The 115,343-nt window shown below is 67.3% G+C and carries 105 protein-coding genes and 4 pseudogenes (2 of these 109 only partly in view); 39 read left to right on the forward strand and 70 right to left on the reverse strand.

Features of this window, described 5'->3' with window-relative positions; all coding sequences use genetic code 11:
* From moxR1 to BVC93_RS28260, 4 genes are all read right to left on the reverse strand, one after another.
* On the reverse strand, nt 1-635 hold the 5' portion of the coding sequence (moxR1, locus tag BVC93_RS28245; protein ID WP_236950162.1) for a chaperone MoxR1. Its footprint begins 541 nt before the window's first position; the window shows 635 of its 1,176 coding nt (coding positions 1-635); its start codon is at nt 633-635; the stop codon falls past the left edge of the window.
* A gap of 125 nt (nt 636-760) precedes the next feature.
* Nucleotides 761-1,492, reverse strand: coding sequence for an NlpC/P60 family peptidoglycan endopeptidase RipB (gene ripB / locus BVC93_RS28250; RefSeq protein ID WP_083740293.1), 732 nt, complete (start codon nt 1,490-1,492; stop codon nt 761-763).
* Entirely contained in the window at nt 1,492-2,889 is a 1,398-nt protein-coding gene (ripA, locus tag BVC93_RS28255) for an NlpC/P60 family peptidoglycan endopeptidase RipA (RefSeq protein ID WP_083740294.1), read from the reverse strand. Before ripA ends, ripB begins: the two co-directional genes overlap by 1 nt.
* Nucleotides 2,890-3,101: 212 nt before the next feature.
* The gene (locus BVC93_RS28260; protein ID WP_157517299.1) at nt 3,102-3,626 is read right to left on the reverse strand and encodes an Rv1476 family membrane protein; all 525 of its coding nucleotides are present in this window, start codon (nt 3,624-3,626) and stop codon (nt 3,102-3,104) included.
* A gap of 222 nt (nt 3,627-3,848) precedes the next feature.
* On the opposite strand from BVC93_RS28260, the pseudogene BVC93_RS28265 reads away from it, so the two are divergent.
* Together BVC93_RS28265 and BVC93_RS28270 are read left to right on the forward strand one after the other, a co-directional pair.
* Nucleotides 3,849-6,688: pseudogene (locus BVC93_RS28265) on the forward strand (aconitate hydratase).
* On the forward strand, nt 6,688-7,287 hold the full coding sequence (locus BVC93_RS28270) for a TetR/AcrR family transcriptional regulator (RefSeq protein WP_083740295.1): 600 nt from the start codon (nt 6,688-6,690) through the stop codon (nt 7,285-7,287). Before BVC93_RS28265 ends, BVC93_RS28270 begins: the two are co-directional and overlap by 1 nt.
* A gap of 36 nt (nt 7,288-7,323) precedes the next feature.
* Here the strand turns inward: BVC93_RS28270 and BVC93_RS28275 are convergent, their stop codons facing one another.
* The 12 genes and pseudogenes from BVC93_RS28275 to BVC93_RS28335 all read right to left on the reverse strand — a co-directional run.
* A complete protein-coding gene (locus tag BVC93_RS28275) occupies nt 7,324-7,515 on the reverse strand; it encodes a helix-turn-helix domain-containing protein (RefSeq protein WP_083740296.1) in 192 nt (63 codons plus the stop codon).
* A gap of 109 nt (nt 7,516-7,624) precedes the next feature.
* Nucleotides 7,625-9,253, reverse strand: coding sequence for an ABC-F family ATP-binding cassette domain-containing protein (locus tag BVC93_RS28280; protein ID WP_083740297.1), 1,629 nt, complete (start codon nt 9,251-9,253; stop codon nt 7,625-7,627).
* A gap of 40 nt (nt 9,254-9,293) precedes the next feature.
* Nucleotides 9,294-10,115, reverse strand: a complete 822-nt coding sequence (locus BVC93_RS28285) for an enoyl-CoA hydratase (RefSeq protein ID WP_083740298.1) — start codon at nt 10,113-10,115, stop codon at nt 9,294-9,296.
* Nucleotides 10,116-10,149: 34 nt separating this feature from the next.
* Nucleotides 10,150-10,524: a thioredoxin gene (gene trxA / locus BVC93_RS28290; protein ID WP_083740299.1), complete on the reverse strand. Its 375-nt coding sequence runs from the start codon at nt 10,522-10,524 to the stop codon at nt 10,150-10,152.
* Between the two features lie 91 nt (nt 10,525-10,615).
* On the reverse strand, nt 10,616-12,214 hold the full coding sequence (locus BVC93_RS34245) for a family 16 glycosylhydrolase (RefSeq protein WP_236950163.1): 1,599 nt from the start codon (nt 12,212-12,214) through the stop codon (nt 10,616-10,618).
* 1,026 nt (nt 12,215-13,240) lie between these two features.
* Complete coding sequence (locus BVC93_RS28305) at nt 13,241-13,534, reverse strand: metal-sulfur cluster assembly factor (protein WP_442929111.1); 294 nt, start codon at nt 13,532-13,534, stop codon at nt 13,241-13,243.
* A gap of 47 nt (nt 13,535-13,581) precedes the next feature.
* Entirely contained in the window at nt 13,582-14,016 is a 435-nt protein-coding gene (gene sufU / locus BVC93_RS28310; RefSeq protein WP_192860431.1) for a Fe-S cluster assembly sulfur transfer protein SufU, read from the reverse strand.
* 11 nt (nt 14,017-14,027) lie between these two features.
* Nucleotides 14,028-15,287, reverse strand: a complete 1,260-nt coding sequence (locus BVC93_RS28315; protein ID WP_083740303.1) for a cysteine desulfurase — start codon at nt 15,285-15,287, stop codon at nt 14,028-14,030.
* An 8-nt stretch (nt 15,288-15,295) separates the two neighbouring features.
* Entirely contained in the window at nt 15,296-16,063 is a 768-nt protein-coding gene (sufC, locus tag BVC93_RS28320) for a Fe-S cluster assembly ATPase SufC (RefSeq protein ID WP_083740304.1), read from the reverse strand.
* Nucleotides 16,064-17,242 carry a Fe-S cluster assembly protein SufD gene (gene sufD / locus BVC93_RS28325; protein WP_083740305.1) on the reverse strand — a complete coding sequence of 393 codons (1,179 nt, stop codon included), beginning with the start codon at nt 17,240-17,242 and terminating at the stop codon, nt 16,064-16,066. It lies immediately after the preceding gene.
* Nucleotides 17,243-18,673 carry a Fe-S cluster assembly protein SufB gene (gene sufB / locus BVC93_RS28330; protein ID WP_083740306.1) on the reverse strand — a complete coding sequence of 477 codons (1,431 nt, stop codon included), beginning with the start codon at nt 18,671-18,673 and terminating at the stop codon, nt 17,243-17,245.
* Nucleotides 18,674-18,712: 39 nt separating this feature from the next.
* A pseudogene (locus BVC93_RS28335) lies at nt 18,713-19,445 on the reverse strand (helix-turn-helix transcriptional regulator); the annotation flags it as partial.
* A 166-nt stretch (nt 19,446-19,611) separates the two neighbouring features.
* Here BVC93_RS28335 and mptB point away from each other — a divergent pair.
* The 3 genes from mptB to BVC93_RS28350 are packed head-to-tail and all read left to right on the forward strand — an operon-like array spanning nt 19,612 to nt 23,026.
* Nucleotides 19,612-21,312 (forward strand): polyprenol phosphomannose-dependent alpha 1,6 mannosyltransferase MptB, encoded by a 1,701-nt coding sequence (gene mptB, locus BVC93_RS28340; RefSeq protein ID WP_083740308.1) that lies wholly within the window; start codon nt 19,612-19,614, stop codon nt 21,310-21,312.
* Nucleotides 21,309-22,238, forward strand: a complete 930-nt coding sequence (locus tag BVC93_RS28345; RefSeq protein WP_083740309.1) for an ABC transporter ATP-binding protein — start codon at nt 21,309-21,311, stop codon at nt 22,236-22,238. Before mptB ends, BVC93_RS28345 begins: the two co-directional genes overlap by 4 nt.
* Entirely contained in the window at nt 22,235-23,026 is a 792-nt protein-coding gene (locus BVC93_RS28350) for an ABC transporter permease (RefSeq protein WP_083740310.1), read from the forward strand. The genes BVC93_RS28345 and BVC93_RS28350 overlap by 4 nt, the downstream gene beginning before the upstream one ends.
* Here BVC93_RS28350 and BVC93_RS28355 read toward each other — a convergent pair.
* Nucleotides 23,019-23,618 (reverse strand): hypothetical protein, encoded by a 600-nt coding sequence (locus tag BVC93_RS28355; protein WP_236950164.1) that lies wholly within the window; start codon nt 23,616-23,618, stop codon nt 23,019-23,021. The two genes, BVC93_RS28350 and BVC93_RS28355, sit on opposite strands and share 8 nt — an antisense overlap.
* Before the next feature lie 87 nt (nt 23,619-23,705).
* Between BVC93_RS28355 and BVC93_RS28360 the strand changes: the two genes are divergently transcribed.
* Nucleotides 23,706-24,287: a TetR/AcrR family transcriptional regulator gene (locus BVC93_RS28360; protein ID WP_083740311.1), complete on the forward strand. Its 582-nt coding sequence runs from the start codon at nt 23,706-23,708 to the stop codon at nt 24,285-24,287.
* A gap of 21 nt (nt 24,288-24,308) precedes the next feature.
* Complete coding sequence (locus BVC93_RS28365) at nt 24,309-25,268, forward strand: COX15/CtaA family protein (RefSeq protein WP_236950165.1); 960 nt, start codon at nt 24,309-24,311, stop codon at nt 25,266-25,268.
* Here the strand turns inward: BVC93_RS28365 and BVC93_RS28370 are convergent.
* Complete coding sequence (locus BVC93_RS28370; RefSeq protein WP_083741427.1) at nt 25,215-26,156, reverse strand: ATP-grasp domain-containing protein; 942 nt, start codon at nt 26,154-26,156, stop codon at nt 25,215-25,217. The genes BVC93_RS28365 and BVC93_RS28370 overlap by 54 nt on opposite strands.
* A gap of 31 nt (nt 26,157-26,187) precedes the next feature.
* On the opposite strand from BVC93_RS28370, the gene BVC93_RS28375 reads away from it, so the two are divergent.
* Entirely contained in the window at nt 26,188-27,162 is a 975-nt protein-coding gene (locus BVC93_RS28375) for a quinone oxidoreductase family protein (protein ID WP_083740313.1), read from the forward strand.
* A gap of 52 nt (nt 27,163-27,214) precedes the next feature.
* On the opposite strand, the gene BVC93_RS28380 is transcribed toward BVC93_RS28375, so the two are convergent.
* Nucleotides 27,215-28,096 carry a heme o synthase gene (locus BVC93_RS28380; protein ID WP_442929112.1) on the reverse strand — a complete coding sequence of 294 codons (882 nt, stop codon included), beginning with the start codon at nt 28,094-28,096 and terminating at the stop codon, nt 27,215-27,217.
* A gap of 309 nt (nt 28,097-28,405) precedes the next feature.
* Here BVC93_RS28380 and tkt point away from each other — a divergent pair, with 309 nt between their 5' ends.
* The 10 genes from tkt to BVC93_RS28430 all read left to right on the forward strand — a co-directional run bounded on the left by tkt (nt 28,406) and on the right by BVC93_RS28430 (nt 38,979).
* Nucleotides 28,406-30,496 carry a transketolase gene (gene tkt / locus BVC93_RS28385; protein ID WP_083740315.1) on the forward strand — a complete coding sequence of 697 codons (2,091 nt, stop codon included), beginning with the start codon at nt 28,406-28,408 and terminating at the stop codon, nt 30,494-30,496.
* A gap of 14 nt (nt 30,497-30,510) precedes the next feature.
* The gene (gene tal, locus BVC93_RS28390; RefSeq protein ID WP_083740316.1) at nt 30,511-31,626 is read left to right on the forward strand and encodes a transaldolase; all 1,116 of its coding nucleotides are present in this window, start codon (nt 30,511-30,513) and stop codon (nt 31,624-31,626) included.
* Between the two features lie 14 nt (nt 31,627-31,640).
* Nucleotides 31,641-33,170 (forward strand): glucose-6-phosphate dehydrogenase, encoded by a 1,530-nt coding sequence (gene zwf / locus BVC93_RS28395; RefSeq protein WP_192860432.1) that lies wholly within the window; start codon nt 31,641-31,643, stop codon nt 33,168-33,170.
* A gap of 2 nt (nt 33,171-33,172) precedes the next feature.
* Complete coding sequence (opcA, locus tag BVC93_RS28400; RefSeq protein ID WP_083741428.1) at nt 33,173-34,084, forward strand: glucose-6-phosphate dehydrogenase assembly protein OpcA; 912 nt, start codon at nt 33,173-33,175, stop codon at nt 34,082-34,084.
* Complete coding sequence (gene pgl / locus BVC93_RS28405) at nt 34,081-34,821, forward strand: 6-phosphogluconolactonase (protein ID WP_083740318.1); 741 nt, start codon at nt 34,081-34,083, stop codon at nt 34,819-34,821. Before opcA ends, pgl begins: the two co-directional genes overlap by 4 nt.
* Before the next feature lie 9 nt (nt 34,822-34,830).
* Nucleotides 34,831-35,214, forward strand: a complete 384-nt coding sequence (locus BVC93_RS28410; protein WP_442928989.1) for an ATPase — start codon at nt 34,831-34,833, stop codon at nt 35,212-35,214.
* 44 nt (nt 35,215-35,258) lie between these two features.
* Nucleotides 35,259-36,059, forward strand: a complete 801-nt coding sequence (locus BVC93_RS28415) for a siderophore-interacting protein (protein ID WP_083740319.1) — start codon at nt 35,259-35,261, stop codon at nt 36,057-36,059.
* 83 nt (nt 36,060-36,142) lie between these two features.
* Complete coding sequence (locus BVC93_RS28420) at nt 36,143-37,078, forward strand: iron chelate uptake ABC transporter family permease subunit (RefSeq protein ID WP_083741430.1); 936 nt, start codon at nt 36,143-36,145, stop codon at nt 37,076-37,078.
* A gap of 48 nt (nt 37,079-37,126) precedes the next feature.
* The gene (locus BVC93_RS28425; RefSeq protein ID WP_083740320.1) at nt 37,127-38,170 is read left to right on the forward strand and encodes a FecCD family ABC transporter permease; all 1,044 of its coding nucleotides are present in this window, start codon (nt 37,127-37,129) and stop codon (nt 38,168-38,170) included.
* A complete protein-coding gene (locus tag BVC93_RS28430; RefSeq protein ID WP_083740321.1) occupies nt 38,167-38,979 on the forward strand; it encodes an ABC transporter ATP-binding protein in 813 nt (270 codons plus the stop codon). The genes BVC93_RS28425 and BVC93_RS28430 overlap by 4 nt, the downstream gene beginning before the upstream one ends.
* Nucleotides 38,980-39,182: 203 nt before the next feature.
* Here BVC93_RS28430 and BVC93_RS28435 read toward each other — a convergent pair whose 3' ends face one another.
* From BVC93_RS28435 to BVC93_RS28450, 4 genes are all read right to left on the reverse strand, one after another.
* Entirely contained in the window at nt 39,183-39,530 is a 348-nt protein-coding gene (locus tag BVC93_RS28435) for a hypothetical protein (RefSeq protein WP_157517116.1), read from the reverse strand.
* Between the two features lie 48 nt (nt 39,531-39,578).
* Nucleotides 39,579-40,508 (reverse strand): ABC transporter substrate-binding protein, encoded by a 930-nt coding sequence (locus BVC93_RS28440; protein ID WP_083741431.1) that lies wholly within the window; start codon nt 40,506-40,508, stop codon nt 39,579-39,581.
* 212 nt (nt 40,509-40,720) lie between these two features.
* Complete coding sequence (gene ppc, locus BVC93_RS28445) at nt 40,721-43,516, reverse strand: phosphoenolpyruvate carboxylase (RefSeq protein ID WP_083740323.1); 2,796 nt, start codon at nt 43,514-43,516, stop codon at nt 40,721-40,723.
* An 85-nt stretch (nt 43,517-43,601) separates the two neighbouring features.
* A complete protein-coding gene (locus tag BVC93_RS28450) occupies nt 43,602-44,534 on the reverse strand; it encodes a haloalkane dehalogenase (RefSeq protein ID WP_083740324.1) in 933 nt (310 codons plus the stop codon).
* Nucleotides 44,535-44,697: 163 nt separating this feature from the next.
* On the opposite strand from BVC93_RS28450, the gene BVC93_RS28455 reads away from it, so the two are divergent.
* The gene (locus BVC93_RS28455; protein ID WP_157517117.1) at nt 44,698-45,309 is read left to right on the forward strand and encodes a TetR/AcrR family transcriptional regulator; all 612 of its coding nucleotides are present in this window, start codon (nt 44,698-44,700) and stop codon (nt 45,307-45,309) included.
* Nucleotides 45,310-45,314: 5 nt separating this feature from the next.
* Here BVC93_RS28455 and BVC93_RS28460 read toward each other — a convergent pair whose 3' ends face one another.
* The 5 genes from BVC93_RS28460 to gap form a co-directional block, all read right to left on the reverse strand.
* Nucleotides 45,315-46,139 (reverse strand): hypothetical protein, encoded by an 825-nt coding sequence (locus BVC93_RS28460; RefSeq protein WP_083740326.1) that lies wholly within the window; start codon nt 46,137-46,139, stop codon nt 45,315-45,317.
* Between the two features lie 170 nt (nt 46,140-46,309).
* The gene (gene secG, locus BVC93_RS28465; RefSeq protein WP_083741432.1) at nt 46,310-46,543 is read right to left on the reverse strand and encodes a preprotein translocase subunit SecG; all 234 of its coding nucleotides are present in this window, start codon (nt 46,541-46,543) and stop codon (nt 46,310-46,312) included.
* A 76-nt stretch (nt 46,544-46,619) separates the two neighbouring features.
* Nucleotides 46,620-47,405 (reverse strand): triose-phosphate isomerase, encoded by a 786-nt coding sequence (tpiA, locus tag BVC93_RS34250; protein ID WP_083740327.1) that lies wholly within the window; start codon nt 47,403-47,405, stop codon nt 46,620-46,622.
* 3 nt (nt 47,406-47,408) lie between these two features.
* Nucleotides 47,409-48,632 (reverse strand): phosphoglycerate kinase, encoded by a 1,224-nt coding sequence (locus tag BVC93_RS34255; protein WP_083740328.1) that lies wholly within the window; start codon nt 48,630-48,632, stop codon nt 47,409-47,411.
* 3 nt (nt 48,633-48,635) lie between these two features.
* Nucleotides 48,636-49,658, reverse strand: coding sequence for a type I glyceraldehyde-3-phosphate dehydrogenase (gene gap, locus BVC93_RS28480; RefSeq protein WP_083740329.1), 1,023 nt, complete (start codon nt 49,656-49,658; stop codon nt 48,636-48,638).
* Between the two features lie 179 nt (nt 49,659-49,837).
* On the opposite strand from gap, the gene ligD reads away from it, so the two are divergent.
* Nucleotides 49,838-50,713: a non-homologous end-joining DNA ligase gene (gene ligD / locus BVC93_RS28485; RefSeq protein WP_197687521.1), complete on the forward strand. Its 876-nt coding sequence runs from the start codon at nt 49,838-49,840 to the stop codon at nt 50,711-50,713.
* A gap of 17 nt (nt 50,714-50,730) precedes the next feature.
* Here ligD and whiA read toward each other — a convergent pair whose 3' ends face one another.
* The 9 genes from whiA to BVC93_RS28530 all read right to left on the reverse strand — a co-directional run bounded on the left by whiA (nt 50,731) and on the right by BVC93_RS28530 (nt 59,531).
* Nucleotides 50,731-51,708, reverse strand: a complete 978-nt coding sequence (gene whiA / locus BVC93_RS28490) for a DNA-binding protein WhiA (protein WP_083741434.1) — start codon at nt 51,706-51,708, stop codon at nt 50,731-50,733.
* A complete protein-coding gene (locus BVC93_RS28495) occupies nt 51,705-52,760 on the reverse strand; it encodes a gluconeogenesis factor YvcK family protein (protein WP_083740330.1) in 1,056 nt (351 codons plus the stop codon). Before BVC93_RS28495 ends, whiA begins: the two co-directional genes overlap by 4 nt.
* 7 nt (nt 52,761-52,767) lie before the next feature.
* Nucleotides 52,768-53,667, reverse strand: a complete 900-nt coding sequence (rapZ, locus tag BVC93_RS28500) for an RNase adapter RapZ (protein WP_157517119.1) — start codon at nt 53,665-53,667, stop codon at nt 52,768-52,770.
* On the reverse strand, nt 53,664-55,655 hold the full coding sequence (gene uvrC, locus BVC93_RS28505) for an excinuclease ABC subunit UvrC (RefSeq protein ID WP_083740332.1): 1,992 nt from the start codon (nt 55,653-55,655) through the stop codon (nt 53,664-53,666). Before uvrC ends, rapZ begins: the two co-directional genes overlap by 4 nt.
* A 49-nt stretch (nt 55,656-55,704) precedes the next feature.
* On the reverse strand, nt 55,705-56,160 hold the full coding sequence (locus BVC93_RS28510; RefSeq protein WP_083740333.1) for a PH domain-containing protein: 456 nt from the start codon (nt 56,158-56,160) through the stop codon (nt 55,705-55,707).
* Entirely contained in the window at nt 56,157-56,612 is a 456-nt protein-coding gene (gene ribH, locus BVC93_RS28515; protein WP_192860433.1) for a 6,7-dimethyl-8-ribityllumazine synthase, read from the reverse strand. Before ribH ends, BVC93_RS28510 begins: the two co-directional genes overlap by 4 nt.
* 20 nt (nt 56,613-56,632) lie before the next feature.
* Nucleotides 56,633-57,901, reverse strand: a complete 1,269-nt coding sequence (locus BVC93_RS28520; protein WP_083740335.1) for a bifunctional 3,4-dihydroxy-2-butanone-4-phosphate synthase/GTP cyclohydrolase II — start codon at nt 57,899-57,901, stop codon at nt 56,633-56,635.
* Nucleotides 57,902-57,972: 71 nt separating this feature from the next.
* Nucleotides 57,973-58,572 (reverse strand): riboflavin synthase, encoded by a 600-nt coding sequence (locus BVC93_RS28525; RefSeq protein WP_083740336.1) that lies wholly within the window; start codon nt 58,570-58,572, stop codon nt 57,973-57,975.
* A 476-nt stretch (nt 58,573-59,048) separates the two neighbouring features.
* A complete protein-coding gene (locus tag BVC93_RS28530) occupies nt 59,049-59,531 on the reverse strand; it encodes a GNAT family N-acetyltransferase (protein WP_083740337.1) in 483 nt (160 codons plus the stop codon).
* A gap of 87 nt (nt 59,532-59,618) precedes the next feature.
* Between BVC93_RS28530 and BVC93_RS28535 the strand changes: the two genes are divergently transcribed.
* The 7 genes from BVC93_RS28535 (at nt 59,619) to BVC93_RS28565 (ending at nt 68,628) form a co-directional block, all read left to right on the forward strand.
* Entirely contained in the window at nt 59,619-60,314 is a 696-nt protein-coding gene (locus BVC93_RS28535; RefSeq protein ID WP_083741435.1) for an LppX_LprAFG lipoprotein, read from the forward strand.
* Nucleotides 60,314-61,948: an MFS transporter gene (locus BVC93_RS28540; RefSeq protein ID WP_083740338.1), complete on the forward strand. Its 1,635-nt coding sequence runs from the start codon at nt 60,314-60,316 to the stop codon at nt 61,946-61,948. The genes BVC93_RS28535 and BVC93_RS28540 overlap by 1 nt, the downstream gene beginning before the upstream one ends.
* Nucleotides 61,949-62,095: 147 nt before the next feature.
* A complete protein-coding gene (locus BVC93_RS28545) occupies nt 62,096-63,337 on the forward strand; it encodes a hypothetical protein (RefSeq protein WP_157517120.1) in 1,242 nt (413 codons plus the stop codon).
* A 50-nt stretch (nt 63,338-63,387) separates the two neighbouring features.
* Nucleotides 63,388-64,353, forward strand: coding sequence for a glycosyltransferase family 2 protein (locus BVC93_RS28550; protein ID WP_157517121.1), 966 nt, complete (start codon nt 63,388-63,390; stop codon nt 64,351-64,353).
* Entirely contained in the window at nt 64,350-65,165 is an 816-nt protein-coding gene (locus BVC93_RS28555) for a glycoside hydrolase family 16 protein (RefSeq protein WP_083740341.1), read from the forward strand. The genes BVC93_RS28550 and BVC93_RS28555 overlap by 4 nt, the downstream gene beginning before the upstream one ends.
* A 74-nt stretch (nt 65,166-65,239) precedes the next feature.
* On the forward strand, nt 65,240-66,421 hold the full coding sequence (locus tag BVC93_RS28560) for a glycosyltransferase family 2 protein (protein ID WP_236950167.1): 1,182 nt from the start codon (nt 65,240-65,242) through the stop codon (nt 66,419-66,421).
* Nucleotides 66,418-68,628 carry a hypothetical protein gene (locus BVC93_RS28565; protein ID WP_192860126.1) on the forward strand — a complete coding sequence of 737 codons (2,211 nt, stop codon included), beginning with the start codon at nt 66,418-66,420 and terminating at the stop codon, nt 68,626-68,628. The genes BVC93_RS28560 and BVC93_RS28565 overlap by 4 nt, the downstream gene beginning before the upstream one ends.
* A gap of 30 nt (nt 68,629-68,658) precedes the next feature.
* Here BVC93_RS28565 and BVC93_RS28570 read toward each other — a convergent pair whose 3' ends face one another.
* The gene (locus BVC93_RS28570; RefSeq protein WP_083740343.1) at nt 68,659-69,471 is read right to left on the reverse strand and encodes a glycosyltransferase family 2 protein; all 813 of its coding nucleotides are present in this window, start codon (nt 69,469-69,471) and stop codon (nt 68,659-68,661) included.
* A 428-nt stretch (nt 69,472-69,899) separates the two neighbouring features.
* Between BVC93_RS28570 and BVC93_RS28580 the strand changes: the two genes are divergently transcribed.
* The 3 genes from BVC93_RS28580 (at nt 69,900) to BVC93_RS28590 (ending at nt 74,300) form a co-directional block, all read left to right on the forward strand.
* Nucleotides 69,900-73,433, forward strand: a complete 3,534-nt coding sequence (locus tag BVC93_RS28580; RefSeq protein ID WP_083740345.1) for an AMP-binding protein — start codon at nt 69,900-69,902, stop codon at nt 73,431-73,433.
* Nucleotides 73,415-73,765 carry a hypothetical protein gene (locus tag BVC93_RS28585; protein ID WP_083740346.1) on the forward strand — a complete coding sequence of 117 codons (351 nt, stop codon included), beginning with the start codon at nt 73,415-73,417 and terminating at the stop codon, nt 73,763-73,765. Before BVC93_RS28580 ends, BVC93_RS28585 begins: the two co-directional genes overlap by 19 nt.
* A gap of 67 nt (nt 73,766-73,832) precedes the next feature.
* Nucleotides 73,833-74,300 (forward strand): SUKH-4 family immunity protein, encoded by a 468-nt coding sequence (locus tag BVC93_RS28590; RefSeq protein WP_157517123.1) that lies wholly within the window; start codon nt 73,833-73,835, stop codon nt 74,298-74,300.
* Nucleotides 74,301-74,368: 68 nt separating this feature from the next.
* On the opposite strand, the gene BVC93_RS28595 is transcribed toward BVC93_RS28590, so the two are convergent.
* The 7 genes from BVC93_RS28595 to BVC93_RS28625 form a co-directional block, all read right to left on the reverse strand.
* Nucleotides 74,369-75,289, reverse strand: coding sequence for an endonuclease/exonuclease/phosphatase family protein (locus tag BVC93_RS28595; RefSeq protein ID WP_236950168.1), 921 nt, complete (start codon nt 75,287-75,289; stop codon nt 74,369-74,371).
* Nucleotides 75,290-75,403: 114 nt separating this feature from the next.
* Entirely contained in the window at nt 75,404-76,363 is a 960-nt protein-coding gene (gene ribD, locus BVC93_RS28600; protein ID WP_236950169.1) for a bifunctional diaminohydroxyphosphoribosylaminopyrimidine deaminase/5-amino-6-(5-phosphoribosylamino)uracil reductase RibD, read from the reverse strand.
* On the reverse strand, nt 76,360-77,049 hold the full coding sequence (rpe, locus tag BVC93_RS28605) for a ribulose-phosphate 3-epimerase (RefSeq protein ID WP_192860127.1): 690 nt from the start codon (nt 77,047-77,049) through the stop codon (nt 76,360-76,362). Before rpe ends, ribD begins: the two co-directional genes overlap by 4 nt.
* The gene (locus BVC93_RS28610; RefSeq protein ID WP_083740348.1) at nt 77,049-78,440 is read right to left on the reverse strand and encodes an RsmB/NOP family class I SAM-dependent RNA methyltransferase; all 1,392 of its coding nucleotides are present in this window, start codon (nt 78,438-78,440) and stop codon (nt 77,049-77,051) included. The genes rpe and BVC93_RS28610 overlap by 1 nt, the downstream gene beginning before the upstream one ends.
* A complete protein-coding gene (locus BVC93_RS28615) occupies nt 78,437-79,366 on the reverse strand; it encodes a methionyl-tRNA formyltransferase (protein WP_083740349.1) in 930 nt (309 codons plus the stop codon). Before BVC93_RS28615 ends, BVC93_RS28610 begins: the two co-directional genes overlap by 4 nt.
* A gap of 35 nt (nt 79,367-79,401) precedes the next feature.
* On the reverse strand, nt 79,402-79,938 hold the full coding sequence (locus BVC93_RS28620; protein WP_083740350.1) for a LemA family protein: 537 nt from the start codon (nt 79,936-79,938) through the stop codon (nt 79,402-79,404).
* Nucleotides 79,932-81,746, reverse strand: coding sequence for a DUF2207 domain-containing protein (locus tag BVC93_RS28625; protein ID WP_083741438.1), 1,815 nt, complete (start codon nt 81,744-81,746; stop codon nt 79,932-79,934). Before BVC93_RS28625 ends, BVC93_RS28620 begins: the two co-directional genes overlap by 7 nt.
* 208 nt (nt 81,747-81,954) lie before the next feature.
* Between BVC93_RS28625 and BVC93_RS28630 the strand changes: the two genes are divergently transcribed.
* On the forward strand, nt 81,955-84,618 hold the full coding sequence (locus BVC93_RS28630) for an alpha/beta fold hydrolase (RefSeq protein ID WP_192860128.1): 2,664 nt from the start codon (nt 81,955-81,957) through the stop codon (nt 84,616-84,618).
* A gap of 7 nt (nt 84,619-84,625) precedes the next feature.
* Here BVC93_RS28630 and BVC93_RS28635 read toward each other — a convergent pair whose 3' ends face one another.
* From BVC93_RS28635 to BVC93_RS28645, 3 genes are read right to left on the reverse strand one after another with little or no spacing between them, the layout of a single operon-like run.
* Entirely contained in the window at nt 84,626-86,578 is a 1,953-nt protein-coding gene (locus tag BVC93_RS28635; RefSeq protein WP_083741439.1) for a primosomal protein N', read from the reverse strand.
* A gap of 50 nt (nt 86,579-86,628) precedes the next feature.
* Entirely contained in the window at nt 86,629-87,357 is a 729-nt protein-coding gene (locus tag BVC93_RS28640) for a lysoplasmalogenase (protein WP_157517125.1), read from the reverse strand.
* 30 nt (nt 87,358-87,387) lie between these two features.
* Nucleotides 87,388-88,251, reverse strand: coding sequence for a sugar phosphate isomerase/epimerase family protein (locus BVC93_RS28645; protein WP_083740352.1), 864 nt, complete (start codon nt 88,249-88,251; stop codon nt 87,388-87,390).
* 438 nt (nt 88,252-88,689) lie between these two features.
* Between BVC93_RS28645 and BVC93_RS28650 the strand changes: the two genes are divergently transcribed.
* The gene (locus BVC93_RS28650; RefSeq protein ID WP_083740353.1) at nt 88,690-89,616 is read left to right on the forward strand and encodes an alpha/beta hydrolase; all 927 of its coding nucleotides are present in this window, start codon (nt 88,690-88,692) and stop codon (nt 89,614-89,616) included.
* A 147-nt stretch (nt 89,617-89,763) separates the two neighbouring features.
* Here the strand turns inward: BVC93_RS28650 and BVC93_RS28655 are convergent, their stop codons facing one another.
* Nucleotides 89,764-90,327: a DUF2625 family protein gene (locus tag BVC93_RS28655; protein ID WP_157517126.1), complete on the reverse strand. Its 564-nt coding sequence runs from the start codon at nt 90,325-90,327 to the stop codon at nt 89,764-89,766.
* 170 nt (nt 90,328-90,497) lie between these two features.
* Nucleotides 90,498-90,902 (reverse strand): transposase, encoded by a 405-nt coding sequence (locus BVC93_RS28660; protein WP_083740355.1) that lies wholly within the window; start codon nt 90,900-90,902, stop codon nt 90,498-90,500.
* 80 nt (nt 90,903-90,982) lie between these two features.
* Here BVC93_RS28660 and BVC93_RS34260 point away from each other — a divergent pair, with 80 nt between their 5' ends.
* The 3 genes and pseudogenes from BVC93_RS34260 to BVC93_RS34265 form a co-directional block, all read left to right on the forward strand.
* The gene (locus tag BVC93_RS34260) at nt 90,983-91,852 is read left to right on the forward strand and encodes an ankyrin repeat domain-containing protein (protein ID WP_192860129.1); all 870 of its coding nucleotides are present in this window, start codon (nt 90,983-90,985) and stop codon (nt 91,850-91,852) included.
* Nucleotides 91,849-92,106 carry a hypothetical protein gene (locus BVC93_RS28670; RefSeq protein ID WP_083740357.1) on the forward strand — a complete coding sequence of 86 codons (258 nt, stop codon included), beginning with the start codon at nt 91,849-91,851 and terminating at the stop codon, nt 92,104-92,106. The genes BVC93_RS34260 and BVC93_RS28670 overlap by 4 nt, the downstream gene beginning before the upstream one ends.
* A 214-nt stretch (nt 92,107-92,320) precedes the next feature.
* A pseudogene (locus BVC93_RS34265) lies at nt 92,321-92,618 on the forward strand (hypothetical protein); the annotation flags it as partial.
* 26 nt (nt 92,619-92,644) lie between these two features.
* On the opposite strand, the gene BVC93_RS28680 reads toward BVC93_RS34265, so the two are convergent.
* The 6 genes from BVC93_RS28680 to mihF all read right to left on the reverse strand — a co-directional run bounded on the left by BVC93_RS28680 (nt 92,645) and on the right by mihF (nt 97,252).
* Nucleotides 92,645-93,247, reverse strand: a complete 603-nt coding sequence (locus BVC93_RS28680; RefSeq protein WP_197687522.1) for an HAD-IA family hydrolase — start codon at nt 93,245-93,247, stop codon at nt 92,645-92,647.
* A gap of 59 nt (nt 93,248-93,306) precedes the next feature.
* Nucleotides 93,307-94,506 carry a methionine adenosyltransferase gene (gene metK, locus BVC93_RS28685; protein ID WP_083740360.1) on the reverse strand — a complete coding sequence of 400 codons (1,200 nt, stop codon included), beginning with the start codon at nt 94,504-94,506 and terminating at the stop codon, nt 93,307-93,309.
* A gap of 134 nt (nt 94,507-94,640) precedes the next feature.
* Entirely contained in the window at nt 94,641-95,885 is a 1,245-nt protein-coding gene (gene coaBC, locus BVC93_RS28690; RefSeq protein ID WP_083741441.1) for a bifunctional phosphopantothenoylcysteine decarboxylase/phosphopantothenate--cysteine ligase CoaBC, read from the reverse strand.
* A 48-nt stretch (nt 95,886-95,933) separates the two neighbouring features.
* Nucleotides 95,934-96,257 (reverse strand): DNA-directed RNA polymerase subunit omega, encoded by a 324-nt coding sequence (gene rpoZ, locus BVC93_RS28695; protein WP_083740361.1) that lies wholly within the window; start codon nt 96,255-96,257, stop codon nt 95,934-95,936.
* Between the two features lie 43 nt (nt 96,258-96,300).
* A complete protein-coding gene (gene gmk / locus BVC93_RS28700) occupies nt 96,301-96,924 on the reverse strand; it encodes a guanylate kinase (protein ID WP_083741442.1) in 624 nt (207 codons plus the stop codon).
* 10 nt (nt 96,925-96,934) lie between these two features.
* The gene (gene mihF / locus BVC93_RS28705) at nt 96,935-97,252 is read right to left on the reverse strand and encodes an integration host factor, actinobacterial type (protein WP_068916654.1); all 318 of its coding nucleotides are present in this window, start codon (nt 97,250-97,252) and stop codon (nt 96,935-96,937) included.
* 598 nt (nt 97,253-97,850) lie between these two features.
* On the opposite strand from mihF, the gene BVC93_RS28710 reads away from it, so the two are divergent.
* On the forward strand, nt 97,851-98,153 hold the full coding sequence (locus tag BVC93_RS28710) for a hypothetical protein (RefSeq protein WP_083740362.1): 303 nt from the start codon (nt 97,851-97,853) through the stop codon (nt 98,151-98,153).
* Nucleotides 98,154-98,266: 113 nt separating this feature from the next.
* Here the strand turns inward: BVC93_RS28710 and BVC93_RS28715 are convergent, their stop codons facing one another.
* The 8 genes and pseudogenes from BVC93_RS28715 to pyrR form a co-directional block, all read right to left on the reverse strand.
* A complete protein-coding gene (locus BVC93_RS28715; protein ID WP_157517128.1) occupies nt 98,267-98,593 on the reverse strand; it encodes a hypothetical protein in 327 nt (108 codons plus the stop codon).
* A gap of 134 nt (nt 98,594-98,727) precedes the next feature.
* Nucleotides 98,728-99,548, reverse strand: a pseudogene (gene pyrF, locus BVC93_RS28720) (orotidine-5'-phosphate decarboxylase).
* On the reverse strand, nt 99,549-102,890 hold the full coding sequence (gene carB, locus BVC93_RS28725) for a carbamoyl-phosphate synthase large subunit (protein ID WP_083740364.1): 3,342 nt from the start codon (nt 102,888-102,890) through the stop codon (nt 99,549-99,551).
* 56 nt (nt 102,891-102,946) lie between these two features.
* Nucleotides 102,947-104,065 (reverse strand): glutamine-hydrolyzing carbamoyl-phosphate synthase small subunit, encoded by a 1,119-nt coding sequence (carA, locus tag BVC93_RS28730; RefSeq protein WP_083740365.1) that lies wholly within the window; start codon nt 104,063-104,065, stop codon nt 102,947-102,949.
* Nucleotides 104,062-104,577 (reverse strand): PH-like domain-containing protein, encoded by a 516-nt coding sequence (locus BVC93_RS28735; RefSeq protein WP_083740366.1) that lies wholly within the window; start codon nt 104,575-104,577, stop codon nt 104,062-104,064. Before BVC93_RS28735 ends, carA begins: the two co-directional genes overlap by 4 nt.
* Nucleotides 104,574-105,869, reverse strand: a complete 1,296-nt coding sequence (locus tag BVC93_RS28740; protein ID WP_083740367.1) for a dihydroorotase — start codon at nt 105,867-105,869, stop codon at nt 104,574-104,576. The genes BVC93_RS28735 and BVC93_RS28740 overlap by 4 nt, the downstream gene beginning before the upstream one ends.
* A complete protein-coding gene (locus tag BVC93_RS28745) occupies nt 105,866-106,813 on the reverse strand; it encodes an aspartate carbamoyltransferase catalytic subunit (protein WP_083740368.1) in 948 nt (315 codons plus the stop codon). Before BVC93_RS28745 ends, BVC93_RS28740 begins: the two co-directional genes overlap by 4 nt.
* On the reverse strand, nt 106,810-107,382 hold the full coding sequence (gene pyrR / locus BVC93_RS28750; RefSeq protein WP_083740369.1) for a bifunctional pyr operon transcriptional regulator/uracil phosphoribosyltransferase PyrR: 573 nt from the start codon (nt 107,380-107,382) through the stop codon (nt 106,810-106,812). Before pyrR ends, BVC93_RS28745 begins: the two co-directional genes overlap by 4 nt.
* A gap of 99 nt (nt 107,383-107,481) precedes the next feature.
* Here pyrR and BVC93_RS28755 point away from each other — a divergent pair, with 99 nt between their 5' ends.
* Nucleotides 107,482-108,684, forward strand: coding sequence for a serine hydrolase domain-containing protein (locus tag BVC93_RS28755; RefSeq protein WP_083740370.1), 1,203 nt, complete (start codon nt 107,482-107,484; stop codon nt 108,682-108,684).
* Between the two features lie 51 nt (nt 108,685-108,735).
* Here BVC93_RS28755 and nusB read toward each other — a convergent pair whose 3' ends face one another.
* Genes nusB through BVC93_RS28770 form a run of 3 tightly spaced genes read right to left on the reverse strand, consistent with a single transcriptional unit; the run spans nt 108,736 to nt 110,889 of the window.
* Complete coding sequence (gene nusB / locus BVC93_RS28760; RefSeq protein WP_083740371.1) at nt 108,736-109,209, reverse strand: transcription antitermination factor NusB; 474 nt, start codon at nt 109,207-109,209, stop codon at nt 108,736-108,738.
* The gene (gene efp / locus BVC93_RS28765) at nt 109,202-109,765 is read right to left on the reverse strand and encodes an elongation factor P (RefSeq protein ID WP_083740372.1); all 564 of its coding nucleotides are present in this window, start codon (nt 109,763-109,765) and stop codon (nt 109,202-109,204) included. The genes nusB and efp overlap by 8 nt, the downstream gene beginning before the upstream one ends.
* Nucleotides 109,766-109,797: 32 nt before the next feature.
* The gene (locus BVC93_RS28770) at nt 109,798-110,889 is read right to left on the reverse strand and encodes a M24 family metallopeptidase (protein ID WP_083740373.1); all 1,092 of its coding nucleotides are present in this window, start codon (nt 110,887-110,889) and stop codon (nt 109,798-109,800) included.
* A 33-nt stretch (nt 110,890-110,922) separates the two neighbouring features.
* Between BVC93_RS28770 and BVC93_RS28775 the strand changes: the two genes are divergently transcribed.
* On the forward strand, nt 110,923-111,528 hold the full coding sequence (locus BVC93_RS28775; protein WP_083740374.1) for a B-4DMT family transporter: 606 nt from the start codon (nt 110,923-110,925) through the stop codon (nt 111,526-111,528).
* Here the strand turns inward: BVC93_RS28775 and aroB are convergent.
* Genes aroB through aroC form a run of 3 tightly spaced genes read right to left on the reverse strand, consistent with a single transcriptional unit; the run spans nt 111,525 to nt 114,496 of the window.
* The gene (aroB, locus tag BVC93_RS28780) at nt 111,525-112,604 is read right to left on the reverse strand and encodes a 3-dehydroquinate synthase (RefSeq protein WP_083740375.1); all 1,080 of its coding nucleotides are present in this window, start codon (nt 112,602-112,604) and stop codon (nt 111,525-111,527) included. The two genes, BVC93_RS28775 and aroB, sit on opposite strands and share 4 nt — an antisense overlap.
* Nucleotides 112,597-113,283, reverse strand: a complete 687-nt coding sequence (locus tag BVC93_RS28785; RefSeq protein WP_083740376.1) for a shikimate kinase — start codon at nt 113,281-113,283, stop codon at nt 112,597-112,599. Before BVC93_RS28785 ends, aroB begins: the two co-directional genes overlap by 8 nt.
* A 16-nt stretch (nt 113,284-113,299) precedes the next feature.
* Nucleotides 113,300-114,496: a chorismate synthase gene (gene aroC, locus BVC93_RS28790; protein WP_157517129.1), complete on the reverse strand. Its 1,197-nt coding sequence runs from the start codon at nt 114,494-114,496 to the stop codon at nt 113,300-113,302.
* A 75-nt stretch (nt 114,497-114,571) separates the two neighbouring features.
* Here aroC and BVC93_RS28795 point away from each other — a divergent pair, with 75 nt between their 5' ends.
* Nucleotides 114,572-115,343, forward strand: partial view of an MFS transporter gene (locus BVC93_RS28795; RefSeq protein ID WP_083740378.1) — the 5' portion only. The gene runs 626 nt beyond the window's last position; only the first 772 of its 1,398 coding nucleotides appear in the window; its start codon is at nt 114,572-114,574; its stop codon lies off the right edge, out of view.

A 115,343-nucleotide genomic window follows, 5' to 3' on the forward strand; every position in this document is an offset into this window, starting at 1 on the left:
CGTTCTTCCTCCGGCGACGGGTAGTCGACGTTGATCTTGAACAGGAAGCGGTCGCGCTGCGCCTCGGGCAGCGGGTACACGCCCTCGTTCTCGATCGGGTTCTGCGTGGCCATCACCAGGAACGGCTTGGGCAACGGGTAGGTCTTGCCGCCGATGGAGATCTTGCGCTCGGCCATGACCTCCAGCAGCGCCGACTGCACCTTGGCGGGGGCCCGGTTGATCTCGTCGGCCAGCAGGAAGTTGCAGACCACGGGGCCGAGTTCGATGTCGAACTCTTCTTTGCCCTGACGGTAGATGCGGGTACCGATGATGTCGGTGGGCACCAGGTCCGGGGTGAACTGGATACGGGCGAAGGTGCCGCCCACCACCTTGGCGAAGGTCTCGACGGCCAGCGTCTTGGCCACCCCGGGTACACCTTCGAGCAGCACGTGCCCCTTGGCCAGCAGGCCGATCAGGATGCGTTCGACCAGTTGGTCCTGGCCGACGATGATCCGTTTGACCTCGAAGATGGCGCGTTCCAGCGTGTGCACCTCGGCGGCCAGGTTGCTCTGGGTCGGCGCCGGAGCGGCCGGGGCGGCGTGAGCGCCTGGCGCACCTCCCGGCGTGTAGTTGGGCGACCCACCTGGTGACGTCATCGACAATCCTCCACAGCTGAACGTGATCTCTTCTGCGGCAGCCCACGACGTCGGGCAACCGCGCTCGACTCAACTATTCCAGGCACTTCGGAATACGTCGACGTGCCCACCTACCGGGCGCGCCCTCAGGACTCGATGATGCGCGCCAGGTAGGGCTGCAATCCCGCGGTCCGCAGCGGGCTCACCTTGACCTGACCTGCACTGCCGGAAGACTCCAGCATCTGGCCGTTACCCAGGAAGATCGCCACGTGCTGGCTGCCGCCGGGACCCCAGAACAACAGGTCTCCACGCTTGGCCTGGGACTGGGGCACCTTGCGCCCGGTGTTGTACTGATCACCGGAGTACTTGGGGATCAGAACGCCGACACCTGCGAACGCGAACTGGGTGAAACCGGAGCAGTCGTAGCCGACGGTGTTGGCTCCGGAGTCCACGCCGGTGCTGGGTCCGGTCGGTTTGCCGCCACCCCAGGAGTACGGCGTGCCGATCTGACTGGCGCCGCGGCGGATGACGTATTCGATGGCCTGTGGGCCGCGCACCCGTCCCGGTGCCACTCCCGCGGCGGCGTCACTGGGCGCCAGTCCGAGCTTCTGCAGGAAGCTGCGGCCGAGGTTCATGGTGGCCTCGGTGGCCTGCGCGGTGACCGCCAGCGAGGCGTTGGCAATGGCCAGCGGGTCGCCCGGCGCTCCTGCGCTGATCAGCTTGGGCAGCGTCGGATCCCACTGTCCCGGATCCGGTTCGGCCGACGCGGGTGCGGCGGCGCCGATGGCCAACAGGACCGCCACCAGCACCGCCAGGGCGGGGCGGGTGAGGCGAAAGAGCTTGTGGCGCAGGTGTTGCGGAGACAAATGACGACCCATCAGTATTCGATGTAGCGCACGACGTTCGGCGTCATGCCACTGGTACGCACCGGCGAGACCTTGACCACGGAACCGGTGTACGGAGCTTCGAGCATCTGGCCGTTGCCGAGGTAGAGCGCAACGTGCTGACTGCCGCCCGGGCCGTAGAAGATGACGTCCCCTCGGCGCATTTGCGACGACGGGAGCTGGCGGCCCATGTTGTACTGCGAACCGGAGTAGTGCGGGAGCTTGATACCCACCCCGGCGAAGGCGTGCAGGATCAGCCCGGAGCAGTCGAAGCCGACAGTGCCTGCGCCGGAATCGATTCCGCGACTGGCTCCGGCGGCGTTGCCACCACCCCACGAGTACGGGACACCCAGCTGCCTCATTGCGCGCTGGATGACGTACTCGGAGGCCTGGCGTCCGTAGACACGCGGGATGGCGCCGTTGGTGATGCCGGTGTCGGCGGGCTTGAGGATGCCCAGCTTCTCCAGGAAGCTGCGGCCCATGTCCGCGGTGAGCTGCGCCGAGGTGGAGCTGATCTTGAGGATCTCGTTGATGATCGCGATGGGATCGCCGGAGACGAAGGCGCTGGGCACCATCGGCAAGGTGGTGTCCCACTGGCTGACGTCGCCGAACGGCGCGGCGGCGGGTGCGTGATCCCAGTCCCCCGCAACAGGTCCCGCGGGCCCCGCGGGCACCGTGGCGGCCTGGGTGCGGACCACCGCCGCTGCACCGCCGGGCGCTGCCGCGGCGCGGGCTTTGGCCAGTTCCGCCTGGGCGGCGTCGCGCTTGGCGCCGAGCTGGGTGATCTGCGCCTGCTGGTCGGCGAAACGCTGCTGCGCGGCCGACAACGCGGCCACGGCGTTGTCCTGGCTGGCCTGCGCCGCACCGGCGGCCTGGTCGGCCTTGAGCTTGGCGGCACGGGCCAGCGATTCCTGGTTCAGCTGCTCGGTGCGGGCCTGTTGCAGGTCCGCCATCACCTTCTGCGAGCTGAGCGCCAGGGTGTGTTCGGTGGCCGCGTTGGCGATGATCTCGCCCGGGTCGGTCGCGGTCAGATACGACACCGACGGGCCGTTGATGTAGGAGGCGACGGCGAAGTCGTCGAACTTGCTCTGCGCGGCGGCGATGGCCGCGTCGGCGTCACGGACGCCTTGGCGACTCAGATCGAGCTCGCGCTGCGCGGCGGCGACGTCGTCGCGCGCCGTCTGCACGTCGAGGATCGCCTTGTTGACGCCTTCCTGCTCGGTTTGCACGGCTGCACCCAGGTCCGAGAGTTGTTGGTTGGCTTCGGCGACGTCGGCGATCAGGGCGGCCAGGCTGGTGGGTGCGGGTGCTGGTTCTGCGTGCGCGAGGGCCGGACTGCTGAACAGCAGCGCCAGCGTCAGCAACGGAGATGCGCCGTGGACGGGTCTCATACGACTCATGTCTCCTCATGGCTCGACGCGACCGGATCACCCGTCACTCGGGTATGTCCAGTCACTGGAGGCACAACAACAACAATGGTTACGCCCAGAACCGTACGTCACAATTGTCCCTGAAGAAACTTTCGTTACAAATTACAGGAATGTAATTAGCGCGCCGTTATCGAACGGTGACAATTCGAATTCGCCAAATGGTCGCTACTGGCTCAGGAATCGCTGGTAGAAGCGTCTTTCTCCGCAGCGGATTGCTTGCCTTTTACCGCAAGGATGCGCGTTGCGATAACCGCCAGGAAAACACCGAGCGTGAGCACGATCGTGAGACCCGTCCACGGGAAATCCGGCGTATTCAGCTGGCTCACAAAATTCTGGGAGGACTGCACAGGGTTGCCGGTCTTGGCGAGGTCTTCGCCCGCCTCCAGGGTCACCCGGTCGAACTCGGAGCTGTAGGTTCCGGCGAACGACGGGCTGAGCACCAGCACCGTCGAACCGGGATTGGCCTGACCCACCTCGGTGGCGATGTCGCGCAGCGGGGTGTCGATGTGCGGGTTGTTCGGGATCACCACGATCTTGAGGTCGATGCCATCCTGCGCCGCCTCCTCGACCACCTGCAGCAGGCCCGGTTCGTCGGCCGGCGGCGCGCTCACCCCGTCGCGGGCCACCTCCGCCTGAACCAGCGGCATGTCGACCTCGGGTGGAATGAACACACCAACCTGCGTCAACGACTCCGACATGCCCACCATCCGCTTCGCCCAGACCTCAACGTTCACACGCACGGTACGCGACGGTCATCGGAGTCGGTGGCATCCCCGGCCCGGCGCGGGAAGACTGATACACGACCGGTACCGATGCGCCCACACCCGGGCCGGTGAATTACAGGACAAGCGTACTGTTAGAGTTGCAGCCGATCGCCGGCACAGCCCGCCGGCGAGGAACACGAAACGCCGGGAGTTGATGTGACCAGCACTAATACCTCTGTTGACAGCTATGGAGCTCGCTCCACGCTCGAGGTGGGTGACAACTCTTACGAAATCTATCGCCTGGATGCCGTCCCCGGCGTCGAGAAACTTCCGTACAGCCTCAAAGTCCTCGCCGAGAACCTGCTGCGCACCGAGGACGGCGCCAACATCACCAAAGAGCACATCGAGGCCATCGCCAACTGGGATCCCACTGCCGAACCCAGTGTCGAGATCCAGTTCACCCCCGGCCGCGTGCTGATGCAGGACTTCACCGGGGTCCCCTGCATCGTCGACCTGACCACCATGCGCGAAGCCGTGGCGACGCTGGGCGGCGACCCGGACAAGGTCAACCCGCTCGCCCCGGCCGAGCTCGTCATCGACCACTCCGTGATCCTGGACGTGTTCGGCAACGCCGGCGCCTTCGAGCGCAACGTCGAACTCGAATACGAGCGCAACGGTGAGCGCTACCAGTTCCTGCGCTGGGGCCAGGGCGCGTTCGACGACTTCAAGGTCGTCCCCCGGGCACCGGCATCGTGCACCAGGTCAACATCGAATACCTGGCCCGCGTCGTGATGACGCGGGCTCGGGAGGTGGACGGCAAGACCGTGACCGTCGCGTACCCGGACACCTGCGTGGGCACCGACAGCCACACCACCATGGAGAACGGCCTCGGCGTCCTGGGCTGGGGCGTCGGCGGTATCGAGGCCGAAGCGGCGATGCTGGGCCAGCCGGTCTCGATGCTCATCCCCCGCGTGGTCGGTTTCAAGCTCACCGGCGAGATCAAGCCCGGCGTCACCGCCACCGACGTCGTTCTCACGGTCACCGAGATGCTGCGCAAGCACGGTGTGGTCGGCAAGTTCGTCGAGTTCTACGGCAAGGGTGTTGCCGAGGTGCCGCTGGCCAACCGCGCCACCCTGGGCAACATGAGCCCCGAGTTCGGTTCCACCGCAGCCACCTTCCCCATCGACGAGGAGACCATCAACTACCTGCGCCTGACCGGCCGCACCGACGAGCAGCTGGCGCTCGTCGAGGCGTACGCCAAGGAACAGGGCATGTGGCACAACCCCGACAAGGAGCCGGTGTTCTCCGAGTACCTCGAGTTGGACCTGTCCACCGTGGTGCCGTCGATCTCGGGCCCCAAGCGCCCGCAGGACCGCATCGAGCTCTCCGACGCCAAGAACGCCTTCCGCAAGGACATCCACAACTACGTCGAGGAGAACCTCCCGACCCCGGAGACCAAGCTCGACGAGGCCGTCGAGGAGTCCTTCCCCGCCAGTGACCCGGCGTCACTGTCCTTCGCCGACGACGGTGCGATCGATGTGCGGCCCTCGGCCGCCAACGGCGCGGAGGGTCGGCCCAGCAAGCCGGTGACGGTGCGTTCCGAGGAACGCGGTGAGTTCGTGCTGGACCACGGCGCGGTCGTCGTCGCGGGTATCACGTCGTGCACCAACACCTCCAACCCGTCGGTCATGATGGGCGCCGCGCTGCTGGCCAAGAAGGCCGTCGAAAAGGGCCTGACCACCAAGCCGTGGGTCAAGACCAACATGGCACCGGGTAGCCAGGTCGTCACCGACTACTACAACAAGGCCGGCGTGTGGCCGTACCTGGAGAAGCTCGGTTACTACTTGGGCGGCTACGGCTGCACCACCTGCATCGGCAACACCGGGCCGCTGCCGGAAGAGATCTCGGCGGCCATCAACGACAACGACCTGTCGGTCACCGCGGTGCTGTCCGGCAACCGCAACTTCGAGGGTCGCATCTCCCCCGACGTCAAGATGAACTACCTGGCCTCGCCGCCGCTGGTGATCGCCTACGGCATCGCCGGCACCATGGACTTCGACTTCGAGGCCGACCCGCTGGGCCAAGACAACGACGGCAACGACGTCTTCTTGAAGGACATCTGGCCGACTGCCGCCGAGATCCAGGAGACCATCGCCTCCTCGATCGACCGCGACATGTTCTCCGAGTCCTATGCCGACGTGTTCAAGGGTGACGACCGGTGGCGTTCGCTGCCGACGCCGGAGGGCAACACCTTCGCGTGGGACGAAAACTCCACCTATGTCCGCAAGGCGCCCTACTTCGACGGCATGCCCGCCGACCCGCAACCGGTCACAGACATCACCGGCGCGCGGGTGCTGGCCCTGCTGGGCGACTCCGTCACCACCGACCACATCTCCCCTGCCGGCGCCATCAAGAAGGGCACCCCGGCGGCGCAGTACCTCGAAGCGCACGGTGTGGAGCCCAAGGACTTCAACTCGCTGGGTTCGCGGCGTGGCAACCACGAGGTGATGATCCGCGGCACCTTCGCCAACATCCGCCTGAAAAACCAACTCCTGAACGACGTTTCGGGTGGCTACACCCGCGACTTCACCCAGCCCGGCGGTCCGCAGGCGTTCATCTACGACGCATCGGTCAACTACCAGGCCGCGGGTATCCCGCTGGTGGTGCTCGGCGGCAAGGAGTACGGCTCCGGGTCGTCGCGTGACTGGGCGGCCAAGGGCACCACGCTGCTGGGCGTGCGCGCGGTCATCACCGAGTCCTTCGAGCGCATCCACCGGTCCAACCTGATCGGTATGGGCGTCATCCCGCTGCAGTTCCCCAAGGGCGAGTCCGCGGCGTCACTCAAGCTGGACGGCACCGAGACGTTCGACATCGCCGGCATCACCGAGCTCAACGAGGGCAAGACCCCGAAGACGGTGAAGGTGACCGCCACCAAGGAGGACGGTTCCACGGTGGAGTTCGACGCGGTGGTCCGCATCGACACCCCCGGTGAGGCGGACTACTACCGCAACGGCGGCATCCTGCAGTACGTGCTGCGCAACATGCTGAAGTCGTAGTGCCCAAAGTCAGCGAGGACCATCTGGCGGCGCGCCGCCGCCAGATCCTCGACGGCGCCCGACGGTGTTTCGCCGAGTTCGGCTACGACAAGGCGACGGTGCGTCGCCTGGAACAGTCGATCGGATTGTCGCGGGGTGCGATCTTTCACCACTTCCGTGACAAGGACTCGCTGTTCTTCGAGTTGGCGCGCGAGGATGCCGAGCGGATGGCCGAAGTGGCCTCCCGCGAGGGCCTGATCCAGGTGATGCGGGACATGTTGGCCACGCCGGAGCAATTCGACTGGCTGGCAACACGTCTGGAGATCGCGCGCAAGCTGCGCCATGATCCGGCGTTCAATCAGGGCTGGGCGGAACGGTCGGTGGAGCTATCTGCAGCCACCACCGACCGGCTGCGCCGCCAGACACAGGCAGGCCGGGTGCGCGACGACGTGCCCAGCGACGTGCTGCACGTGTACCTGGACCTGGTGCTGGACGGCCTGGTGGCCCGGTTGGCCTCCGGCGAGGATCCCAAGCGGCTGTCGGCCGTGCTGGACCTGGTCGAGGCGTCGGTGCGCTACTCCAGCCCGGAATCGGCACCGAACTCCGCGTCACTGGGCTGAACAACAGTTAGGGCGCCCTCACCGCAAACCCGGCCATCATCTGAGCCGGGTGCGGTGATTGGGTCCCCCGCGGCTGCGCATCGTCGTCCCCGACTCCAGCAGCATGCTGTGGATGGACCCGTACGACCGCCCCGTGGTGGCCGCCAGCGTCCGGATACTCGCGCCGTTCTCGTACGCGAACCGGAGCTCGCCGAGCAGTTGCTCACGCTCCTTGTCCATTTTCCTCATCGACGCCTTCCGCAGTGGAACAGGACCCCGAACGCACCTCCAGATTAGGCAGAGTAGCGCTGTGTGTGACCCGAATCACGCAAAACGGCGCGGCGAAAACAAAGTCGCGTCAAGCGAGTTCGATGAGTTCCCGATACTCGTCGGACCAGAAATCTTCGGTGCCGTCAGGCAGCAGTACCACGCGTTGCGGGTTCAGCGCCTCGGCCGCACCCGGGTCATGCGTCACCAGCACCACCGCCCCCAGATAGCTGCGCAGCGCGTCCAGCACCTGTTCCCGCGAAGCCGGGTCCAGGTTGTTGGTGGGTTCGTCGAGCAGCAGCACATTCGCCGCGGACGCGACCAGACCTGCCAACGCCAGCCGGGTCTTCTCACCGCCAGAAAGGGTGCCCGCCGGTTGATCCAGCTGCGCGCCGGTGAACATGAACGCGCCCAGCAAACCGCGCAGGTCCTGCTCACCGGTGTCGGGAGCGGCGTGGCGGATGTTCTCCCACACCGAGGCGTGGTCGTCGAGGGTGTCGTGCTCCTGCGCGAAATAGCCGATCTTGAGGCCGTGCCCCGGGTCGAGGCCGCCGGAATCCGGGGTCTCCACGCCGGCCAACAGACGCAGCAGCGTGGTCTTGCCCGCACCGTTGAGACCCAGCACCACAACCCGGGACCCGCGGTCGATGGACAGGTCGAGGCCGGTGAAGATCTCCAGCGACCCGTAGTTCTTGCTCAGTCCCTTGACCACCAGCGGGGTACGGCCACAGGGCGCGGGCGTCGGAAACTTGATCCGGGCCACCTTGTCGGCCACCCGCTCGTCGTCCAGCTCGGCCATCATGCGTTCCGCACGGCGCAACATGTTCTGCGCCGCAACGGCTTTGGTTGCCTTGGCACCCATCTTGGCGGCCTGCGCCCGCAGGGCGGAGGCCTTCTTCTCGGCATTGGCCCGCTCGCGGCGGCGACGCTGTTCATCGGTGGCGCGAGCGTCGAGGTACTTCTGCCAGCCCATGTTGTAGACATCGGCTTCGCCGCGCACGGCGTCCAGGAACCACACCCTGTTCACCACGGCGGCCAGCAGTTCGACGTCGTGGCTGATCACGATCAGACCGCCGGTGTGGCTCTTGAGGAAGTCACGAAGCCAGACGATGGAGTCGGCGTCCAGGTGGTTGGTGGGCTCGTCGAGAAGCAGCGTGGTCGCTGAACCCGAGCCGGAATCCGAGGCCGCGAACAGGATGCGGGCCAACTCGACACGACGGCGCTGACCGCCGGAGAGGGTGCGCAGCGGCTGGGTGAGCACGCGGTCGGGAAGTCCCAGGCTGGCACAGATCCGGCCGGCTTCGCTCTCGGCGGCGTATCCGCCGAGCGCGGCGAACCGCTCTTCCAGTTGACCGTAGCGGCGCACCGCCTTGTCCCTGGCAACGTCGTCGGCGACCTCGGCCATCAGCACCTGCTGCTTCTCGAGGTCGGTCATCAGCACGTCCAGACCACGCGCCGAGAGCACCCGGTCGCGGGCCAACACATCCAGATCGCCCTCTTTGGGATCCTGCGGCAGATAGCCGATCTCGCCGGTGCGGGTGACAGTGCCGGCGTAGGGCTCGCCCTCACCGGCCAGGATCCGCAACGTGGTGGTCTTCCCAGCGCCGTTACGTCCCACCAGCCCGATCCGGTCACCTGGCTGTACCCGCAGGGCGGGTCCTTCCGCGGCCAACAACGTACGTGCGCCGGCACGAACCTCCAGGTCCGTTGCGGTGATCACCGGTCAAGCTCCTCGCGCAGAAGACACCGCGTCCGCGGTGTCAGGTCTTGTCGTCAGTGAAGACCGCTGGCCGCTGCTGCGCGCGCGCCGCTACCGCTTCTTCGAAGTTCGAGGTGAGCAGGCGTACGTAGAGCTGGCCCAGGCCTTCTGCCTGCATGTGCCCCTCTAGGGTACCGGCGTCCAGCCCACTCCATAGCGTGCGCTTCGTCAACTCGATTCCCGGACGTGAGAACGACGCGATTCGCTCCCCCATCTCCAGGGCCGTCGCCAGCAGCTGGTCGTCGGGAACCTGCCGCGACACCAAGCCGATCCGCTCCGCTTCGACGGCGTCCACGTCGCGGCCGGTGAGCATCAGTTCGAAGGCCCGCGAGGTCCCGATCGCTCGTGGCAGCAGATAGGACAGGCCCAGTTCACTGGCGGTCAGCCCGTTGTTGATGCCGGCGGCGCGGAAGTACGCGGCCGCGCCCGCCACCCGGATGTCACAGGCCAGCGCCAAACACAGTCCGCCGCCGATGGCGGCGCCGTTCACCGCCGCGATCACGGGTTGATGCAACCGCCGCAGACCGAGAATCACATCGTCGAGCACCTGCATGGACCTCAGTCCGAAACTCGGCCGGGTCAGCCCGTCGACGTTCGGGACGCTGCCTGCGGATTTGTGGTCGGCCCCCGACGAGAATCCCCGCCCGGCGCCGGTGAGCACCACGGCCCGCACGCTGTTGTCGTCGTTGAGCTGGTCCAGCGCCTTTTTCAACGGCACCATGACGTCGAACGCCATCGAGTTCATCCGCTCGGGGCGATTCAGCGTCACCAGGGCCACCTGGTCCCGGGGGCGATCGACGAGGACAAAGTTGTCGCTGCTCACGGGATGGCACGTTAGCGTGTGCCATCCCGGCCGATCACGCTTCTGTGGTGTTGCCGTCGGCAGCGGCCGCAGCTGCCGCCGCTTCCACGTCGAAGTCCTTCACCTGCTGGATCAAGTCCTCCAGCGCGGCGGGCGGAAGGGCGCCGGCCTGGTTGAACACCAGCTTGCCCTTCTTGAAGGCCATCAGCGTGGGGATGGACCGGATCTGCGCGGCAGCAGCCAGCTGCTGCTCGGCCTCGGTGTCGACCTTGGCGAACACCACATCGGAATGCTGCTCCGAGGACTTCGCGAACGTCGGGGCGAACGCACGGCACGGACCGCACCACGACGCCCAGAAGTCGACCAACACGATCTCGTTGTCGTTGATGGTGTCGTTGAACTGTTCGGCTGTGATATCTCGAGTTGCCACGTGGTGTTCAACGCGGTCTCTGCTGGGCGTGTTCCCGCAGAGCACAAACCCCGGCGGCCACGGCTGCCGCCGGGGCTTTGTGGGGTGGTTCTCAGAGGTCGTACACCTTCACCCAGTCGATCGTCATCTCCATCGGGAAGACGGACGTCTCGTCGGGGTCACCGGTCCAGGGATTGCCCACCGCGTTGTTGAGGATCAGGTAGTGCGGCCAGGCACCGGAGAACGGCGTCCAGTCGCCGCCGAGAGCCTCGTACTGCGCCTGCGTGATCTCGCCGACCTGCTTGCCGTCCACGTGCCAGACGATCCGGTCGGAGTACCAGTCGATGCCGTACTCGTGGAAACCCTGCGACAGGTCGACACCGATGTCGGCGTCGTTGCCGTGCAGCTTCACGTCGACGGTGTTGTCGCCCTGCGCGGGGCCGTGGATGTTGCCGGTCCAGTACTTGCTGGCGTCGATGTCGCCGAATCCGGGGAGCTCCACGATGTCGATCTCGCCCTGCCGGGGCCAGTCGAACTCGTGTCCCGGTTCCATGCCGACAGTCCAGAACGCCGGCAAGCTGCCCTGCGTGTACGGCATCTGGATGCGGGCGACGATCCGCTGTCCCACCGTCACCGAGGCCTTGCCGTAGGTGACCAGCCGGGTGGAGGTGTAGTTGTGCGGGGCGCCGAGTCCGTCGGGAGCGGTTTCCTGCCGGGTGACGATGACGACATGGCCTTCGTCGTTGAGGTAGACATTGCCGAAGTCGGTGTAGTACTGGTTCTCGCCGGCCGACTGGCCCCACCGACCGGTCTGCACACCCCAATACTTCAGCGCCTCGTCGATGCTGGTGAAGTTCGTCTCCCACACCAGCGGCAGATCACTGCTGTTCGGCAATCCTGATCCTGGCTGTTCCGGTTGCTGAGGTTGCCCCGGTTCCGGTGGCCCTCCGGGCTGGGCCGGTTGTCCCGGCGTGCGGTACATCTGCGTACGCAGCGACACCCAGAACGACTCGACAAAACCCGGCAGGCCGATCGGCAGCAGTCTGGCAGCCGACGGCGGCGGCGGCAGGCCGATCCATGTCATGACGTCGACGATCATGGTGCCCACGGTGACACGACCTGCAACCAGCGCCGCGTCAGCAGTGCTGGTCTCGGCCACGGCCGCGGTGCTTGCGGTCACCTGAGCCTCCGGCGTGGCGCTCGTGAGCGCCGCCGGCACCTCGGCGATGTCACTCGCCTTTCCCGCCGGCTCGACGGCTGCGTCTGCCTCGGTCTTGACGGACACTGCCTTGACAGAGGTCTGCGGCTCCGAGGTGTTCGTGTTCTGGTAGCCGTCGCCCGAGCCGGACGAAACCGGCTTCACCGCGGCGGTGTCTTCGCCGCTGTCCGCGGCAGCGTCATCTCCGTCGGTGTCGGTGTCGTCTTCCGCTTCGGTGTCGTCTTCCGAGCTGTCGGAATCCTCGGCGCCGGCGTCATCGGTGTCGGTGTCGGTGTCGGTGTCGTCCGCGTCGGTGTCGGTGTCGTGGGTGCCGGCGTCATCGGTGTCGCTGTCGTCGGTGTCGTTGGCATCGGTGTTCGTGGTCTCGCTGTCCGTGGATGCACCGTTGTCACTGTCCTTGTCGGCCGCACTGCTCGACGCACTGCTGGACGAACTGCTCGACGAGGCACCCGTTGACCCGTCGGCTGCAGCGGCGACACCCGCGGTCCCCATCGCTGCGCCGATCCCCGCAGCGACGACTCCGACGCCCAGCCAGTAGGTGCACGGGAGCGGTTTTTTGGAGGTCGGTTTCCTACGTTTCTTGTTGCGCGAACCTGCGTGGGCATTCACGCGAGAGCGACCAGCCATTGTGCAGATACCTCGTTCGGGTGTTACGGGGTCAGCTGCTGCGCCGAGCGCGTCCGGACATGTTTTAGCCATCACACAAGAGTTCGCTGAGGGCGACCGAATACGCCGACGAAAGGTCGCCGACCGCAGGGATTTCAGTACGTGTCAAAGACTGCTTGCACTGCGGAGACGGATCGGCATTGAAACCCGTTTCCGCTGCTCTCGGGCCCGTTGGCCGGCCGTTCCCGAGTACGTGACCTCGTGGTGTTCGTCGAGGACTACGCAAGCTGAAATGTAGCTGAGTTTTTGCGCAACCGTTAGTTAAAGCGGCAACTTCATTTGCCTGCCGACTCTGTGGTCAGCGCCGAAACAGCGCTGAAATCTAACGGTTCATCAGATTGCGCTTTACCAGCAGGGATCTTCAGCAAGGTGTACTCGAATTTGCGGAAACATCAGATCGAGGCCGCTGTAACGCGCATTGCCGGGGAGTTTGCCTACGGCAAAATCGCATTCCAGAGAGGCGCCGTGAATTTAACCATAATCGGGCTTCACCTATGGCAACAACGGCTGACCGCAAGCCGGCAGATAAGCCTGACATGCGTCGACAATCGATCGACCAGCAAACTGCCGCACCAGCCATTACACCTGTGCCATTTTGCTGTGCATGCACTTCTTGGACTGTTCACAGCCCACATCCAGGGGTCGGCCTGACGAGCGTGAACTCGCCGTTCACCTGGGGATTTGTTGCCTATGAGGGCACTGGCAAGCGAAACGTCCTACCGTGGCAAACCCTCGAACAGGGGTGTCAGCGGGCCACCCGCACCGCTGGTCAGCACCACAATCTCATCGGCGTGTCGCGCAAATCGTGCATGCGTGTCGCGCGCACACCGTGATCAGGCGACAAGACTGCGGTCAGACGGTGAAGCCGAGCGCGCGCAACTGTTCGCGGCCATCTTCGGTGATCTTGTCCGGGCCCCACGGCGGGTTCCACACCCAGTTGATCTTGATCTCGCTGACCAGGCCGGCACCCACCAGAGCGGTGCGCGATTGGTCCTCGATGACATCGGTCAGCGGGCAGGCGGCCGAGGTGAGGGTCATGTCGATCAGCGCAACCCGTCCGGCCTCCGCGTCCTCGACATCAAGGCCGTACACAAGGCCGAGATCCACCACGTTGATGCCAAGCTCGGGGTCCACCACGTCGCGCATGGCCTCTTCGACGTCGGCAAGCAGTTCTTCGTTGATCGGGGTATCGCTCACTTCACCTTCTCCTTTGCCTGCACCAACGCGTCCTTGAACGCCATCCATCCCAGGAGCGCACACTTCACCCTCGCCGGGTACTTGGCCACTCCTGCGAAGGCGATGCCGTCACCGAGCACATCTTCGTCACCTTCGACGGTTCCGCGGGACGAGATCATCTCCGAGAACGCAGCGACCGTCTTCAGCGCGTCACCAACCGTCTGGCCGATCACCTGATCCGTGAGCACCGACGTCGCGGCCTGGCTTATGGAGCAACCCTGCCCGTCATATGAGATGTCGAGCACCTGTTCGCCGTCGTCGGACAGCGCCACCCGCAGCGTGACCTCGTCACCACAGGTGGGGTTGACGTGGTGCACTTCGGCCCCGAAGGGATCACGCAACCCGCGATGGTGCGGGTGCTTGTAATGGTCCAGGATGACTTCCTGGTACATCTGCTCGAGCCTCACGCAAAAAACTCCACAGCGCGCCTCACTCCGGCCACCAGGCGATCCACCTCGTCGAGGGTGTTGTACACCGCGAACGATGCTCGCGCAGTGGCCGCGATGCCGAAGCGGCGGTGCAGGGGCCACGCGCAGTGGTGCCCCACCCGCACTGCCACTCCCTCGTCGTCGAGCACCTGACCGACGTCGTGGGCGTGGATACCATCCACCACAAACGACACTGGTGATCCGCGAAGCTCTCCTGACATCGGCCCGATGATGCGCACGCCGGGCACCGCGGACAGCCCGTCCAGCGCGGCGGCCACCAACGCGGCTTCGTGCGCTTCGACGGCCGGCATCCCGATGGCACCGAGATAGCGTGCGGCAGCAGCCAATCCGACCACCTGTGACGTCATCGGGGTACCCGCCTCGAAGCGCTGCGGCGCGGGTGCGTAGGTGGTGGTTTCCATGGTGACTGTCTCGATCATGGAGCCGCCGGTGATGAAGGGCGGCAGGGCATTCAACAGCTCACGGCGGCCGTAGAGCACACCGATACCGTTGGGGCCCACCATCTTGTGGCCCGAGAACGCCGCGAAATCGACGTCGAGTGCGTGGAAGTCCACCGGCTGGTGCGGCACCGACTGGCAGGCATCCAGAACAGTCAGGGCACCGACGGCTTTCGCCCGCGCCACCAGTTCCGCCACCGGCGCCACCGCGCCTGTGACATTGGAATGGTGTGTGAAGGCGACGAGCTTGACCCGCTCGTCGAGTTCCAGCGAGTCCAGGTCGATGCGGCCGTCGTCCGTCACGCCGTACCACTTCAGCGTGGCTCCCGTACGACGCGCCAGTTCCTGCCACGGGATCAGGTTGGCGTGGTGCTCCAGTTCGGTGGTGACGATGACGTCACCCGGACCCACAGCATGCTCGAAGCGGTTGTCACCCAGCGCATACGACACCAGGTTGATCGACTCGGTGGCATTCTTGGTGAACACCACCTCGTCGACGTCGGCGCCCACGAAGGCCGCGATGTCGAAGCGGCCCTGTTCGTAGGCGTCGGTGGATTCCTCCATCAGCTGGTGCGCACCGCGGTGCACAGCGCCGTTGGAATTCAGCAGGAATTCGCGTTCGGCGTCGAGCACCTGCAGCGGGCGCTGCGAGGTGGCACCGGAATCCAGATAAGCGAGCTGGTTGCCGCCGCGCATCACCCGCGACAGGATGGGGAAATCCGCCCTGATCCGGGTGAGCTCGGCGGCATCGAGAGGTTTGCCGACAGACGTCGTCACTTGACCTCCTATGTCTGGGACACAGCCTGGGCGAAGCGTTCGTAACCGCCGGCTTCGAGCTCATCGGCCAGTTCCGGGCCACCGGATTCGACGATGCGCCCGCCCACGAACACATGCACGAACTGCGGCTTGATGTAGCGCAGGATGCGGGTGTAGTGCGTGATCAACAGGACGCCGCCATCTTCGGTCTCCTTGTAGCGGTTCACGCCTTCACTGACCACGCGCAGCGCGTCGACGTCCAAACCGGAGTCGGTCTCATCGAGGATGGCGATCTTCGGCTTCAGCAGGCCCAGCTGCAGGATCTCGTGACGCTTCTTCTCGCCACCCGAAAAGCCTTCGTTGACACTGCGTTCGCCGAAGGCCGGGTCGATGTCCAGATCGCTCATCGCGCCCTTGACCTCTTTGACCCAATGCCGCAGCTTGGGAGCCTCGCCGCGTACGGCCGTGGCGGCGGTGCGCAGGAAGTTCGACATGGACACCCCGGGCACCTCGACCGGGTACTGCATGGCAAGGAAGAGCCCCGCACGCGCCCTTTCGTCGATGCTCATCTCCAGCACATCCTGGCCGTCGAGCGTGATGGACCCGGAGGTGACGGTGTACTTGGGGTGCCCGGCAATGGCGTAGGACAGCGTGGACTTGCCGGATCCGTTGGGGCCCATGACGGCATGGGTCTCACCGGATTTCACGGTCAGGTCGACGCCCTTCAAAATCGGGACCTCGCCCCCTTCCGGGGTGAAGACCGATGCGTGCAGGTCCTTGATTTCCAGAGTGGTCATTTACGCGGTTCTCGATTCGGTGATGGCTAGTTCTCGTTCGATGGCTTCGGTGAGGCGCTCGCGCACGGCGGGCACGGCGATCTTGGCGATGATCTCGTTGAAGAAACCGCGCACCACCAAGCGGCGGGCCTGCTCTTCTGGGATACCCCGGGCGCGCAGGTAGAACAACTGCTCGTCGTCGAAACGTCCCGTGGCACTGGCGTGTCCGGCGCCGACGATCTCACCGGTCTCGATCTCCAGGTTGGGCACCGAGTCGGCGCGGGCGCCGTCGGTGAGCACCAGGTTCCGGTTGATCTCGAAGGTGTCGGTGCCGGTGGCCTCCGCGCGGATCAGCACGTCGCCGATCCACACGGTGTGGGCGTCGGGCTTGCGGGAATCCGGATCCCCTTGCAGCGCACCCTTGTACAGCACATCGGACTTGCAGTTCGGGTAAGCGTGGTCCACGAGTAGCCGCGACTCGAAGAACTGGCCGTCATCGGCGAAGTACGTGCCGAGCAACTGGGCATCGCCGCCTTGGGCGGTGAACCGGACGGTGGCCGAGGTGCGCACCACATCGCCGCCCAGGGTGACGTTGACGTGCCCCAGTACCGCGTCCTTGCCCAACTTGGCGTGGTGTGCACTGACGTGCACGGTGTCGTCGGCCCAGTCGGCAATCCAGATGACGCCCACCTTGGCGGCGTCGCCGACAATGATCTCGACGTTGTCGGCCAGGATGCCGCTGCCGCGCAGGTCCACCACCACGGTGGCCCGAGACAGCTCCTCGACGCGGATCTGCAGGTGCTCGTAGGTCACCACGCCGGCGCCGGGTCCGTCGATCACGATCTCGATGGGCTCGGCGACCTCGGTGTCCCGGGCGACGGTCACCACGGTGGCCGTCTGGAACGACGAATACGCTTGTGCGGCAACCCGATCGGTGGGAGTGCCGGCCTCTCCCAGGCGGGTGTCGTCGCGCCCGACGGTCTCCACCGTCACGCCGGGGTTCTCGGAGACGGTGATGACCGCCGACCCGGAGGTGACCGCGGACCCGTCGTGCAGGCCGCGCAGGCGCTTGAGCGGGGTGAACCGCCACAACTCGTCACGGCCGCCGGGTACCTCGAACGCGTTGACGTCGAACGAGGCGAACAGTTCGCCCTTGTTCTTGACGATGCCTTCGACAGCTTCGGTCAGGTTTTGCGTCATTTAACCGACAGCACCTTCCATCTGCAGCTCGATGAGGCGGTTGAGCTCCAGCGCGTACTCCATCGGGAGTTCCTTGGCAATGGGCTCGACAAAACCGCGCACCACCATGGCCATGGCCTCGTCCTCCGTGAGGCCGCGGCTCATCAGATAGAACATCTGGTCCTCGCTGACCTTGGAGACGGTGGCCTCGTGCCCCATGGTCACGTCGTCCTCGCGGATGTCGACGTAGGGGTAGGTGTCCGACCGGCTGATGGTATCCACCAGCAGCGCATCACATTTCACGCTCGACTTGGAGCCGTGGGCGCCCTTGTTCACCTGCACCAGGCCGCGATATGACGCACGGCCACCGCCGCGAGCCACCGACTTGGAGATGATGTTGCTCGACGTGTTGGGCGCCAGGTGCAGCATCTTGGCGCCGGTGTCCTGATGCTGCCCTTCACCTGCGAACGCCACCGAGAGCACCTCACCCTTGGCGTGCTCACCGGTCATCCACACGGCCGGGTACTTCATGGTGACCTTGGACCCGATGTTGCCGTCGATCCATTCCATGGTGGCGCCGGCCTCGGCGCGGGCCCGCTTGGTCACCAGGTTGTAGACGTTGTTCGACCAGTTCTGGATGGTGGTGTACCGCACGCGCGCACCCGGCTTGACCACGATCTCGACAACAGCCGAGTGCAGCGAGTCGCTCTTGTAGATGGGTGCGGTGCACCCTTCCACGTAGTGCACGTAGGAGTCTTCGTCGGCGATGATCAGCGTGCGTTCGAACTGGCCCATGTTCTCGGTGTTGATCCGGAAGTAGGCCTGCAGCGGGATATCGACATGGACGCCCTTGGGCACGTAGATGAACGACCCTCCCGACCACACCGCGGTGTTGAGCGCGGAGAACTTGTTGTCACCGGCCGGGATCACGGTGCCGAAGTACTGCTTGAACAGTTCGGGATGCTCACGCAGGCCGGAGTCGGTGTCCAGGAAGATGACGCCCTGGGCCTCGAGGTCCTCGCGGATGGAGTGGTAGACCACCTCGGACTCGTACTGCGCGGCGACACCGGAGACCAGCCGCTGCTTCTCGGCCTCGGGGATGCCCAGCTTGTCGTAGGTGTTCTTGATGTCGGCGGGCAGGTCATCCCAGGTGGCCGCCTGCTTCTCGCTGGAGCGCACGAAGTACTTGATGTTGTCGAAGTCGATGCCGTCGAGCTCCGAACCCCAGTTGGGCATCGGCTTCTTGTCGAAAGTGCGCAGCGCCTTGAGGCGCACGTCGAGCATCCACTCGGGTTCGCTCTTCTTGGCGGAGATGTCGCGGACGACGGCCTCGGACAGCCCACGCTGGGCGCTGGCGCCTGCGACATCGGAGTCGGACCAGCCGTAGCCGTACTTACCCAGCGAGGCGATGGTCTCCTCTTGAGTCAGTGGCGTCTCCGGTGTGAGTGTCATGACGACACACTCCTTGCTCTCTGGTTGGCTTCGGCGCGGGCTGTGTGCCGAAGGTCGATCTGATGTTTCGGGGGTCGGCCGGTCAGCTGGTGAGCGGCACGTGGGTGGTGCAGGCGCAGTCGCCGTTGCTGATGGTCGCCAGGCGCTGTACGTGAGTACCCAACACCTCGGCCATGGCCTTGGCCTCGGCTTCACACAGTTCGGGAAACTCCTCGGCGACGTGTGACACCGGACAGTGGTGCTGACAGATCTGCACACCGCCGCCCACCTTGGCAGTGGTGGTGACGTAACCGGCTTTGGTGAACGCGTCAGCTATCCGGTCGGCACCGTCCTCGACGTCGGCGCCCTGCGGCACCCCGGTCAGGATCGACTCGATGCGGCGGCGCGCGAACATCTGAATGGCTTGGTCTCCGCCGATTTCGCGGAGCTGACGCATGGCAGCCGAGGCCAGGTCGTCGTAGGCGTGCTCGAGTTTGGCGCGCCCGGCGGAGGTCAACCGATAACGTTTGGCCGGTCTGCCACGGCCTTCCTGCTGCCAGGCGGCGGCGGCGTTGGCCTCGGCGTCACCGGCGTCGATCAGTGCGTCGAGGTGACGCCGGACGCCGGCCGCGGACAATCCGAGCCGGTCGCCGATGGCACTTGCCGTGATGGAACCCGACTCGAGCAGCAGGCGGATTACGGCTTTACGGGTGTGTCCGTCCTGGGTGGCCGGCACGGCGTCATGCGCACGCGGAACCTCAGAATGGATTTTCACAACACCAGTGTGACGCAATTACCGGGGTCGGTCTAGCAAGGTCACCCTTACATGCCGGTCCGAATTGTCACACCGGACTCGGGAATAGAGCGCCGGACCCCGGGCTGGGTCGCCGTGCTCGTGCGCCCGCACACCGCTGGGGAACCCTCACGGAGCCTCGGACTCCGGCCGTTAGTCTGCTCTGATGGCCGACCGTCGACGTTCGTGGAGTTCGTCGATCGCAGGCTGGCACGGCGACGAGCGTCCCGTCGGCTCTCCGCTGAACGAGGACGAGACCGTCGCCATGCGCCGGACCCGCTGGTTCGGCGCCACCGGAACGGTGCTGATGGCGATCGGCGCCCTGGGCGCGGGCGCACGGCCGGTGGTGCAGGATCCGACGTTCGGGGTGCGGCTGCTGAACCTGCCATCGCGAATCCAGACCGTCTCGCTGACGATGACCACCACCGGTGCGGTGATGATGGCCCTGGCCTGGCTGATGCTGGGCCGGTTCGCCCTCGGCAAGCGCAAGATGTCGCGCAGCCAACTGGATCGCACGCTGGTGCTGTGGATGCTGCCGCTGCTGGTGGCACCACCGATGTACAGCAAGGATGTCTACTCCTACCTGGCGCAGAGCCAGATCGCCCGCGACGGTCAGGACCCCTACGTCGTGGGGCCGGCACCGGGCCTGGGGCTCGACCATGTGTTCACGCTCTCGGTGCCCAGTCTCTGGCGCGAGACCCCGGCGCCCTACGGCCCACTGTTCCTGTGGCTCGGCGAAGGCATCTCGGCCCTGACCGGCGAGAACATCGTCTGGGCGGTGCTGTGCCACCGGCTGGTGGTGCTGGTGGGCGTGGGTCTGATCGTCTGGGCCACCCCGCGGCTGGCGCGTCGCTGCGGGGTCGCCGAAGTGTCCGCGCTGTGGCTGGGTCCCACCAATCCCCTGCTGTTCATGCACCTGGTGGCGGGCATCCACAACGAGGCGTTGATGCTGGGCCTGATGCTCGCAGGCACCGAATTCGCCCTGCGTGGGGTCGAAGGCACCCACCGGCTGATCCCCCGGCCACTGCGCCTGCCCCGCGGCCGGGTGCAGTGGGCCGCGTGGGCGCCTCTGGGGCTGTTGGTGGCGGGCACCGTCCTGATCACCCTGTCGTCGCAGGTCAAGTTGCCGTCGCTGCTGGCGCTGGGTTTCGTCGCGATGGCCCTGGCCTGTCGATGGGGCGGCAGCTTCAGAGCCTTCTTGATCGCCAGCTGCAGCCTGGGTGCGGTGTCACTGGCCGTCATGGTCGTCATCGGCTGGGCCAGCGGTCTCGGATTCGGCTGGCTGTTCACCCTGGGCACGGCCAACGTGGTGCGCAGTTGGATGTCGCCGCCCACGCTGATCGCCCTGGGCACCGGCCAGGTGGGCATCCTGCTGGGGCTCGGCGACCACACCACCGCGGTACTGGGCCTGACTCGCGCCATCGGCGTGCTGATCATCACGGTGGTGGTCAGCTGGCTGCTGCTCTCGGTGCTGCGCGGCCGGCTGCATCCGGTCGGCGGGCTCGGCGTGGCCCTGGGAGCCACACTCCTGCTGTCGCCGGTGGTGCAGCCCTGGTATCTGCTCTGGGCCATCATTCCGCTGGCGTGCTGGGCCACCCGTCCGGGCTTTCGCACCGCGGCCATCGTCGGGACCTTGGTGGTCGGGATCTTCGGCCCCACCGCCAACGGGGACCGGTTCGCGCTCTTCCAGATCGTCGATGCGACCGTGGCCAGCACGATCATCGTGCTGATCCTCATCGGCCTCACCTTCCGACGGCTGCCCTGGCGCGCGGTGGCGCCGCCGGTCAGCGAAACCGACCCGCCGGAACCCCCGGGAGCACCACGATCAACCCGCACCACACCCGACGCCTACGCTGAGTCTCCGTGAGGTCGACTGCACCCGTACCCCTGCGACTGCACGGGGTCACCAAACGCTACGGCGAGGTCACCGCCGTTTCCGGTCTGGATCTCGAGGTGCAGCCCGCCGAGGTGCTGGCCCTGTTGGGCCCCAACGGCGCGGGCAAGACCACCACTGTCGAGATGTGTGAGGGTTTCCTGCGCCCCGACGGTGGCACCATCGAGGTTCTGGGTCTGGATCCGTTCGTCGACAACGCCCGGCTGCGGGCCCGCATCGGCGTGATGTTGCAGGGCGGCGGCGGGTATCCGGCGGCCCGCGCCGGAGAGATGCTGAACCTGGTGGCCGCCTACGCCGCCAATCCCCTGGACCCGCAGTGGCTGTTGCACACCCTCGGGCTGACCGATGTCGCGCGTACCACCTATCGACGGCTCTCCGGTGGCCAGCAGCAGCGCCTGGCGCTGGCGTGCGCGCTGGTGGGACGCCCTGAGCTGGTGTTCCTCGACGAGCCGACGGCCGGGATGGACGCCCACGCCCGGCTGGTGGTGTGGGAGCTGATCGACGGGCTGCGCCGCGACGGGGTCACCGTGGTGCTGACCACACACCAGCTGAAAGAGGCCGAAGAACTGGCCGACCGGCTGATCATCATCGACCACGGAGTGGCCGTCGCCGAAGGCACGCCGGCCGAGCTGATGCGCAGCGGCGCCGAGGACCAGTTGCGGTTCACCGCACCCCGCAAACTTGACCTGTCCCTGCTCGTCAGCGCCCTACCGGAGAACTACCGGGCCGTCGAGATCGCCCCCGGGGAGTATCGGGTGGAAGGGCACATCGATCCGCAGGTGCTGGCCACCGTGACAGCCTGGTGCGCCCGGCTCGACGTGCTGGCCACTGACATGCGGGTGGAGCAACGCAGCCTCGAGGACGTCTTCCTCGAATTGACCGGCCGGGAGTTGCGATGACGACGTCGTCCTCTACCGAGGGGCTTTTCCCCTCCGGGACCTTCACCCCCGATCCACGGCCCAACACCGTGGCCGAGATGCTCAAGGCACAGTTCGGCCTCGAGCTGAAGTTGTTGCTGCGCAACGGCGAACAACTGCTGCTGACGATGTTCATCCCCATCACGCTGCTGGTGGGCCTGACCCTGCTGCCGCTGGGCTCGTTCGGCGAGAATCGCGCGGCGACGTTCGTCCCGGCCATCATGGCACTGGCGGTGATCTCCACGGCATTCACCGGCCAGGCCATCGCCGTGGCCTTCGACCGGCGTTACGGCGCGCTGAAACGCCTTGGCGCCACGGCACTTCCGGTGTGGGGCATCATCGTCGGCAAGTCCCTGGCCGTGGTCGCCGTGGTGTTCCTGCAGGCGGTCATCCTCGGTGCCATCGGACTGGCGCTGGGTTGGCGGCCCAGCCCGGTCGGCTTGTTGGTCGGAGCGGTGATCATCGCCCTGGGCACGGCGGGTTTCGCCGCACTGGGCCTGCTGTTGGGCGGCACCCTGAAAGCCGAGATCGTGCTGGCCCTGGCCAACCTGCTGTGGTTCGTCTTCGCCGGACTCGGGGCGCTGACGCTGGAGGGCGAGACAGTGCCGTCGGCGGTGCAGTGGGTGGCCCGGTTGACTCCCTCGGGTGCACTCACCGAGGCGCTGACGCAGGCGATGTCGATGTCGGTGGACTGGTTCGGGCTGGCTGTTCTGACAGCGTGGGGCGCGGTGGCCGCGGTGTGCGCGTTGCGGTGGTTCCGCTTCACCTGAGCTGGGGCACCAAGAACTCCAGGCGCCCCACCTCTTCGATGTTGTGCCTGACCCAGGCCCGCACCATCGGGTCGGGGAATTTGCGGGTCAGAAGGTAGTTCACCGGTGTGAGCAGCGCCGAGCGCGCCCCGATGTCCAAGACCGTGACGTAGTGGGTGCCGTCTGCACCCGCCGACCAGGTGTGCTCCAGCTGCAGGATCGGGACTCCCGCTGCGCGCTGCACGAGTCGGATCCCGGTGTCGTCGAGCTTCTCCACTCGGTCGACGACGTCGACACGAAAGTCGGGGCGGCCGAACTGCTCGACGATGCGGAACCGCGCCCCCTCTGCGGCTCCCCCGCCCCGGGCGGCCCGGGCCAGTTCCCAGTCGATGTGGTCGATCGGATGCCAGGCCAGGTAGCGCGCGGTTTTCTCACCGTTGTAGGTCATGGTCTCGCCGATGTGGCCGAACCAGTCCAGCAGTTCGGCCGGGGTGATCCCGGGCAGCGGTCGGTGGTCGATGGTGACCCGGCGGCGAAGGTGCGGCGCTGTGGTGTGACGGATCGTCGCCGAGTCGACGGTGCGCATCGGATACAGCACAGGACAGGTGGTCATGGCGGATCCTCTCGGCGGTTGGGTACGGTTACGTTTCTTACGGTAGGCTGCCGACATAAGAAACGCAAGCGTGTCTTTAGGAGGATCGTGCAACGTCGTCGTGGAGCCGAACTCGAGGCCGCCATCCGCGCCGCGGTGCTGGAGCTGGTCGCCGCCCGCGGCGCCGCGGGCGTCACCATGGAGGCCGTCGCCGCCGCGGCAGGCACCAGCAAGCCAGTCCTGTATCGGCGCTGGCCCGACAGCCAGGCGCTGGTCCGCGACACCCTGCTGACCATGGCTACCACGGCCATACCCGCCGCCGACACCGGCAGCTACCGCACCGACATGCTGGCCACCCTGCGCGGCTGGGTGGCGCTGTTCACGGGGCCGACGGCACCGCTGCTGCGCGCGGTGATCGCTGCGATGAGCCACGACGATGTGCTCGCCGACGCCTTCCGCTCGGAGGTGATCGGGTGGCGCAAGGAACAGATGGGCGAACTGCTGGCCCGCGGCGTCGCGCGCGGTGAGGTACGCGCCGATGTCGATGTCGACATCCTGCGGGAACTGGCCCAAAGTGTGCTGTGGCACCGGCTGCTGATCACCGACGATCCCATCGACGACGACTTGGCGGTCCGGTTGGTCGACAACATCCTGCTACCCCTGGTAACCCCTACTACAGCCGGTAGTTAACTCTCCCCTACTCTGTTCAACGTGTGGTTTCAGCGGCTGGTCGACCGGCTTCCCGCAGCGAGTCTGCGTACCCAGCGGATCATCGGCGCACTGGTCATCCTGACCCAGGGCGGCATCGCCGTCACCGGCGCCATCGTGCGCGTCACCGCCTCCGGCCTGGGCTGCCCCACCTGGCCACAGTGCTTCCCGGGCAGCTTCACCCCCGTCCCCCATCCCGAGGTCGCGGGCATCCACCAGGCCGTCGAATTCGGCAACCGGATGCTGACCTTCGCCGTGGTGGCCACCGCGGCCGCCGCCGTGATCGCCGTGACGCGCGCGCACCGGCGCCGCGAGGTCAGGTTGTATGCCTGGTTGATGCCGCTGTCGACCGTGGTTCAGGCCGTCATCGGCGGCATCACCGTGCTGACCGGGCTGCTGTGGTGGACCGTGGCGATCCATCTGCTGGCCTCGATGGCCATGGTGTGGGTGGCAACCCTGCTGTTCGTCAAGATCGGCGAACCCGACGACGGTGTGCCCACCCCGACCGCGCCCCGGCAGCTGCGGCTACTGTCCGCGCTCACCGGCGTCACCCTGGCCGCGGTCCTGGTCACCGGCACGCTGGTCACCGGGGCGGGCCCCCACGCCGGCGACAAGAGCATCGAACGGCCCGTCGCCCGGCTGCAGATCGAGATCACCACACTGGTGCACGCGCACTCGTCGCTGCTGATCGCCTTCCTGGCGCTGGTGGTGGGCCTGGGCTTCGGACTCTGGGCCGTCAACGCGCCCAAGGCCGTCATGCTCCGGCTCTACGTGCTGATCGCGCTGGTGGTGGCACAGGGGCTGCTGGGCGCGGTGCAGTTCTTCACCGGCGTGCCCGAGGCGCTGGTGGCGGTACACGTGGCCGGCGCCGGCGCCTGCACGGCGGCCACAGCGGCGCTGTGGGCGTCCCTACGGCCGAGAACGGTGCGACAGCGGACCGAGCCCGAGCTTCTCCAGCGCTGATTCGACGGCCAGGGCGAAGTCCCGCTGCTTGACGTCGCGCTCGCTGCTGCCCAGTTGCCGCCAGCCCAGTGACGGCTCCACCAACTCCAGCTCCAGCAGCAGCGGATCCCGGTGGCCGCCCAACAGATCCACCCGCGCGTAGAGGAAGTCCTGCGGGGTGCAGCCCAGGTGTGCCGCAGCGGCGGCCAGCGCCGCCTGGCCCACATCCCACAGTGCGACGTCCGGGTCGGCAGCCGACAGCGACTCCTCGGCGTAGGTGCCGGACTCGTCGAACACCGGTGTGCTGCCCGGCGGCGGCAGCATCGGCCCCTTGGTGAACGCGTGCGACTGCCGGCCGGCCAGAAACACCAAGGCCGTCTCCCCCTGCTCCACCCGGGGGTCGTAGGGCTGCACCATCGCGGTGGCCCCGGATTCCTGCAGGGTGGCGGCATGGTCGCGGGCGGCGCTGTGGTCGGTGAAACGTAAAGCACCCACCGAACCCGCACCCACCGCGGGTTTGACCACCACTTCGCCGGCGGGCAGGTGCACGATCTCACCCGGAGCGAAGAATTCGCTCTCCACCACCGGCACCCCGGCGACGGCCAGGTCCTCGAGGTAGGTCTTGTCGGTGTTCCACCGCACCACCCCGGGAGCGTTCAGCAGGTGCGGCACGCGGGTGGTCCACGCCAGGAACTCGTCGAGCCGCTCGATGTAGTCCCACGTGGCTCGCATGATCACCAGGTCACTGTCCAGGGTCGCCGGGTCGTCCCAGGCCAGCCAGCGGGCGTTCAGGCCGCGGGTTCGCAGGGCGCCCACCAGGCCGTCGTCGTCGCCGTCGCCGGTGACCAACTTCGGACATCCGGCCAGCACGATCCGGGGATGGAACAAGTCAGGGCGTGCCAGCTTCATCCGGTCTTCACGCTCAAGGATGATAGTCAGCATGCATGCGATCGAAGTTCCGCAGACCGGCGGCCCCGAAGTCCTGACCTACGTCGAGCGCCCCAAGCCCACACCTGGCCCGGGTCAGGTACTCATCAAGGCCGAGGCCATCGGCGTGAACTTCATCGACACCTACTTCCGCAGCGGCCTCTACCCGCGAGAGACACCGTTCGTCTCCGGAAGTGAGGTCTGCGGCATCGTCGAGGCCGTCGGCGACGACGTGGCCGCCCTCAACGTCGGTGACCGCGTGGTCACCAACGTCGCCGACGGCGCCTACGCCGAATACGCCGTCGCCCCTGCAGACTTCGTGGCCTACGTGCCAGACGGCGTGGCCCCGGACCAGGTGGCCTCGGCGCTGCTGAAGGGGATGACGGCGCACTATCTGCTGAAGTCGACGTACGCGGTGCAGCCGCAGGACACCATCCTGGTGCACGCCGGCGCCGGCGGTGTGGGGCTGATCCTGACGCAGTGGGCCACCAGCCTCCGTACCCGGGTGATCACCACCGCCTCTACGCCGGAGAAGGCCGAGCTGTCCCGCCAGGCGGGCGCCATCGAGGTGCTGGACTATCCGGACGATCCGGCGGAGTTCGCCGCCACGATCCGTGAGCTGACCGACGGCGTGGGTGTCGCGGCGGCCTATGACGGCGTGGGCAAGAGCACCTTCGAAGCCAGCCTGGCGAGCCTGGCGGTCCGCGGCGTGCTCGCGCTGTTCGGCGCGGCCAGCGGCCCGGTGCCGCCGTTCGATCCGCAGCGGCTGAACCCCGCGGGCTCGGTGTTCCTCACCCGGCCCAGCCTGGTGCACTACACCCGCACCGCCGACGAGTTCGCCTGGCGGGCCGGTGAGCTGTTGGACGCCATCGCCTCGGGCGCCATCACCATCAACGTCAGCGCCCACTACCCGCTGGAGAATGCCGAGCAGGCGCATCGCGATCTGGAGGGCCGCAAGACGGTCGGCTCCATCGTCCTGATCCCCTGAGGGATTTGGGCGTGATTACGGTCGCTGAGCGGCTGTAATCACGCCCAAAACCCTAAAAAACCGTGGGCAGCGCGACGGCCGAGTCGATGGCCAGCGCACAGAACACGACAGCCAAATAGTTGTTCGACTGCAGGAACAGCCGCAAAGGTTTGACGGGCTCACCGCGTCGCACGCCCGCGTAGAGCTGGTGCGCCATGATCAGGAACCAGGCCCCGGCCAGCAACGCCACGCCCGTGTACAGCCAACCAGTGGCAGGCACCAGCGCCAGCGTGGCCAGAACCGTCAGCCAGGTGTAGATGACGATCTGCAGCGTGACGTGTTTCTCGGTGGCCACCGACGGCAGCATCGGCACCCCGGCCGCGGCATAGTCGTCCTTGTAGCGCATGGCCAGCGCCCAGGTGTGCGGCGGCGTCCAGAAGAAGATGATGGCGAACATCACCAGGGCGGGCCACTGAATGGTCCCGGTCACAGCGGACCAGCCGATCATCACCGGCATGCAGCCGGCCGCGCCACCCCACACCACGTTCTGCGAGGTCCTGCGCTTGAGCAGCAGGGTGTAGACGAAAACGTAGAACGCGATGGTGATGACGGCGAGCACGCCGGAGAGCAGGTTCGACGTCCACCACAGCCAGAAGAACGAGCCGACGGAGAGCACCAGTCCGAACACCAGGGCATTCCGGGTGGCCACCGTGGCGCGGGCCAGCGGGCGCCGGGCGGTGCGCTTCATCACCTTGTCGATGTCGGCGTCGGCCACGCAGTTCAGCGTGTTGGCGCCGGCGGCGGCCAGCATGCCGCCCACCAGAGTGTTCAGGATCAGCAACGGGTCGACAACACCGCGGTTGGCCAGCAGCATCGCCGGAATAGCGGTGACCAGCAACAATTCGATAACGCGTGGTTTGGTCAGCGCGATGTACGCCAGCAAAGTGCCGCGGATCCGCTTGGGCGCCCCTCCGGCTTTTGACGTGCCGGAGCTGAGGTGGCGCTCGCGAAGGCTCACGCAGTCAACTCCTCATCCTCGGCCGGTGGTGCGCGCGCGAAATGCTTTTGGCCGCTTCGCTGCGTCTACTACAAACGATGGTAGACCGACGACCGAGCCGTGGATTACCGCAGGGTCGATTCCGCGTTACCCACCGTAACGGGCGGACGAACAGTCTTGCGAATGCAACCTGCACTCGGTCGCCGCCGAGCATTAGGGTTGGATGGTGCGGCCTGCCAACCAGACACGCCACCAAGGAGTGAGCCTGTGACCACCGTCGAAGAAATCGCGACGCTGACCGAACCCCACCACCCCGACGACTGGACCGAGGTCGATTCGCTGGCAGTCGACACCGTGCGTGTCCTGGCCGCCGACGCCGTCCAGAAGGTCGGCAACGGCCACCCGGGAACCGCGATGAGTCTGGCCCCGCTGGCCTACACGCTGTTCCAGCGGCAGATGACCCATGATCCCAGTGACGTGCACTGGCTGGGCCGCGACCGGTTCATCCTGTCCTGCGGGCACTCCAGTCTGACGCTGTACCTGCAGCTCTACATCGGCGGTTTCGGCTTGGAGCTCGAGGACATCGAGTCGTTGCGGACCTGGAAATCCAAGACGCCGGGTCACCCGGAGTTCCGCCACACCAAGGGCGTGGAGATCACCACCGGCCCGCTGGGCCAGGGCCTGGCTTCGGCTGTCGGCATGGCGATGGCCGCCCGCTACGAGCGCGGCCTGTTCGATCCGGACGCCCCCGAAGGTGAAAGCCCGTTCGATCACCACATCTACGTGATCGCCTCCGACGGCGACATCGAAGAGGGCGTCACCAGCGAAGCCTCGTCGCTGGCGGGCACCCAGCAGCTCGGCAACCTGATCGTTTTCTACGACAAGAACCACATCTCCATCGAGCACGACACCGACATCGCCCTGAGCGAAAACGTCGCCGACCGCTACCGGGCGTACGGCTGGCACGTCCAGGAGGTTGACGGCGGCGAGAACGTCGTCGGCATCGAAGCGGCCATCGCCGAGGCCAAGAAGGTCACCGACAAGCCGTCGTTCATCTCGGTGCGCACCATCATCGGCTATCCGGCACCCACCAAGATGAACACCGGCGGCGTGCACGGCTCGGCACTGGGTGACGACGAAGTGGCCGCCACCAAGAAGATCCTCGGCTTCGATCCGGACAAGAAGTTCGAGGTGCGCCCCGAGGTCATCGAGCACACCCGCAAGCTCGTCGAGCGCGGTCGCGAAGCGCACGAGAAGTGGCAGACCGGGTTCGACGCCTGGGCCGAGCGGGAGCCCGAGCGCAAGAAGCTGCTGGACCGGCTGCTGGCCCAGGAACTGCCCGAAGGCTGGGATTCGGACATCACGTACTGGGAGCCGGGCTCCAAGGCGGTCGCCACCCGCGCCGCGTTCGGCCAGGTGCTCAACGACGTCGCCCCGAAGCTGCCCGAACTGTGGGGCGGCTCGGCAGACCTGGCCGGCAGCAACAACACCACCATCAAGGGGGTGAAGTCGTTCGGTCCACCGTCGATCTCCACCGAGGACTTCACCGCCGACCCCTACGGCCGGGTGCTGCACTTCGGCATCCGTGAGCACGCCATGGGCTCGATCCTGTCGGGCATCGTGCTGCACGGACCCACCCGCGCGTTCGGCGGCACGTTCCTGCAGTTCTCGGACTACATGCGCCCGGCGGTGCGGTTGGCGTCGCTGATGGACATCGACACCATCTACATCTGGACGCACGACTCCATCGGCCTGGGTGAGGACGGCCCCACCCACCAGCCGATCGAGCACCTGGCGGCCCTGCGTGCCATCCCGAACCTGTCGGTGGTGCGCCCCGGTGACCCCAACGAGACCGCTTACGCGTGGCGCAGCATCATCGAGCGCGGCAATGGAAGCGGTCCGGTCGGTTTCATCCTGACCCGTCAGGGCATCCCGGTTCTGGAGGGCACCTCCAGCGAAGGTGTCGCCAAGGGCGGCTACGTCCTGGGCGGCGACGACGCCAGCGCCGCGGACGTCATCATCATCGGCACCGGTTCGGAACTGCAGCTTGCCGTCGAGGCCAAGAAGTTGTTGGCCGAGAAGGACATCGTGGCCGCCGTGGTCTCGATGCCCTGCGTGGAGTGGTTCGAGAGCCAGCCCAAGGAGTACCGCGACTCGGTGCTGCCCCCCTCGGTGTCGGCGCGTGTCGCCGTCGAGGCGGCCGTCGCGCAGAGTTGGTACAAGCTGGTCGGCGACACCGGCGAGATCGTTTCGATCGAGCATTACGGCGAGTCGGCCTCAGATGCAGTTCTGTTCCGCGAGTTCGGGTTCACCCCGGAAGCCGTCGCCGCCGCCGCCGAACGCACCATCAATAACTAACAAAGGCAGACAACATGACTCAGAATGCCAACCTTGCGGCGCTGTCCGCCGCAGGCGTTTCCGTATGGCTCGACGACCTGTCCCGTGACCGATTGCAGACCGGCAACCTGCAGGAGCTCATCGACACCAAGAGCGTCGTCGGCGTCACCACCAACCCGTCGATCTTCCAGGCGGCACTGTCGGCGGGCAACGCCTACGACGCGCAGGTCAAGGAGCTCGCCGAGCGAGGTGCCGACGTGGATGCCACCATCCGTACCGTCACCACCGACGACGTTCGCAACGCGTGCGACCTGTTCGCCGGGATCTACAAGAATTCCGACGGCGTCGACGGCCGGGTGTCCATCGAGGTGGACCCACGCCTGGCGCACGACACCGACAAGACGATCCTGCAGGCCATCGAACTGTGGAAGATCGTCGATCGGCCCAACGTGCTGATCAAGATTCCGGCCACCGAAGCCGGCCTTCCTGCCATCACCGCGGTGATCGCCGAGGGCATCTCGGTCAACGTCACGCTGATCTTCTCCGTGGAGCGGCACCGGGCCGTCATGGACGCGTACCTGGCCGGCCTCGAGGCCGCCAAGGCTGCCGGCCATGATCTGGCCAAGATCCATTCGGTGGCGTCGTTCTTCGTCTCTCGGGTGGACACCGAGATCGACAAGCGACTGGAGGCCATCGGCACCGACTCTGCGCTGGGCGCCCGAGGGCTGGCCGGTGTGGCCAATGCCCGGCTGGCCTATGCCGCCTATCAAGAGGTGTTCGAGGGCGGTGCCCGCTTCGAGGCACTGAAGGCCGCAGGCGCCCGCGCGCAGCGTCCGCTGTGGGCATCCACCGGTGTGAAGAACCCCGACTACTCGGACACCCTGTACGTCACCGAGCTGGTGGCGCCCAACACGGTGAACACCATGCCCGAGAAGACTCTCGACGCGGTGGCCGACCACGGTGTGGTCACCGGCGATACCGTCACCGGCACCGCCGAGTCCGCCAAGGTCGTCTTCGACAAGCTCGAGGTTCTCGGCGTCGACCTCACCGATGTGTTCCTGGTACTGGAGAACGAGGGTGTCGAGAAGTTCGAGAAGTCGTGGCAGGAGTTGATCGAGGCCACCCAGGGCCAGCTCGACGAGAAGAAATGAGCGATTGCAGCTCGATGCCCGAAGACTGGGTGAACCCGCTGCGGGACAAGCGCGACAAACGCATGCCCCGTATTGCGGGGCCCTGCAGCGTCGTGATCTTCGGTGTCACAGGTGATCTGGCCCGTAAGAAGTTGATGCCGGCCATCTACGACCTGGCCAACCGCGGGCTGCTGCCGCCGACCTTCGCGTTGGTGGGGTTCGCCCGACGGGACTGGGCCGATGAGGATTTCGCCAAGGTCGTCTACGACGCGGTCAAGCAGCACGCCCGCACGCCGTTCCGCCAGGAGGTTTGGGACCGGTTGGCCGAAGGCATCCGGTTCGTGCAGGGCACCTTCGACGACGACGACGCCTTCGAGCGGCTGAAGTCGACGTTGCACACCCTCGACACCGAACGGGGCACCGGCGGCAATCACGCGTTCTACCTGTCGATCCCGCCGAATGCTTTCCCGGTGGTCTGCGAGCAGCTGTCACGGTCCGGCCTGGCCGACAAGCCGGAGGGCTGCTGGTCTCGCGTGGTGATCGAGAAGCCGTTCGGTCACGACCTGGCCAGCGCGGAGGCACTCAACGGGGTGGTCAACAGCGTCTTCCCGGAGTCGTCGGTGTTCCGCATCGACCACTACCTGGGCAAGGAGACGGTGCAGAACATCTTGGCCCTGCGCTTCGCCAACGAGTTGTTCGAACCGGTGTGGAACGCCCACTACGTCGACCATGTGCAGATCACCATGGCCGAGGACATCGGGCTCGGCGGACGTGGCGGCTACTACGACGGAGTGGGCGCTGCCCGCGACGTCATCCAGAACCACCTCATCCAGCTGCTGGCGCTGACGGCCATGGAGGAGCCGGTGAGCTTCTCCCCCGACGAGCTGCAGGCCGAGAAGATCAAGGTGCTCTCGGCCACCCGTCTGGCCGAACCCCTCGACGAGACCACTTCTCGCGGGCAGTACGCGATGGGCTGGCAGGGCGGCGAGAAGGTGGTCGGCCTGCTCGACGAGGAGGGGTTCTCCAAGTCGTCGACCACCGAGACGTTCGCGGCCATCACCCTGGATGTCGACACCCGTCGCTGGGCCGGGGTGCCGTTCTACCTGCGCACCGGAAAACGGTTGGGCCGCAGGGTCACCGAGATCGCCCTGGTGTTCAAGCGCGCGCCACATCTGCCGTTCGACGCGACCATGACCGAAGAACTGGGCCAGAACGCCCTGGTGATCAGGGTGCAGCCCGACGAGGGCATCACGCTGCGGTTCGGGTCGAAGGTCCCGGGCAACGCGATGGAGGTCCGCGACGTCAGCATGGACTTCTCCTACGGCTCGGCCTTCGCCGAGGAGTCACCGGAGGCCTACGAGCGCCTGATCCTCGACGTCCTGCTGGGCGAGCCGTCGCTGTTCCCGGTCAACGAGGAAGTCGAATTGTCCTGGAAGATCCTCGATCCCGCCCTCGAATACTGGGCCAGCCATGGCAAACCGGACCCGTATGAGTCCGGCGGCTGGGGCCCGGAGTCGGCGTTCGAGATGCTGCGGCGCTCGGGCCGCGAATGGAGGCGGCCCTAGCGATGATTGTCGACCTGCCTGACACCAATACCGGTGCCATCAACAAGAAGATCGTCCAACTCCGCGAGGAGGGCGGCGCCATCACCCTGGGCCGCGTGCTGACGCTGGTGATCGCCCCCGACACCGAAGCGGTGCTCGAGGAGTCCATCGATGCGGCCAACGCGGCCAGCCGTGAGCATCCGTGCCGAGTGATCGTCGTCAGCCCCGCTGATCGGCTGGCCGAAAATGCCCGGCTGGACGCGCAACTGCGCGTCGGCAGCGACGCCGGCTCCAACGAGGTTGTGGTGCTGCGGCTGTCCGGCCCGCTGGCCAATCACGCCAGCAGTGTCGTGACACCGTTCCTGCTGCCGGACACTCCGGTGGTGACGTGGTGGCCTGATATCGCTCCCGCAGTGCCGGCGCAGGACCCGTTGGGGCAGTTGGCCATCCGCCGGATCACCGACGCCACCAACGACGCGGATCCGCTGTCTGCGATCAAATCGCGCGCGCAGGGTTACACCGCCGGGGACACGGATCTGGCGTGGAGCCGGATCACCTACTGGCGGGCGTTGCTGACGGCGGCGCTGGATCAGGCGCCGCACGAGCCCATCGAGTCGGCACTGGTGTCGGGTCTGGCCGACGAACCGGCGCTCGACGTGCTGGCCGGTTGGCTGGCCAGCCGGATCGACGGACCGGTGCGCCGCGAGGTGGGTGAGCTCAAGGTGGAGTTGGTGCGCAGCACCGAGAGCATCACCCTGAGCCGCCCGCAGGAGGGCCGTACCGCGACGCTGTCGCGCACGGCCAAGCCCGAAGCCCTGGTGCCTCTGGCGCGCCGGGAGACCAAGGAGTGCCTGGCCGAGGACATGCGCAGGCTGGACTCCGACGAGATCTACTTCGAAGCACTCAAGGGAATCGACAAGGTGCAATATTCATGACTGAAACCGTTGTCGAAAAGTACGGCGACACGGCCGAACTGGTGGCCGCCGCCGGTGATCGGCTGGTGGCTGCCATCACCGGGGCCATCACCGCACGCGGTGAGGCGTCCATCGTCCTGACCGGCGGCGGCACCGGCGTGGCTCTGCTCAAGCACGTCGCCGCCAACGGCGGCGGTATCGACTGGTCGGCTGTGCACCTGTACTGGGGCGACGAGCGTTACGTGCCCGAGGCCGATGACGAGCGCAACGACAAGCAGGCCCGTGAGGCACTGCTGGACCACATCGACATCCCCGCCCGCAACGTGCACGCCATGCCCGCCTCCGACGGCGAGTTCGGCGCCGACATCGACGCCGCCGCACTGGCCTATGAGCAGGTGCTGGCGGCCAACGCTCCCGAGGGCGAGCCGACCCCGGTGTTCGACGTGCACCTCCTCGGCATGGGCGGTGAGGGGCACGTCAATTCGCTGTTCCCCCACACCGTGGCCACGGCCGAGAAGACACGGTTCGTGGTGGGTGTCGAGAACTCACCGAAACCGCCGCCGCGGCGCATCACCTTGACCTTCCCTGCCGTCGTTCGCTCGCGGGAGGTGTGGCTGGTGGTCTCCGGCGAGGCGAAGGCCGACGCGGTGGCCGCCGCCATCGGAGGGGCCGACCCGCTGGACATCCCGGCCGCCGGCGCCGCCGGCTCCGAGAAAACGGTGTGGTTGCTCGATACCGAGGCCGCGGCCAAGCTGTAGCCCGCCATAATGGCGGGCATGGCAGAAAAGGACGTTCCGGCCAAGACCCGCCCGGCTCAACAGCGCCTGAAGACGCTGGCCCAGGCGGCGCTGAACGCCGACGTCACCGTGGGCCAGGTGGACGCCCTGCTGGATGGACTCACCGAGACGCTCGAGGATCTGAACCACTCCACCGACGGCTTGGATGCCACGCTGGAACGCTTCAACGAAACGATCAGCCGGATCGACGAACTCGCGCCGCGGCTGATCGCGGTGGTGGACCGACTGGAAGGCATCGTCGACCGGGTGGAGCGGATCGTCGGCGTCGGTGAGGCGGTGGTGTCCCCCATCGCCGCCACGGAGAACGCGATGCGCGGCGTGATGAATGCGGTGCGCAACCGCACCGGGCTCTAGGGAGGGCTCCAACCGCCCAGGCTCGAAGGCTAGCCTGAGCAACGATGAGCTTCTCGTACGCCACCGTCCTGGAGACGGTTCCACTGAGTTTGCGCATGGTTCGTGTGGTGCTCGAGGTCGAGGACCTCGACAGTCTCGACGTGAAAACCGCCGGTGATTCCGCCGTGGGGGTGTATCTCTCGGAGTCCGACGTAGGACGCAACTACTCCGTGCGCTCCCAGGACGGCACCCGCATCTCTCTCGATGTGGTGCTCCATGAGCGCGGCCCGGGCACCACCTGGGCACAAGGGGCCCGCGCGGGCGACCGGGTGGGTCTCGACCACGCCAGGTCCTGGTATCAGCCGCCGGCCGATACCGACTGGCAGCTGCTGATCACCGATCTTTCCGGTCTGCCCGCGTGTGCCCGCATCATCGAGGAACTGCCCGTCGATCAGCGCGCGATTGCGCTCGTCGAGGTGGCCTCCGAAGACGATCTCGCCTATCTGCCCGGACATCCGAATCTCACGCTGGTTACCTCCGTGGGCACCGGAAACGGCCACGCGCCAAGTGTTCTCGCCGCGTCGACTCGCGACCTGAAGCTGCCGTCGGGAGTCGGCTACTGCTGGTTCGCCGGGGAAGCGGCGGAGTCCAGGACGGTGCGCAAGTACGTGCGCGGCTTGGGCTGGAAGGCTGACCAGTTCGACATCACCGGCTACTGGCGGTTCGACTCCGAGACCTGGGATGCGAAGTTCGCCCTGGTCGCCGACGACATGGTGGCGGTCTACGAGAAAGCCCTGGCCGACGGCAAAGGCGACAAGGTGGCCTCCGAGGAGTTCGACGACGCTCTCGAACGGGTGGGCCTCTGACCGCCGTCACCGCGACCCCGATCCGGGTGCGCGGCAACCACCGCGCGGCAGGTCTGGTGGTCGCAGCGTCCGTCCTGGTTCTGATGTGTGTGGCCAGTCTGGCCATCGGGACCCAGAACGTGTCCTTGGGCACGGTGTGGCAGGCCGTCACCGACTACCAGGACATCGGCGATCAATGGATCGTGCACGACCTGCGGATCCCTCGCACGGTGCTGGCACTGCTGGTCGGGTTGGCGCTGGGCTTGGCGGGCACGCTCATCCAGGCGGTGGGCCGTAACCCCTTGGCCGATACCGAGATCCTCGGAATCAACTCGGGCGCAGCACTTTTTGTCGTCGGCGCTATCGCGTTCCTGGGCGTGCACGACGTGTGGAACTACATCTGGTTCGCGTTCGCCGGGTCGTTGTTCGCCATGGTGTTGGTGTACTTGGTGGGCATGACGGGACGGTCGACCGCCACTCCGGTGCGAGTGTTGCTGGCCGGGGTCGCCATCGCCGCGGTACTCGACGGCGTCGCCTTCGCGGTCCGGTTGCGCTACCCGCGGGCCTTCGACAACATGCGGTTCTGGGATGCCGGCGCCCTCGATGCCCGCGGCCTGGACATCTCCGCGGCCATCAGCCCCTTCATCCTCGCCGGGGTAATCCTGTGCGTGGTTGTCGGACGTTCGTTGAACGTGACCGCCCTGGGTGACGATCTGGCAAAGAGCATGGGCGCCACCGTGGTCCGCACCCAGGCGCTGAGCCTGGTGGCGGTGACGCTGCTGGCCGGGGCGGCCACCGCCGGAGCGGGACCCATCGGTTTTGTCGGCCTGATGGTGCCCCACGCGGTGCGACGGTTCACCGGCCCGGACTGGCGCTGGATCCTGGCTTACGCGACTGTGGTGGCGCCGGCGCTGCTGCTGGCCGCCGACATCGTGGGCCGGCTGGTGATCCGACCGTCCGAGCTGCCCGCTGGGATCGTGACGGCATTCCTGGGTGCGCCGGTACTGATCTGGCTGATCCGGAAGCGGGGCGCCGCATGACCCAGCCAGTAGCGAGTGCGCGGGCCCGAGCGTGGGAGCAGATCGCGCATGAGTGACGTGCAGTTCGGCAACCGGCAAGCGGTCCTTCGACTCGGCGGTCTGTCCCTGCGATTGTCCTGGCGGGCCCTGGTCGTGGTCGCCGGACTGCTGGCCGGTGCGCTCGTGCTGGCGGTGTTTGCGATCGGCATCGGCAAGTATCCGGTGGCTCCCGCCGACGTCGTCAGCGTCCTGCTGGGCAACAACACCTCGTTCGACCGGGTGGTGGTCCTTCAGTGGCGGATGCCGCGCATCCTCATGGCCCTGTTGATCGGGGCGGCGCTGGGAGTGTCCGGGGCGATCTTCCAGGCGCTGACCCGAAACCCCTTGGGCAGCCCCGACATCATCGGCATCAACTTCGGCGCCTACACCGGTGCGCTGGCCGTGTTCGCGACCGTCGGCGTCGGCTACTACGCGGTGGCCGCAGGTGCGCTGGTGGGTGCGTTGGTCACCGCGGTGCTGGTGTACGGGCTGTCGTATCGCAACGGAGTGGCCGGATACCGGTTGATCGTGGTCGGTATCGGTGTCAGCGCGGTGTTGAACTCGGTGAACCAGTGGATCGTGATCAAGCTCGACTTCCACACCGCCGTCACGGCGTCGGTGTGGCAGCAGGGCACGCTCAGCGGCCTGAGCTGGTCGCAGGTGGTGCCGATGACGGTCTGTGTGGGTGTGGCGGCAGCGGCGTTGGTGGCGCTCGGACCGCAGTTGCCCGTGCTGCAGTTAGGTGACGACGCCGCGGGCGCCCTCGGTGTCCGTACCGAGCGGGTTCGGCTGGCCTATCTGGGTGTCGGAGTCGCACTTGTCGCCTTGGCCTGTGCCGCAGCGGGTCCCATAACGTTCATCGCACTGGCGGCACCGCAGATCGCGCGCAGGCTCACCGCCACACCGGGCGTGGGGCTGGTGCCGTCTGCGGTCATGGGCGCGGTGCTGCTGCTGGTCGGCGATGTGATCGCCCAGCATCTGCTGTCCACCGAACTGCCCGTCGGCGCCGTCACGGTGTCCCTTGGCGGGGCGTACCTGATCTATCTGCTGATCACGCAGGCAAGGAAACGATGAGCAATTCACGACTGCGCACCGAGCACCTCACCATCGGATACGACGACAAGACCGTCATCACGGACCTGACCGTCGACATCCCGGACGGCCGGGTCAGCGCCATCGTCGGCCCCAACGCGTGTGGAAAGTCCACCTTGCTGCGCGGGCTGGCACGGTTGCTGAAACCCTCTGGTGGGCAGGTGATCCTGGACGGCGCCGACATTTCCAGCCTGCACACCAAGGAGGTGGCCCGACGGCTGGGCCTGCTTCCGCAGACCTCCATTGCACCGGAGGGCATCACAGTGGCCGATCTGGTCTCCCGCGGCCGGTTCCCGCACCAAAAGGTGTTGCGGCAGTGGTCATCCGAGGACGCCGAGGCGGTGGCCGAGGCCATGCGCGCCACCGCCGTGGACTCGCTGTCCGGCCGGTTGGTCGACGAGCTGTCCGGTGGCCAGCGGCAACGGGTGTGGGTGGCGATGGTGCTGGCTCAGGAGACTCCCCTGGTGCTGCTCGACGAGCCCACCACCTACCTCGACATCGCGCACCAGGTGGAACTACTGGACCTGTTCGCGGCGCTGAACCGCGAGCAGGACCGAACGGTGGTGGCGGTGCTGCACGATTTGAACCACGCGTGCCGCTACGCCGATCACATCATCGCCATGAAAGCGGGAAAGATTGTGGCGCAGGGCGACCCGAAGGACGTCATCACCGAAGCCCTGGTGTTGGACGTCTACGGGTTGGCCTGCCAGATTATCGACGACCCCCAGACGGGGACACCGCTGGTGGTGCCGGTGGCGTCCCCGCATCTGCGGGCGCGTCGTTCAGAGTGACTGGTCGAACCGGCAAACCACTCTAGAATCGGGTTCATGGCAGTGCTGGACGTAGACCCGGAGAGCCTCCGTGTGCTGGCTACGCGATGTTCGGGGAACTTTGGTTCACCCAGTCGATCTACGTTGATGCTCGCGTCGCGGTGGCCCTATCACCAGATGTCGAGCAACTCAGCCAGGAGTTGCGCACGGCGTTTGCCTCGAGATCACACCGACTGTTCTGAGCGGAGCCGATTTTCGATCGGCTGAGCAATCGCCACACCTCGATCAGTGAGATCGAGCCAGCAGAACCACGACCAGTGGTCCGGATCATCGAAGCGGTTGACGTACTCATCGCGAAGGCGCTGAATCGCTTGCTCATGTGTGATCGGCCACGGGACGAAGCGCGAATTCTCGCCAGTGAGGTCTCCTATGGAGCACAATCCGTCGCCGGTCAGCCCGCTGACCAGCGCGACGGTGGCATCTTGGATCTCCTGTATCGGACGTCCAGGGTTTGCGTCCACCACCGCTTGGTGCACTCGTTCCAACGGAACCCAGTCGATCAACCCGAGCAACAGCACCTCCTCACGAGGCGGTCGCGTCCCAGCAAATCCACTCACTGGTCAGGCGTTGGCCAGGTCTTCGACCGGACGTCCGTTGAGGGCATTGGCCAGTTGCGGTGTCAGCACGTCCAGTGCGTACAGCAGCGCGTCGGGCCCGCCGTAGGTCAGTGCGCCGCTGAGGTTCGACTCGAAGGTGGTGTACAGCGTCCGGTCCTCGGTCACCACAGGCAGCCGCGCGAAGGCAGGCGAGGCCATCATCTGCTCCTTGGTGGCGCCGTTGACGAACAGTATGTCCCGGTTGAGCAGGTCCAGTTTCTCTTCGCTGACGTCACCGTCGACATCCTGGGTGGCGAAACCCAGTGCAGTGAACAGGGATCGGCGCGGATCGTTCTCCGGCAACAGCCAGTGTCCGCCACTTTCTGGGCCGAAATCGACCACGAGCGTCTTGCCCGCGAACTCGGGGTTGGCCGCCTTGGCCTCGTCGATCCGGCCCTGCACCTTGCCCACCAGGTCCTTGGCCTCGGCTTCTTTGCCCAGGGCCTTGCCGGTGGTCATGAGCTGCACGTCCCACGGGGTTTCCTCGTCGGCATAGTCCGCCGACTGGATCACCGTCGGCGCGATCTGCGACAGCCGATCGTAGGTCTCCTGGTCGATCGTCTCGTAGATCGCGAAGATGACGTCGGGCTTCTCGGCGGCGATGGCCTCGAAGTCGATCTCGTCGGCTCCCCAGGTCGGGATGGGCGTGCCGCCGGTGGCGGCCTGCACCCAGGGGTAGTCGTTGTACTCCTCGAAGAATTCGCGACTGGCCACCGGGACGATGCCGAACGGCAGCACGAAGTCCTGGTCGGTCCAGCCGACAGTGACCACACGCTGCGGGTCGGCGGGGACGACGGTCTCGCCGAACTTGTGGCTGATGGTCACCCCGTCCGCGGCGGGTTCGTCGGCGGTGTTCGAGGATCCGCACGCGCTCACCGCCAAGACGAGCGCCATCAACAGCACTGCTACTCCAGCGGCGGTTCCACGCCAACCCCTGATTTCCGATATCACTCGTCCACCCCTCTGATGTCGCGCCGTTGCAGAAGGCATGTTAGAGCAGGCTAACCAAATATCAAGCCCCTGCATTCACAGGAAGTTGACAGGAACGAGCTGCGACACAATGGTTTTCGTGCCGTGACCAGTCATGGCGCAGTGGGATTCAGTCGCTATCCACTGTTGCGAAGAGCCGTCGCCAACCCGCTCATGGTGAGCAGAATGCCGCGTTGCACCCGCTCGTCGGTCGCACCCGAGCGGTACTGGCGCAGCAACTCCACCTGCAGATGGTTCAGCGGCTCCAGGTACGGGAACCGGTTGAACACCGACCGCGCCAACGCCGGGTTGTCGGCCAGCAGATCTTCTTGGCCGGTGATGGCCTTGAGCATGGTGATGGTGCGCTCATGCTCGCTGAGGATCTTGTCGAACACCCGGTGCCGCAGCTCCTGGTCCTCCACCAACTCGGAGTAGCGCGCCGCCAGGCCCATGTCCGACTTCGCCAGGACCTGCGCCATGTTCGACAGCACTGTGCGGAAGAACGGCCAGCGCCGGTAGAGATCCTGGAGGACTTCCAGGCGTCCGTCGCCGTCGGCGATCCAGGATTCGAACGCCGAACCCGTGCCGTACCAGCCCGGCAGCATCACCCGTGACTGGCTCCAGGCCAACACCCACGGGATGGCCCGTAGATCGGAGATGGACGTGGTGGGCTTACGTGAGGTCGGACGGCTGCCGATGTTGAGCGAACCGATCTCACTCAGCGGAGTGGATTCCTTGAAGTACTCCACGAAACCCGGTGTCTCATGGACCAATTCGGAATACGCCCGCTGTGCGCGAGCGGCCAGATCATCGAGCACCTCGTAGGCGGGAGCGGCGTCGTCACCGAGGCCCTCGACGTCCAGCAGTGTGGACTCCAGCGTCGCGGCCACCAGCGTCTCGAGGTTGCGGTGCGCGATCCGCGGCTCGGCGTACTTGGCCGCGATGATCTCGCCCTGCTCGGTGATGCGCAACGACCCGCGCACCGCACCGGGCGGCTGGGCCAGGATGGCGTCGTAGCTGGGTCCACCACCGCGGCCGACCGTGCCACCGCGCCCGTGGAACAGCCGCATCCGGATTCCGGTCTTGGCGGCCATCTCCACCAGGTCCAGCTCGGCGCGGTACAGCGCCCAGTTGGCAGCCAGGTAGCCACCGTCCTTGTTGGAATCGGAGTAGCCGAGCATGATCTCCTGGCTCTCGCCGCGGGCATGCACCAGCGCGCGGTACAGCGGCAGCCCCAGCACCGCTTCCATGATCGACGCCCCGCGCTGCAGGTCGTCGATGGTCTCGAACAGCGGCACGATGCCCACCGGGCTGTACGGCGTCTCCCCCGACGCGTCCAGCAGCCCCGCCTCTTTGAGCAGCAGCGCCGCTTCCAGCATGTCCGACACCGACTGGCACATCGAGATGATGTAGTTGGGCACCGCGGCCGGCCCGAACACCGCCACCGCCCGCGCCGCGGCCTTCACGATGCCGATTTCCTTGTGCGCCAGTTCCGAGAGTTCGGCGTGCTCGCCTATCAGCGGGCGGCGGGTGCTCAGTTCGGCGACCAGCAGCGCCACCCGGTCGTCCTCGGGCAACGACGCGTAGTCCGGATGGACCCCGGCCCAGGCCAACAGCTCGGCGACCACCTGTTCGTGCATCTCGGAGTTCTGCCGCATGTCCAGACCCGAAAGGTGAAAGCCGAAGACGTGCACCGCTTCTCGCAACCGGGCCAACCGGTCGTCGGCCAGCAGCGCACTGCCGTTGGCTCGCAGCGACGCATCCACGGTGTCCAGGTCGGCCACCAGCTCACCAGGGGTCTGGTAGGCGTCCATCCCCAGATCCAGCAGGTGCTCGGGTTGACGATCGAGCACCGTGGCCGCCGTCGCAGTGAGACGGGCGTGGATCACCCGCAACGCCCGCCGATACGGCTCGTCGGCACGCGCCGGCTCTGCACACTTGTCCGCCAGGGCTGCCAGCTCGTCGCTGATCGCGACCAGCCGCGCCGACATCGACAGCTCCTCTTCGAGGGCGGTCAGTTCGGTGAAGTAATGCGCGAAGGCGGTGTAGGCGGCACTGCCGGTGGCCAACCGCACCACGTCGGCGGTCACGTTGGGGTTGCCGTCACGGTCGCCGCCGATCCACGAGCCGGGACGCAGGATCGGCTCGGGCAGCAGCTGTGCCTCGGGCCAACGGGCCCGCAGCGCCTGGCGCACCTCGGCGTTGACCTTGGGGATCACTTCGAAGAACGCCGCCGGGTAGTACCGGAGACCGGTTTCGATCTCATCCTGAATCTTCAAGCGCGACAGGCGAATCAACGCGGTCTGCCACAGCATGAGGATCTGTCGGCGCAGCTCGAAATCCACGGCCGCGCCGTCTGCGGTGGTGTCCAGGCCGGCCGCTTTCAACCGCATCAGCTCGGTGATCCGGTGCTGGGTGTCGAAGATGGTGCGCCGACGTGTCTCGGTGGGGTGCGCGGTGATCACCGGTGACACCAGCGCCCCGGTGAGTGCATCGGCTACGGTGCCCGCGTCCAGGTCGGCGGCGTCGAGCTTGAGGTAGGTGGCCGCCAGGCTGCTGGCCTGCGGGGGCTCCCCCGCAGCGACATGGACGGAACGACGACGCTCGCGGTGGATGTCTTCGGCCACGTTGGCCAGCAGTGCGAAGTGGGTGAACGCGCGGATCACCGGGATGGCCTTCGCGGCATCGATGCCGTCGAACAGTTTCGCAAGTTCTGCCCGGTCGATCTCGGAGCGACGGACCCGGAACGACTCGACCCGGGCGCGCTCCACCAGATCGAAGATCTCGTCACCGTTCTGTTCGCGCACCGTGTCTCCGAGCATCGCCCCGAGCAGGCGGATGTCCTCGCGCATCGGCTCGGTTGCCTCCCGCCCCACCTGGGTGCGACGTACGGCTCCGATCGGTTCGAGGGCGGTCTCCGCGGGTTCTGCCATGTGACGATTATCGACGACGCAGGCCGGGGGCGCCCGGCGGCGTGGGGTTGTGGCTGCGTGCGCGGCTGCGGACCGCCAGCCCGCGTCATCGAGCGGCGCGGCCCGGGACGGGTGTCGCTGCGATGAATGCTGTGATGACCTCGGCGAGTTCGGCGCCGCGGTCCTCCTGCAGGAAGTGCCCGCCGCCGGTGACGGTGGTGTGCGGCTGTCCCTGCGCGCCCGGCACCGTCGTCGTGAACAGGTGTTCACCACCGCGGGTGATGGGGTCCTGATCGCTGAAGCAGGTCAGAAGCGGCTTGTCGAAGGTGGCCAGCACCGACCACGCGTCGATGTTGGCGGCCGATTCGGGATCGTCGGTGGCGGTCGGAACGAGGGTGGGAAAGACACGGGCGCCGGCCTTGAACGAGTCGTCGGGAAACGGCGCGTCATACGCGGCGATGACATCGGCGGGCAGGTCGGTGGCGCAGCCGCCGTTGACGATGGCACCCACGGGCAGGTCCGGGACTTCCTGGGAGAACTTCTGCCAGGCGGCGAATGCGTCACCGAGGGGGAATTCGCCGGTGGGCAGCCCGGTGTTCGCCACGATCACCCGGTCGAAACGCTCCGGCTGTGCGGTCACCAGGCGCAGTCCGATCAGCCCACCCCAGTCCTGGCCGAAGAAGGTGATGTTGCGCAGGTTGAGGGTGTCGAAGAGCAGGGCGGACATCCAGTTGATGTGCCGGGCGTAGGTGTAGTCGCTTGTCGCGGTGGGCTTGTCGCTGCGCCCGAACCCGACCAGGTCCGGTGCCACCACGCGGTGACCGGAGGCCACCAGAGGGCCGATCATGTGCCGGTAGAGATAGCTCCAGGACGGCTCACCGTGCATCAGCAGAATCGGGTCGGCATCTGGCGCGCCCTCGTCGAGGTAGTGCACGCGCAGCGTTTGACCGGTACCACTGGGGATTTCGGCATAGTGCGGCGTGAAACCGTAGCCGGGCAGGTCGGCGAAGCGGTTGTCGGGGGTGCGCACGATCTCCATGAGTTCTCTCCTGGGCTGAACTGGGCCGGGGTCAGGTACCGATTCGGCGATGGTGTGGCCGAAGCGTTCGTTCTGGTTGCGACATGGCAAGCCCGTCTCCCGCGACGGTAAGTGTTGATAGTTCCACTGTCAATACTTTGACGCGGTGCTACCGTCACTGTCGATGAACGAGACAGCGCCGGAGCCTGCCGAGCCGGTCGACGGCCGCCGCGCGCGACGTGCACGCGGCCGCGCCGCAGTGGTGGAGGCAACGATCGACCTTGTGCTGGAGGGATTTTCGCCGCCGACGGTGGAGCAGGTCGCAGACCGGGCGGGTGTCTCCACCGCGTCGGTGTTCCGATACTTCGACACCCTCGACGAGTTGCGCGACGAAACCACCCGCCGCTACTTCCAGCGGTTTGCGCATCTGCTGGAGATTCCGGAGATCGGCGAGGGCACCTTGGAGGCGCGGATCACACGCTTCGTCGACATCCGTCACGAGCTGTACACCGCGACTGCGCCGATGGCCCGACTGGTGCGCAACCGCGCCTCGAAGGTGGCCGCGCTGCACGACATCCTGCATCAGCACCGCGAGGTGATGGCCGGCGACATCCGGCGCCACTTCGGCGCCGAACTCGACGGGCTCGGCGCGGTGTTCCGCGGTGAGATGGTGGGCACCATCGCCACCCTGACCTCGTTCGAGTCATGGTCGGAGCTGACCGAGGATCACCGGCGCACCCCGGCTCAGATCCGGCGCGGGTGGGCCAGGGCGCTCTCCCTACTGCTGACCGGCTGACATCTCTACCGGAATGCGGCGATGGTGTTGATGACGGGCCGGGTGATCATCGAGTAGGTGTCGGCGATGGCAACGTCGCGGTGGGTCTTCTGGGCCTGCAGTCGTGCCGGGTCGGTGGCGACCGCCATGAACGCCCGCTTGCTGGGAAACAGGTTGAACCGGACCTGATGCCAGCTGCGCCCGTCGCCGACGATGGTTCCGTTGACGGCGAACCACCCCGCCACACGGACGCCATGGGCGGCGGCGACCCGGGCGGCCGCGCCCTGATAGTCCTGCATGGCGTCGGGCGTGGTGCGTGCGGAAACGGAATCGGCGAAGCGCAGCACGTGCACGATCATCACCGGTCCGTCCTGGACACTCGGCGGTTCGGGTACCTCGGTCCAGTCGCGTTGTTCGACGCCCTCGGGGAAAGGCGGAACAGGCAGGGGGTCACAGCCCAGCACGATCGTCTGATCCATCCCGGCCTCCTTGTGGACATGTGCGGCCCGGAATGCCGGCCGCGACTGCATGTCGATGAAGGATCGTCCGGTCGGGTAGCGCACGACGGCGATCCGATCCCACATGGGCGTGTCGCCGAGGAGCTGGGTGTCGACGTCGGCCAACAGGCACAGCTCGGCGCCGATCTCGGCCAATGTCTCCAGGGGTGCGTACAGATCGTCGGCCTCGCGTCCGGTGATGGCGCTCGACCGCCCGTCGCCGTAGTCGGCGACATCGCGGTACTTCATGAGATTGACCATCCACACCGGCCTGCCGGACTCCGCCGTCGCACCTCCCAGCCGGGCGGCGTAGTCGAGATCGAGCCGGCCGTATCGAGGGTGGGGGTATCTCACGTGTTCTCCGCATCGATTGCTGGCGCTTCAGAGCTGCACACACGTTAAGTTGTGATAGTTGAACTGTCAATAGATGTGGTCGGTACCCGGAACGGCCGCATGCCCCCGCACAAAAAACACCGCCGGATGGTCCAAGACCACCCGGCGGTGTAGACGTGCGTTGTGTCGGCTTAGCCGTACTTGATCTGCAGGCCGACGCCGATGATCGACACCAGCCAGATACCGGTGACGAACAAGGTGAGCCGGTCGAGGTTCTTCTCGACCACGGTCGAGCCGGACAGGCTGGACTGCACACCGCCACCGAACAGCGTCGACAGGCCGCCACCCTTGGCGCGGTGCAGCAGCACCAACAGCACCACCAGCAGGCTGGTGACGATGAGGACGATCTGCAGGGCCAATTCCATGGAGGTCACCTTACATGCTGGGGATTTGGGCGTGAAAACAACCGGTCAGCGGTCGGATTCACGCCGAAATCGCGACTCAGGGCAGCGGCCCGCCCGCCGCGATCGCCGACAGCGTCGCGAACTGCTCTCCATCGAGTGAAGCGCCGCCCACCAACGCACCGTCGACATCCTTCTGCCCCACGATCTCGCCGACGTTCTTGGCGTTCACCGAGCCGCCGTAGAGCACCCGCACGGTATCGGCGATCGCCTGCCCGGCCAGTTCGGCGAGCTCGGCCCGGATGGCGGCACACACTTCCTGCGCGTCGGCGGCACTGGCCACCCGGCCGGTGCCGATGGCCCAGACCGGCTCGTAGGCGATCACCACAGAGGCGATCTGCTCCGGCGACAACCCCGCCAGTGAGGCCTTGAGCTGTGCGACGTTGTAGTCCACGTGGTTGCCGGCTTCCCGGACCTCCAGGCCTTCGCCGATGCAGACGATCGGCGTCAGCCCGTGCTTGAGAGCCGTCGACGCCTTGGCAGCCACCAGTGCGTCGTCCTCGGCGTGGTAGGTGCGCCTCTCGGAGTGCCCGACGACGACGAACGTGCAGCCCAGCTTGGCCAGGAAAGCCCCACTGATCTCGCCGGTGTACGCGCCCGAATCGTGTTTGGACAGGTCCTGGCCGCCATAGGTCAGCCGCAGCTTGTCCCCGTCGACCAGGGTCTGCACGCTGCGCAGATCGGTGAACGGCGGGATGACGGTGACGTCGACCTTGTCGAAGTACTTGTCCGGCAACGAGAATGCGATCTTCTGCACCAAAGCGATGGCCTCGAAATGGTTGAGGTTCATCTTCCAGTTGCCCGCGATCAGCGGCTTACGTGACATGGTCTACGACTCCAGAACTTCGATACCGGGCAGGGACTTGCCCTCGAGGTATTCCAGCGACGCGCCGCCGCCGGTCGAGATGTGCGAGAAGCCGTCCTCGGGCAGACCGAGCTGACGCACCGCCGCCGCCGAATCGCCGCCGCCGACCACGCTGAACGCGCCCTTGCCGGTGGCGGTGATGATGGCCTCGGCCACCCCCTTGGTGCCTGCGGCGAACGCCGGGAACTCGAACACGCCCATCGGGCCGTTCCAGAACACGGTCTTGGCGTTCGACAGGAGTGCGGCGAACCGCTTGACCGACTCCGGCCCGATGTCCAGACCCATCTTGGTGTCGGGGATCTGGTCGGCGGCCACCGTCTCGGCCGGCGAGTCGGCGGCGAACTTCTCGGCCACCACGATGTCCACCGGCAGGTGGATCACGTCGCCGTAGTCTTCCAGCAGTTTGCGGCAGGTGTCGATCATCTCCTCCTGCAGAAGCGACGAACCGACTGAAACCCCTTGTGCGGCAAGGAAGGTGAAGCACATGCCGCCACCGATGATGATGCTGTCGGCCTTGGTGGCCAGGTTCTCGATCACCGCCAGCTTGTCAGACACCTTGGACCCGCCCAGCACCACGGCATACGGCCGCTCGCCTGCGCTGGTCAGTTGCTTGAGCACGTCGACCTCAGTGGCCACCAGGCCGCCGGCGTAGTGCGGCAGCAGGGTCGCGACGTCGTACACCGAAGCCTGCTTACGGTGCACCACCCCGAACCCGTCGGAGACGAACGCGGCCGGCTTTCCACCCGGGTCATCCACCAACTCGACCAGCGCCTTGGCCAGCGCCAGTCGTTCGGCGTCGTCCTTGCTGGTCTCGCGCGGGTCGAAGCGGATGTTCTCCAGCAGCAGCACGTCGCCGTCGGTCAGCCCTTCGGCACGGGCCAGCGCGTCGGTGCCCACCACATCACCGGCCAGCTGGACATGACGGCCCAGCTGCTCACCCAGCGCGACAGCTACCGGCGCCAGGGAGAACTTCGGGTCCGGTTCGCCCTTGGGCCTGCCCAGGTGGGCGGTGACGACCACCTTGGCGCCCGCTTCCGCGAGCGCCTTCAGGGTCGGGGCGGACGCGATGATCCGCCCCGGGTCGGTGATCTTCCCCTCCGAGAGCGGGACGTTCAGGTCGGAGCGCACCAACACGCCCCGACCCTCGACACCTTCGGCCAGCAGATCGGCCAGCGTCTTGACCGCCACGGGTTACAGCGACTTACCGACCAGGCCGACCAGGTCGACGAGGCGGTTGGAGTAGCCCCACTCGTTGTCGTACCAGGAGACGACCTTGACCTGGTTGTCGATCACCTTGGTCAGACCCGAGTCGAACAGCGAGCTGTGCGGATCGGTGACGATGTCGCTGGATACGATCGGCGCGTCGTAGTACTTCAGGATGCCCTTGAGCGGTCCGTCGGCGGCAGCCTTGAACGCGGCGTTGATCTCGTCGACGGTGCCGGTCTTGGACACCTCTGCGGTCAGATCGGTCACCGAACCCGTGGGGATCGGCACCCGCAGTGCGTAACCGTCGAGCTTGCCCTTCAGCTCGGGCAGCACCAGGCCGATGGCCTTGGCGGCGCCGGTGGAGGTGGGCACGATGTTGATCGCGGCGGCACGCGCACGGCGCAGGTCACTGTGCGGGCCGTCCTGCAGGTTCTGGTCCTGGGTGTAGGCGTGCACGGTGGTCATCAGGCCCTTGACGATGCCGAACTCGTCGTTGAGGACCTTGGCCAGCGGGCCCAGGCAGTTCGTGGTGCACGAGGCGTTGGAGATGATGTTCTGGCTGCCGTCGTACTTGTCGTCGTTGACGCCCAGCACGATGGTGATGTCCTCGTCGGAGGCGGGTGCCGAGATGATGACCTTCTTGGCCCCGGCGTCCAGGTGGCCCTGCGCCTTGTCCCGCTTGGTGAAGATGCCCGTCGATTCGACCACCACGTCGACACCCAGGTCGCCCCAGGGAAGAGCCGCGGGGCCCTCCTTGACCGACAGTGCCTTGATCTTGTGGTCGCCGACGACGATGGTGTCGTCGCCCTCGAGGCTCACGTCGGCATCGAGACGACCGAGGATCGAGTCGAACTTCAGCAGGTGGGCCAGCGTGGCGTTCGAGGTCAGATCGTTGACGGCCACGATTTCGATGTCGGCGCTCTTGCCGGCCGCCTTCTGCGCCGCGAGTGCCCGGTAGAAGTTGCGTCCAATACGGCCGAAGCCATTCACGCCTACCCGGATGGTCACTTGTTTCTCCCTAGGGGTCGCCTTCTTGTGGTGCTCGGCAGCAAGCCTAATGGTGCGCCCAGCGCGTCGTGCGGGTTGGGCGGCGGGTAACCCGGACAATTGAGGTCGCAAGGTTTGACGCAAGTGAAAGTGATCTGTTGATCAACGATGGGTATCCGGCAGCCGTGATAGTCGCGCGAGTGGAGATTTCGAACCCGGACAAGGAGCTTTTCGGCGAGGACGCCACCTCAGGCCTCTCCAAACTCGGGCTGGCGAGGTATTACCAGGCCGTGGCGGCCACCATGGTGCCGTATCTGGCTGATCGCCCCATCAGCATGCAGCGCTTCCCCGACGGCCTCGGCGCCCCGGGCTTCTACGAGAAGAAGGCGCCGTCACACTTTCCCACCTGGGTGGACACGGTCAAGGTCGAGACGGACGACGACGTGCAGTGCCAGGTGGTGGTCAACGACCAGCGTTCACTGGTGTATCTGGCCGATCAGGCCTGCATCACGCCGCATGCGTGGCTCAGCCGGGCGCGCGCTCTTGATGCGCCGGATCAGCTGATGTTCGACATCGACCCGTCGACCGGCGACGTCGACGCGGTCCGCAAAGCCACCGCGATGCTCGGCGAGTTGCTGGACGAACTGGGTTTGACGTCGTTTGTGAAGACCACCGGCTCCCGCGGCTTTCACGTGGTGGTTCCCTTACGTCAGCGTGAGAGTTTCGACGAGACAAGAGCCTTCGCGAAGGAGGTGGCCGAAAAGCTGGTGGGTCGGGCGCCGGAACTGGTGACCATCGCCCAGCGCAAGGATCGCCGCAAGGAATCGGTGTACATCGATGTCACGCGTAACGGCTACGGGCAGACGGCGGCGGCGCCGTACGCGGTGCGGGCGTTGCCGGGCGCGCCGGTGTCCACCCCGATCGAGTGGTACGAACTGGACCGGGTGACCCCCGACGAGTTCACCGTCAAGACGGTGCTGAACCGGATCTCACGCCGCGGGGACGCGTGGCACGGCATGCGCCGGCGCGCCCACGGCTTGGACCGCGCCCGCGACAAGCTGGCCCGGCTGCGCTGACCCCTCGCCGACCTTGGTCAGGCGTCTTCGAGCAGGTCCGGTGTCACCGCTGATTCGGTGTCGGGGATCCCGTCCTGCTTGGCCTTGCGATCCGCCATCGACAACAGCCGCCGAATGCGGCCTGCCACAGCATCTTTGGTCATGGGCGGATCAGCGAGGCGACCGAGCTCCTCCAGGGAGGCCTGCCGGTGCTCGACGCGAAGTTTGCCCGCCGAAGCCAGGTGGTTGGGCACGGTGTCCCCCAAGATCTCCAGCGCCCGTTCCACCCGCGCCGCCGCCGCCACCGCGGCACGTGCCGAGCGGCGCAGGTTGGCGTCGTCGAAGTTGGCCAGCCGGTTGGCAGTGGCGCGCACTTCGCGACGCATCCGTCGTTCTTCCCATGTCAGCCGGGTGTCCTGAGCGCCCATCCGGGTCAGCAGCGCTCCGATGGCCTCGCCGTCGCGCACCACCACCCGGTCCGCGCCGCGCACCTCGCGGGCCTTGGCGCTGACACCGAGCCGCCGCGCCGCTCCCACCAGCGCCAGCGCGGCCTCCGGGCCGGGGCAACTGACCTCAAGGGCGGAGGACCGACCGGGTTCGGTCAGTGAACCGTGTGCCAGGAACGCGCCACGCCACGCCGCTTCGGCGTCACCGACACTGCCGCCGACCACCTGTGCGGGCAACCCGCGTACGGGCCGGCCCCGCAGGTCCAGCAACCCCGTCTGGCGGGCCAGTGCCTCACCGTCCTTGGCCACCCGCACCACATAGCGGGTGCTCTTGCGGATGCCGCTGGCCGACAGCACATGCACCACGGCGTTGTAGCCGTAGAGATCGAAGATGTCCTTGCGGAGCCGACGAGCGATGATGCCGAGATCCACCTCGGCCTCGACCACCACTCGGCCGGACACGATGTGCAAGCCGCCCGCGAAGCGCAGCAACGACGCCACCTCCGCCCGCCGGGCACTCACCGAATTGACCACGAGGCGGCTCAACTCGTCTTTGACCTCGGCCGTCATCGCCACGGATCGTCACCTCTCGGTCCATTTTGGCTGGGTATATCCGCACCGGGGGCCGTCGTTGGCATGGTCGGTGCCACCGGTTCGCCGCCCCGCGCCGAGACGCCGTGCAGCGCCGCGGCCAGCTTCGCCGGATCATGTAAAGGTGTACCAGGTCGGCAGACGTCAGCGAACTGAACTCGGGCATCGAGCGCCGCGGCCGTGCGGACCAGTTGCTGGCGTTCACGCTCGCCGCTGACGCTGCCCGCGTCGACGATGATGTCGTGCACCGTGAAGTCGGGCGCGTGCTGGCTCAGCACGTGCAGGTGCCGTTCGGCGGAGAAGCCTGCCGTCTCCCCCGGTTCGGCGGCCAGGTTCAGCACCAGTGCACGCCGGGCCGTCGTGGCCCGCAGCGCGGCCGCCAGATCAGGCACCAGGACGTGCGGGATGACGCTGGTGAACCACGAGCCCGGACCCAGCACCACCAGATCGGCGTTCATGATCGCGTCCACCGCCTGCCGCGTCGCGGGCGGATGCCCGGGGAGCAGCCGGACCCGGCGGACTTTGCCGGGTGTGGTGGCGACGGCCACCTGTCCGCGGATCACCCGGCTCATCCGCGGATCGGATTCCAGTCCGGCGACGTCGGCCTCGATCTGCAGCGCGATAGGACACATGGGCAGCACCCTGCCCTTGACGCCGAGGATGCGGCCCAGTTCGTCGAGTGCGGCCACCGGGTCGGCGAGCACCTCGTTGAGACCGGCGAGCATCAGGTTGCCGATGGGATGACCAGCCAACGCGCCACTGCCGTTGAACCGGTGCTGAATGATGGTGGCCCACAGCCGGCCATGCGGGCTGTCTGATGCCAAGGCCGCCAACGCCATTCGAAGATCACCGGGCGGCACGATGTCGAGCTCGCTGCGCAACCGACCCGACGAGCCGCCGTCGTCGGCCACCGTCACCACGGCGGTGATGTGTGGGGTGAGCCTGCGCGCCGCCGACAACGTCGCATACAGTCCGTGGCCGCCACCGAGGGCGACGATGCGCTGATTCCGCAGGTCTACTCCCGCCGTCATGCGGTCCTCACTCGCGCCCCAGATCGCGGTGCAGCACCCGCACCGACATCCGGTCACCACCGGAGAGCAGGCCCGCCAGCGCCTCGGCGATGGCGACGCTGCGGTGTTTGCCGCCCGTACAGCCAATCGCGACGGTCATGTAGCGCTTTCCCTCCCGGCGATAGCCGTCGACGACCAAGCCCAGCAGCTCATGGTAGGTGGCAAGAAACTTCTCCGCGCCAGGCTGACCCAACACGTAATCCCGCACCGCCGGATGCTGGCCGGAGTGCGGGCGTAGGTCGTCTACCCAATGTGGGTTGGGCAGAAAACGGACATCCATCACCATGTCGGCGTCCATGGGCAGTCCGTACTTGAAACCGAACGATTCCACGGTCACCGAGGTCAGCGGAACCGTCTCGCCCCCGAACGCCTGCTCGATGCTGGCGCGCAACGCGGGCACCGGCAGGCTGGAGGTGTCGATCACCAGGTCTGCGACGGCCCGCACCGGTGCCAGCATCACCCGCTCAGCGGCGATGCTCTCGGCCAGCGTCAACCCGGACTGCAGCGGGTGGCTGCGCCGGTTCTGCTCGTAACGCCGCACCAGGGTGTCGTCGGCGGCTTCCAGGAACAGCACCTGCGGGGCGATGCCCCGGGTGGCCAGTTCGCTGCGCACCGCATCCAGGTCACCGGTGAAACCCCGGGACCTGGCGTCCATCACCACGGCCAGCTGAGTGATCCGCGACCCGGCGGCCAGACCGAAATCGACCATCCGCGCGATCAGTTCGGGGGGAAGATTGTCTGCGACGTACCAGCCGAGGTCTTCGAGCACCTTGGCCGCGGTCCCGCGGCCGGCTCCCGAGAGACCGGTCACCAGGACGACGTCAATCCCTGTGCTTGCCGTGTCTTGCTCTTCTGTGTTGTCCGTCATCCCCATACCCGTTGCCCGGTGTCATCATCGCTCACGTCGGCCCGCGGTGTGGCACTCTCGGCTTTCACGGGCGCCCCGAGCGCTTCCAGGACGGCGGTGGCGGTGGCGACTCCGATTCCGGGCACGGTGGTGATCTCGTCGACGGAGGCCTGTTTCAGCTTGGCCACCGAACCGAAGTGACTGACCAGCGCCTTTCGCCGGTGCTCGCCCAGACCCGGGATGGCATCCAGTGCCGAGGCCGTCATCCGCTTGGATCGCTTGCTGCGGTGGAACGTGATGGCGAAGCGGTGCGCTTCGTCACGGACCCGCTGCAGCAGATAGAGCCCCTCGCTGGTGCGCGGCATGATCAACGGGTCCGGCTCGCCGGGCACCCACACCTCTTCGAGTCGCTTGGCCAGCCCGATCACGGCGACATCGGTGACCCCTAGTTCGTCGAGCACCGCCTGGGCGGCGTTCACCTGAGGGGCGCCGCCGTCGACGACGTAGAGGTTGGGCGGGTAAGCGAAGCGCCGCGACTTGCCTTCGGCGGAGAACTCTTCGGTCTGATCCTTGACATGGCGCAGGAAGCGTCGCCGGGTCACCTCCGCGATGGAGCCGACGTCATCGGAGCGTCCGTCGCCGGCGGCCTCCTTGATGGAGTAGTGCCGGTAGTCCGACTTGCGCGGCAACCCGTCCTCGAACACCACCAGCGAGGCCACCACATCGGTGCCCTGGACATGGCTGATGTCCACACATTCGATGCGCAGCGGCGCGTCGGCCAGCCCCAGCGAATCCTGAATGGATTGCAGCGCAGCGGATCTGGCGTTGAAGTCACCGGCCCGCCTGAGCTTGTGCTGCTGCAGCGCCTCCTGGGCGTTGCGTGCCACCGTCTCGGCGAGGGCCTTCTTGTCTCCACGCTGAGGCACCCGGAGCGACACTCGGGATCCGCGCAACTCGGACAACCAGGTGGCGAGCTCGTCGGCGTTGTCCGGCAGACACGGCACCAGCACTTCGCGAGGTACCGGGTTGCTGGCTTCGTCTGCTGCACTTCCCAATTCGGCCTGCTCACCATAGAACTGGGTAAGGAACTGCTCCACCAACTGCGCCTGCGAGCCCGTCTCGTCGGGCTCGGTCGACTTCTCCACCACCCAGCCGCGTTGTCCGCGGACCCGTCCACCTCGGACGTGGAACACCTGCACGGCGGCCTCGAGGTCGTCGTCGGCAAAGGCCACCACGTCGGCGTCGGTGCCGTCGCCGAGCACCACCGCCTGTTTCTCCAGTGCCCGCCGCAGCGCTCCGAGGTCGTCACGCAACCGGGCGGCCCGCTCGAAGTCGAGGACCTCGGCGGCCGCGGTCATCTGGTTCTCGAGATCACGGGCGAAGCGGTCGGTCTTGCCCGAGAGGAAATCGCAGAAGTCGTCGACGATCTGCCGGTGTTGCTCGGCGCTGACCCGGCCCACACACGGCGCCGAACACTTGTCGATGTAGCCGAGCAGGCATGGCCTGCCGATCTGGCTGTGGCGCTTGAAGACTCCGGCCGAGCAGGTGCGCGCGGGGAACACCCGCGTCAGCAGGTCCAGGGTTTCGCGGATGGCCCAGGCGTGGGAGTACGGCCCGAAGTACCGCACTCCTTTTCGGCGCGGGCCCCGGTAGACGTACAGCCGCGGGTACTCCTCGCTCAGGCTCACCGCCAGCACGGGATAGGACTTGTCGTCGCGGTAGCGGACGTTGAACCTGGGATCGAATTCCTTGATCCAGTTGTATTCCAGCTGCAGCGCTTCGACTTCGGTGGTGACGACGGTCCACTCGACCTTGGCGGCCGTGGTCACCATCTGCCGGGTGCGCGGATGCAGGCCGGACACGTCGGCGAAGTAGGAGTTCAGCCTGCTGCGCAGACTCTTGGCCTTGCCGACGTAGATGACCCTGCCGTGGCTGTCGCTGAACCGGTAGACGCCCGGTTCCACCGGGATGGATCCCGGCGCGGGCCGGTACGTCGATGGATCAGGCACCGTCCCAGCCTAGTACCGAGCGGCGACAGACCCGATTCCGCGACCCGAGTCAGCCCGCCTGTTGCTGATACTTGTCGACCATCGCCCGCAGGTCCTTCATCGCCGCGACGGCACGGTCCTTGTCCACCGACTGGATGGCCATCAAAGGGATGTACTCGTAGTCGGGCAGGTCCAGCCGGGCCCAGCGGGCGCCTTGCGGAAACGACACCGCCACCACGTCGCTCCAGGGAATCAGCTTGTCATTGGCCAGGTTTCGCACCGAGATGCCAGCAGGCCCGACACGCAACCGGGGCCGGGCGAACAGCAGGATCACCGCGGCGATCACCACCCCGACCAGTGCGATCCCCACCTGGTCGGAGGTTTGGAACAGCACGCCGGTCTGCCCGACCTTCAGCAGGAACCCCACCACGATGTGTGCGGCGGCGATCACGAACGCCGCGGCGTAGGCGAAGTACGGCGTCAAGTGTGGGCGGACCGTCAGGTCCCACTGCACTGTGTCGTTCACGACGCCGTTCGCAGATCCCGCAACAACAGTGCCGTCGCCAGCGCCGCGGCGGCAGCCTGGGCACCCTTGTCCTCCTCGGAGCCGGGCAACCCGGACCGGGCAATGGCCTGCTCTTCGGAGTTCACTGTCAGCACCCCGTTGGCCACCGGAGTTGATGAGTCCAGCGACACCCTGGTCAACCCCTGGGTAACGGCGTCGCAGACGTATTCGAAGTGCGGGGTGCCTCCGCGGATCACCACGCCCAGGGCCACCACCGCGTCGTAGCGGCGGGCCAGCTCCTGGGCCACCACCGGAATTTCGATGGCGCCGAGCACCCGGACCACTTTGGCGTTGTCGATGCCCGCCGCACGCGCCACCCGCAGCGCGCCCTCCAGCAGTGCGTCGCACACGGTGTCGTGCCACGTGCTGGCGACCACAGCCAGCGAGATCCCCGAGGCGTCGAGCTCCGGCATGTCGGGAACGCCGGCACCACTCACTTTGCCCCTCCGAGTTCGTCGCCCAGCTCGTCGTAGTCGTCCAGCCCGGCCAGGTCGTGACCCATCCGGTCCCGCTTGGTCATCAGGTAGCGGATGTTCTCGGCGTTGGCGCGCACCGGAAGCGGCACCCGCTCGATGATGTGCAGTCCGTACCCGTCGAGCCCCACTCGTTTGGCCGGGTTGTTGGTCAGCAGGCGCATGGACCGGATGCCCAGATCCACCAGGATCTGCGCCCCGATGCCGTAGTCGCGGGCGTCGGCGGGCAGCCCCAGTTTGAGGTTGGCGTCCACGGTGTCCGCGCCGGCATCCTGCAGCTGGTAGGCCTGCAGCTTGTGCATCAGGCCGATCCCGCGGCCCTCGTGTCCCCGCATGTAGAGCACCACGCCGCGGCCCTCACGGGCCACCATCGCCATGGCAGCGTCCAGCTGGGGGCCGCAGTCACACCGGCGTGAGCCGAACACGTCGCCGGTCAGGCATTCGGAGTGCACCCGCACCAGCACGTCGTGGCCGTCACTGTTGGGGCCGGCGATCTCGCCACGCACCAGCGCGACGTGCTCGACGTCCTCGTAGATGCTCTTGTATCCCACCGCCCGGAACTCGCCGTGACGGGTGGGGATGCGGGCCTCGGCGATGCGCTCGATGTGCTTTTCGTGCTTGCGTCGCCATTCGATGAGATCAGCGATGGAGATCAGTGCCAGCTCGTGCTCGTCGGCGAAGACCCGCAGCTCGTCGGTCTGCGCCATGGCGCCTTCGTCCTTCTGGCTGACGATCTCGCAGATGGCGCCCGCCGGCTGCAGACCGGCCAGGCGAGCCAGGTCCACGGCCGCCTCGGTGTGCCCGGGGCGGCGCAACACACCGCCGTCCTTGGCCCGCAGCGGCACCACATGTCCGGGCTTGCTGAACTCCTCGGCGGCAGCCGTGGGATCGGCGAGCAGACGCATGGTCGTGGCCCGATCGGAAGCCGAAATACCGGTCCCCACGCCCCTTTTCGCGTCCACCGTGACGGTGTAGGCGGTCTGGTGCTTGTCCTGGTTGATCGCGTACATGGGCAGCAGGCCCAACCGGTCGCAGATCTCACCGTCCAGCGGCACACACAGATAGCCCGAGGTGTAGCGCACCATGAATGCCACCAGCTCCGGGGTGGCCTTCTCCGCGGCGAAGATCAGGTCGCCTTCGTTTTCGCGGTCCTCGTCGTCGATGACCACGACGGCCTTGCCTGCCGCGATGTCGGCGATCGCCCGTTCGACGGGATCGAGCCTCGTCATCTATGCCACCTTCGGAGAAGAACCCACGATTTCAACGCTGCCGAACAGTATGAACCACTGCGGGGCCCGGGTTATTGCCCAGTCCGGTCCATCAACCGCTCGACGTACTTGGCGATGACGTCGACCTCCAGGTTGACCTGAGCCCCGACCGGCGCTGTTCCCAGCGTGGTCAACTCCCGAGTGGTCGGGATCAGCGAAACCTCGAACCAGTCGGCACCCAGGGCGGACACCGTCAGCGAGATGCCGTCGACGGTGATGGAACCCTTCTCCACCACGTAGCGGGTCAAGGTGTCCGGCAGTGCGATGCGCACCACCTCCCAGTGCTCCGACGGCGAGCGAGACACCACGGTGCCGGTGCCGTCGACATGGCCCTGCACGATGTGCCCACCGAGGCGGCTGTTCACCGCAGCCGCCCGCTCCAGGTTCACCCGGGAACCGACGTTCACCTGGGCCAGGCTGGAGCGGTTGAGGGTCTCGGCCATCACGTCGGCACTGAATTCGCCTCCGGGCAGCACCTCGACGACGGTGAGACAGACACCGTTGACGGCGATGGAGTCGCCATGGCCGGCGTCCGAGGTGACGACGGGTCCGCGGATGACAAACCGTGCCGCGTCGCTCAGGTCTTCCTTGCCGACGATTTCGCCCAGTTCTTCGACGATTCCGGTGAACACCGTTCCAGCCTAGGCCGGTCAACGAGCCGGCGACGAAGGAGCCGGCGAGGCAGGGCCGGCCTGCAACAACCCAGCCGGTCAACGAGCCGGCGACGAAGGAGCCGGCGAGGCAGGGCCGGCCTGCAACAACCCAGCCGGTCAACGAGCCGGCGACGAAGGAGCCGGCGAGGCAGGGCCGGCCTGCAACAACCCAGCCGGTCAACGAGCCGGCGACGAAGGAGCCGGCGAGGCAGGGCCGGCCTGCAACAACCCAGCCGGTCAACGAGCCGGCGACGAAGGAGCCGGCGAGGCAGGGCCGGCCTGCAACAACCCAGCCGGTCAACGAGCCGGCGACGAAGGAGCCGGCGAGGCAGGGCCGGCCTGCAACAACCCAGCCGGTCAACGAGCCGGCGACGAAGGAGCCGGCGAGGCAGGGCCGGCCTGCAACAACCCAGCCGGTCAACGAGCCGGCGACGAAGGAGCCGGCGAGGCAGGGGTCAGAGTTGTTTCTCACCGAAGAAGGTGGCGACGGGATTGCCGTTGAAATTCGGTATGCGCCGGTATCCCTGTGCTTCGTACATGCGTTGCGCGTGGCCCTGGCGGGGACCGGTGTCCAGCCGCACCACCGGGTATCCCAGCTGGCGGGCGGCGGATTCCAGCGCTGCAAGCAACATCCTTGCCACCCCGCGGCCGCGGAATTCGGGCACCACGTACATGCGCTTGATCTCACACGCCCCGTCCGGCAGGCGCTTGACCCCGCCTCCGCAGACCAGCAGGCCGTCGTCGGTGTAGCCCACCAGGTAGGTGCCGCCCGGCGGCCCCAGGTCGGTGGGAGTGGCGCTGGGCATGTCGGGCGCTTCCAGGTCCAGGCCGTCGTAGAGCTCACGCATCTCAGCAGCCATGGCGGCCAGCAGTACCGCGGCATCCCCCGCACCGGATGGATCCACCTCAACCGGCTGAAATCGCAGCTCGAGCGTCACACCGTCACTTGTAATCGCGTCACCGATGAGCCGCAACGCGCGTGGTGGAGCCGGGGTGCGGTGGTGGGCACCCTTTACGATGCAATCATGCAGACCCCTCGCTTTACGAGAATGCTTGCCGCCCTGGGCGCCGCCACCGTGCTGGTCGCCGGGTGCTCCTCCTCCGATTCCTCCACCGAGTCCCTGCCCGACGCCGCCGAACTGCTGCAGCAGTCCGCCCAGACCACCAAGGGCCTGCAGAGCGCCCATCTCGACATCACGGTCAACGGCACCATCGACGGCCTGCCCCTGAAGACGCTCACCGGCGACCTGACCAACGTGCCCGCCACCGCGGTGCAGGGTCAGGCGACCATCAGCATGGCCGGCTCGGATGTGGATGCCGGGCTGATCGTCATCGACAACGTGCTGTACGCCTCACTGACCCCGGACAGCTGGCTGGACCTGGGCCCGGCGGCCGACATCTACGACCCGTCGACCATCCTCAACCCCAACGGCGGACTGTCGGCGATGCTCGAGAGCTTCACCGATCCCAAGTCCGAGGCCGCCGAGACCATCGACGGGGTGGACACCGTGAAGGTGTCCGGCAACGTCAGCGCCGATTCGGTGAACGCGCTCATCCCGCAGCTGAAGGCCACCGACGCCGTACCGGCCTCGGCGTGGATCGAGTCCGGCGGCGACCACAACCTGGTCCAGGCGCAGATCGATCCGAGTGAGGGCAACTCCATCCTGGTGAAGCTCTCCGAGTGGAACAAGCCGGTCACCGTCACCAAGCCGCAGATCTGATGCGCGCGGGCGTCGGCGCCGGCCCCACCGCGGGAACCAACCGCACCATTGCGATCAGCGCCGGCGGGCTGGCGGTGTTGCTGGGTGCGCTCGACACCTATGTGGTGATCACGATCATCCGCGACATCATGACCGATGTCGGGATTCCGCTGAACCAGTTGCAGCGGGTGGCGCCGATCATCACTGGCTATCTGGTTGGCTACATCGCGGCGATGCCGCTGCTGGGCCGGGCCTCCGACCGGTTCGGCCGCAAGCTGTTGATCCAGATCGGTCTGGCCGGTTTCGCCGCCGGTTCGGTGGTCACGGCGCTGTCCACTGACCTGACCATGCTGGTGATCGGTCGCATCATCCAGGGTTCGGCCAGCGGTGCCTTGCTCCCGGTGACGCTCGCCCTGGCCGCCGACCTGTGGGCTGAACACAAGCGTGCCGCCGTGCTGGGCGGTATCGGCGCCGCCCAGGAACTGGGCAGCGTGCTGGGCCCCCTCTACGGCATCGGGCTGGTGGCGCTGTTCGCCCACTGGCAGGCCGTGTTCTGGGTCAACATTCCGTTGGCGCTGTTGGCGATGGTGATGATCCACTTCAGCGTCCCGGGCAAGCAGGACTCGCAGGCCCCGCCGATCAAGGTGGACGTGGTGGGCGGCGTGCTGTTGGCAGTGGTCCTGGTGTTGGTGGTCTTCGGCCTCTACAACCCCGAGCCCAGCGCTCGCGAGGTGGTACCCACGTGGCGGCTGTGGCTGCTGGCCGGCGCCGCGGTGACGTTCGTGGCGTTCTTCGCCTGGGAGCGCTACGCCAAGACCAAGCTGATCGACCCCGCCGGCGTCCGGTTCACGCCGTTCCTGGCCGCACTGGCTGCCTCGTTCGTCGCGGGTGCCGCGTTGATGGTCACGCTGGTCAACGTCGAACTCTTCGGCCAGGGCGTGCTGTCCCTGGACCAGAACGAAGCCGCGTTCCTGCTGATGCGCTTCCTGGTTGCGTTGCCGGTGGGCGCCGTTCTCGGCGGCTGGCTGGCCACCCGGTTCGGCGACCGGCTCGTCACCTTCGCCGGACTGCTGATCGCCGCAGGCGGCTACCTGCTGATCTCGCAGTGGCCGGTGGACCTGATGGCTGCGCGGCATGACCTGGGCCTGTTCACCGTTCCGGTGCTGGACACCGATCTGGCGATCGCGGGCCTGGGTCTCGGCATGGTGATCGGGCCGCTGACCTCAGCCGCGCTGCGGGTGGTGCCACCGGTCGAGCACGGCATCGCGTCCTCGCTGGTGGTCGTGGCCCGGATGACCGGCATGTTGGTGGGCGTCGCGGCGCTGTCGGCGTGGGGGTTCTATCGCTTCAACAAGATCTTGGCCGAACTGCCCAAACCGCCGAGCGGAAACTTGCTCGAGACGGCCGCTGCCGTGCAGAGCAACTACCGGCTGGCGTTTGCGATGCAGTACGGCGAGATCTTCTGGATCACCATGTGGGTGTGCGTCATCGGCGCCTTTGTCGGGTTGCTGATCGCGGCCAAGGACGCGCATCCGAAGCACACCGGAGGGCAAGCCGACTCCGACGACACCGCCACCACGGTGTTGTCGGTGCCGCAGGATCCGCCGACGGTCCAGATTCCTCGCCAGAATCCGCGGGGGCGGCACGCCCGCTGACGATGGGCGCTGGGAGTAGCCGTTTCCAAGAATTCTCAAACGTTTGCCAAAATTATCGCAAGCGGCAAAATGATCTGCGTCTCAGCTCGCCACAGCTGTCGCTGTATTTGAATTCGAGTTTGCTAATGTTGGACGTCTATGACCAACATGGGCGCTTCGAGACACACCACGAGGTCAGTGCGGGTTGCCGCCCTCGATGTGGCGCACAGCCGACGCCGGTCTATCGCGATAGTCGGGCCGTTCGATCTACCCCCGACCTCGGTGCTCGACGAACGGTTTCGGGCGATGGCCGCACACGGGCCGGTGACACGTTTGCCCCTCGATCCGTCCACCTCGAGCACCAGGTGGTCGTTGGTGCCCGACGGTCAGGCCACGGTGATCGAGACGCCTGCGCTGGAGTCGGGCGCCGATCCCAGCACGCTGGCCGCGCGGATACGGACCACGCACGATCAGCGGGGCATCCAGATCATCACCGCCGGGGACTATCTGGCCATCGACTTCAGCCACGGCCTGGGCGAGGTCCCGCTGATCACCTCACTGGTCAGCTCACTTCTGCACACCGTCGATCCCAGCGATCCCGCGGTGTGGCAGCGCTATCGGCACCGGTTGTCACCGCTGCTGCTGGCTGCGGTGCGGACCTTTGTCGGCGACCCGCGCAAGGCCATCGCGGTGGCCGCCGTGCACCGCAACCGCCACCTGCCTGAAGCTGCGACGGGCACACCGGTTTCGCCGGCGCCCACCACGATGTCGGTGGGACTGCCTGCCGAGACGGTGGCGCGGGTGCGCCGGTACCGTGACGCTCAGCTGCCGGGCGTCGGTCTGGTCTCACTGTTCACCTACGCGCTGTGGCGGGCACTTGCCGCGGCGGGTGTGCCGATGAGCACCGTGGTGAAGGTGCCCTTCGACGCACGCCGTTACCTGCCGGACGGCCTCGACACCCTCGCCACGTTCTCGGCGGGCCTGGATTTCCGGATCGAACCCACCAAGGGTCCCGGTGAACTGCAGGACGCGATGGCCACGGCGGCCCGCATCGGCCGTCCGGTCGCCAACCTGATGATCGGCACCCTGATGACCCGCAGCCAACTGCTGCGGCGCACCGTCACCGAACCTGCGGAGTCCGCCACAGGAACCATCCGCCTGCTGCACTCCAACGTCGGCGTGCTGCCGCGGACCGGCCGGTGGCCGTTCCGCGATCCCTCGCAGGCCAGGATGCTGGTCGCCAGCGATCCTGCCGGCATCAACTCCGTCACCGTCACCTCAGCCACCACGATGAACAACCTGTGGTTCACCGCCGAGTTCCACAGCAGCGCCATCGACCCCGCGAAGGTCGGCGCCGCACTGGATTCGATCGCCGAGGGCGCCGCCAGCGATTCCCTCGCCGTGATCTAGGCAGACCACGGTTGCACTCGTCCCACACTCACGTCCCCGGAGCCCATCGCGTGTCTGAACCACTCGCCGTCGAAACCCGACCCGCCACCACACTGACCGTCGTCATCTGCTGTTTCACCGACCGCCGGCGCAACCAGACCATCGCCGCGGCCGAAGCCGCCCTGCACCAGCTGCTGCCCGATGACGACGTGGTGATCGTCGTTGACCACAACGCGGCTCTGCTTGCCGACCTCACCGTAACTCTGGACAGCCGGATCACCGTGCTGTCCAACACCTTCGAACGAGGGTTGTCCGGCGGCCGAAACACCGGACTGCACTGGGCGCCCGGTGAAGTGGTGGTGTTCCTCGACGACGATGCGGTACTGCACGACGGCTCGCTGGAGCGGATCAGAGAAGTCTTCGCCGGTGACACCGTGGTGGCCGTCGGCGGCGGGGTGGAACCCGACTGGCAGACCGGCGCCGCGCCCGGGTGGTTTCCGCCCGAATTCGGATGGGTGGTGGGATGCGACTACCGTGGCCTGCCCGCCGACGGCGCACCGATCCGCAACCCGATCGGTGCGGCCATGGCGGTCCGCAAGGACGCGCTGGCGCTCATCAACGGGTTCTCTCCGGAGCTGGGCCGTGTCGGCACCCTGCCGGCCGGCTGCGAGGAGACGTTGATGGGCGTGGCACTCGGCCGTGAGTTCCCCCACCTGCAGATCATCCGCGACACCGGTTTCCGTGTGGCACATCACATTCCGTCAGACCGCATGACGTTCACCTACTTCGTGCGCCGCTGTTATCACGAGGGTGCCTCCAAAGCCGTCCTGTCGCGCATCAGCGGACCACAGGCCGCGCTGTCCAGCGAACGCGCCTACACCACACGGATTCTGCCGTCGGGGTTGTGGCGAGCACGCAGCAACCCGCGGCGGGCCGCGGCGCTGGTGGCCGGGTTCGCCGCCACCGCCGTCGGTTTCATCGTCGGAACTGCACAGCAGGTATGGGCACGCCGTACCGGAAGGGACACCCCTCGATGAATACTCCACGACTGCGGACAGTGGCCATCAGCGCCGTCACCGCACTGATCATGACCGGTGGCTGCGCGCTGCCCGGGAACGCCCAGCCCGCCCCGGACCCGAACATCCTCTTCGAATCCGACTTCAACGGACCCGAGGGCGCCCCACCCGGCGCACCGTGGGAGATCGACACCGGCGCGGGCGGCTGGGGCAATTCAGAAATGCAGACCTACACCGCCGCATCGAACAACGTTCGACTCGACGGTCAGGGCAACCTGGTGATCAGCGCCGAGATCGCGCCCAACGGCACGGTTTCGTCCGCCAGGATCAGCACCCACGACTCGTTCTCCTTCATCTACGGCCGCGCCGAGGCCCGTATCTCGCTGCCCGGTGGCCGTGGACTGCATCCGGCGTTCTGGCTGCTCGGCTCGGACGTGGACCAAGTCGGGTGGCCGGAGTCCGGCGAGATCGACGTCATCGAGACCATCAACGACATCCCGGACTACCACACCGGCGTCCACGCGCCTGCCGACGGCACCGAACGCGGCCAAGAGGTCTCGGCCGGCGGACCGTCTCCGGTCCCGCTGTTCAACGAGTTCCACACCTACTGGGTGGAACGCACCCCGAACCGCATCGTCACCGGTATCGACGACCACGTGCTGCTCACCGTCACTCCCAACGAACTGCAAGGAAATGCGCGATGGGTATTCGACAAACCGTTCCACCTACTCCTGAACCTGGCGGTGGGCGGGAACTGGCCGGGTCCGCCGGACGCCTCGACGCCCAACCCGGCAACGATGCTGGTGGACTGGGTACGGGTGAGCAAGCTGTGACGGCCACCCGCACGATACAGCCTGCGATGCCCCTGACTGGGCCTCCGAGTTGGCCGGGTGCGCAATGGGTTTCGATGATCGACCTCGACGACCTGCCGGAGTCGGCAACCACCGTCACGATCACCCCACAACACGCCGAGGGCTACCTCCGCGCCCGGTTGCTGCTGCGCAGCGGGGGCAGCCCGGTCACTTTCATCGACGCCGACATCGTCGACGGCACGGTCACCGTCGAGGTGCCGGGCGACCGGGCCGCCGCAGCTGCGGCGGTCCCCCACCCGCCGATCTCGGTGGTGCTGTGCACCAGGGACCGGCCCGAGCACCTGGCCCGCGCCTTGGCCTCACTGCAGGCGCTGGACTACGCGGACTTCGAAGTGGTGGTGGTCGACAATGCGCCCGCCACCGACGCCACCGAACAGGTGGTGGCCGCCACCGCCGACCCTCGGATCCGGCGGGTTCTCGAATCGACACCTGGGCTGTCCAACGCCAGGAACACCGGATTGCGCACCGCCACCCACGAAATCGTCGCGTTCACCGACGACGACGTGGTGGTCGACCCGCACTGGCTGCAGGGCATCGCCCGCGGATTCGCCCGCGGCGGCGACGTCAGCTGCGTGTGCGGCATGGTTCCCAGCGGTGAGTTGCGTACGGCTGCCCAGGGGTATTTCGACCAGCGGGTGCCCTGGGCGGACACCATCGAAACCCGCGTGTACTCGGCCAGCAATCCGCCCGAGGACATGCCGCTGTTCCCGTTCCAGGTCGGAAAATGCGGCACCGGAGCAAATTTCGCCGTGCGGCGCAGCCGGATGGTGGAACTCGGCGGGTTCGACGAGGCGCTCGGCGTCGGCACCAAGACCTGCGGCGGCGAGGATCTCGATCTGTTCTTCCGTGTCCTGGCCTCAGGCGACACCCTGGTCAACGAGCCGTCGGCCATCGTGTGGCACCGCCACCGCAGCGACAGTGCCGCGCTGCTGACGCAGGCCCGCGGGTACGGCCTCGGCCTCGGCGCCTGGCTGACCAAGGTGTTCCTGCACCGAGAGCACCGCAAGCTGGCGCTCGGGGTCGTCCGGCGCCGGTTCCGCTCGGTGGTGGCGCGCAGCGCCGACTACGGCGCCATCGCAGCGCAGGCTCGGGATTTCGGTGACGAGATCCCCAAAGACGTCGGCCGTCAAGAGGTGTTCGCCGTCCTCGGTGGACCACTGGCTCTGTGGCAGGGCCGCAGGCAGGGCCGCCGAGCCACCCCGCTGCTGGAGCGATGATGCAACCGCTGGTCGGAGATGAACCGGTGGCTCCGGCGCGGCCCGCGGTCGAACCTGCACCCGTCCCACCCACGGCGCCCCGATTCCGCACCGTGCGGCGGCCCGCCGACATTGCGGTCGCCGGCGCCCTGGCCGGCTTCCTGACACTGGTGCCGCTGCCGGCCGCCGTGCGCGCGGTGCTGTTGACGGCATTTGTTGCCCTTGGACCCGGTGCCGCCCTGCTCACCTGGGTCGCCGTCCCGGTTCGTGCCCGACTTGCGGCCATCCCTGTGCTCGGGATGTCGCTGACCACCATCGTGACCCTGGCCGCCATGTGGTCGCATCGCTGGAATCCTGCGGCGATACTCATTTTCGGCGCCATCGCAGTCACCGCGAGCAGCGTGCTCTGGTACTCGCGCAACGAGTGGCCGCATGTCGAGTGGCGTCGTCCGGTCCCGCCCGCGGTGGCCGTCGGCCCCCTGCTCCGGCGTCCCGCGGTCATCCTCGTCGCAGCCTCCTTGGCCATCTGGGCCGCAGCGCTTCCCGGTCTGCCCGGCCTCGACGCCGGGTTCATGGGGTTGCTGTTCTCCGGCACCGGGCCGCTGCTGGCCGCCGCACTCGCACTGTGCTCCACCGGCTTCCTGATCGCACTGCGCCGCAAGCAGATGGGCACGGCTACGGCCGCACTGGGCGCCGCCATCGTGATCTCGCGGCTGACCACCACGCTGGCCACCGAGGTGCCGCTCTACGACTGGACCTACAAGCACATCGCGGTGGTGGAGTACATCCTCGCGAACAATCTGATCACGCCCGAGGGCACGGACATCTACACGCAGTGGCCGGGGTTCTTCGTGTTCGCCGCGTGGTTCTGCGACCTGGCCGGGCTGAGCCCCATCACCATGGCGCATGTCTTCGCGCCCGTCATCCACGTGTTGATCGCGCTCACCGTGTTCTGTGCCGCGCGCATCCTCAAGTACAGCCGCCGCAGCGCGATCACCGCCGCCTACGTGGTGGAAGTCGCGAACTGGGTTGGCCAGGATTACTTCTCACCGCAGGCATGGGCAGTGGTGCTCGCCTTCGGCCTGCTTGCTCTGCTGTTGGCGACGCCGACCAACCGGAACGCCGGTGTGCTGGCGATCATCCCGTTCGCAGCTATTGTGCCCACCCACCAGCTGACGCCGTTCTGGCTGCTGTTCGCTGCCGGGCTGCTGGTGGTCACCAAGCGCGCACGCCCGTGGTGGGCGGTGGGTGTCATGGCGGTGATCGCGGGCACCTATCTGATCCTGCATTTCGACGCGGTGGCTCCGTACGGCATTCTCTCCGGCGGAAGTCCGTTGGACAACGCGTCCAGCAACGTGGCCGCGGTGGGCACCTTCGAGAAGAATCTCACCTCAGCCGTATGTCGCGGACTGTCCGCGGTGGTCTTCGTCAGCGCCGCCGTGTGCGCGCTCTGGGGCCGCCGCAACGGCAGACCGGTCCTGGCGGCGACACTGGTGGCGTTCTCCCCTGTCGGACTGCTGCTCGGGCAGAGCTACGGCGGCGAGGCCATCTTCCGGGTCTATCTCTACGGCCTGCTGGGCTGCGGGTTGTTGATCGCCCCGGCCATCGTGAACTCTCTGGACCGCTTGCCGGCCGGCCGGCGCCGGGTGAACACATCTCGGCGTGGCCTGGTCCTGGCCTGGATGTGGCTGACACTCACCTCGGTGGCCGGCCTGCACGCCTATGTCGCACTGTGGCCGATGGTCCTGGAGACCCGCAGCCAGGTGGACTACATGGATCAGCTGACCGCACAGATCGAGCCGGGCACCAGGCTGGTCATGATGCATCCCGGCGGCCTGCCCACCCGCGTCAACGACCACTACGTCGAATCGACGCTCGCGGACCCGTATTTCGATCAGCCAATGAATACCGACACGTCGAGTGAGAAGTCAACCTTCCCCACTGAAGAGCAGCTCGGCGGGTTCCAGTGGTCGGTGGAGAACGACACCTTGCCCACCTATGTCCTCTTCAGCGAGCAGTCCGACAATGCGCTGCGGTATTACGGCGAGTACTCCGACGACGCCGTCGAGAGGTTCCAGCGCTTCCTCGACACCGGACCGGACTGGGAGCAGGTCTACCGCGACGGCGAGACGGTGGTGTACCGCTACCCGGGGGCGGCTGCGCTGCAGGAACGCCCCGTCAACCCCGGCGACGGCGCCATCGGCGGTGCTCAGCGCGGCGGGAACTGAGGGAGCACCCGCGCCGGGGCTCAGGTCTTCCTAGCCGGCGCGCCGGAACTCAGTGTCGTCGGGCTGCTCAGAGCACGTCCGGCTGGTGCTGTTTCGGTGTTGACGCCACTCCAGCCCGATGGTGCGCAGCACGCGCAGCCCGTCGGTGACGGCGTTGAGATTGCTGACACCGTGCAGCCGTTCCCCTTCGAAGCTGGGGACTTCGCGAATCTTCAAGCGGTTCCGGGCGATTCGGACATTGATGACGGTCTCGATCTCGAATCCGTCACCCCATTGCGGCTCGGACAGTGTTGTGGGCGGCAGATCGAGGGTGGGTAGCACGGTGCGCCAGAAGGCGTTGTAGCCGTAGCACAGATCGGTGAAGCGAGTTCCGAAGATGCAGTTCACCAGCCAGTTCAGCCCGAAATTGCCCGCCCGTCGGATCCGGGTGATGTCCGAGCTTCCGCCACCGCGGATGAAACGGCTGCCCTTGGCCAACTGTGCGCCCTCGACCAAAGCCCGCACAAAGAGCGGGATCTCGGCCGGATCGGTGGAGCCGTCGGCATCCAGCATCACGATGATGTCGCAGGTGGCCAGCTCGAACCCGCACGCAAGTGCGTTGCCCTTGCCGCGACGGGTCTGAGTGGTGATGATCGCGTGCGGCCACAGCGCGCGGGCCACCTCGACGGTGTCGTCGTCGGAATGGCCGTCGACGACGATGATCTGGTCGAGGGCTGGCATCCGGCTCGCGACATAGGGGAGGTTGCGGGCCTCGTTGCGCGTCGGGACTATGACGCTGACGGTGGGCCCGGCCTTCCGGCCCTGAGGGGTAGCCGGTCCAGGGTCGTTGACGGCTTCAGACACGTGTGATCAGGCACCTTCGGGGCTCTTGAAGCTACGGTACATAATTTGCTGGCGCAGTCATCGGCGACTACTGAATGCACCGACCCCGACGCCGGCACCGACTAAGGATAACCTCAGGAAACCGTAGGTGACAGATGACGAGGGTCACAAGTTGTAGTACTCACAACACCCTGGACCTTGTGGCAGCCTTGAGATTCGATGTCCCGATTCTCAGGAAAGCGCGAGGATATGCCCAGTGCAGCGGCCATGCTCGGCATCGTCTCCGCGCTTCCGTCGCAGCATGCTCGTCGCATCCCTGACATGCCGGCCGCGCGACCGCCAACCACGCGCACGGTGGTTGCGTCAAGTCGACACGGTGTGATGATCGACTTCAAGCAAGGAATTCACACTTTGCTAATTTACGGATTCGTCAGGGTCGACGGTCGATCGTGATCGCCGACGTCTCGCCCGTCGCCGGCGACGCCGGGCGGCCAGCCTCACGGCGCAGATTCCTGCCGCCGGTGCGGGCCAGCGCCCTGGGCATCGACATCGCGGCGGTGATGACCTCCAGCGCCGCCACCGGAGCACTGGGCTTCGTGTTCTGGACGATGGCCGCCCGGGGCTACAGCGCCGCCGAGGTGGGTCGCGCCTCGGCCATCATCTCCTCGGCGACCCTGGTGGCCATCCTGTCCACCCTGAGCCTGGGCAGCCTCTACGAACGGTTCCTTCCGGTGTCCGGCGCAGCCGCCAAGCGTTATGTGCGCCGGGGCATGCTGCTGGTGACCGTGACGGCGGTGCTGTTCGGCGCCGCTTTCCTCGCAGTGGGCCCACGTACCCAGCTGTTCTCGAATACTGTTGAAACACTGTTGTTTCCGGCGTTCGTGGCGGTGCTGGCCGCATATGCCCTGCAGGATCAGGTGCTCATCGGCCTCGGCCGTGCCCGGTCCATCGCCGTCAAGAACATCTCCCAGTCGCTGTGCAAACTGGCCGCCGTGGCCGCCCTGATACCACTGGCCACCGGGTCGGCCATCGTGTGGGCGTGGGTGATTCCCGCCGCGGTCATCACCACCTGGTTCGCCCTCGCGGTCATCCGTCCCGAAACCAGCAGGCGCCTGGGTACTTCGACACTGCCGGTGCGCCGGGAACTGCTGCAGTTCTTCGCCAGCTCCTATGCCATCAGCTCCGTCGGGATCGTCATCCCGCTACTGGTGCCGCTGATCATCGTCGCCCAACTCGGCACCGAGACCAACGCCTACTTCTCGATGTGCTGGCTGGTTGTCAACACCCTCGCCGTGCTGATCGGCGCCACCGCCGCACCGTTCATCGCCACGGCCTCCACCCCGGGTGCCGACCTGCGCGCTGCGACAAGGCGATTCACCGTCCTGTGCGGGGGCGCCGCAGTCACCGGCTGTGTGCTGTTGCTGGTGTCCGCTCCGCTGGTACTGGGCATCATGGGCCCGGACTACGCCGCCGAGGGCACCACGTTGATCCGGCTGATGGCGCTGACGCTGCCCTCGGTGGCGCTGCTGACCATCTACAGCGCGCTGGCCAGACTGCAACGGCGCCTACGCCTGGTTGTCACAGTGCAGATCCTGCTCGGTGTGGTGATCGTCACCGGAGTCACCCTGAGCACCCCACTGTTCGGCATCAATGGCGTCGGCTACACCTACGTCACCGCCGAAGTCCTCTCGACCTCGGTCATCGCGGTACCGCTGGCTCGGTTGCTGCACCGGGTGCGCCGCCGCAACACCCTCGTCGGGAACACTCTCGCCCACAACGACACCGACGACAACGAGCCGCCGATGCCAACCTCACCAGTGCAGACCGTGCACCCCATTCCCGAGGACATGACGGTGGGCAAGGCGTTCACCGAAGTCGCAGACAAACACCCCGGCCAGGTGGCGCTGCGCACCCTCGACGGCGGGGGCGTCACCTACCGCGAGCTCGCCGCCGACTCCGGGGCGTGGGCACAGGCCGCGCCGGGGCCCGAGACTGACCGCGACATCGTGGTGATGCTGGCCGGGTTCCACCGGCAGTCGGTCGCAGCGGTGCTCGGTATGTTCGGCGCGGGACGCATTCTCGCCCCGCTGGACCCTGCCCTGCCTGCCGCTCGCACCGCAGGCGTGATCGGCTCGCTGGAACAGGAGAACTACCGCGTCAGCGCGGTGCTCACGGATGCGGCCAACCATGCCGAAGCCGTTGGGATGGGCCTGGATTGCCCGACCTGGGTGAGGCCGCCCACCAAGCCCACCCGCTCCCCCGCACTCGCGGGCGGCGTGGACACCATCAGCAGCATCCAGGTCACCTCCGGCTCCACCGGAGTACCGAAAGCGGTACTGCACACCCACGGGATGTGGCTGGCCGACGCACAACTGTTCGCCGGTGAGTTCGGCGTTGGCGTCGGCACCCGGGTGGCGGTGTGCATGCCGATCAGCTTCGCGGCCGGGCTGAACATGCTCATCGGATCGCTGCTGTCCGGCGCCGAGGTGATCATGCTGGATCCTCGAGACCTCCCGCCGGAACAGGCCTTCGATCATCTCGGCGCCTGCGGCGCCGAGGTCGTCGTCTGCACTCCGACGTTCCTACAGAGCCTCAGCGACACCGCGGGGGGCCGGACGTGGGCGTCGGTGCGCAGGCTCGTCACCACCGGCGAAGCCGTCCAGTCGGGTGTGGTGCACGCCGGGCGCCGGATCGCACCGCAGGCCACCTTCACCAACTGGGTGGGGTCCTCGGAGACGTTGGCCATCGCGACGTTCGACATCCGCCCCTGCGACCCTGTGCCGGTCGGCCCCATCCCCGCCGGAAAACCGGCCCCGCACAAGCAGATCAGCCTCGATGACGAGGGGGTGATAACCGTGACGTCGCGCTACGTCGCCTGCGGTTACGTCAACCCGGGCGCGGCGAGCACGCGGTTCGAGCACCACACGGACGGGCGTAGTTTCATCACCAACGATCTCGGCAAGTGGGATCGCGACGGCACCCTGATCATGCGGGGACGGGCCGACACCGCGGTGAAGATCCGCGGTTATCTGGTGGAACCGGCCGAGATCGAGAGCGCCTTGGCCCGCCACCCCGCGGTCCGCGAAGGTGTTGTCGTCGCCGGCAGTGGCCCCGACCCGGCGCTGTACGCATACGTGGCGCCGGTCAGCAGTGCGCGCGCCCCCTCCGTCGCTGAGATCCGCGCCCAGCTGCGTGACCAGCTGCCCGCCTGGATGATCCCCAGCCACGTCATGATCGTGGACGCGCTGCCACGCACCGAACGCGGCAAGGTCGACAGATTGGCACTGCCGAAACCTGTTCGGGCACCGATTGATCCGCCGCTGCCCGGCCTGGAGACCGCGGTGGCAGACATCTGGGCGAGCGCACTTGCACTCAGCGAGGTGGGCCGCACCGAGAGCTGTCATGAACTGGGCGGCGATTCGTTGACGGTGGCGCGCATCCTGGTGGAGGTCAAGAACCGCTACGGCGTGGCGCTCACCCAGGGGGATCTCGCCGCAGCCCCCACCGTCGCCGAGTTCACCGCGGTGCTGTCGGCCCGTCTCGGTGCTGAACAACTGCCGCGGCGCACCCTGCTGGCGGCCACCACTGTGGTGCTGCGGGCACCGACGGTGCCGCAGCCGCTGACACCGTGGTTCTGCTTCGCCGGTGCCGGCGCCTCCGCGCTGACGTTCGCTGCCCTGGCCGGCCACGCCGGGCCGGAGCGCCCTGTCTACGCCTTTCAGCCCAACGGCCTGGAGAATCGCGGGCTGCCCGACTGGACGGTGAAGAGGGCGGCGCGCCGTCATCTCGGTGATCTGCGGCGGCTTCAGCCGCACGGGCCCTACACGCTGATCGGACACTCTCTGGGCGCCTTCATCGCACTCGAGGTCGCGCACAGCCTGGCCGGCCTCGGCGAGTCCGTCGAACTGGTGACCCTGCTGGATCCTTTCCTGCCCCCGGCGCCGTACGCAACGCCCGACGCCGGTTGCCCGACGCCACCCTGACGCTGGATGCACCGGCACTGCGAGGCTGGGACCTGTGGTCACGACGGCTGCGGGTACCCCTTGCCGGGATCATCCAGTTCGAGCAGGAAGCTCAGGCCAAGGCACTCGAGGAGGTCGGCGTACGGGTGGGTCTGATGCACCGCCCAACTCCGTGGGGCGGCCGCACACTGCTGCTGCTGAGTCACCTCAACGTCGATGATCCGCGGCTGTGGGCCCACGTCCTGCCCGGTGAGCTGCAGGTGGCCCGGGTGCGGTGTGACCATCACTCGATCGTGCGTGAACCCTTCGTGCGCCAGGTGGCCACGATGATCCGCGACGCCGGCTCGTGCTAGGGCCCTTTGATCAAAGTGGTCCTGCGGGGCTGAAGTTGTTGCGGTCCATACCGATAGAGTGCAGGGTGTGCGCGAGGAGCATCTGTTCGGTATCCGCCTGTACCCGGCGACGATGAGAGCCGACGTCGTCTCCGGGACTCGCGAGATCGGCAGTGTTCACGATGGGGAGTTCCTGGTCATGGAGGCCAGCGACGGGACCATATCGGTGTGCGACGTTGCAACCGGCGATTGTTCCCCGCTCAACCGGGACCGGAAGGCCACCGAGGGCTTCCTCGAGGCTTTCGCGGAGTATCTGAGTTCCGGGCCGCCTGCCCCGACACCGGTGACGATGACGGCTGAGCAGGCCGCGGAGCGTCTTCGTGCTTTCCGGGAGGGGCGGGTTCGTCCTCAAGTCCTCCCAGCGGGCAATGGGCTCTCTCACCGCACACGGCTGAGGAAGCTCCGAAAGCGGCTACACGCGATCGACAGCGCCGCGACCGGGCCGGACTCATGGTGGAGCGGCCTCATCGAAGAGGCCGAGAACGACGTGCTCTGAGCGGCGTCAACGTGAGATGGTGCGTAGCCAGATCAGGATGCCTTAGTCGTCGAGGCGGATGTCGCCGATCACCCCGAAGTGGTCAGAACCCGGAATATCGATGCGGCCGAACGAGATAGGACTGGCTCCCTTGGTGAGGATGCGGTCGATCGCCAGAATCGGGGAATTCGCCGATCTGCCGGATAGGTGGCGACGATGCCCGCGCCGACATACTCGGCGGCATCGCGCAGTTCAGGTGAGCCCGCGGCGCCCGAACCTGCCAGGAGATCACGAAAACGCTTGTGGTCGAAGGTCGAATTGAAGTCAGCACCGATCACCATGGTCTGCGTCTCACCACCCAGGACCGTATGCAGCCGCTCCAGCTCGGCAGCCCACTTCCAGGCCGGCTCGGGAAAGGGCGGGATCGGATGTAGCGCGTACACCGCAATGTGCTCGGCGCCAGGCATTTTCAGCTCGGCGCGAATGTTGTTGAGCGCAAAGCCTGCCAACAGCTCGCCGGATTCCAGCGGATACCGCGAATAGATGCCCGCGCCTCCGCCTCCGAAACGGGGAAACGTCACAGAATAGGGCAGCAGCTCGCGCAGACCGGCCGCTTCCACGCCACTTCGGGCGCTCTCGGTGAGCTCGATCACGGTGAGGACGTCCACCGACCTGTCCCGCACCGCGGCCACCACGGCGTTCGGATCTGCCTGTCCCAGCATGATATTGGCCTGCATAAGACGAATGTCCTGCCGACCGACCGCCGCCGCGGCGGCTGGATCTGCTCGGTAGAGCGGAAGCTGTGACCACAGCCCCACCGCCGTCACCACCACGGCCAGCCCGGCCGCCCACCATCGTCGCCCCACCGCGAACACCACCGAGGCGGCCAGGGCAGCCAGGATCAGCAATGGTGTGAACGCCGCGACGATGGTGGCGGTGTTACTGACGGGGCCGATGAAATGTGCTGTGACACCGGCGATACCGGCGACCAGCAGGCCGCCTCCAACCACGCCTGACGCCCACCGCAACCACCTCACCCGTCCATAGTGGCACGGTTTCGGGAAGTGATGCTCAGCCGCGGTCTACCGGAACCAGTGACAGCAGCAGATCTGGACCCAGAGTGCTCACCCCGTCGAACTCCCAGCGCAGCGCACGGGCAATGGTGGGCACCCCGATGTCACCGAGCGCGGTGCCAGGGCCCCCACCAGAACCGGTGCCACGTAGGCCAGGATCCGGTTCACCACCCCGGCGCGCAGGAAGGCCGACGCCAGCGTGGGCCCGCCTTCGACCATCACGTCGGTTCGATCCCCCAGTGCCCGGATCACCTCGTGCACATCGTGGGTGCGTATCACCATGGTGTGGGAGTCGTCGTTGAGGATGTTGGCTTCCTGCGAGATCTCCCGGGTGCCCACCACCACCCGCAGCGGCTGGTTGGCGGCCGGCGTCCCGTCGGGCAACCGCGCGGTCAGAGTGGGGTCGTCGGCGAACACCGTTCCGGTGCCCACCACGATGGCATCGGCGGCAGCCCGGCGCAGGTGTACGTCGGCGCGAGCCTGCTCGCCGGTGATCCACTTGCTGGAGCGGTCCGCCGCAGCGCTGCGGCCGTCGAGACTGGCCGCGTACTTCCACGTGATGTGTGGTCTTCCGGTGCGCTGACGGTGCAGCCATTCCCGCAGCGGGCCCTTTTCGACGGCCAGCGCCTCCTGGCCCGCGATCACCTCGACGCCGTTGCCGCGCAAGCGGTCCGCACCTCCCGCGGCCACCGGATTGGGATCCGAGACCGCGTAGACGACCGTCGAAACCTGCGCTGCCAGAAGCGCATCCACACAGGGTGGGGTGCGGCCGTGGTGGTTGCAGGGCTCCAACGTCACCACCGCGGTGCCGCCGGCGGCCCCGGTGCCGGCCTCCCGCAGTGCCACCACCTCCGCGTGCGCGCCGCCCGCGGGTTCGGTGCCGCCCACGCCGGCCACTCGGCCGTCACGATCCAGGATCACGGCGCCGACGGGCGGATTCGGATAGGTGGCGCCTTTGACGCCGTCGGCGGCCCGGATGGCCAGCGCCATGGCGGCCTCGACGGTGTTCACCCGAGATGCGGTGAGGCAGCGGCGGCGGCGCGGCGCAGTGCGGTCACCGCGGCGGCGGGATCCTGTGCCCCGTACACCGCGGATCCGGCGACGAAGCAGTCCACCCCGGCTTCTGCGGCCTGTTCGATGGTGTCGGCGTTGATGCCTCCGTCGATCTCGACGACAACGGTCAGCTCACCGGAGTCCACCAGCTTGCGGGCGGTGGCCACCTTGCCGAGCACCTCGGGGATGAAGCTCTGGCCGCCGAAACCCGGCTCGACCGACATCACCAGCAGGGTGTCGAAATCACGCAGGATCTCCAGGTAGGGCTCCAACGGCGTGCCCGGCTTGATCGACAGCCCGGCCTTGGCGCCCGCGGCCCGGATGTCGCGGGCCACCGCCGCCGGGTCATCGGTGGCCTCGGCGTGAAAGGTGACGTTGTAGGCGCCCGCCTCGGCGTACGGAGGTGCCCACCGCGCGGGGTCGTCGATCATCAGGTGGCAGTCCATCGGGATGTCGGTGGCGGCCAGCAGGCTCTGCACCACGGGCAGCCCCAGCGTCAGGTTCGGCACGAAGTGTGCGTCCATCACGTCCACGTGCACCCAGTCCGCGCCCTCGATCGCCACCAACTCGTCGGCGAGACGGGCGAAATCGGCAGAGAGGATCGACGGTGCGATCAGGGGGCGTGAAGCTGACATGGAGCCCATTAAAGATCCTTGCGCAGAGCGGCTGCAAACATGGCGTCGGTTCCGTGGCGGTGCGGCCACAGCTGCACATGCGGTCCATCACCCAAGTCGTCGGCGGGGGCGAACAGCGCTCGGGTGTCCAATGCGGTCACCGGCTGCCTGCGCAGCGCGTCGGCCACCACACCCGCCGTCTCGGCCAGGTGCGGTGAACACGTCGCATACAGCACCACCCCGCCCGGCCTGGTCAGTGCGATGGCCGCCGCCAGCAGTTGACGCTGCAGCTTCACCAGCTCAGGCACATCGGACTGGGTGCGCCGCCAGCGCGCTTCCGGGCGGCGACGCAGTGCGCCGAGTCCGGTGCAGGGCGCGTCGACCAGCACCCGGTCGAAGCCAGGCTCCAGGCCCGACTCGCGGCCGTCGACACGCAGAACCTGCACCGGCAGGCCCTCGGTGTTCTGTTCCACCAGCTCCGCACGACGTGGGGCCGGCTCCACCGCTGTCACCGTGGCCGAGTCACCGGCCAGTGCGGCTAGCATCGCGGTCTTGCCACCGGGGCCCGCGCACAGGTCCAGCCATCGGCCGGTATCCGGGCCTTCCAATGGAGCCAGTGTCAATGCCCTGGCCACCAACTGGCTGCCCTCGTCCTGCACCAGCGCCTTCCCGTCGCGCACCGGTGCCAGCGCGCCCGGATCACCCCCGGGCAAGTACGCGGCATACGGCGAGTACCGGCCCACCTCACCGGCGATGGCAGCGGCCAGTTCCTCCGCGGTCAGCACACCCGGGCGTGCCGCCAGGTGCACGGTGGGGCGTTCGTCGTCGCTGCGCAGCAGTGCTTCCAGCTCACCCGCGCGGGCACCGAGCGCGTCGGCGAAAGCCTGTGCAATCCAACGGGGGTGGGCATGGATGAACGCCAGGTTGCCCACCGGGTCGGTGCTGCGGGGCGGCGCCAGTTCGGCCACCCAGGCTGCCTCGTCGCGCCGGGAGATGGTGCGCAGCACTCCGTTGACGAAACCCGCACGCGCGGTGTCGAATTCGATTCCGGCCTGGTCCACGGTGGTGGACAGCGCGGCGTGTGGCTCCACGCGGGTGCGCAGCAGCTGATAGGCACCCAGGCGCAGCAGATCCAGCAGCACAGGGTCGATATCGGCCACCGGCCTGCCCGCCGCGGCGCTGATCACATCGTCCAGCAGCCCCCTGGTGCGGCACGCACCGTAGGTCAGTTCGGTGGCGAAAGCGGCGTCACGGCCGGTGATTCCGCGGTCGCGCAGCAGCGCAGGCAACGCCAGGTTGGCATAGGCATCGCGCTCGGACACCGCGCGTAGCACGTCGAAGGCGGCGCGGCGCGGCGGATCGAGAGGGGTGCGCTGAGGGCGCTTCTGTGGCTGACGGCGCTGGGGCGGACGGTTGTTCATGACGCCCGCACCTGATCATCGAGCCGGGCGCCGCGCGCCCAGTCGGCGGCATTCATCGGTTTCTTGCCCGGCGCCCGTACCGTGCCCAGGGCCACCGGGCACGACCCGGTACCCACCAGCACCCTGCGCTTCTGCACCAGCACCTGTCCCGGTGCCAGGTCGAGGTCGTCGTCCACCGGTTCCACCGGCGCGATGCCCACCCGGATGTCACCGAGCATGGTCCAGGCACCCGGGTTCGGGGTCACCGCGCGGATACGACGTTCCACGACGTGTGCCGGTAGGTCCCAGCGCACCCGGGCACTGTCGACGGTGATCTTGGGCGCCACGCTGATCCCCTCGGCAGGTTGCGGCACCGGCACCAGCACGTCGTCGCCGATCCCGTCGAGCGTCGAGGACAGCAGTACCGCTCCGGACTCGGCCAACCGGGTCAGCAGGTCGCCTGCGGTGTCACCGGCTTTGATGGTCTCGGTGACCATCCCGTACACGGGACCGGAGTCCAGGTCCGGTTCGATCCGGAATGTGGTGGCGCCGGTCACCTCGTCACCCGCGGCGATGGCGGCCTGCACCGGCGCGGCACCGCGCCAGGCAGGCAGCAGTGAGAAGTGCAGGTTGACCCACCCCCTGGGCGGGACTGCCAGCAGCCCGGCGCCGAGGAGGGCGCCATAGGCCACCACCGGACAGCACTCCGGCTCGTAGGTGGCCAGTTCGGCGACGAACTCCGGTGAGTTGGGCCGGGTGGGCCGCAGCACGGTGATGTTGTGATCGGCCGCCAGCTGCGCCACCGGTGACGGGGTGGGTTTGCCGCGGCGTCCCGACACTGCATCGGGACGAGTCAGCACCGCGGCCACCTCGTGCCGCGGCGAGTCGATCAGCCGCTGCAACGCCGGGAGCGCGGGTTCCGGGGTACCGGCGAAGACGAGACGCACCGGGACAGTCTAGAGACCTCGCCGCGCGGCTCCGGTCACCGCGGCGTCTGGTAGTACTCCCGCTGCGACACCCCGGCCCGTCCCGCGACGTACATCCACGGGATGGTGCCGATCAACTTGTTCACCGTCGCGGCGGCATCGTTGTAGTACTGACGGGCGAAGGCCAGCTTGTTCTCGGTGTCGGTGAGATTGTGTTGCAAGTCCAGGAAGTTGGCCGACGACGACAGCTGCGGATAGTTCTGTCCCAGCGCCAGCACCTGGCCCAACGCGGTGTCGAGCTGACGTTCGGCCGCGCTGCGCTGGGCCACCGACGTGCCGTGGGTGGACACCTCGAGCGCGGTGCGGGCCGCGGTGATGTTGTCCAGGACCCTCTTCTCGTGGGTGGCGAAGGTCTGCACGGTGTGCACCAGACTGGGAATCAGCGAAGCCCGCCGGGTGAGTTCGACGTCGATTCCGCCGAGCGCCTCGTCGACGCGGACGTCGGCGGTGCGCAATTTGTTGTAGCCGAGGACGAACACCACCAGCACCGCCACCGCGACGGCTAGCACCACCGCCAGCACCCAGGTCACCATGAACCTCCTCCACCGCCACCGCCACCACCGCCGCCGCCGCCACCGCCGCTGCTGCTGCCTCCGCTGCTGCTCGACGACTGCGCGGCGGTGTAGGCGCTGATGGACGACGACAACGCCGATTCGAAACTGTCGAAACCTCCGCCGGAACCGCCGACCAGAGTCTGGTGCCCGCCGGTGGAGTAGTACCACTGCGGTTGGGGCGCAGGCATTCCGGTGATCGTCTGGTACTTCTGCGCCCAGAGTGTCGCCACCCCGGCGGCCACCGCGTAGGGCATGTAGGCACTGTAGAGATCCTTGCGGGCGCCGAAGTCGAAACGGGCCTCGGCCGAGTCGGTGGACAGCATGCGGTGAAATCCGCCTGCGCGCGACCACAGTTCACGCCCGGCCGGGGTGCGGCGGGTGCCAACGCCGTCGCGCCACGACCGTGCTGTCAGCAGGAAGAACAGGGCGAACGGCACCACCCAGATGGTGCCGGAGAAGCCCCAGCGAAGGGTCGCGCACACCGCCAGGAGCACGGAGACCACGTTGGCCGCCCGCACCCAGAGTTCGCCGCGGCGCTTGACGATCAGCCCGCGGTCCTGCGCCCATTTCTCCACGGCGTCGGTCATCTCGGTCTTGGCCTTCGACAGCTTCTTGCCTGCCGTCTCGGTGCCGTTGGCGCGAAACTCCTGGCCTGGGCGCGTCACCTTCAGCGCCGAACCCACCGCGAGAGTCACCGGGTCCACCGACGCCCAGGCGCCCTGGTCTCCCCGGCCGAGCACCTCCCACTTCTTCTCGCCCACCTGGCGCAGTTCCACCAGCCCGCGCTCGGCGAGGTGGAACAGCGTGGCGGACAGCCCGTTCTTGGGCACCGACTCGGTGCGGATGTACTCGAACTGCACCGGGCCCAGCGACTCCGGCGGGGCGTACTGCAGCGGGAAGCCGGGCTCCTTTTCCACGGTCATCCGGAACATGGCCACGGCCATCACCGCACCTGCGAGGGTCACGGCGGCCACCCACACCAGGTTGGATTCCGATGTGCCGAGGACTCGATCCCAGGTGAACGACCACGGCATCTCGGCGCGCGGCGGGGTGGGCACGTCGACGCCGGCGCGCAGGGTCACCGGGGTACGGGGCTCGAGGTCGGTGGCTTCGACGGTGACCGTGTCCCCTTGGATGTCGAGGCGGGTGCATTCGGCGCCGGTGCCATAACCGACCGCGCACTGGGCGCCAGGCACACGTCCGGGCAGGCTCACCGTGATCCGGGCCCGGTCGATCCTGTTGTTCCAGCCCGGTGGGATGACGTTCCAGTAGAACACCGACGGGGCAGCATCCGGGTCGCCGTCGGCGCCGGCAAAGTCCTTCCCTGCGCCGGTGCTGACGGGATCCAGCACCCCGGCGATGGTGTAGCGGATCTGGAAGACGTGCGGTCCGAGGTCCAGGTACTGGTCCGGGTCGCCGATCTTGGCCACGCGGAACCGTTCGCCGGTCTCCCACAGCATCTGGTACTCGGCGGGTTCGCCGTCGACGGTGATGGAGACGACCTCGGGAGGCTGACGAACGTACGGGCTGTTCTGGTTGGCCACGTCCCAGTAACGGAACAGGCCGTGCCGGCCGCTGGGGAAGTCCGCGGTGATGGTCTCCGTGGCCTCCAGGTTGCCGTCGCGGTTGACGACGTAGTCCCCCCGGTAGTCGATGATCGACACCAGATCCTCGGTGACCTCACCGCCGTTGCCGGAGAACGGTGCGAAGCCCAGCGGCCACAGAACAGCGAATGTGATGAGCCCCAACAGGATCGACCACCTGACCACCCGCCAGATCCGCCCCATGCCTGCCTCCGTCTGCAGTTGCGACTCTCACCCTATGCGCAGGGGGCCGATCTGCACACGATGCGTTGCCAAACTCGCGACGGCGCGTCTGTGGTCACCGGTGTCGCGTGGTTGCCGACACCATGTTGTTAGGTTAACCTACCCAAATTCCAGATCGGAACCTTTTCGTCGAGGTTCGCCGCACTACCGCGATGGGATGTCCCGATTCATGACCCGGCCGGCCCGCGCCCACGCCACCGCACCTGCTGACTCGTCCACCCCGCGCACTGTCGTAACGCTGCTGCGGGCGGCCGTAGCGCTGGTAGCGGTGCTGGTGTCCGGTGCGGCGGTGCTCCTGCGCCGCCGCGGCTGCTCCGTCGACCCGGATGCCGACCTACCGACCGAGAACCCGCCGGTGCCGCCCGAGCGTCCGATCGAGTTCGCTTCGGTCTCAGCTCACTTCGAGTCCACCGCCCGTGCCCGCCGCGATCAGACCGCACTGCGCACCCCGGCCGGGGACATCAGCTATGGACAGTTGCTCGCCGCGGCGCAGGGCTGGGCCCTGCCGACTCCCGGCCGGACGGCGGCCATGGTGGACGCGCCGCTGGATCCCGCCACGGTGGCGGCCATCCTCGGCCTGTTCGCCGCGGGCACCACGGTGGTGACCGTGGACCCGGCCACCCCGCAGAACCGGGTCGACACCATCGCCGCCATCCTCGACGCCAACAACTACGACGTCGTGCGGGTCGATCCCCGCCGGGACAATCCCGTCGGGCTCCCGGGGCCGGTGGCCGTCGGGCTCGACGACGTGACCAGCATCCAGTTCACCTCGGGCTCCACCGGAACCCCCAAGGCCGTGCTGCACACCCACGGTTTGTGGCTGGCCGACGCGCAGCTGCTGGGCGACCGGTTCGGGCTGGCAGACGGCCGCACGGTGGCGTTGTGCATGCCGATCAGTTTCGCCGGCGGGCTCAACGTGCTGATCGGCTCGCTGCTGGGCGGCGCCGAGATCATCGGCATCGACCCCCGCGAGCACACCGGGCCCGAGGCCTTCAGCCGCATCGCCGAATCCGGCGTCGAGATCATCACCTGCACACCGGCATTCATCGACGTCCTGCATGCCTGCGCCCGCGGCGCCACTTTGCCCCGGGTTCGCCGTATCGTCGTCACCGGAGAAGCCGCGCACGCCCGACACATCCGCCTGGCACGTGAGCTGGCGCCCGCAGCAGTGTTCACCAACTGGGCCGGCTCCACCGAGACCCTCGCGATCGCCAGCCACGACATCGCTCCCGGCGCGCCCTTACCGACCGGCGTGATCCCCGTTGGAATCCCAGCCCCGCACAAGGACGTCACCGTCGACGAGCACGGCGCGGTGACCATCACGTCGCGTCACCTGGGTGCCGGGTACCTCGACCCGGAGGCCGCCACGGCGTCGTTCGTCGTGAACCCGGACGCCACCACCACCTATTCCGGCGGCGATGTCGGCCGCTGGGACGCCGACGGCAACCTGGTGCTCTCGGGGCGCGCGGACAGCACCGTCAAGATCCGGGGCTATCTGGTGGAACCCACCGAAGTCGAAGTCACCCTGCTGTCCTACGACGACATCCGTGAGGCAGTCGTCGTTTCGGACCGAGCGAGCAGCGAGCGAGGTCAGTCCACCGCGCTGGTCGCCTACATCGCCCCCACCACCACCGCCAGGACCCCCTCGATCGCCGAAGTGCGCACCCGGCTGCACCGTGACCTGCCGCCGTGGATGGTGCCCGCCCACATCGTCGTTCTGCCCGCGCTGCCCCGCGGCGACCGTGGCAAGATCGACCGGGCCGCGCTGCCCACGCCCAGCCGCCCGATTTTCGCAGCACCACGCAACCACCACGAGTCGTTGGTGAGCCGGCTCTGGGGTGAGGTCCTCCACGTCGATGCGGTCGGTCGCGCCGACAGCTTCTACGCCCTCGGCGGAGATTCCATGTCCGCTGTCCAGATGGCCCTGGCATTGCGGGAATCACACGGGATTGACGTGCAGCCAACAGATCTGGCGGGCGCTCCCACTGTTGCGGAGTTCGCGGCCAGGATCGCCGAGGCGGGCGGGGCCCGCCCGGTATCCGATCGCACCCAGCTGAGTCCCACCACCGTGGCGCTACGGCCGGTGTCAGCGGCGACGTCACCGGCTCCCCTGTTCTGCTTCACCGGCGCAGGTGCCTCCGCGCTGTGCTTCGCACCGCTTGCCGAGCGCGTCGGACCACACACCGCGGTGTACGCATTCGAGCCGAAAGGCCTGCAGAAACACGAGATTCCGGATCTGTCGGTCCGTCGGGCAGCGCTGCGGCATCTGCGTGATGTCCGCCGCATCCAGCACGACGGCCCGTACACGCTGGTCGGCCACTCGCTGGGCTCGCACATCGCCTTGGAGGTCGCTCATCTGCTGGAAGCCCAGGGCGCCGTGGTGGAACTCGTCGTCATGCTCGACCCCTGGCTGTCCCCCAAGGTGGCCAGGGATGCCCGCTCGGAATTGCCCGACGTCACGGTGACACTCGAACAAGCCGAGGCCGCAGGTGGTTTCGAGCTGTGGTGGGACCGGCAGAAGCGGATACCGCTGGCGGGCCTGGTGGTCGGCGGGTACGCGCGGCGCACCATGGCCGTCGAAGAGGTCGGGATGATGACGGGGTACGCCCACCGGCCCACGCCGTGGAACGGACGGGCGCATCTGCTGCTCAGCCATCTCAACCGCGACGACCACCGGCTGTGGCCGCGAATCCTGACCGGCGACCTCACCATCGACGTGGTGGACTGCGATCACCATTCGATCGTGCGCGAACCGCACGTCGGGGCCGTCGCCGACGTCGTGCTCGCAGCCCGTCACAGCGCTGAGGAATCGGTGCGCTGCGCGCGGTCCTGACGCCCGATCAGCCGATGTGCAACGGGTCCACCTGGATGCGCACCGGCTCCTGATCACGCTGCGCGCTGCGCACACCGGCGGCGCGGCGCAAGGCCGTCGCCAGGGCGCCGCCCTCGCTGCGGCGCACCCGAACCAGCATCCGGATGATCTCGGCGTCGTCGGCGGCACCTGCGGGCCTGCGCACCCCCGGTGGTAGCTCCACCGGTCCCAGCACCTCGGCGTCGGCGGGTAGCTCGGCGTCCTGGAGCAAGGCATCCACTGCGGCCGCGGCGCCGTCGAGCGCGGCCATGTGCACACTCGGCGGCAGCCCGACCTCGGCGCGGGAGTCCAGCTCGGATTCGGCGTGCCCCACCGCGTCCCAGCGGATCAGGGCCTGCACGGTGGGGATGGCGGAGTCGGCCACCACCACAACCGTGCCGCCATCGGCGTGCGGGCGCACCAGCGCAGCGGCACCCATCCACCGACGCAGGGTGTCCTCGGCGGCACGCAGGTCCTGACGGCCCAGCAGCGCCCAGCTGTCCAGCAGCAGAGCGGCGCCATAACCGTGGGCCGCGGTGGGTTCGGCGCCGGGGGTGGCCACCACCAGCGCCGGACCGGCGTCGACCGCGCTCAGCATGGACTCCCCCGACGACGTCAGCACCGACACCCCGGGGAATGCGCGGCCCAGTTCCTCGGCAGTGCGCCGAGCTCCGATGACCGTGGCACGCACCGCATCCGAACCGCACCGCGCGCACCGCAGTGCTGTCTCCGCGCGCCCACACCAGCGGCATACCGCGCCACCCTGGTCAGCGGCGGGTCCGGTGAGCGACAGCGGTCCGGTGCAGTGCCGACAGCGCGCGATGGTGCGGCACCGACCACACGCCAGAGACGGGACATACCCCCGTCGCGGCACCTGGATCAGCACCGGATGCTCGGACTTGAGTGCCATCCTGGCGGCCTGCAAGGCCATCGAGGGCAGCCGGGCGCTGCGTGCCGCCGGATCACGCTCCTCGGCGAACCCGCTGTCGTCGAGGGCCACCACCCTCGGCGCACGCGCCCGCACCACCGGCCGCGCTGCCACCAGGTCGTGGGCCCATCCGCTGCGCACCAGCGCCTGCGCCTCGGCGGTGCGCGCGAAACCGCCGATCACGGCGGCACATCCGGTTTGATGGGAGCGCAGCATCGCCACCTCCCTGGCGTGCGGATACGGCGAGCGGGGTTCGGTGAGGTTGTCGTCACCGTCGTCCCAGATCAGCACCAGTCCCAGATCCACGACGGGCGCGAACACCGCACTGCGGGTACCGATCACCACCCGCGCTGATCCCCGCAGTGCCGCCAGCCACCGTCGATAGCGCGCCGCCGGGCCCAATCCCGCCGCCAGTGCCACGGTGATGTCCTGCCCGCAGCGGCCCACCACAGCCGCGTGTAGTGCGTCGACGTCACGTTGGTCGGGCACCACCGCCAGCACACTGCGCCCGCCGCTGACCGTGGCCGCCGCCGCTTCGGCGAACCGCTCGGTCCAGCTCTCGCCGGGCAGCGCCTGCCACACTGCGCGGGCAGCGCGGCCGTGGTGCAGCGCATCCAGGAAACCGTCGCCCCGGCGGTAGCGTGCCCAGGCCGCCGGATCCGACCCTGCGATCTCCACTTGCTCTGCAGCAGTAGCCATTTCGCGTTCCACTCGGGCGTGCCGAGGTGGAATGGCCAGGCGCAGCACATCAGGGCGGGTGCCTGCGTAGCGCGCCGCCACCGCCTCGCACAGCCGCCGCACCTCCGGGGTCAGCACCGGCTCCGGTGACACCACGCGGTCCAGCCACCCCAGCTTGCCGTCGTGATCGGTGTCGAAGCGGCGCTCCAGCAGGTACCCGTCGACCAGCCTGCCGCTGAACCGCACCCGCACCCGCACCCCCGGCTGCGCTTCCTCGGACTGCTCCTCGGACACCAGGTAGTCGAATTCGCGGTCGAGATGGGGCACTGTGAGCATGGGCAGCACCCTGGCGATGGGCGCCGTCTCGGCAGCCCGGCGCTGTGTGGTCACTGGGCGTCCGGCGCCGTCCCGCGCCCGAAGAACAGACCCGCGGTGATCAGCACCTGGGCCGCCGCGTATCCCCACCAGATCGGCACTGCCAGAAGCTGATCGACGCGGATGAACTGGCTGATGCCGATCATCGCGTCGGACGCGGCGAAACACAGCGCACCCAGCGCGGTCCACCACGTCGGCAACCCCGCCAGCAGGGCGGCACACACCATCGCGCCGAGCACCCCGATGTAAAGCACCACCGGGACGGTCAACCCCTGTGCCGCCAGGGCAGGCCAGAACCAGACCAGCAGCGCCGCACAGACCAGCACCACCAGTGCCGAGGCCGCCACGCGGGGCCGGGTGACTGTCGCCAGTGGCAGCAGTGCACCCAGAAAGCACAGGTGCGCCACCAGGAACGCACCGAGGCCGCCGACGAAGGACGGCTCCCACCAGGGCATCGCCAACAAGAAGTCGCCCACCGCGGAGAACACCAGTGCGCCCAGCAGCCAGCGCCGCTCACGCGGGCGCGGGGTGAACGTCGCGGCGACGGCGAGCAGCACCGCCATCAACGCCTTGATCAGTGGTTGGCCGGGAAACCGGCCGGTGAGATCAGCGCCCGCGGGCAGGCCGGACGCCGCCACCACCAGGAACAGCCCGTACGCCGCGCCCACCAGTGCCCCTGCCACCCACAGCCGGGTGGTCCATGCCGGGGTACGGGTCCGGGTGTCCGCTAGCGACGCCATGGTGGAGAAGTTACTCCCGCCGGCCGGAGCTCAGGCGTAGCGCATGGACCGCCGGTCTTCGTCGCCGTCCGCCAGCTCGAGCACCGCGCGGGCGGCACGTTGTGCGGCCTTGGCGCGGACGGCCGCCGGTGCGTCCCACAACACCGGCGCCTCGACACTGATCGGGATATCGGCGGGCAGCGCCCGCAGCATCGACACCAGGTCGATGCTGCCCTGGCCGGGCAACAGCCGCGCGACGCGGCCCTGGTAGATCATCTCCTCCACTGTCGTGGGCCGCTCGGCCACGGCATCGCAGATCTGTGCGTAGCGAATCCAGTTGCGGGGCAAAGCAGAAAGCTGAGCCGGGGTGTTCAGGGCGCGGTCCCAATGGATCGCATCGACCAGCAGCCCCACGTTGTCGTGCCCGGCGCGCGCGACGATCGAGACGGCCTCCTGCAGGTTCTTCACCTCGGTCCACGGCATCGGTTCGAGGTTGGGCGCCATACCGTAGTCAGCGGCCAGTTCCGCCAGCTCGGCGAACCGCTCGGCGGTGCGGGCGTGGTCGGGGTCGTTGCCGGTGACCAGAACTTGTTCGGCCCCCAGGAACGCACCGGTCTCGAGGAAGGCGCCGTAGTCGTCGCGCACGTGGGTGTCCGGACGCAGCCGCAACACCTCGATGTCGATCAGGCGCAGGCCGGAATCGTCGAGCCGGAGCTTGATGTCGCGAACCAGGGGTGTCCGCCCGATCGAGGGGCGCAACGGCTCCTCGGGCGTCGCGCGGATCAGCCGCAGCCCCACCGCGTCGAAACCGGCGGCCGCGGCCACGTCCACCAACTCATCGGGTCCGAGTTCCAAGACCGTCAGAGGCGCCAACGACAGCGACCGCCCGTCTCCGCCCTGCTTGGCGTCTGTCATCTACTCTCCTCGAACCCCGCGGCCCACCTGCGCACACAATTCCGGCGACAATTCTGGGTCACCCGGTGCCGGTGCGGGGGGCTACCTTTTTGCTGAAGGCCCGTCAGCAAACTTCGCTTTGGGCAAAGAACAGCCGCTACACAACACCATCAGCGACGCCACCCCCGCCCGCCAGCGACAAATGTGTCGGTTCCCGACAGGCGACCCGCAGTTCCGACCCGGAATCTTCGCCATCAACATCCCGCTGAACTGGGACCACGCGCCACAACACCGCGCTCGGCGCCAGCCCGTCGGCCGGATTGTAAGCGGCGTCACACGTCGCGTCGGCCACCGCCGTCAGCAGCCGACGACGCGCAACACCCGCACTCCAGCAAGTCATCAGAAACCCTGGCCGGACGCGCTCACCCACCCGCGGCCATGGCCACGTAGGTTGTCGTGATGCCCGGTTTAGATCCAATTCTGCAGAAGGTCCTGGACGCCATGCCGTTCCAGCTGACCACCGACGGCGGTCCGGAGGCGGCGCGCGCCCGATTCCGGGCGCTGCCCCGCCAGCCGATCCTCCCGGAGGTCGACGCCCAGGACCGGGTACTCGACGGACCTGGCGGACCCCTGCCGGTGCGGATCTACACGCCGCCGTCCGCGGGTGCGACGCTGCCGGTCGTGGTGTTCTTCCACGGCGGCGGGTTCGCCGTCGGCGATCTCGACACCTACGACGGCACCGCCCGACAGCACGCCGTCGGAGCAGACGCGGTGGTGGTGTCGGTGGACTACCGCCTGGCTCCCGAACATCCGCATCCAGCGGCCGTGGACGACGCCTGGGCCGCCGTTGGCTGGGTGGCCGCCCACGCCGCCGAGTTCGGCGCCGACAGCTCCCGCCTGGCGGTCGCCGGCGATTCCGCGGGCGGAAACCTCGCGGCGGTGATGGCGCAGCTGGCACGTGACGAACCGGGCCTGGATCTGACCTTCCAACTGCTCTGGTATCCGACGGTGATGTGGGACAACTCGTTGCCGTCGTTCACCGAGAACGCCGAGGCACCCATTCTGGATCTGCGCTCCATCGAGGCGTTCTCGGCGTGGTACGCCGGCGAGATCGACCCGGCAGACGTGCCCGCCACCCTGGCTCCGGGGCGCGCGGCCCACTTCGACGGACTGGCCCCGGCGTATGTCGCCGTCGCCGGCCACGACCCGCTGCGCGACGACGGGCTCACCTATGCCGAATTACTCTCGGCGGCAGGCGTTTCGGTGACGGTCGACCACGCCGAGACATTGGTGCACGGCTACTTGGGCTTCGCTGGGGTGATCCCGGCCTGCACCGAGGCGATGGATCGCGGCTTATCGGCCCTGCGGGCGGCACTGCACTCCTGAGTGTGGTGATGCCCGGGCACCACTGCGTGATCGTCGGCGCCGGGTTCTCCGGGATCGGTGCCGCGATCAAACTCTGGGCATTCTGAGGTCGTCTTTGCGGCTGTACTTCTCTGGTGCCGTCGGGCGCGGCGGCGGATGCCGGTTGGGTTAGTCCGTGAATCGGTCGATGTCGGGGCGCGCATGTGGTCCCCGGAGCCAGAACATCGGGTAGCGGTCGCTGGTTCCGTCGAACACTCCGCCTGGGCCGGTGAACATGTACATGACGCGGCAGATCTCGGCCATCGGGACCACTGCCTTGTGGGACAGTGCGACGTCGCGACCCTCAACGCTGAACGGCTGCGGCATCAGTGTGTAGCCCTGGTCTGCGTCAAGCTGTGCAACGTCGTCCTGCCAGCCTGGCCAGCGGAGGTCTTCGTAGAACCGGTCCAGCCCACCGGTGAGAGCAGACCAGACCAGATCGAAGTGGGTCCACTCACCGCACTCTAGCCAAGCCAACGTGGCTGGCGCCCAATACCAGATACGGTGGTGCGCTCCTGGAAATGCGCCCCAGTTGAGCGCAAACACGCCACCGAGGACATCGATGGCGCACATGCCGGCCCGCAGACCGGACGTCATGAGGTCGAGAAAGGCTGGCATGTCCGCGGTTCCGCCGCCGAAGAGTTTCAGCCAGCCGTGATCGGCAGAACCGTATTCGGACCCTCGCGTGCCCACGACCGGATACGCTGCCACACAGTGGAATCCGCGATGATCAAGTCATCAAGTGTGCGCTGGTCACACATCCGAGATCCTTGCCATCCAGACAGGGTACGCATCGTGCATTCTCGGCGTGAGGTTGCTGCGGATCAGATCGGGCCCGAGTGGTGGCGTTTGTCGTGTGAACCTCATGGGGTTCCTCGTTGTGCGGCGGTGATGGTCCGGAGTCGCTGCAGTTCGCCGTGGGCGGCGGCCAGTTCTTGCTGTAGTTGCTTGATTTGGGATTTGGGTGCGGCGATGTCGGCGCCGTAGGGGTGTTTCTGGCTGCGCAGTTGATCACGCAGTGCAGCGGTAATGCTGCTATTCCCGGTCGCCGTATCGGGCGGAGGTTCGGCTGATCGCGGTGCGGCTGTGGTGGCCGCGGCACGGATCCCCTGTTCCAGATCGGGATGGTTGTAGATGGTCTTGCGGGCGACGTGGGCGTAGTTGGCCACGGCGTTGATGTTGATGTCCAGACCCTTTTTCTGCATCTCGCGCAGCGCTTTTCGGATCTTGGCGCTGGCGAGCAGAGCGTCGGTGGATCGTGGGGTCACGGCGCTCCGGTGGCGGCCGATAAGTACGGGTTATCTCGTCGGGAAGTCGTGGAATGGGAAAACGATGCGAGCCGACTGCAGTGGGAGAACTCCAGTACCCGCAGCTGGCAGCTGACCCAACCGCTCGGCGCCGGTTGCGGGATGAAATCGACAACCCCACCCCGAACATCCGGCCCTCCTCAGAACGCGCCAACATCAACGCCGAGATGCGCGACACCAACGCCACCCGAACCGTGCCACTAGGTTCCGGACAGCAAGACGACTCCGAATCGTCTGAATCACGCTCGGGCACCAGTAGCTCGCAGCAACGCGATGACCGCGGCGGCAACAAAGACCGCAAAAACTCCTCCAACAACGGCAGCAAGAAGAAAGACGACAAAAGAAGAGCGAACCGAAGAAGAAAAAACGCGACACCCAAGCACAGAAGAAACGCAAACGCCAAAACCGGTGACACGAAGTCGAACTCACCAAACCGCGGCGCCGCCACGAGCGCCTACAGTGATCGAAAACCCCACGCAAGCAGAAAAGAGGTTGTGATGGTGCGGACTCCGCTGCACATGTTCGATATGGAGTATGACGTGGAGGAGTACTTGGCGTTGGTGGCCAGCGGCAAGCACGACGTCAACGCTCAAGACGCCGACGGCTTAACCCCCCTGCACTACGCCGCCGAACAGGGACAATCGGAGATCGTCGCAGCGCTGTTGGATGCTGGCGCTGACCCCAACATTCAAGACAGACGGTTCGGCAACACCGCTTTCTCTTGGATCGTGATGAGGTGCGATGTGCCGACCGTCAAGAAAGCCATCGCCTGTGGCGGGAATCCGACCATCGCCAACCACTACGGCAACGACGCCACCAATCTCGCCGGCCGCGATCCAGAGGTCATCGTCCCGCTCATGCGCGAGACCGCCCGCAAGTTCGGCGTTACTGACGACAGTGCGGCGCCATGATCCTCATCGAGGACTTCCTGGTCGGACACACCGACCGCTACACCAATACCAGTGAACTGGAACTCGACACTCTCACCCCACTACCCATGCACTACGCCAACATCCCCGCCAGCGACCGCGAACACAACATCATCGTCAGCCACAGCGGCTACGGCGACGGAGCCTTCCCCATCCTGCTCACCAGCGACACCGATGGCCCGCTGGCCATCCACATCGACTTCGGCGTACTCAACACCGGCGAAGACGACGAATAAACACGACATCTCCTGCCATGCAGTCCAATGCGGGCCACAGTCAGTGCTGAGCAAGCCCATGGGCAGACGGCGCCGCAACTACCAGGTGTGTCAACGGATCCACCTACACACGGGTAACACGCGAACTCTATGCATCCCCATCACATACACATATCGAACAAGCACGAACCAGCAAGAACGCTGAAACTTCGGCCCTGCCTTACAGATAAGACTGCTGGCCATCGAACCCATCACCGCGGTGCGCCCCGCCGGTGTGCAGACCGCAGACGGTGAACTGCATCAGCTCGACGTACTGGTACTGGCCACCGGATTCAACGTCATGGACATCGACGCGACCGGCTACCCGATCACCGGCGCCGGCGGGCAGTCGCTGGCACCGGCAGATCTTCTGGCAGGACAGCTGCGCGCAGGCCAACAGCTACTACTTCGACAAGCACGGAGATGTGCCGCTACGGCAGGCCCGACTCAGCACGCCGGTCAGACGTCGCCACGCGGGAACCGCTGCGGGATGAGGGCGCCGCTGGCGGCACGGTGGACATCAAAATGCGCGCAGGGCCAACTCGCCCACCGTGTTCACCACCGCGGTGGGTACCGGGCCGTCGGGATCGAGCCGGTGTCCCGGCCGCACCAGGCGGACGGTGGAGATGCCGGACTCCAGCGCACCGCGGACATCACGGGCGGAGGCGGCGACGTGCACCACCTCCTCGCCCAGCAGATTTCGGGCCCGCCGGTAGATCGCCGGGTCGGGTTTGTAGGCGCCGAGCCGCTCGGAGGACAGCACAAGATCGGGATCGACAAGCGCATACGCACGGGTGGTACGCGCCAGCGCGTCGTCGACGTTGGAGAGGATGCCGATGCGGGCATGCTCGGACACCGCAGCCAGTCCTTCGGCGACGTCGGGCCACAGCGGCCAGTCGGCGACGCCGGCTTGGACACGGGCGATGTCGGCGTCCGGATCAGCCGACAGGCCCAGCGCCGAATACGCGGCGTCCAGCGCATCCCGCGAGATCGAGGCGAAGGATACCCACTGCTCGCGGAGGTCGACCAGCCGCTGTGCCTCTTTGTTGCGGCGGTCCCACTCGTCGTAGAGCTGCTCACCGCTGACCGCCCACCCCCGCTCACGGGCGAGCTCGTCGAACACAGCCGACCCGCCCCGGCGTGAGTCGGTCAGCGCGCTGAACAGATCAAACGTGACGACCCTCAGACGGAAGCCTTGAGGTCGTCGACTTTGTTCAGTTGCTCCCATGGCAGCTCGATGTCGGTGCGGCCGAAGTGGCCGTACGCGGCAGTCTGCGCGTAGATGGGGCGCAGCAGGTCCAGGTCGCGCACGATCGCGCCGGGACGCAGATCGAACACCGAGGTGATGGCCTTCTCGATGCGGGCCGGATCCACGGTTTCGGTGCCGAAGGTCTCGACGAACAGACCCACGGGGGCGGCCTTGCCGATGGCGTAGGCCACCTGGACCTCGACGCGCTCGGCCAGACCGGCGGCGACGACGTTCTTGGCCACCCAGCGCATTGCGTACGCGGCGGAGCGGTCCACCTTTGACGGATCCTTGCCGGAGAAGGCGCCACCGCCGTGGCGGGCCCAGCCGCCGTAGGTGTCGACGATGATCTTGCGGCCGGTCAGCCCCGCGTCGCCCATGGGGCCGCCGAGCACGAACTTGCCGGTCGGATTGACCAACAGCCGGAAGTCGGAGGTGTCCAGTGTCTCGTGGGCGAGGTCGTCGAGAACGGTGTTGACCACCTTCTCGCGGATGTCCGGCGCCAGCAGCGTGTCCAGGTCGATGTCGGCGGCGTGCTGCGTGGAGAGCACCACGGTGTCCAGCCGCACCGGGGTGGTGCCGTCGTACTGGATGGTGACCTGGGTCTTGCCGTCAGGTCGCAGGTACGGCAACACGCCGTTCTTGCGGACCTCGGTCAGGCGGCGCGACAGCCGGTGTGCCAGTGCGATAGGCAGCGGCATCAGTTCCGGGGTGTCCTTGATGGCATAACCGAACATCAGGCCCTGGTCGCCGGCGCCCTGGAGGTCCAGCGGATCGGCGGCGCCTTCGACGCGCGTCTCGTGGGCGGTGTCCACACCTTGCGCGATATCGGGTGACTGCGCACCGATGGCGATGTTGACGCCGCACGAGGCGCCGTCGAAGCCCTTGGTGGACGAGTCGTAGCCGATGTCGAGGATGCGGTCCCGGACGATCTTGGGGATGTCGGCGTAGGCGCTGGTGGTCACTTCACCGGCGACGTGGACCTGGCCGGTGGTGACCAACGTCTCGACGGCCACGCGTGAGCGCGGGTCCTCGGCCAGGAGCGCGTCGAGCACCGAGTCACTGATGGCGTCACAGATCTTGTCAGGATGCCCCTCGGTAACCGACTCGCTCGTGAACAGCCGTGCTTTGCTCACGTCCCCATCCCTTCCGGCGCATGGCCCTCAATCAGAATTTAGCCAGGCGAAGTTTATCGCCAGTGTCATCGTCAGCCCCCGCAGAGTGCCTTTCAGGCGCGGGCGTAGGCAAATCGAAGCAGACAGTCGCCCACCTAGTGTGTCCCAGATTGAAGGAGCTGTCCGATCGCGTCCACAATACGGCTCGCCATGAGTGTTTTGGAGCCGTGCTCCAACGCTGCTTCGGTGCCGTCGGCGGCCAGCAGCCAGCCGTCGTTGCTGTCCACCTCGAAAGCGCGGCCCTCCCCGACGGCGTTGACCACCAGCAGGTCACACCCCTTGCGCGCCAGTTTGGCGCGGGCATGGAACAACACGTCTCCCGAGGCGTCGCCGGTCTCGGCTGCGAAGCCGACGATGGCCTGCATATTGGGCAGCTGTCCGTCGGCACGGGCGCGTACCGCGCCGGCCAGCACGTCGTCGTTGCGCACCAGGTCGATCGCGGACGGCTCCGACGCGCCGCCCTTTTTCATCTTGGTGGTTGCCACCTGTGCGGGGCGAAAGTCGGCGACCGCGGCCGCCATCACCAACACATTGAAGTCAGGGGCGTGTTTGGACACCGCGTCGCGCAGTTGTGCGGCCGAACCGATGTGCTCGACGTGCACACTCGCCGGGTCCACGAGACCAGCCGTATTGCCCGCGATCAGCGTGACGTCGGCGCCGCGCTGGGCGGCGACCCGCGCCACGGCGTATCCCTGCTTTCCGGAGCTGCGGTTGCCCAGGAAGCGCACCGGGTCCAGGGGTTCGCGGGTGCCACCGGCGGTGACGAGGATCTTGACCCCGGCCAGGTCCAGCGGGAGGGCATCGGAGCGTTCCAGCAGCAGCTGGGCGAAAGTGGTGATTTCCTCGGGCTCGGGCAGCCGGCCCGGTCCGGTGTCGGCGCCGGTGAGGCGGCCGGAGGCGGGTTCGAGCACCACGGCGCCGCGGCTGCGCAGGGTCGCGACATTGGCCACGGTGGCCGGGTGCAGCCACATCTCGGTGTGCATGGCCGGGGCGAAGAGCACCGGACAGCGTGCGGTCAGCAGGGTCGCCGTGAGCAGATCGTCAGCGCGGCCGCCGACGGCGCGGGCCAGCAGGTCGGCGGTGGCGGGAGCGATGACCACCAGGTCGGCTTCCTGGCCGAGCCGCACGTGGGGCACTTCGGAGACGTCCTCGAAGACACCCGTGTGCACGGGGTGGCCGGAGAGCGCCTCGAAGGTGGCAGAACCGACGAACCTCAGTGCGGACTCGGTGGGGATGACGCGGACGTCGTGGCCTGCTTCGGCGAGCTGACGGACCACCGAACAAGCCTTGTAGGCGGCGATTCCGCCGGCCACACCGACGACAACCCGTTTCCGGCTCATCCGCACTGCCATCCGTTCACATGGCCCCCGAGCCTCATCGCGCGGTGTCTAGCTCTGTTCGCCTTCGGAGTGCTCGAGCAGGTCGCCGTGGATCTCGCGCATCGCGATCGACAGCGGCTTCTCCTGCAGACCCGGCTCGACCAGCGGGCCGACATACTCGAGGATGCCGTCGCCGAGCTGGTTGTAGTAGTCGTTGATCTGCCGGGCACGCTTGGCGGCGTAGATCACCAGCGCGTACTTGCTGGAAGCGCGATCCAGCAGCTCGTCGATGGGCGGGTTGGTGATGCCCAGCGGCGTGTCGTAGGCACCCTGGAGGGAACCGCCCGCAGCCGCGTCGAGTTGGTCAACGGACAGCGTGTCGGGATTGGTCACGTAGAAGTCTCCTGGCGATTATTTGGATGCATTCACGAACGCCTCAGGCGCTCGGCGCAGTTTCTGCCAGCAAGGATATCAATTCGGCGCAGGCAGTCTCCAATTGCCTGTTCACGACAATGACATCGAAGTCATTCTGCGCCGCCAATTCAGCCCTGGCGGTGTCGAGACGCCGCTGCATCACCTCGGGTGACTCGGTGCCGCGGCCGACGAGCCTGCGCTCGAGGTCATCCCAGCTGGGTGGGGCCAGGAACACCGAGGTGGCCTCCGGCATCGCCGCTTTGACGGACCGAGCGCCGGCCAGATCGACCTCGATGAGCACCGGTCGGCCTGCGGCCATCGCGTCACGGACCGGCTGCGCCGGAGTTCCGGAGCGGTGCAGGCCGCGGTGGATCTCTGCCCATTCGAGCAGTTCGCCGCGATCGATCAGCTGCTGGAACTGATCAGCGGACACAAAGTGATAGTCGACGCCGTCGACCTCCCCGGGGCGCGGGGCCCTGGTGGTGGCCGAGACGCTGAAGTGCAGGTCAGGTAGGCGTTCACGCAGGCACCGCACCACGGTCGACTTGCCGACCGCGGAGGGACCGGACAGCACGACCACCCGGCCTTGGCGCGCAGGGGCGCCAAGGCCGCGGTGTCCGTCGCCGTCCGATCCCCCGACAGCGATCACCGGCCTCTTACGAGGGATCGAACTTGTCCAGCAGCGCCTTGCGCTGCCGGTCGCCCAATCCGCGCAGGCGGCGGGTGGGAGCGATCTCCAGTTCGGTCATGATCTCCTGTGCCTTGACCTTGCCGACCTTCGGCAGGGCTTCCAGCAGTGCGGAGACCTTCATCTTGCCCAAGACCTCATCGGTCTCGGCGTCCTTGAGCACCTGGGACAGGTTGGTGCCGCCACGCTTGAGCCGATCTTTGAGCTCGGCTCGCGCTCGACGTGCGGCAGCAGCCTTCTCCAACGCTGCCGCGCGCTGTTCGTCGGTCAACTGGGGAAGGGCCACGGTTCCTCCGTCTCATAACCATCTTGTCGATCACAACCTTGGTAGGTCGTGATCATTTTTTTGTCTAGGCCGGGGTACGCCAGCCAGCGACGACGACCGTACCCACGCTGCCTGACGAAATCTAACCCCACCCCCCTCCCGCACCGACAAAGGCCCAGCGTGTAGGGCTCGACACGCCGCGCTCCGGATGCGCGGGCCCGTCGCGGCCCGACAACCGATCTCGGGTTGCCCGGCAATGTGGTTAAGCGGCGAAGGCCCTGAGCAACAGCGCTTTTCGACGTGTTCAGAGGTTCCCTGAACTCGTGGAGACCACCGATCGGGCAACCGTTCGGTGGCTGCCGGACGGTTCAGTGGTCTCACAGAACTGTGTGCGGCGTGTCGCGCGTGTCGGGCAAAGGGGCGTTGACCACGCAAAGCCCGCGGCAAAACCTCAGCTGTCTCATCGATCACACCAGGCCCACGAGGATGATCGCGACCCAGCCGTTACCGGATGCACAGTTCGGGCCCATCGCAGGCACATCGGGACCCAAGACACGCTCCCTAACGTTGCCGGCGTTGGTGAACCTCACCAGCCACAGCAGAACCAAGGAGTCACCAAATGACCTGCACCCGCACAATCGCCATGTCCACGCTTGCCGCCGGCGTGGCCGTTGCAGGCCTCATCGGGTTGGGCACGGGGACCGCCGCTGCGCAGCCGAATCCCTGCGGCGGCCCAGGGCAGGTCGTCTGCCAGCCCGGCAATCCGGGACCTAACCACCCGCCGATGAACCAGCGCGGCATCGACCAGGGCCGCCAGGACCACCAGCCCTTCATGTACCAGGGTCATCAGGTCACTCCGATGCGCGCAGGCAACGGCAACGGCTGGGGCTTCTGGTTCCTCGGACAGTGGATCGGGCTCTGATTCCAGCTGCCGTAGCCCTGGTGTCCGTGATCGGCACAGCCGACATGTAGGCATGTGCGTCGAGAGGTAGATCGAGGCCGCCCCGGTGTGACGCCGGGGCGGCGATCGCGGTATCAGCGACCGGCGGCGGCCTTCTCGGCTTTCTTGGCTTTCTTGGCCTGCGCGGCAGCCTGGGTGGTCGCATCGGCGATCCACCGCTGCAGACGACCCGCCGTGCGCCACAGCGCTGCCTGGAGGGCTTCTGAGCCGGTTTCGCGCTGTGCGCCGACGGTCAGATGATCGGCGATGCGAGTCAGGGTGGCAACGGGCACCCGCACCGTGGTGTCACCCGAGACCTGCAACATGCCCGCCAGGGTGCGGCTGTCCTCGGCCAACTCCCCCAACGCCTGCGCGATGCCGGTGCGGCCCTCCTGCCGGTACGCCTGTGCCAGCGCACCCATGCAGGTGATCGTTTGATGTGCAGTGCTTTTCGGGATCGAGACGCTGGCAACCGCTGTACCCACAGCCATGGTGCCGACGCTGCCCGATGCGGCTTGCCGCCAGGCGACGCCTGCGTCAACACCACCCGAACATTTCACGCCAGGTGGGCAACCTCGTCGCGTAACCGTTCGGCGGCGGCGCGCACCGCGGCCGGATCGGGACCCGAGCGCAGCACCTCCCGTGACACCGCGGGCAGCAACTGGCCCGGCAGCGCCCCCCGAGCCCCGCCAACGCGTCCGGACGCCCACCCTGGGCACCGACACCGGGCACCAGCACCGGACCCGACAGCGCGCTGACGTCCGGCGGATCGGCCAGCGTGGCGCCGACGACCACGCCGACAGAGCCGAAATCCGGCGCCCACGTACGGTTGACGGCGGCTGCGGCGTCCACCATGGACTGCGCGATGCTGGCGCCTGACTGGGTGCGCGCGTGCTGCACCGAGGCGCCTTCGGGATTGGAGGTGGCAGCCAGCACGAACACGCCGCGGTCGTTTTCGGCGGCGACGTCCAGCAGCGGCTGCAACGAGCCGAAGCCCAGATACGGCGAGGCCGTCACGGCATCGCAGGCCAATGGCGAATCGCCGGCCCAGGCCGTGGCATAGGCGGCCATGGTGGTTCCGATGTCGCCACGCTTGGCGTCGGCCAGCACCAGCACGCCGCGCTCGCGCAGGGCTGCGATGGTCTGCTCCAACACCGCGAAGCCTGCCGAACCGTATGCCTCGAAGAAGGCCACCTGGGGCTTGACGATGGCGAACCCGTCGAACGCAGTCACGCACGTCTGGCTGAAGGCCGCCAGGCCGGCGGCGTCCCTGCTCAACCCCCAGGCCGTCAACAACTCCGGATGTGGGTCGATGCCCAGGCACAACGGCCCGCGGTCACGCATCGCCTGCCGCAGCCGAACGCCGAAAGCGGTCATCTAGTGACCGTCCAGCGCGGCGTGCAGCTCCTGCAGCGAACGCACCCCGATATCCCCGCGGATACCGGCCTCGATGCCCTGCACCGCCGCCGAGGCGCCCTGCACCGTGGTCACACACGGGATGTTCATCTGCACTGCGGCAGCGCGGATCTCGTAGCCGTCGACGCGTGGGCCGGAGTTGCCGTACGGGGTGTTGATCACCATGTTCACCTCGCCGGCACGGATCACGTCCACCGCGGACAGGGCCGGGCGGTCCGCACTGGGCTCCTCGAAGATCTTGCGCACCACGTCACACGGGATCCCGTTGCGCCGCAACATCTCCGCGGTGCCCTCGGTGGCCAGTACCCGAAAGCCCAGATCGGCAAGGCGTTTCACCGGGAACACCAGTGAGCGCTTGTCCCGGTTGGCCACCGACACGAACACGGTGCCGCCCTGGGGCAGCGAACCGTAGGCCGCGGTCTGGCTCTTGGCGAATGCGGTGCCGAAGTCGGAGTCGATGCCCATCACCTCACCGGTGGACTTCATCTCCGGGCCCAGCAGCGAATCGACGTTCGAGCCGTCGGCCTTGCGGAACCGGTGGAAGGGCAGCACGGCTTCCTTGACCGCGATCGGTGCGTTGGGGGCCGGGCTGGCTCCGTCACCCTCGACGGCCAGGATGCCCTCGCTGCGCAGCTCGGCGATGCTGGCGCCGAGCATCACCCGCGCACACGCCTTGGCCAGCGGCACCGCGGTGGCCTTCGAGACAAACGGCACGGTACGGCTGGCGCGCGGGTTGGCCTCCAGCACGTAGAGCACGTCGTCCTTGAGCGCGTACTGCACATTGAGCAGGCCTTTGACGCCGATACCGAAGGCGATGGCCTCGGTGGCACGCCGCACCGCCTCGATGTCCTGGCGTCCCAGCGTCACCGGCGGCAGTGCGCACGCCGAGTCGCCGGAGTGAATGCCCGCTTCCTCGATGTGCTCCATCACGCCGCCGATGTAGACCTCGGCGCCGTCGCAGAGAGCGTCGACGTCGATCTCGATGGCGTCCTCGAGGAACCGGTCCACCAGCACGGGGTGCTCGGGCGACAGCTCGGTGGCGCGGGTGATGTAGCCCTGCAGCGTTTCTTCGTCGTAGACGATCTCCATGCCGCGACCGCCCAGCACGTACGACGGCCGCACCAGCACCGGGTAACCGATGTCGGCGGCGATCTTGCGAGCCTGCTCGAAGCTGGTGGCGGTGCCGAACCGGGGTGCGGGCAGCCCGGCGTTGGTGAGTACCTCACCGAAGGCACCGCGGTCCTCGGCCAGGTCGATGGCCTTGGGGCTGGTGCCGACAATGGGCACCCCGGCCTTCTCCAGGCGCTCAGCCAGACCCAGCGGGGTCTGCCCGCCCAGCTGCACGATCACACCCACCACACCGGGACCGCCTTCGCCGGAAGCCTTTTCGGCGTGGTAGACCTCGAGCACGTCCTCGAACGTCAGCGGTTCGAAGTACAGCCGGTCGGCGGTGTCGTAGTCGGTGGAGACGGTTTCGGGGTTGCAGTTCACCATCACCGTCTCGAACCCGGCGGCACTGAGTGTGGTGGCGGCGTGCACACAGCTGTAGTCGAACTCGATGCCCTGGCCGATCCGGTTGGGTCCGGAACCCAGGATCAGCACCTTGGGCTTCTCCGTCTGTGGCGCCACCTCGGTCTCGGCGCCGGGGTCCAGCTCGTAGCTGCTGTAGTGGTACGGAGTGCGGGCCTCGAACTCGGCGGCGCAGGTGTCGACGGTCTTGTAGACCGGACGGATGCCCAGGCGGTGCCGCAGTGACCGCACGCCGTTCTCACCGGCCAGTTCCGGTCGCAAAGCGGCGATCTGGCCGTCGGACAGGCCTTTGTGCTTGCTGCGCCGCAGCAGCTCCTCGTCCAGGACCGGGGCGTCGAGCAGTTCGGTGCGCAGGTCCACCAGGCATGAGATCTGGTCGACGAACCAGGGGTCCACCCCCGAGGCGGCGGCCACCTGTTCCACGGTGCCGCCCAGGCGCAGGGCGTACTCGATGTCGTAGAGCCGGCCGTCGGTGGGGGTCCGCAGCCGGGTCAGGACCTCCTCGAGCGAACCCTCGATTTCCGGGCCGGTCCAGAAGCCCGCGCGCTTGGTCTCCAGCGAGCGCATCACCTTGCCCAGGGCCTCGATGAAGTTGCGGCCCAGCGACATCGCCTCGCCCACCGACTTCATGGTGGTGGTCAGGGTGGCGTCAGCACCGGGGAACTTCTCGAACGCGAACCGCGGTGCCTTGACCACCACGTAGTCCAGCGTCGGCTCGAAGCAGGCCGGGGTTTCCTTGGTGATGTCGTTGACGATCTCGTCGAGGGTGTAGCCGATGGCCAGTTTGGCGGCGATCTTGGCGATCGGGAAGCCGGTGGCCTTGGACGCCAGCGCGCTGGAGCGCGACACCCGGGGGTTCATCTCGATGACGATCAGGCGGCCGTCGGTGGGGTTGATGGCGAACTGGATGTTGCAGCCGCCGGTGTCGACGCCCACCTCGCGCAGGATGTCGATGCCCAGGTCACGCATGGTCTGGTACTCGCGGTCGGTCAGCGTCATCGCCGGGGCCACGGTCACCGAGTCGCCGGTGTGCACGCCCATGGGGTCCACGTTCTCGATGGAGCACACCACCACCACGTTGTCGCGGCCGTCGCGCATCAGCTCGAGTTCGTATTCTTTCCAGCCGTAGATCGATTCCTCGATCAGCACGTTCGCGCTGGGCGAGGCGGCCAGGCCGTCACCGGCCATCCGCTCGACGTCCTCCACGGTGGCGGCCATGCCCGAGCCCAGGCCACCCATGGTGAAGGAGGGGCGGACGACCACCGGCAGGCCCAGTTCGGCAACCGTCTCGCGCACCTCGTCCATCGTGAAACAGACCCGTGACTTCGCCGACTCCCCACCGACTTTGGCCACGATGTCCTTGAACTTCTGGCGGTCCTCCCCACGCTGGATGGCGTCGAAGTCGGCGCCGATGAGCTCCACACCCCAGCGCTCCAGGGCACCGTTGTCATGCAGCGCCACGGCGGTGTTGAGCGCGGTCTGCCCGCCCAGGGTGGCCAGCACGGCGTCGATCTTGTTGCCGCGTTCGGCCTGCTGGGCCAGCACGCGTTCGACGAAGGCCGCGGTGATGGGCTCGACGTAGGTGTTGTCGGCGTATTCGGGGTCGGTCATGATCGTCGCCGGGTTGGAGTTGATCAGCGTGACCTGCAGGCCTTCGGCGCGCAGCACGCGGCACGCCTGGGTGCCCGAGTAGTCGAACTCGCAGGCCTGCCCGATGACGATGGGCCCCGAGCCGATGACCAGGACGTGATTGAGGTCGGTACGACGCGGCATGGTTGTTTACTTCCCCTCGGGCCGAGCGTGCGTGTCTGTACAGGTTTGTGCGGTGGTCACTTGTCGCCTGCCATCAGATCGATGAACTGGTCGAACAGGTAGTTTGCGTCGTGCGGGCCCGCCGCCGCTTCGGGGTGGTACTGCACCGAGAACGCCTGGCCGCTGATCAGCTTGATCCCTTCCACCACACCGTCATTGGCGCAGGTGTGGCTGACCACGGCACGGCCGAACGGGGTCTCGAACTCCTCCCCCGCCTCGCCTTCCAGGGCGAACCCGTGGTTCTGGGCGGTGATCGCCACCCGGCCGGTGGCATGGTCGAGCACGGGGATGTTGATGCCGCGGTGCCCGAACGTCATCTTGTAGGTGGAACGGCCCAGTGCTCGGCCCAGGATCTGGTTGCCGAAGCAGATACCGAACAGTGGAATGCCGGCCTGCAGGACCTCCCGGGTGACGGCCACGATGTGGTCGGCGGTGGCGGGGTCACCCGGACCGTTGGACAGGAACACCCCGTCGGGCTTGAGCTCGGTGATGTCGGCGAAGCTCACCGACGACGGCAGCACGTGGCTGCGGATCCCGCGCGCGGCGAAGTTGCGCGGGGTGTTGGTCTTGATACCGAGATCCAGTGCGGCGACAGTGAATCGTTGCGGCCCAACGGGATCCACCACATAACTCTCAGCGGTGGTCACCTCACCGGCCAGGTCGGCGCCCAGCATGGATTCCTGGCCGCGCACCCGCTCCAGCAGCACATCGGCATCGGCCAGCGCGTCGCCGGAGAACACCCCGGCCTTCATGGAACCGCGGGTGCGCAGGTGCCGCACCACCGCCCTGGTGTCGATCCCGGCGATGCCGACGATGCGCTGGCGGATCAGCTCGTCTTCCAGCGTGCCGGTGGCCCGCCAGTTCGACGGGCGCGGCGAAGGGTCGCGAACGACGTAGCCGGCCACCCAGATCTTGTCGCCACGGCTTTCGCCGTCCTCGCCGTTCCAGCCGGTGTTGCCGATCTGCGGAGCGGTGGCCACGACGATCTGGCGGTGGTAGCTCGGATCGGTCAGCGTCTCCTGGTAGCCGGACATGCCGGTGGAGAACACGGCCTCGCCGAGCGTCTGCCCGACGGCACCGAACGCGGTGCCGGTGAACGTCCTGCCGTCCTCGAGGACCAGTACTGCTTTACTCATGAAACCTTTCCTTCGGATCCTGGCGTGATCCAACTGCTGTAGTCGGCGCGGTTCTCACCGCGGAAGCCGGTGTCGATCTCGGTGCCGGACGGCAACTTCCAGCGGATCGCCAGAATGCCGTCGTGGGTCATCGCCTTACCTGCGATACCGCGTTCGGCACGGATGGCGGTGATCGACTCGTCGGGGATCCAGATCGGCGTGGCACCGCTGCGCTGCACCATGATGCCCTCGGGGTACCGGGTCAGCACGGCTTTGGTGCGGTAACCGAGATCGCCGACGGCGATGCGATCCTGCCAACTCGGAGCGATGGTGCTGCCGACGTAGAGCCCCTTGGTGGGCGCGATCAACGCGGGTCCGACCGCGTCGGGCAGTGCGGGCAGCTTGCCGATGAGTTCCAGCTGGCGCAGTGCACGATGCTTCCAGCCACGCAGCATCTGCCGGATCAGCACGGCGATCAACACCGCGATCACCGCGGCGAAGATCAGCGAGCCGATCAGGGTTCCGGTGTTCACAGTGCCGGTTTCCCAGCGATCTTGCCGCCGTGTGCAGTCACCTTGCCCCGCAACAGCGTTGCGGTGACGACCGCGGGCAGCGTCATGGCCTCAAACGGTGTGTTGGTCGACTTGCTGGCCAGGTCGGTGCCCTCGACGGTCCAGGTGGCGTCGGGGTCGACGACCACCAGGTTGGCCGGTTCCCCCACCTCCAGTGGACGGCCCTGGTCGGGCAGACCGACGATGCGGGCGGGGTTCTCGCTCATCACCTTCGCCACACCGCGCCAGGTCAGCAGGCCGGTGTTCACCATGGTCTCGACTACCACCGACAGTGCGGTCTCCAGGCCGAGCATGCCCGGCCGCGCGTTGGCGAACTCGACACATTTGTCCTGCTCGGCGTGTGGCGCATGGTCGGTGGCCACACAGTCGATGATGCCGTCGGCCAGTGCCTGCCGCATGGCCGCGGCGTCGGAGGACTCGCGCAGCGGCGGGTTCACCTTGTTCACCGCGTCGTAGGTGTCCAGCCGACTGTCGTCGAGCAGCAGATGGTGCGGAGTCACCTCGGCGGTGATTGAAATACCTTGCGACTTCGCCCATTTGAGCAGCTCCACGGTGCCCTTGGTGGAAGCGTGGCAGATGTGGACGCGGGCGCCGGCATCACGGGCCAGCAGAGCATCACGGGCGACAATCGATTCCTCGGCCACCCGTGGCCAGCCGGCCAGACCCAGCCGCGCCGCATTGGGCCCCTCGTGGGCCACGGCATCGACGGTCAGCCTCGGTTCTTCGGCGTGCTGGGCGATCAGCACACCCAGGCCGGTGGCGTATTCGAGTGCTCGGCGCATCACCAGCGGGTCCTGCACACAGATGCCGTCATCGGAGAACATCCGCACCTGAGCGGCGCTCGCCGCCATCAAGGCCATCTCGGTGAGTTGTTTGCCTGCCAGTCCGACGGTGACGGCGCCGACCGGATGCACGTCCACCAGGCCGACCTGCTGGCCGCGGTGCCACACGTGGTCGGTGACCACCGAGGTGTCGGCAACCGGGTTGGTGTTGGCCATCGCGAAGACTGCGGTGTACCCACCGAGAGCCGCTGCCGCCGAACCGGTCTCGATGGTCTCGGTGTCTTCGCGGCCGGGTTCACGCAAATGGGTGTGCAGGTCCACGAACCCGGGCAGCAGGATCTGACCTGACGCCTCGATCACCTGGTCCCCAGACAGCCCGGTCCCGATCTCCGCGATCTGACCGTCGGCCACCAGGACGTCCACCGGGTCGCCTTCGCCGTAGAGCCGGACGCCCTTCACAACCAGACTCACGCGCTGATCGCCTCCTGTTCAGTCCCGACGAGTAAGTGGAACAACACCGCCATGCGGACATGGACACCGTTGGAAACCTGTTGCAGCACTGCCGATTGCGATGAGTCGGCCACCGAGAAGGCGATCTCCATACCGCGCAGCATCGGCCCCGGGTGCAGTACCACGGCATGCTCGGCCAGCAGCTTCTGCCGTTTGTCCGACAACCCGTAGAGCACCGAGTACTCGCGCGTCGACGGAAAGAAGCCGCCGTTCATCCGCTCGGCCTGCACGCGCAGCATCAGTACCGCGTCGGCGGCCGGCAGTTCGGCATCCAGGTCATGGGAGACGGTGACCGGCCATTCGGAGACCCCGACGGGAAGCAGGGTCGGGGGCGCCACCAGCACCACCTCGGCACCCAAAGTAGCCAGCAGCATCACGTTCGAGCGCGCCACTCGGCTGTGCAGCACGTCGCCGACGATCACCACACGCCGGCCCTCGACGGAACCCAGCCGCTGCCGGATGGTCAGAGCATCAAGCAGCGCCTGCGTCGGGTGCTCGTGCGTACCGTCACCGGCATTGATGATGGACGGGCCACCCTGCTCGTCGTGCGTCCAGGCCGCCAGCTGTTGCGGCGCCCCGGAGGCGGGGTGCCGGATGATCAGCGCGTCTGCACCTGCCGCTCGCAGTGTCAGCGCGGTATCGCGCAACGACTCCCCTTTGGAGACAGACGATCCCGAGGCGCTGACGTTGATCACGTCGGCACTCATCCACTTGCCTGCCACCTCGAACGACACCCGGGTGCGGGTGGAGTTCTCGTAGAACATGGTGATGATGGTGCGCCCGCGCAGGGTCGGCAGCTTCTTGACCTCGCGGCCCAGTAATGCCTGCCGGAACCGGTCGGCGTTGTCGAGGATGGCGACCGCGTCGTCGCGCGTCAGGTCAGCTGCCGTCAGCAGATGTTTCACCGCTTGGGACCTCCGTAGGGGGCGATGCGCACTCCGTCGTGCCCGTCGTGTTCGACCAGATGGACCTTGACGTTCTCGCTGCGCGAGGTGGGCACGTTCTTGCCGACGTAATCGGCGCGGATCGGCAGTTCGCGGTGGCCGCGGTCGACCAGTACGGCCAGTTGCACCACCCGCGGACGGCCGATGTCGCGCAGCGCGTCCAGGGCCGCGCGCACCGAGCGACCGGAGTACAGCACGTCGTCGACCAGGATCACCAGGGCGCCGTCGACACCGCCGTCGGGAATGGAGGTCTCGGCGAGCGGACGCGGGGGCTTGGACATCAGGTCATCGCGGTAGAGGGTGATGTCCAGACAGCCCTGCTCGACGGGGACACCGGAGAACTCCGTGATCAGCAGCGCCAGGCGGGCGGCAAGATCGGCGCCACGGGTGGGAATACCGAGGAGAACAACACGGGGGGCGTCCTCCGCATCGAGAGCGGTCTTCTCGATGATCTGATGCGCCATCCGGGAGATGGTGCGACTGACGTCAGCCGCCGACAGCAACTCCCGATCGGACTCGTCTGTGCCCATGGTCTACCTTGACCTCCTTCTCCGCCTCACCGGACGGTCGTTTAAAGGATGTCGAACTGCCGGGCAGCATAACACGACGGACGCGTAACCTCGGTCGGTGTGAATCTGGACGGAAATCAGGCATCTATCCGTGACGCGTGCGACAACGGATTGCTCTCCGGCGCCGTGACACTTGTCTGGCAGGGCGGAAAAGTGTTGCAGGTCAACGAGATCGGATACCGCGATGTCGAGGCGCGCCTGCCGATGCAGCGCGACACGATCTTCCGCCTCGCCTCGATGTCCAAGCCGGTGACGGTCGCGGCGGCCATGGCACTGGTCGACGAGGGCAAACTCACACTGCGCGATCCCATCACCAGGTGGCTGCCGGAGTTCGCGTCGATGCGGGTGCTGACCCAACCCGGTGGTGCGCTGGAGGCGACGGTGCCCGCCGTCCGGCCGATCACCGTCGGCGATCTGATGACCCACCGCAGCGGCCTGGCGTATCCGTTCTCGGTACAGGGGCCACTGGCCAAGGCATACGCCCGACTGCCACACAAGCAGGCTCAGGATCTCTGGCTCCGTGAGCTGGTGGCGCTGCCGCTGGTGCACCAGCCCGGCGAGCGGCTGACCTACAGCGTGGCCACCGACGTGTTGGGCATCCTGCTCTCACGCATCGAGGGCAGGCCGCTGCACCAGGTGCTCGACGAGCGCATCTTCAGCCCACTCGGGATGGCCGACACCGGATTCTTCGTCACCGCCGCGGGCCGCCGTCGCGCCGCCACGATGTACAAGCTCGACGAGACCAACACCTTGACCCATGACGTGATGGGACCGCCGCCCATCGCGCCTCCCCCGTTCTGCCAGGGCGGTGCTGGGCTGTGGTCCACCGCCGACGACTACCTCAGATTCATTCGGATGCTGCTGGGGTTCGGCGAGGTGGACGGAGTACGCGTGCTCTCCGAACAGTCAGTGCGGCAGATGCGCACCGATCAACTGACCGCCGAGCAGAAGGAGCAGCCGTTCCTCGGGATGCCGTTCTGGGTGGGACGCGGGTTCGGCCTGAACCTGTCGCTGGTCACCGACCCGGCGAAGTCCACCCAGTTCTACGGGCCGGGTGGCCGCGGCACGTTCAGTTGGCCGGGTGCGTTCGGCACCTGGTGGCAGGCCGATCCGGAGAACGACCTGGTGCTGATGTATCTGATCCAGAACCTGCCCAATCTGAACTTCGACGCCGCGGCCATCGGCGGTAACACCTCTCAGGCCAAGCTGCAGACGGCCCAGCCGCGGTTCGTCCGGCGCACCTATCAAGCCCTCGGGCTCTGATTTGCCGGCACATGAGCCCGGGCCGCTCGTCGGCCGCCGTCATCCGGTGAGTCAGGAGTCCCCACGAACGGCCTGCGCGGCCGCGCGGATCTGCGGAGTCACCAGCATCACCTGGCCCAACACGCCGTTGACGAAGCCCGGTGAGTCATCGGTGGACAGCTCCTTGGCCAGCTCCACCGCCTCGTCCACGGCCACCGGCTCGGGAACGTCCTCGGCGTGCAACAGCTCCCACACCGCCACCCGCAGAATGGCTCGGTCCACCGACGGCAACCGTTCCAGCGTCCAGCCCTGCAGGTGGGTGCTGATCAGATCGTCGATGTGGGCTCGGTGATCGGTGACGCCGCGTGCCACCGTCACCGTGTAGGGGTTCAGCGGTTCGATGTCGGTCTTCGAGTTGGCCAGCAGTGTGCGCGAATCGGCAACCTCGGACGGCGTGAGCCCGCGGGCCTCCGCCTCGAACAGCAGATCCACCGCGCGCTTGCGGGCGGCGTGCCTGCCGCGCGATTTGCCGACCTTGTCAGCCATTCACACGGCCCAGGTAGCTTCCGTCGCGGGTATCCACCTTGAGCTTGTCGCCCTGGTTGATGAACAGCGGCACCTGGATCTCGGCACCGGTCTCCAGCGTGGCCGGCTTGGTGCCGGCGCTGGAGCGGTCGCCCTGCAGGCCCGGCTCGGTGAAGGTGACCACGAGTTCCACCGAGACCGGCAGCTCCAGATACAGCGGCGAGCCTTCGTTGAAGGCGATCTGCACCGGCATGCCTTCGAGCAGGAAATCCGACAACCTGCCGACCAACTGCTCGGCCAGGGGGTGCTGTTCGTAGTCCTCGGAGTCCATGAAGACGAAGTCGCTGCCGTCGCGGTACAGGTAGGTGGCGTCGCGGCGGTCCACGGTGGCGGTCTCCACCTTGACCCCGGCGTTGTAGGTCTTGTCGACCACCTTGCCCGACAGCACGTTCTTCAGCTTGGTACGGACGAATGCCGGACCCTTACCGGGCTTGACGTGCTGGAACTCGGTGATCTGCCACAGCTGGCCCTCGATGTTGAGGACGAGCCCGTTCTTGAAATCGGCAGTCGATGCCACGGTGGGTGTATCTCCTTGTGTAGAACAGATCGTCAGACGATCTGGAGTTCCTTCGGGAACCGGGTAAGCAGGTCGGGCGTCTCCGAGCCGACGACCAGGGTGTCCTCGATGCGGACACCGCCGCGATCGGGCAAGTAGACACCAGGCTCCACGGTCACCGCAGAACCAGCAAGTAGTGTACCGGCGGCGGAGGCATTGATTCCCGGCGCTTCATGGATCTGCAGCCCCACCCCGTGTCCGAGGCCGTGACTGAACGTCTCACCGTAGCCCGCATCCACGATGACCTGCCGCGATGCGGCGTCCACATCCTTGAGCGCCACCCCCGGCGCCAGGGCTTCTCGCCCGGCGCGCTGCGAAGCCTCCACCAGCGTGTAGATCTCGTGCTGCCAATCGGCGGCCTTCTCCAAGACGAACGTCCGCGTCATGTCCGAGTGGTATCCGCAGACCAGGGCGCCGAAGTCGATCTTGACGAAATCCCCGCTGGCCAGCACCGCGTCGGTGGGCCGGTGGTGCGGAATCGCCGAGTTGGCGCCGGTGGCCACGATGGTCTCGAACGAGGCGGCGTCGGCGCCGTGGTCGAGCATCAGCGCCTCGAGGTCTCGGCGCACCTCCTTTTCGGTGCGTCCCGGCCGCAGCCCGTCCCGGGTGATCAGCTCCGCCAAGGCGGCATCGGCCGCTTCACACGCCAGGCGCAGCAACGCCACCTCGCCGGCGTCCTTGATTTCCCGCAGCACCTCCACGGCGCCCGCGGCGCGCACCAATGTGGCCGTCGTCGCGCGTTTGAGCACCCCGAGGCCGTCGACGGTGACGACATGGCTCTCGAAACCCAGGCGCCCCACTCCGTCGACGGCGGCCCGTTCTGCCAGATACCGCCCGCAGGCCCGTTCGATCACCACCTCGAGGTCCGGCGCCTGCTGCGCGGCCTGGGTGCGGTAGCGACCGTCGGTGCTCAGCACCGCGGGGCGCCCGTCGGCGAACACCAGCAGCGCGGCGTTGGACCCGGTGAACCCGGACAGGTAGCGCACATTGTTCAGGTCTGTGACCAGCATCGCGTCCACTGCCCGGTCTTCTGAGCGGGAGCGCAGCTGCGCACTGAGGTTGTCGCGTCGCTGGGAATGTGTCACGCCCTGTCACGCTACTCGCTACGCTGCTACCCCATGGCGAAGTGGCTGCTGCGCGGACTGGTGTTCGCGGCGTTGATGGTCGTGGTCCGACTCTTTCAGGGAGCGCTGATCAATCAGTTCGAGACCAAAGCGCTGTTGATCAGTGTGGTGCTGCTCGTCGTGTTCGTCGCCGTCGTGCTCATCTGGGGGCTGCTCGACGGTCGTGGTGACGCCAAGGCCAGCCCGGACCCCGACCGCCGAGGCGACTTCGCCATGACATGGCTGCTCGCCGGCTTGGTGGCAGGTCTGCTGTCCGGTGCCGTCTCGTGGTTCATCTCGGTGATCTACCCGGCCCTGTACGCGGGCGGGCTGGTCAGCGAGCTCACCACCTTCGCCGCCTTCACCGCGCTGCTGGTGTTCGTGCCTGCCATCCTGGCAGTGGCCGTGGGCCGTTGGTTGGTGGACCGCAAGGCACCTCCCTACCAGCGGCGCCGCGAGGACGACGAACGTGCCGACACCGACGTCTTCGCCGCCGTTCGCGACGACCGTCCCGAGGCGACGGAAGGCACCGAGCCGGTGGAACAGCAGTCATCGGTGGCCACCATCGAGCGCGATGAGCAGCCCACCGAAGAGATCGCCCCCGAAGAGCGCAAGAACTAGCCGCTGACCTCGGAGTAGGCCGCCGCCAGCAGGGCCGGGTCGGGGCCTTCCAGCCGACCCGGTTTGGCCAGTCCGTCGAGCACCACGAAGCGCAACACTCCGGCGCGGGTCTTCTTGTCCCCCGCCATGTATTCGAGCAGCTGGGGCAGCGCATCCGCGTCGTAACTCACCGGTAGTCCCAACAACTGCAGCACACTGCGGTGTCGGGCGGCGGTCTCGTCATCGAGGCGGCCGGCCAGGCGGCCCAGCTCCCCGGCGAACACCAGACCCACCGACACCGCTGCACCGTGGCGCCAACGGTAACGCTCACGCCGTTCGATGGCGTGGGCCAGGGTGTGTCCGTAGTTGAGGATCTCGCGCAGCGCCGACTCCTTTTCGTCGGCGGCCACCACTTCGGCCTTCACCGCGATGGAACGCCGGATCAGTTCGGGCAGCACATCTTTGGACGGATCGACGGCCGCTTCGGGATCGGCTTCGATGAGGTCCAGGATCACCGGGTCGGCGATGAAACCGGCCTTCACGATCTCAGCCATGCCTGCCACCAGCTCGTTGCGCGGCAGTGTCTGCAGCGTCGCCAGGTCGACGAGCACGGCCTTGGGTTGATGGAACGACCCCACCAGGTTCTTGCCCGCTTCGGTGTTGATGCCGGTCTTGCCGCCGACCGCGGCGTCGACCATGGCCAACAGCGTGGTGGGCACGTGCACGACGGAGATGCCACGCAGCCAGGTGGCCGCGGCGAAGCCCGCCACATCGGTGGCCGCCCCTCCGCCCAGGCTGATCACCATGTCCTGTCGTCCCACGCCGATGCGGCCCAGCACGTCCCAGATGAAGCCGACTACCGGCAGGTCCTTGCCCGCCTCGGCGTCCGGGATCTCGATGCGATGTGCGTCGGTTCCCTTCTCCACCAAGTAATTTCGGATGGATTCGGCGGTCTGGGTCAGCGTGGGCTGATGCAGGATCGCCACCTTGTGGGCACCGCTGGACTGCTCGGCGAGCTCGCCGAGCAGTCCCGTGCCGATCACCACGGGGTAAGGCGGGTTGACCGCCACCTCGACGGTCACCGGGGCATCAGTCATTGCGGGCCTCCGCACGTCGTGCCGCCAGAGCGGCGGGGGTGGCTGGGGTGGGTGGAGTGCTGGTCGTGGTCTCGTCGGCCTCGGCGTCGAGGTCGGGACGGTCACAGCGCGGCGGGGTGGGCGTCAACCGCCACGGTGGGCGGCGGCGACGGCGCGACGGTTTGGCCGACGCCGGATTCTCCAGCCGGTTCGCCAGGTAACGCACCACCGCGCCGGGGTTGCGGCGGTTGGTGTTGACCCGCATGGTGGCCACCCGCCGGTAGAGCGGAACCCGCTCCGACATCAGCTTGCGGTACGTCTCCGCGGCGTCACCGCCGGCAAGCAGGGGCCGCACCGAACCGCCGGTGGTCCGCCGAATACCTTCTGCGGCACCGATTTCCAGGAACACCACGATGTGCCCGGCCAGCGCCTCACGCACACCGGGACTGGTGACCGCTCCGCCGCCCAGGGAGACGATGCCGTCGTGCTCGGCCAGGGCCGTGCGGATCACGTCCTCTTCGATACGCCGGAACCCGGCTTCGCCGTCGGCTTCGAAGATCTCGGCGATCGACCGCCCTGCCGTCTCGACGATCTTGGCATCGGTGTCCAGTAGCGGCACCCCCATCGCCTTGGCGAGTCGCCGACCGATGGTCGACTTGCCCGAGCCGGGCATACCCACCAGAACAGCTTTGGGAGCCATGACCTAACCCATCGACCTAACCCGAAGCCCTCGCGGGCTCGTAGGCGGCGACGGAGTTCAGGTAGGACTCGACATTGCGCCGGGTCTCGGCCAGCGAGTCGCCACCGAACTTGTCCAGCACCGCGCGCGCCACCACCAGTGCCACCATGGTCTCGACCACCACGGCGGCGGCGGGCACCGCGCACACGTCGGACCGCTGGTGGATCGCCACGGCTTCGTCGCCGGTGGCCATGTCGACCGTGGCCAGCGCCCGCGGCACGGTCGAGATGGGTTTCATCGCGGCGCGCACCCGCAGCGGCTGGCCGTTGGTCATCCCGCCCTCCAGCCCGCCTGCGCGGTTGGTGGAGCGGACCACGCCGTCGGGACCGGGATACATCTCGTCATGAGCCTGGCTGCCGCGGCGTCGGGCGGTCTCGAAACCGTCGCCGATCTCCACGCCCTTGATGGCCTGGATGCCCATCACCGCGGCCGCAAGCTGCCCGTCGAGGCGGTTGTCACCACTGGTGAACGAGCCGAGGCCGATCGGCAGACCTCGCACCACCACCTCGACCACACCACCGAGGGTGTCGCCGTCTTTCTTGGCGGCTTCGATCTCGGCGATCATGGCGGCTTCGGCGGTCTTGTCGTACGCGCGGACCGGGCTGTCGTCGATGGCGGCCAGATCATCGTCCTCCGGCGGCGGGCCCGCGTAGGGCTGTGAGGCGCCGATCGAGATGACGTGCGAGACCACCTCGACGCCGAGCGCCTGACGGAGGAACTCACGGGCCACCGTGCCGGCCGCCACCCGGGCGGCGGTCTCCCGGGCACTGGCGCGCTCCAGGACGGGGCGGGCGTCGTCGAAGCCGTACTTCAGCATGCCCGCGTAATCGGCGTGGCCGGGCCGGGGCCGGGTGAGCGGGGCGTTGCGGGCGACGTCCAGATCCTCAGCCGAAACCGGGTCGGAGGCCATCACCGTCTCCCATTTCGGCCATTCGGTGTTGCCGATCTCGATGGCGATGGGTCCGCCGAGGGTGCTGCCGTGACGTACTCCGGCCAGCACCGTCACCTGGTCCTTCTCGAACTTCATCCGGGCGCCGCGGCCGTAACCGAGTCGGCGGCGGGCCAATTGGTCGGCAATGTCCGCCGACGTGACCTGCACACCGGCGACCATACCCTCGATCACGGCCACCAATGCGCGACCATGAGATTCACCAGCGGTGGTCCAACGCAACACGCGTCCCATCCTCCCACGGCCTTTTGCCCAACAGTTAATCGGCGATTTCACCGGGATGGTTAGGATCCCTATCCGATGACAGCCGCCGACGATCCCACGCCTCGGCTGCTGATCCCGACCCTGGTTCTGCTCACCACCGTCACCGGTGTGGTCAGCAGTCTGGGCGCTCCACTGGTTCCCGCCATCGCCGACGAACTCGGCGTCTCGCTGGGCGCCGCGCAGTGGACGTTGACCATCTCGATGCTGGCCGGTGCCGTGGCAACACCGCTGATGGGACGCTTTGCCGTCGGCTCCCGCCGCAAGCCGGTGGTGCTCGGCGGCCTGCTCCTGGTGGTCGCCGGCACGGTCCTGGCCGCGGTGGCGGCGCTGTTCGACGGTGACCTGGCGTTGACGTTGTTGATCGCGGGCCGGGCCGGGCAAGGCATGGCGCTCGGGCTGGCGCCGCTGGCCATGGCCGTCGCCCGCGAAGTCCTGCCGGGCCCGCGGGTGGGCCCGGTGGTGGCGGCCCTGTCGGTGGGCACGGTCGCCGGCGCCGGCTTGGGTTATCCGCTGACGGCGTTGGTGGCGCAGGCCGGCGGAGTGTCGGCGGCGTTCTGGTTGGGAACGGCGCTGACGTTCGCGACGCTGGTCCTGACCTGGCTGCGGCTGCCTGCCGCGGCGCCGGTGCCGTCACCCGCGGTGCGGGCGTCGGAGGCTCTGCTGTTGTCGGTGGCGACGGCGGCGCTGCTGCTCGGCGTCAGCCAGACCACCACCTGGGGCTGGAGCGACGCCAGGACGCTGGGACTGTTGGTCATCGGAGCGCTGGCCCTGGCGGGCTGGTTGCGGGTCACGCTGCAGCACAAGGATC

The organism is Mycobacterium sp. MS1601 (assembly GCF_001984215.1).
Taxonomy (GTDB): Bacteria; Actinomycetota; Actinomycetes; order Mycobacteriales; family Mycobacteriaceae; genus Mycobacterium.

Excerpts from the sequence above, each read along its gene's own strand:
- ripB (WP_083740293.1), bottom strand. The coding sequence starts at position 1,492 with ATGGGTCGTCATTTGTCTCCGCAACACCTGCGCCACAAGCTCTTTCGC.
- ripA (WP_083740294.1), bottom strand. The coding sequence starts at position 2,889 with ATGAGACCCGTCCACGGCGCATCTCCGTTGCTGACGCTGGCGCTGCTG.
- BVC93_RS28260 (WP_157517299.1), bottom strand. The coding sequence starts at position 3,626 with ATGTCGGAGTCGTTGACGCAGGTTGGTGTGTTCATTCCACCCGAGGTC.
- BVC93_RS28275 (WP_083740296.1), bottom strand. The coding sequence starts at position 7,515 with ATGAGGAAAATGGACAAGGAGCGTGAGCAACTGCTCGGCGAGCTCCGG.
- BVC93_RS34245 (WP_236950163.1), bottom strand. The coding sequence starts at position 12,214 with ATGGGGACCGCGGGTGTCGCCGCTGCAGCCGACGGGTCAACGGGTGCC.
- BVC93_RS28305 (WP_442929111.1), bottom strand. The coding sequence starts at position 13,534 with ATGCGCGACGTGGTGGACCCCGAGCTTGGCATCAACGTGGTGGATCTC.
- sufU (WP_192860431.1), bottom strand. The coding sequence starts at position 14,016 with ATGTACCAGGAAGTCATCCTGGACCATTACAAGCACCCGCACCATCGC.
- sufC (WP_083740304.1), bottom strand. The coding sequence starts at position 16,063 with ATGACCACTCTGGAAATCAAGGACCTGCACGCATCGGTCTTCACCCCG.
- sufD (WP_083740305.1), bottom strand. The coding sequence starts at position 17,242 with ATGACGCAAAACCTGACCGAAGCTGTCGAAGGCATCGTCAAGAACAAG.
- sufB (WP_083740306.1), bottom strand. The coding sequence starts at position 18,673 with ATGACACTCACACCGGAGACGCCACTGACTCAAGAGGAGACCATCGCC.
- mptB (WP_083740308.1), top strand. The coding sequence starts at position 19,612 with ATGGCCGACCGTCGACGTTCGTGGAGTTCGTCGATCGCAGGCTGGCAC.
- BVC93_RS28350 (WP_083740310.1), top strand. The coding sequence starts at position 22,235 with ATGACGACGTCGTCCTCTACCGAGGGGCTTTTCCCCTCCGGGACCTTC.
- BVC93_RS28355 (WP_236950164.1), bottom strand. The coding sequence starts at position 23,618 with ATGACCACCTGTCCTGTGCTGTATCCGATGCGCACCGTCGACTCGGCG.
- BVC93_RS28370 (WP_083741427.1), bottom strand. The coding sequence starts at position 26,156 with ATGAAGCTGGCACGCCCTGACTTGTTCCATCCCCGGATCGTGCTGGCC.
- BVC93_RS28375 (WP_083740313.1), top strand. The coding sequence starts at position 26,188 with ATGCATGCGATCGAAGTTCCGCAGACCGGCGGCCCCGAAGTCCTGACC.
- tal (WP_083740316.1), top strand. The coding sequence starts at position 30,511 with ATGACTCAGAATGCCAACCTTGCGGCGCTGTCCGCCGCAGGCGTTTCC.
- zwf (WP_192860432.1), top strand. The coding sequence starts at position 31,641 with ATGCCCGAAGACTGGGTGAACCCGCTGCGGGACAAGCGCGACAAACGC.
- opcA (WP_083741428.1), top strand. The coding sequence starts at position 33,173 with ATGATTGTCGACCTGCCTGACACCAATACCGGTGCCATCAACAAGAAG.
- pgl (WP_083740318.1), top strand. The coding sequence starts at position 34,081 with ATGACTGAAACCGTTGTCGAAAAGTACGGCGACACGGCCGAACTGGTG.
- BVC93_RS28410 (WP_442928989.1), top strand. The coding sequence starts at position 34,831 with ATGGCGGGCATGGCAGAAAAGGACGTTCCGGCCAAGACCCGCCCGGCT.
- BVC93_RS28415 (WP_083740319.1), top strand. The coding sequence starts at position 35,259 with ATGAGCTTCTCGTACGCCACCGTCCTGGAGACGGTTCCACTGAGTTTG.
- BVC93_RS28420 (WP_083741430.1), top strand. The coding sequence starts at position 36,143 with ATGTGTGTGGCCAGTCTGGCCATCGGGACCCAGAACGTGTCCTTGGGC.
- BVC93_RS28425 (WP_083740320.1), top strand. The coding sequence starts at position 37,127 with ATGAGTGACGTGCAGTTCGGCAACCGGCAAGCGGTCCTTCGACTCGGC.
- BVC93_RS28430 (WP_083740321.1), top strand. The coding sequence starts at position 38,167 with ATGAGCAATTCACGACTGCGCACCGAGCACCTCACCATCGGATACGAC.
- BVC93_RS28440 (WP_083741431.1), bottom strand. The coding sequence starts at position 40,508 with ATGGCGCTCGTCTTGGCGGTGAGCGCGTGCGGATCCTCGAACACCGCC.
- ppc (WP_083740323.1), bottom strand. The coding sequence starts at position 43,516 with ATGGCAGAACCCGCGGAGACCGCCCTCGAACCGATCGGAGCCGTACGT.
- BVC93_RS28450 (WP_083740324.1), bottom strand. The coding sequence starts at position 44,534 with ATGGAGATCGTGCGCACCCCCGACAACCGCTTCGCCGACCTGCCCGGC.
- BVC93_RS28455 (WP_157517117.1), top strand. The coding sequence starts at position 44,698 with ATGAACGAGACAGCGCCGGAGCCTGCCGAGCCGGTCGACGGCCGCCGC.
- secG (WP_083741432.1), bottom strand. The coding sequence starts at position 46,543 with ATGGAATTGGCCCTGCAGATCGTCCTCATCGTCACCAGCCTGCTGGTG.
- tpiA (WP_083740327.1), bottom strand. The coding sequence starts at position 47,405 with ATGTCACGTAAGCCGCTGATCGCGGGCAACTGGAAGATGAACCTCAAC.
- whiA (WP_083741434.1), bottom strand. The coding sequence starts at position 51,708 with ATGACGGCCGAGGTCAAAGACGAGTTGAGCCGCCTCGTGGTCAATTCG.
- BVC93_RS28495 (WP_083740330.1), bottom strand. The coding sequence starts at position 52,760 with ATGACGGCGGGAGTAGACCTGCGGAATCAGCGCATCGTCGCCCTCGGT.
- rapZ (WP_157517119.1), bottom strand. The coding sequence starts at position 53,667 with ATGACGGACAACACAGAAGAGCAAGACACGGCAAGCACAGGGATTGAC.
- ribH (WP_192860433.1), bottom strand. The coding sequence starts at position 56,612 with ATGCCGGAGCTCGACGCCTCGGGGATCTCGCTGGCTGTGGTCGCCAGC.
- BVC93_RS28520 (WP_083740335.1), bottom strand. The coding sequence starts at position 57,901 with ATGACGAGGCTCGATCCCGTCGAACGGGCGATCGCCGACATCGCGGCA.
- BVC93_RS28535 (WP_083741435.1), top strand. The coding sequence starts at position 59,619 with ATGCAGACCCCTCGCTTTACGAGAATGCTTGCCGCCCTGGGCGCCGCC.
- BVC93_RS28540 (WP_083740338.1), top strand. The coding sequence starts at position 60,314 with ATGCGCGCGGGCGTCGGCGCCGGCCCCACCGCGGGAACCAACCGCACC.
- BVC93_RS28545 (WP_157517120.1), top strand. The coding sequence starts at position 62,096 with ATGGGCGCTTCGAGACACACCACGAGGTCAGTGCGGGTTGCCGCCCTC.
- BVC93_RS28555 (WP_083740341.1), top strand. The coding sequence starts at position 64,350 with ATGAATACTCCACGACTGCGGACAGTGGCCATCAGCGCCGTCACCGCA.
- BVC93_RS28560 (WP_236950167.1), top strand. The coding sequence starts at position 65,240 with ATGATCGACCTCGACGACCTGCCGGAGTCGGCAACCACCGTCACGATC.
- BVC93_RS28565 (WP_192860126.1), top strand. The coding sequence starts at position 66,418 with ATGATGCAACCGCTGGTCGGAGATGAACCGGTGGCTCCGGCGCGGCCC.
- rpe (WP_192860127.1), bottom strand. The coding sequence starts at position 77,049 with ATGGGCTCCATGTCAGCTTCACGCCCCCTGATCGCACCGTCGATCCTC.
- BVC93_RS28610 (WP_083740348.1), bottom strand. The coding sequence starts at position 78,440 with ATGAACAACCGTCCGCCCCAGCGCCGTCAGCCACAGAAGCGCCCTCAG.
- BVC93_RS28620 (WP_083740350.1), bottom strand. The coding sequence starts at position 79,938 with ATGGTGACCTGGGTGCTGGCGGTGGTGCTAGCCGTCGCGGTGGCGGTG.
- BVC93_RS28625 (WP_083741438.1), bottom strand. The coding sequence starts at position 81,746 with ATGGGGCGGATCTGGCGGGTGGTCAGGTGGTCGATCCTGTTGGGGCTC.
- BVC93_RS28630 (WP_192860128.1), top strand. The coding sequence starts at position 81,955 with ATGACCCGGCCGGCCCGCGCCCACGCCACCGCACCTGCTGACTCGTCC.
- BVC93_RS28635 (WP_083741439.1), bottom strand. The coding sequence starts at position 86,578 with ATGCTCACAGTGCCCCATCTCGACCGCGAATTCGACTACCTGGTGTCC.
- BVC93_RS28640 (WP_157517125.1), bottom strand. The coding sequence starts at position 87,357 with ATGGCGTCGCTAGCGGACACCCGGACCCGTACCCCGGCATGGACCACC.
- BVC93_RS28645 (WP_083740352.1), bottom strand. The coding sequence starts at position 88,251 with ATGACAGACGCCAAGCAGGGCGGAGACGGGCGGTCGCTGTCGTTGGCG.
- BVC93_RS28650 (WP_083740353.1), top strand. The coding sequence starts at position 88,690 with ATGCCCGGTTTAGATCCAATTCTGCAGAAGGTCCTGGACGCCATGCCG.
- BVC93_RS28670 (WP_083740357.1), top strand. The coding sequence starts at position 91,849 with ATGATCCTCATCGAGGACTTCCTGGTCGGACACACCGACCGCTACACC.
- coaBC (WP_083741441.1), bottom strand. The coding sequence starts at position 95,885 with ATGAGCCGGAAACGGGTTGTCGTCGGTGTGGCCGGCGGAATCGCCGCC.
- BVC93_RS28710 (WP_083740362.1), top strand. The coding sequence starts at position 97,851 with ATGACCTGCACCCGCACAATCGCCATGTCCACGCTTGCCGCCGGCGTG.
- BVC93_RS28715 (WP_157517128.1), bottom strand. The coding sequence starts at position 98,593 with ATGGGTGCGCTGGCACAGGCGTACCGGCAGGAGGGCCGCACCGGCATC.
- carB (WP_083740364.1), bottom strand. The coding sequence starts at position 102,890 with ATGCCGCGTCGTACCGACCTCAATCACGTCCTGGTCATCGGCTCGGGG.
- carA (WP_083740365.1), bottom strand. The coding sequence starts at position 104,065 with ATGAGTAAAGCAGTACTGGTCCTCGAGGACGGCAGGACGTTCACCGGC.
- pyrR (WP_083740369.1), bottom strand. The coding sequence starts at position 107,382 with ATGGGCACAGACGAGTCCGATCGGGAGTTGCTGTCGGCGGCTGACGTC.
- nusB (WP_083740371.1), bottom strand. The coding sequence starts at position 109,209 with ATGGCTGACAAGGTCGGCAAATCGCGCGGCAGGCACGCCGCCCGCAAG.
- BVC93_RS28775 (WP_083740374.1), top strand. The coding sequence starts at position 110,923 with ATGGCGAAGTGGCTGCTGCGCGGACTGGTGTTCGCGGCGTTGATGGTC.
- aroB (WP_083740375.1), bottom strand. The coding sequence starts at position 112,604 with ATGACTGATGCCCCGGTGACCGTCGAGGTGGCGGTCAACCCGCCTTAC.
- BVC93_RS28785 (WP_083740376.1), bottom strand. The coding sequence starts at position 113,283 with ATGGCTCCCAAAGCTGTTCTGGTGGGTATGCCCGGCTCGGGCAAGTCG.